At 62.8% G+C, this 115343-nt stretch carries 103 protein-coding genes and 1 tRNA gene (2 of these 104 only partly in view); 60 read left to right on the plus strand and 44 right to left on the minus strand.

Features of this window, described 5'->3' with window-relative positions; genetic code table 11:
• Positions 1–23, minus strand: the beginning of a protein-coding gene (locus NKH30_RS02760; RefSeq protein WP_352470950.1) for an ROK family transcriptional regulator. Its footprint begins 1207 nt before the window's first position; 23 of the gene's 1230 nt are visible here — the first part of the coding sequence; the start codon lies at positions 21–23; the stop codon falls past the left edge of the window.
• Between the two features lie 267 nt (positions 24–290).
• Between NKH30_RS02760 and NKH30_RS02765 the strand changes: the two genes are divergently transcribed.
• The 10 genes from NKH30_RS02765 (at position 291) to bglA (ending at position 16308) form a co-directional block, all read left to right on the plus strand.
• Positions 291–1268, plus strand: a complete 978-nt coding sequence (locus NKH30_RS02765; RefSeq protein ID WP_502893787.1) for a sugar ABC transporter substrate-binding protein — start codon at positions 291–293, stop codon at positions 1266–1268.
• Positions 1269–1422: 154 nt separating this feature from the next.
• Positions 1423–2484, plus strand: coding sequence for an ABC transporter permease (locus NKH30_RS02770; RefSeq protein ID WP_352503463.1), 1062 nt, complete (start codon positions 1423–1425; stop codon positions 2482–2484).
• Positions 2485–2486: 2 nt separating this feature from the next.
• Entirely contained in the window at positions 2487–3272 is a 786-nt protein-coding gene (locus NKH30_RS02775) for an ATP-binding cassette domain-containing protein (protein WP_352994338.1), read from the plus strand.
• A gap of 174 nt (positions 3273–3446) precedes the next feature.
• Entirely contained in the window at positions 3447–5915 is a 2469-nt protein-coding gene (locus NKH30_RS02780) for a glycogen/starch/alpha-glucan phosphorylase (RefSeq protein ID WP_352927046.1), read from the plus strand.
• A 146-nt stretch (positions 5916–6061) separates the two neighbouring features.
• Positions 6062–8275, plus strand: a complete 2214-nt coding sequence (glgB, locus tag NKH30_RS02785; RefSeq protein WP_352994122.1) for a 1,4-alpha-glucan branching protein GlgB — start codon at positions 6062–6064, stop codon at positions 8273–8275.
• A gap of 35 nt (positions 8276–8310) precedes the next feature.
• Positions 8311–9576 (plus strand): glucose-1-phosphate adenylyltransferase, encoded by a 1266-nt coding sequence (gene glgC / locus NKH30_RS02790; protein WP_352490794.1) that lies wholly within the window; start codon positions 8311–8313, stop codon positions 9574–9576.
• 3 nt (positions 9577–9579) lie between these two features.
• Positions 9580–11025, plus strand: coding sequence for a glycogen synthase GlgA (gene glgA / locus NKH30_RS02795; RefSeq protein WP_352770557.1), 1446 nt, complete (start codon positions 9580–9582; stop codon positions 11023–11025).
• 3 nt (positions 11026–11028) lie between these two features.
• On the plus strand, positions 11029–12657 hold the full coding sequence (locus NKH30_RS02800) for an alpha-D-glucose phosphate-specific phosphoglucomutase (protein WP_352470957.1): 1629 nt from the start codon (positions 11029–11031) through the stop codon (positions 12655–12657).
• A complete protein-coding gene (glgX, locus tag NKH30_RS02805; RefSeq protein WP_352994125.1) occupies positions 12657–14690 on the plus strand; it encodes a glycogen debranching protein GlgX in 2034 nt (677 codons plus the stop codon). The genes NKH30_RS02800 and glgX overlap by 1 nt, the downstream gene beginning before the upstream one ends.
• On the plus strand, positions 14680–16308 hold the full coding sequence (bglA, locus tag NKH30_RS02810; protein WP_352683818.1) for a beta-galactosidase BglA: 1629 nt from the start codon (positions 14680–14682) through the stop codon (positions 16306–16308). Before glgX ends, bglA begins: the two co-directional genes overlap by 11 nt.
• 16 nt (positions 16309–16324) lie before the next feature.
• On the opposite strand, the gene NKH30_RS02815 is transcribed toward bglA, so the two are convergent.
• Entirely contained in the window at positions 16325–18064 is a 1740-nt protein-coding gene (locus NKH30_RS02815) for a pilus assembly protein TadG-related protein (protein WP_352614960.1), read from the minus strand.
• Positions 18065–18110: 46 nt separating this feature from the next.
• Positions 18111–18590: a TadE family protein gene (locus NKH30_RS02820; RefSeq protein WP_084641571.1), complete on the minus strand. Its 480-nt coding sequence runs from the start codon at positions 18588–18590 to the stop codon at positions 18111–18113.
• A 381-nt stretch (positions 18591–18971) separates the two neighbouring features.
• On the opposite strand from NKH30_RS02820, the gene NKH30_RS02825 reads away from it, so the two are divergent.
• From NKH30_RS02825 to NKH30_RS02840, 4 genes are all read left to right on the plus strand, one after another.
• Positions 18972–20564: a peptide ABC transporter substrate-binding protein gene (locus tag NKH30_RS02825; RefSeq protein WP_352614906.1), complete on the plus strand. Its 1593-nt coding sequence runs from the start codon at positions 18972–18974 to the stop codon at positions 20562–20564.
• Between the two features lie 166 nt (positions 20565–20730).
• Positions 20731–21654, plus strand: coding sequence for an ABC transporter permease subunit (locus tag NKH30_RS02830; protein WP_352470962.1), 924 nt, complete (start codon positions 20731–20733; stop codon positions 21652–21654).
• Positions 21647–22765 (plus strand): ABC transporter permease, encoded by a 1119-nt coding sequence (locus NKH30_RS02835; RefSeq protein WP_352614908.1) that lies wholly within the window; start codon positions 21647–21649, stop codon positions 22763–22765. Before NKH30_RS02830 ends, NKH30_RS02835 begins: the two co-directional genes overlap by 8 nt.
• Position 22766: 1 nt before the next feature.
• Positions 22767–24386: an ABC transporter ATP-binding protein gene (locus NKH30_RS02840; RefSeq protein ID WP_352683819.1), complete on the plus strand. Its 1620-nt coding sequence runs from the start codon at positions 22767–22769 to the stop codon at positions 24384–24386.
• Here the strand turns inward: NKH30_RS02840 and NKH30_RS02845 are convergent.
• The gene (locus NKH30_RS02845) at positions 24361–25437 is read right to left on the minus strand and encodes a site-specific integrase (RefSeq protein WP_352683821.1); all 1077 of its coding nucleotides are present in this window, start codon (positions 25435–25437) and stop codon (positions 24361–24363) included. The two genes, NKH30_RS02840 and NKH30_RS02845, sit on opposite strands and share 26 nt — an antisense overlap.
• A gap of 450 nt (positions 25438–25887) precedes the next feature.
• A tRNA-Pro gene (locus tag NKH30_RS02850) sits at positions 25888–25964 on the minus strand.
• A gap of 205 nt (positions 25965–26169) precedes the next feature.
• On the opposite strand from NKH30_RS02850, the gene NKH30_RS02855 reads away from it, so the two are divergent.
• Both NKH30_RS02855 and NKH30_RS02860 read left to right on the plus strand, forming a co-directional pair.
• Positions 26170–27684, plus strand: a complete 1515-nt coding sequence (locus NKH30_RS02855; RefSeq protein ID WP_502901209.1) for a phosphomannomutase/phosphoglucomutase — start codon at positions 26170–26172, stop codon at positions 27682–27684.
• A 17-nt stretch (positions 27685–27701) separates the two neighbouring features.
• Entirely contained in the window at positions 27702–29972 is a 2271-nt protein-coding gene (locus NKH30_RS02860) for an AGE family epimerase/isomerase (protein WP_352994129.1), read from the plus strand.
• Here the strand turns inward: NKH30_RS02860 and betB are convergent.
• Genes betB through betI form a run of 5 tightly spaced genes read right to left on the minus strand, consistent with a single transcriptional unit; the run spans position 29936 to position 36238 of the window.
• Positions 29936–31399, minus strand: coding sequence for a betaine-aldehyde dehydrogenase (betB, locus tag NKH30_RS02865; RefSeq protein WP_352994132.1), 1464 nt, complete (start codon positions 31397–31399; stop codon positions 29936–29938). The genes NKH30_RS02860 and betB overlap by 37 nt on opposite strands.
• 59 nt (positions 31400–31458) lie before the next feature.
• Positions 31459–33111 (minus strand): choline dehydrogenase, encoded by a 1653-nt coding sequence (gene betA / locus NKH30_RS02870; protein WP_352618572.1) that lies wholly within the window; start codon positions 33109–33111, stop codon positions 31459–31461.
• Positions 33112–33114: 3 nt separating this feature from the next.
• On the minus strand, positions 33115–34122 hold the full coding sequence (locus NKH30_RS02875) for a pyridoxal-phosphate dependent enzyme (RefSeq protein WP_502911449.1): 1008 nt from the start codon (positions 34120–34122) through the stop codon (positions 33115–33117).
• A complete protein-coding gene (gene betC, locus NKH30_RS02880) occupies positions 34122–35651 on the minus strand; it encodes a choline-sulfatase (RefSeq protein ID WP_352994137.1) in 1530 nt (509 codons plus the stop codon). The genes NKH30_RS02875 and betC overlap by 1 nt, the downstream gene beginning before the upstream one ends.
• Positions 35648–36238 carry a choline-binding transcriptional repressor BetI gene (betI, locus tag NKH30_RS02885; protein WP_352770589.1) on the minus strand — a complete coding sequence of 197 codons (591 nt, stop codon included), beginning with the start codon at positions 36236–36238 and terminating at the stop codon, positions 35648–35650. The genes betC and betI overlap by 4 nt, the downstream gene beginning before the upstream one ends.
• 216 nt (positions 36239–36454) lie before the next feature.
• Between betI and NKH30_RS02890 the strand changes: the two genes are divergently transcribed.
• Both NKH30_RS02890 and NKH30_RS02895 read left to right on the plus strand, forming a co-directional pair.
• Positions 36455–37621, plus strand: a complete 1167-nt coding sequence (locus tag NKH30_RS02890; protein ID WP_352540731.1) for an acetyl-CoA acetyltransferase — start codon at positions 36455–36457, stop codon at positions 37619–37621.
• 26 nt (positions 37622–37647) lie between these two features.
• Positions 37648–38652 carry an asparaginase gene (locus NKH30_RS02895; RefSeq protein WP_352771889.1) on the plus strand — a complete coding sequence of 335 codons (1005 nt, stop codon included), beginning with the start codon at positions 37648–37650 and terminating at the stop codon, positions 38650–38652.
• Here NKH30_RS02895 and NKH30_RS02900 read toward each other — a convergent pair.
• Both NKH30_RS02900 and NKH30_RS02905 read right to left on the minus strand, forming a co-directional pair.
• Positions 38645–40021, minus strand: coding sequence for a TIGR03808 family TAT-translocated repetitive protein (locus tag NKH30_RS02900; RefSeq protein WP_352994140.1), 1377 nt, complete (start codon positions 40019–40021; stop codon positions 38645–38647). The genes NKH30_RS02895 and NKH30_RS02900 overlap by 8 nt on opposite strands.
• 92 nt (positions 40022–40113) lie before the next feature.
• Complete coding sequence (locus tag NKH30_RS02905) at positions 40114–40629, minus strand: TetR/AcrR family transcriptional regulator (protein WP_352994143.1); 516 nt, start codon at positions 40627–40629, stop codon at positions 40114–40116.
• A 225-nt stretch (positions 40630–40854) separates the two neighbouring features.
• Here NKH30_RS02905 and NKH30_RS02910 point away from each other — a divergent pair, with 225 nt between their 5' ends.
• On the plus strand, positions 40855–41733 hold the full coding sequence (locus NKH30_RS02910; protein ID WP_352540732.1) for a class I SAM-dependent methyltransferase: 879 nt from the start codon (positions 40855–40857) through the stop codon (positions 41731–41733).
• A gap of 142 nt (positions 41734–41875) precedes the next feature.
• Positions 41876–42349: a GreA/GreB family elongation factor gene (locus tag NKH30_RS02915; protein ID WP_352490814.1), complete on the plus strand. Its 474-nt coding sequence runs from the start codon at positions 41876–41878 to the stop codon at positions 42347–42349.
• Here the strand turns inward: NKH30_RS02915 and NKH30_RS02920 are convergent.
• From NKH30_RS02920 to NKH30_RS02935, 4 genes are all read right to left on the minus strand, one after another.
• On the minus strand, positions 42346–42735 hold the full coding sequence (locus tag NKH30_RS02920; protein WP_352994146.1) for a type II toxin-antitoxin system death-on-curing family toxin: 390 nt from the start codon (positions 42733–42735) through the stop codon (positions 42346–42348). The two genes, NKH30_RS02915 and NKH30_RS02920, sit on opposite strands and share 4 nt — an antisense overlap.
• A complete protein-coding gene (locus NKH30_RS02925; RefSeq protein WP_352470978.1) occupies positions 42732–42953 on the minus strand; it encodes an AbrB/MazE/SpoVT family DNA-binding domain-containing protein in 222 nt (73 codons plus the stop codon). Before NKH30_RS02925 ends, NKH30_RS02920 begins: the two co-directional genes overlap by 4 nt.
• 73 nt (positions 42954–43026) lie before the next feature.
• Entirely contained in the window at positions 43027–45150 is a 2124-nt protein-coding gene (gene scpA / locus NKH30_RS02930; RefSeq protein ID WP_352540734.1) for a methylmalonyl-CoA mutase, read from the minus strand.
• Positions 45147–46589, minus strand: a complete 1443-nt coding sequence (locus NKH30_RS02935; RefSeq protein ID WP_352972262.1) for a methylmalonyl-CoA mutase subunit beta — start codon at positions 46587–46589, stop codon at positions 45147–45149. The genes scpA and NKH30_RS02935 overlap by 4 nt, the downstream gene beginning before the upstream one ends.
• A 275-nt stretch (positions 46590–46864) precedes the next feature.
• Between NKH30_RS02935 and NKH30_RS02940 the strand changes: the two genes are divergently transcribed.
• Complete coding sequence (locus NKH30_RS02940; RefSeq protein ID WP_352994149.1) at positions 46865–48397, plus strand: helicase HerA-like C-terminal domain-containing protein; 1533 nt, start codon at positions 46865–46867, stop codon at positions 48395–48397.
• A 154-nt stretch (positions 48398–48551) separates the two neighbouring features.
• On the opposite strand, the gene NKH30_RS02945 is transcribed toward NKH30_RS02940, so the two are convergent.
• Positions 48552–51413, minus strand: coding sequence for an ATP-binding protein (locus NKH30_RS02945; RefSeq protein WP_352994152.1), 2862 nt, complete (start codon positions 51411–51413; stop codon positions 48552–48554).
• Between the two features lie 207 nt (positions 51414–51620).
• Between NKH30_RS02945 and NKH30_RS02950 the strand changes: the two genes are divergently transcribed.
• From NKH30_RS02950 to NKH30_RS02980, 7 genes are all read left to right on the plus strand, one after another.
• Positions 51621–52940: an epoxide hydrolase family protein gene (locus NKH30_RS02950; protein ID WP_502911450.1), complete on the plus strand. Its 1320-nt coding sequence runs from the start codon at positions 51621–51623 to the stop codon at positions 52938–52940.
• 131 nt (positions 52941–53071) lie between these two features.
• Complete coding sequence (locus tag NKH30_RS02955; protein WP_352994342.1) at positions 53072–53608, plus strand: hypothetical protein; 537 nt, start codon at positions 53072–53074, stop codon at positions 53606–53608.
• A gap of 47 nt (positions 53609–53655) precedes the next feature.
• Positions 53656–54303 carry a cysteine hydrolase family protein gene (locus NKH30_RS02960; protein ID WP_352501766.1) on the plus strand — a complete coding sequence of 216 codons (648 nt, stop codon included), beginning with the start codon at positions 53656–53658 and terminating at the stop codon, positions 54301–54303.
• 222 nt (positions 54304–54525) lie between these two features.
• Positions 54526–55182 (plus strand): VOC family protein, encoded by a 657-nt coding sequence (locus tag NKH30_RS02965; RefSeq protein WP_502896488.1) that lies wholly within the window; start codon positions 54526–54528, stop codon positions 55180–55182.
• A gap of 91 nt (positions 55183–55273) precedes the next feature.
• Positions 55274–56026 carry an SDR family oxidoreductase gene (locus NKH30_RS02970; RefSeq protein WP_352470985.1) on the plus strand — a complete coding sequence of 251 codons (753 nt, stop codon included), beginning with the start codon at positions 55274–55276 and terminating at the stop codon, positions 56024–56026.
• 46 nt (positions 56027–56072) lie between these two features.
• Complete coding sequence (locus NKH30_RS02975; protein WP_352470986.1) at positions 56073–57134, plus strand: alpha/beta fold hydrolase; 1062 nt, start codon at positions 56073–56075, stop codon at positions 57132–57134.
• Positions 57135–57189: 55 nt separating this feature from the next.
• A complete protein-coding gene (locus tag NKH30_RS02980; RefSeq protein WP_352470987.1) occupies positions 57190–57609 on the plus strand; it encodes an Ohr family peroxiredoxin in 420 nt (139 codons plus the stop codon).
• 355 nt (positions 57610–57964) lie between these two features.
• Here the strand turns inward: NKH30_RS02980 and NKH30_RS02985 are convergent, their stop codons facing one another.
• Both NKH30_RS02985 and NKH30_RS02990 read right to left on the minus strand, forming a co-directional pair.
• Positions 57965–58789, minus strand: a complete 825-nt coding sequence (locus NKH30_RS02985) for a L,D-transpeptidase (RefSeq protein ID WP_352540739.1) — start codon at positions 58787–58789, stop codon at positions 57965–57967.
• 174 nt (positions 58790–58963) lie between these two features.
• Positions 58964–59626 (minus strand): haloacid dehalogenase type II, encoded by a 663-nt coding sequence (locus NKH30_RS02990; RefSeq protein WP_352827015.1) that lies wholly within the window; start codon positions 59624–59626, stop codon positions 58964–58966.
• 151 nt (positions 59627–59777) lie between these two features.
• Between NKH30_RS02990 and NKH30_RS02995 the strand changes: the two genes are divergently transcribed.
• The 4 genes from NKH30_RS02995 to NKH30_RS03010 all read left to right on the plus strand — a co-directional run bounded on the left by NKH30_RS02995 (position 59778) and on the right by NKH30_RS03010 (position 62940).
• Positions 59778–60656, plus strand: coding sequence for a branched-chain amino acid aminotransferase (locus tag NKH30_RS02995; RefSeq protein ID WP_352470990.1), 879 nt, complete (start codon positions 59778–59780; stop codon positions 60654–60656).
• A 107-nt stretch (positions 60657–60763) separates the two neighbouring features.
• Positions 60764–61360 (plus strand): superoxide dismutase, encoded by a 597-nt coding sequence (locus NKH30_RS03000; protein ID WP_023677850.1) that lies wholly within the window; start codon positions 60764–60766, stop codon positions 61358–61360.
• 176 nt (positions 61361–61536) lie between these two features.
• The gene (locus NKH30_RS03005; RefSeq protein ID WP_352449059.1) at positions 61537–61980 is read left to right on the plus strand and encodes a c-type cytochrome; all 444 of its coding nucleotides are present in this window, start codon (positions 61537–61539) and stop codon (positions 61978–61980) included.
• Positions 61981–61989: 9 nt separating this feature from the next.
• Positions 61990–62940: a cytochrome c gene (locus tag NKH30_RS03010; RefSeq protein WP_352994158.1), complete on the plus strand. Its 951-nt coding sequence runs from the start codon at positions 61990–61992 to the stop codon at positions 62938–62940.
• An 11-nt stretch (positions 62941–62951) separates the two neighbouring features.
• On the opposite strand, the gene NKH30_RS03015 is transcribed toward NKH30_RS03010, so the two are convergent.
• The 3 genes from NKH30_RS03015 to NKH30_RS03025 form a co-directional block, all read right to left on the minus strand.
• Positions 62952–63335, minus strand: coding sequence for an SET domain-containing protein (locus tag NKH30_RS03015; RefSeq protein WP_352683839.1), 384 nt, complete (start codon positions 63333–63335; stop codon positions 62952–62954).
• Positions 63336–63479: 144 nt separating this feature from the next.
• A complete protein-coding gene (locus NKH30_RS03020) occupies positions 63480–64106 on the minus strand; it encodes a LysE family translocator (protein ID WP_352501776.1) in 627 nt (208 codons plus the stop codon).
• Positions 64107–64183: 77 nt separating this feature from the next.
• The gene (locus NKH30_RS03025) at positions 64184–66295 is read right to left on the minus strand and encodes a S9 family peptidase (RefSeq protein ID WP_352994161.1); all 2112 of its coding nucleotides are present in this window, start codon (positions 66293–66295) and stop codon (positions 64184–64186) included.
• 677 nt (positions 66296–66972) lie between these two features.
• Between NKH30_RS03025 and NKH30_RS03030 the strand changes: the two genes are divergently transcribed.
• Positions 66973–67398, plus strand: coding sequence for a Ros/MucR family transcriptional regulator (locus NKH30_RS03030; protein WP_023677844.1), 426 nt, complete (start codon positions 66973–66975; stop codon positions 67396–67398).
• Between the two features lie 104 nt (positions 67399–67502).
• On the opposite strand, the gene NKH30_RS03035 is transcribed toward NKH30_RS03030, so the two are convergent.
• Together NKH30_RS03035 and NKH30_RS03040 are read right to left on the minus strand one after the other, a co-directional pair.
• Positions 67503–67931, minus strand: a complete 429-nt coding sequence (locus tag NKH30_RS03035; protein ID WP_023677843.1) for a SufE family protein — start codon at positions 67929–67931, stop codon at positions 67503–67505.
• 113 nt (positions 67932–68044) lie between these two features.
• Entirely contained in the window at positions 68045–68413 is a 369-nt protein-coding gene (locus tag NKH30_RS03040; RefSeq protein ID WP_352470996.1) for a DUF5330 domain-containing protein, read from the minus strand.
• A gap of 519 nt (positions 68414–68932) precedes the next feature.
• On the opposite strand from NKH30_RS03040, the gene NKH30_RS03045 reads away from it, so the two are divergent.
• From NKH30_RS03045 to NKH30_RS03055, 3 genes are all read left to right on the plus strand, one after another.
• Positions 68933–70678 carry an ATP-binding protein gene (locus NKH30_RS03045; RefSeq protein ID WP_352994345.1) on the plus strand — a complete coding sequence of 582 codons (1746 nt, stop codon included), beginning with the start codon at positions 68933–68935 and terminating at the stop codon, positions 70676–70678.
• Positions 70653–71426 carry a peptidoglycan-binding domain-containing protein gene (locus NKH30_RS03050; protein ID WP_352994164.1) on the plus strand — a complete coding sequence of 258 codons (774 nt, stop codon included), beginning with the start codon at positions 70653–70655 and terminating at the stop codon, positions 71424–71426. Before NKH30_RS03045 ends, NKH30_RS03050 begins: the two co-directional genes overlap by 26 nt.
• Before the next feature lie 94 nt (positions 71427–71520).
• Positions 71521–71868, plus strand: a complete 348-nt coding sequence (locus NKH30_RS03055; protein ID WP_352501779.1) for a DUF1491 family protein — start codon at positions 71521–71523, stop codon at positions 71866–71868.
• Positions 71869–71879: 11 nt separating this feature from the next.
• On the opposite strand, the gene NKH30_RS03060 is transcribed toward NKH30_RS03055, so the two are convergent.
• Positions 71880–72890 carry a DUF2336 domain-containing protein gene (locus NKH30_RS03060; protein WP_352994167.1) on the minus strand — a complete coding sequence of 337 codons (1011 nt, stop codon included), beginning with the start codon at positions 72888–72890 and terminating at the stop codon, positions 71880–71882.
• Positions 72891–73077: 187 nt separating this feature from the next.
• On the opposite strand from NKH30_RS03060, the gene NKH30_RS03065 reads away from it, so the two are divergent.
• Entirely contained in the window at positions 73078–73263 is a 186-nt protein-coding gene (locus NKH30_RS03065; protein WP_292658434.1) for a hypothetical protein, read from the plus strand.
• Positions 73264–73277: 14 nt separating this feature from the next.
• Here the strand turns inward: NKH30_RS03065 and NKH30_RS03070 are convergent, their stop codons facing one another.
• From NKH30_RS03070 to NKH30_RS03095, 6 genes are all read right to left on the minus strand, one after another.
• A complete protein-coding gene (locus tag NKH30_RS03070; RefSeq protein ID WP_352471000.1) occupies positions 73278–73826 on the minus strand; it encodes a DUF1254 domain-containing protein in 549 nt (182 codons plus the stop codon).
• Positions 73819–74403 (minus strand): DUF1214 domain-containing protein, encoded by a 585-nt coding sequence (locus tag NKH30_RS03075; RefSeq protein WP_352471001.1) that lies wholly within the window; start codon positions 74401–74403, stop codon positions 73819–73821. The genes NKH30_RS03070 and NKH30_RS03075 overlap by 8 nt, the downstream gene beginning before the upstream one ends.
• Positions 74404–74499: 96 nt before the next feature.
• Positions 74500–76659 (minus strand): transglycosylase domain-containing protein, encoded by a 2160-nt coding sequence (locus NKH30_RS03080; protein WP_352994169.1) that lies wholly within the window; start codon positions 76657–76659, stop codon positions 74500–74502.
• Between the two features lie 154 nt (positions 76660–76813).
• On the minus strand, positions 76814–76975 hold the full coding sequence (locus NKH30_RS03085; RefSeq protein ID WP_352501782.1) for a hypothetical protein: 162 nt from the start codon (positions 76973–76975) through the stop codon (positions 76814–76816).
• Positions 76976–77057: 82 nt separating this feature from the next.
• Positions 77058–78677 carry a chaperonin GroEL gene (gene groL / locus NKH30_RS03090; RefSeq protein WP_352994171.1) on the minus strand — a complete coding sequence of 540 codons (1620 nt, stop codon included), beginning with the start codon at positions 78675–78677 and terminating at the stop codon, positions 77058–77060.
• 101 nt (positions 78678–78778) lie between these two features.
• A complete protein-coding gene (locus NKH30_RS03095; RefSeq protein WP_352471004.1) occupies positions 78779–79117 on the minus strand; it encodes a co-chaperone GroES in 339 nt (112 codons plus the stop codon).
• A gap of 242 nt (positions 79118–79359) precedes the next feature.
• On the opposite strand from NKH30_RS03095, the gene NKH30_RS03100 reads away from it, so the two are divergent.
• Positions 79360–79632 (plus strand): hypothetical protein, encoded by a 273-nt coding sequence (locus NKH30_RS03100; RefSeq protein WP_352471005.1) that lies wholly within the window; start codon positions 79360–79362, stop codon positions 79630–79632.
• Complete coding sequence (locus NKH30_RS03105) at positions 79629–79895, plus strand: DUF1488 family protein (RefSeq protein WP_254819951.1); 267 nt, start codon at positions 79629–79631, stop codon at positions 79893–79895. Before NKH30_RS03100 ends, NKH30_RS03105 begins: the two co-directional genes overlap by 4 nt.
• Positions 79896–79925: 30 nt before the next feature.
• On the opposite strand, the gene NKH30_RS03110 is transcribed toward NKH30_RS03105, so the two are convergent.
• Both NKH30_RS03110 and NKH30_RS03115 read right to left on the minus strand, forming a co-directional pair.
• Positions 79926–80117: a hypothetical protein gene (locus NKH30_RS03110; RefSeq protein ID WP_352501784.1), complete on the minus strand. Its 192-nt coding sequence runs from the start codon at positions 80115–80117 to the stop codon at positions 79926–79928.
• 43 nt (positions 80118–80160) lie between these two features.
• Positions 80161–80376, minus strand: coding sequence for a hypothetical protein (locus NKH30_RS03115; protein ID WP_352471007.1), 216 nt, complete (start codon positions 80374–80376; stop codon positions 80161–80163).
• A 276-nt stretch (positions 80377–80652) separates the two neighbouring features.
• Here NKH30_RS03115 and NKH30_RS03120 point away from each other — a divergent pair, with 276 nt between their 5' ends.
• The 14 genes from NKH30_RS03120 (at position 80653) to NKH30_RS03185 (ending at position 96608) form a co-directional block, all read left to right on the plus strand.
• Positions 80653–81063 (plus strand): DUF3168 domain-containing protein, encoded by a 411-nt coding sequence (locus NKH30_RS03120; protein ID WP_352471008.1) that lies wholly within the window; start codon positions 80653–80655, stop codon positions 81061–81063.
• 380 nt (positions 81064–81443) lie between these two features.
• On the plus strand, positions 81444–81743 hold the full coding sequence (locus tag NKH30_RS03125; protein ID WP_352471009.1) for a hypothetical protein: 300 nt from the start codon (positions 81444–81446) through the stop codon (positions 81741–81743).
• Positions 81744–81807: 64 nt separating this feature from the next.
• The gene (locus NKH30_RS03130; protein ID WP_352771695.1) at positions 81808–82473 is read left to right on the plus strand and encodes a response regulator transcription factor; all 666 of its coding nucleotides are present in this window, start codon (positions 81808–81810) and stop codon (positions 82471–82473) included.
• 10 nt (positions 82474–82483) lie between these two features.
• On the plus strand, positions 82484–83911 hold the full coding sequence (locus NKH30_RS03135) for an ATP-binding protein (RefSeq protein ID WP_352471109.1): 1428 nt from the start codon (positions 82484–82486) through the stop codon (positions 83909–83911).
• Positions 83912–84032: 121 nt separating this feature from the next.
• Complete coding sequence (locus NKH30_RS03140; RefSeq protein ID WP_352471010.1) at positions 84033–84467, plus strand: RT0821/Lpp0805 family surface protein; 435 nt, start codon at positions 84033–84035, stop codon at positions 84465–84467.
• A gap of 279 nt (positions 84468–84746) precedes the next feature.
• Positions 84747–85883: a c-type cytochrome biogenesis protein CcmI gene (gene ccmI / locus NKH30_RS03145; RefSeq protein WP_352994173.1), complete on the plus strand. Its 1137-nt coding sequence runs from the start codon at positions 84747–84749 to the stop codon at positions 85881–85883.
• Positions 85884–85886: 3 nt separating this feature from the next.
• Positions 85887–86330 carry a cytochrome c maturation protein CcmE gene (ccmE, locus tag NKH30_RS03150; protein WP_352770675.1) on the plus strand — a complete coding sequence of 148 codons (444 nt, stop codon included), beginning with the start codon at positions 85887–85889 and terminating at the stop codon, positions 86328–86330.
• A gap of 14 nt (positions 86331–86344) precedes the next feature.
• The gene (locus tag NKH30_RS03155; RefSeq protein WP_352994176.1) at positions 86345–88333 is read left to right on the plus strand and encodes a heme lyase CcmF/NrfE family subunit; all 1989 of its coding nucleotides are present in this window, start codon (positions 86345–86347) and stop codon (positions 88331–88333) included.
• Entirely contained in the window at positions 88330–88794 is a 465-nt protein-coding gene (locus tag NKH30_RS03160) for a cytochrome c-type biogenesis protein (RefSeq protein ID WP_352994179.1), read from the plus strand. Before NKH30_RS03155 ends, NKH30_RS03160 begins: the two co-directional genes overlap by 4 nt.
• A gap of 116 nt (positions 88795–88910) precedes the next feature.
• Complete coding sequence (locus NKH30_RS03165) at positions 88911–90467, plus strand: Do family serine endopeptidase (protein ID WP_352994182.1); 1557 nt, start codon at positions 88911–88913, stop codon at positions 90465–90467.
• Between the two features lie 399 nt (positions 90468–90866).
• Positions 90867–91541 carry a response regulator transcription factor gene (locus NKH30_RS03170; protein WP_254819962.1) on the plus strand — a complete coding sequence of 225 codons (675 nt, stop codon included), beginning with the start codon at positions 90867–90869 and terminating at the stop codon, positions 91539–91541.
• A gap of 6 nt (positions 91542–91547) precedes the next feature.
• Positions 91548–93017 (plus strand): sensor histidine kinase, encoded by a 1470-nt coding sequence (locus NKH30_RS03175; protein ID WP_352994185.1) that lies wholly within the window; start codon positions 91548–91550, stop codon positions 93015–93017.
• Positions 93017–95983, plus strand: a complete 2967-nt coding sequence (locus NKH30_RS03180) for a bifunctional [glutamine synthetase] adenylyltransferase/[glutamine synthetase]-adenylyl-L-tyrosine phosphorylase (RefSeq protein ID WP_352994188.1) — start codon at positions 93017–93019, stop codon at positions 95981–95983. The genes NKH30_RS03175 and NKH30_RS03180 overlap by 1 nt, the downstream gene beginning before the upstream one ends.
• Positions 95984–96128: 145 nt before the next feature.
• Positions 96129–96608 (plus strand): EF-hand domain-containing protein, encoded by a 480-nt coding sequence (locus tag NKH30_RS03185; protein WP_352994191.1) that lies wholly within the window; start codon positions 96129–96131, stop codon positions 96606–96608.
• Between the two features lie 52 nt (positions 96609–96660).
• Here NKH30_RS03185 and NKH30_RS03190 read toward each other — a convergent pair whose 3' ends face one another.
• Together NKH30_RS03190 and pepN are read right to left on the minus strand one after the other, a co-directional pair.
• Entirely contained in the window at positions 96661–98988 is a 2328-nt protein-coding gene (locus tag NKH30_RS03190) for a PAS domain-containing sensor histidine kinase (protein ID WP_352994193.1), read from the minus strand.
• A 188-nt stretch (positions 98989–99176) separates the two neighbouring features.
• The gene (pepN, locus tag NKH30_RS03195) at positions 99177–101822 is read right to left on the minus strand and encodes an aminopeptidase N (protein ID WP_352994196.1); all 2646 of its coding nucleotides are present in this window, start codon (positions 101820–101822) and stop codon (positions 99177–99179) included.
• Positions 101823–101976: 154 nt separating this feature from the next.
• On the opposite strand from pepN, the gene NKH30_RS03200 reads away from it, so the two are divergent.
• Positions 101977–102201, plus strand: coding sequence for a hypothetical protein (locus NKH30_RS03200; RefSeq protein WP_352471117.1), 225 nt, complete (start codon positions 101977–101979; stop codon positions 102199–102201).
• A 20-nt stretch (positions 102202–102221) separates the two neighbouring features.
• Positions 102222–103175, plus strand: a complete 954-nt coding sequence (locus NKH30_RS03205; protein WP_352471110.1) for a DMT family transporter — start codon at positions 102222–102224, stop codon at positions 103173–103175.
• On the opposite strand, the gene NKH30_RS03210 is transcribed toward NKH30_RS03205, so the two are convergent.
• The 3 genes from NKH30_RS03210 to NKH30_RS03220 form a co-directional block, all read right to left on the minus strand.
• Positions 103176–103991, minus strand: a complete 816-nt coding sequence (locus NKH30_RS03210; RefSeq protein ID WP_352471021.1) for a helix-turn-helix domain-containing protein — start codon at positions 103989–103991, stop codon at positions 103176–103178.
• Between the two features lie 105 nt (positions 103992–104096).
• The gene (locus NKH30_RS03215; RefSeq protein WP_352471022.1) at positions 104097–104978 is read right to left on the minus strand and encodes a uracil-DNA glycosylase; all 882 of its coding nucleotides are present in this window, start codon (positions 104976–104978) and stop codon (positions 104097–104099) included.
• 37 nt (positions 104979–105015) lie between these two features.
• Positions 105016–105660, minus strand: a complete 645-nt coding sequence (locus NKH30_RS03220) for a hypothetical protein (RefSeq protein ID WP_023677808.1) — start codon at positions 105658–105660, stop codon at positions 105016–105018.
• Here NKH30_RS03220 and NKH30_RS03225 point away from each other — a divergent pair.
• The 3 genes from NKH30_RS03225 to NKH30_RS03235 all read left to right on the plus strand — a co-directional run bounded on the left by NKH30_RS03225 (position 105611) and on the right by NKH30_RS03235 (position 108287).
• Positions 105611–105793, plus strand: coding sequence for a hypothetical protein (locus tag NKH30_RS03225; protein ID WP_198023574.1), 183 nt, complete (start codon positions 105611–105613; stop codon positions 105791–105793). The two genes, NKH30_RS03220 and NKH30_RS03225, sit on opposite strands and share 50 nt — an antisense overlap.
• Positions 105794–105899: 106 nt before the next feature.
• On the plus strand, positions 105900–107579 hold the full coding sequence (locus NKH30_RS03230; RefSeq protein WP_352471023.1) for an electron transfer flavoprotein-ubiquinone oxidoreductase: 1680 nt from the start codon (positions 105900–105902) through the stop codon (positions 107577–107579).
• A gap of 111 nt (positions 107580–107690) precedes the next feature.
• Positions 107691–108287 carry a DUF922 domain-containing protein gene (locus NKH30_RS03235; RefSeq protein ID WP_352471024.1) on the plus strand — a complete coding sequence of 199 codons (597 nt, stop codon included), beginning with the start codon at positions 107691–107693 and terminating at the stop codon, positions 108285–108287.
• A gap of 30 nt (positions 108288–108317) precedes the next feature.
• Here NKH30_RS03235 and NKH30_RS03240 read toward each other — a convergent pair whose 3' ends face one another.
• The 5 genes from NKH30_RS03240 to NKH30_RS03260 all read right to left on the minus strand — a co-directional run bounded on the left by NKH30_RS03240 (position 108318) and on the right by NKH30_RS03260 (position 111958).
• Entirely contained in the window at positions 108318–109355 is a 1038-nt protein-coding gene (locus NKH30_RS03240; protein ID WP_352471025.1) for an endonuclease/exonuclease/phosphatase family protein, read from the minus strand.
• Between the two features lie 76 nt (positions 109356–109431).
• The gene (locus tag NKH30_RS03245; protein WP_023677804.1) at positions 109432–110934 is read right to left on the minus strand and encodes an AMP nucleosidase; all 1503 of its coding nucleotides are present in this window, start codon (positions 110932–110934) and stop codon (positions 109432–109434) included.
• Positions 110935–111014: 80 nt separating this feature from the next.
• Entirely contained in the window at positions 111015–111209 is a 195-nt protein-coding gene (locus NKH30_RS03250; protein WP_352454349.1) for a hypothetical protein, read from the minus strand.
• 41 nt (positions 111210–111250) lie between these two features.
• On the minus strand, positions 111251–111403 hold the full coding sequence (locus tag NKH30_RS03255) for a hypothetical protein (protein WP_023677802.1): 153 nt from the start codon (positions 111401–111403) through the stop codon (positions 111251–111253).
• A 210-nt stretch (positions 111404–111613) separates the two neighbouring features.
• Positions 111614–111958, minus strand: a complete 345-nt coding sequence (locus NKH30_RS03260) for a DUF2147 domain-containing protein (protein ID WP_023677801.1) — start codon at positions 111956–111958, stop codon at positions 111614–111616.
• A gap of 459 nt (positions 111959–112417) precedes the next feature.
• Between NKH30_RS03260 and NKH30_RS03265 the strand changes: the two genes are divergently transcribed.
• Both NKH30_RS03265 and NKH30_RS03270 read left to right on the plus strand, forming a co-directional pair.
• Positions 112418–112684, plus strand: coding sequence for an SEL1-like repeat protein (locus NKH30_RS03265; RefSeq protein ID WP_010915070.1), 267 nt, complete (start codon positions 112418–112420; stop codon positions 112682–112684).
• Between the two features lie 390 nt (positions 112685–113074).
• Positions 113075–114196, plus strand: a complete 1122-nt coding sequence (locus NKH30_RS03270; RefSeq protein ID WP_352471026.1) for a branched-chain amino acid ABC transporter substrate-binding protein — start codon at positions 113075–113077, stop codon at positions 114194–114196.
• A gap of 99 nt (positions 114197–114295) precedes the next feature.
• Here NKH30_RS03270 and NKH30_RS03275 read toward each other — a convergent pair whose 3' ends face one another.
• Positions 114296–115343, minus strand: partial view of an acetyl/propionyl/methylcrotonyl-CoA carboxylase subunit alpha gene (locus NKH30_RS03275; RefSeq protein WP_352471027.1) — the 3' portion only. 941 nt of this gene lie beyond the right edge of the window; the window shows 1048 of its 1989 coding nt (coding positions 942–1989); its start codon lies beyond the right edge, outside the window — the gene reads right to left on this strand; its stop codon occupies positions 114296–114298.

Here is a 115343-nt window from a genome sequence, read left to right on the forward strand (position 1 = left end):
TGCCTCGTAATGCCGGTCTCCACCCTGTTCCTCCCGTCGTTTCCCCTCAATGCTTTTGGTCTAGAGTGAGTGAACAATCCTGCGTTGTCAATAATAAATAAGAGTGATTTAATTATTGACAGTGCTGCCGGACTGGTGTCTCTTGAGGTCGGCGCCGACACTGGGAGATTTCGTCGGACGCGCTGCAGATGCCGGTTGGCCGGCATCCTAAATGGTTCCATGGGAGGAAAATCGTGACCACGTCAAAACTGTTGAAATCCACCGTGTTTGCCGCGGCCGGACTGAGCCTGATGGCCTTTGCGTCGACGGCATCGGCCGCCGGGGTCGGCGCCTGCTTGATCACCAAGACCGACACCAATCCCTTCTTCGTCAAGATGAAGGAAGGTGCGGCGGCCAAGGCCAAGGAGCTTGGCGTCGATCTCAAGACTTACGCCGGCAAGATCGACGGCGACAGCGAGAGCCAGGTGGCTGCAATCGAGAGCTGTATCGCCGACGGGGCCAAGGGTATCCTCATCACCGCGTCCGACACCAAGGGTATCGTGCCGACCGTGAAGAAAGCGCGGGACGCCGGGCTGTTGGTGATCGCGCTCGACACCCCGCTTGATCCGATCGATGCGGCTGACGCGACCTTCGCGACCGACAATCTGGAAGCCGGCAAGCTGATCGGCGCATGGGCCGCCGCGACGCTTGGCGATAAGGCCAAGGATGCCAAGATCGGCTTCCTCGACCTGACGCCGTCGCAGCCCACGGTGGATGTGCTGCGCGACCAGGGTTTCATGATGGGCTACGGCATAGACGTGAAGGACCCCAACAAGATCGGCGACGAGGACGATCCGCGCATCGTTGGCCACGACGTGACGAACGGCAATGAAGAGGGTGGTCGCAAGGCGATGGAGAACCTTCTGCAGAAGGATAACACCATCAACGTCATCCACACCATCAACGAGCCCGCAGCTGTCGGCGCCTACCAGGCGCTGAAGGCCGTCGGTCTCGAAAGCCAGGTGCTGATCGTCTCGGTCGACGGTGGCTGCCCCGGCGTGAAATCGGTGACCGAAGGCGTGATCGGCGCTACCTCGCAGCAATATCCGCTGCAAATGGCGGCGCTCGGCATCGAGGCGATCGCCACTTTCGCCAAGGACGGGACGAAGCCGAAGCCGACCGAAGGCAAGAACTTCTTCGATACCGGCGTCAATCTTGTCACCGACAAGCCCGCCAACGGTGTGAAGTCCATCGACACCAAGGAAGGCCTCGCCAAGTGCTGGGGTTGAGCCTGGCCTGACCGGCAACAGATCGCGATCGGCCGGGGCTTGATCCCCGGCCGCTCCGGGTGGACGATGTGCCGATCTAAACGCAAATAGTGCCGGCGGCAGACCGGAAGGCGTGGATGGCGTCGGCGGTTGGCCGAAGCCCAGGGGAGGAAACATGGCTCAAGCACAAGAATTCGAAAAAGTTCTATCGAGCAGCGACACAAGCGTCGCCGCGTTCGACGACCATAAATCGGCCGTCAAGCGTGCCCAGCATTTCCTGCATTCCACGCCGGCAGCGGTGCCGCTTATCGTGTTGGTTCTGGCTATCATTATTTTTGGTATCACCATCGGCGGGCGTTTTTTTTCATCCTATACGCTGACGCTGATCCTTCAGCAGATCGCCATTGTCGGCATTCTGGGCGCCGCACAGACGCTGGTGATCCTGACTGCCGGCATCGACCTGTCGATTGGCGTGATCATGGTGATTTCGGCTGTGATCATGGGCAATTGCGCGGTCAGCTACGGTATGCCGGCCGTGCTCGCGGTGGCGATCGGGCTTCTCGCCGGTGGCGCGTGCGGCCTGCTCAACGGTGTGCTGGTCGCCTACATGAAGCTACCGCCCTTCATCGTGACGCTCGGCACCTGGAACATTGTCATGGCCACCAACTTCATCTATTCGGCCAATGAGACGATCCGCGACACCGACGTCGACGTCCAGGCGCCTCTGCTGCACCTGTTTGCCCTGAGCTTTAAGGTCGGCACGGCCGTGCTGACGCTTGGCGTCATTGCCATGGTCGTTCTCGTGTTGGTCCTCTGGTACGTGCTCAACCACACCGCATGGGGCCGCCATGTCTACGCGGTCGGCGACGATCAGGAGGCTGCGAAACTGTCGGGCATCCAGACGAAGAAGGTGCTGATGACCGTCTATGCCCTTGCCGGGCTGATCGCCGCCTTCGCAGCTTGGGTCTCCATCGGCCGCAATGGCTCGATCTCTCCTTCCGCCGCTGTCACCGACTACAATCTTCAGGCCATCACCGCGACGGTGATCGGCGGTATTTCTCTGTTCGGCGGGCGCGGCTCGATCCTCGGCACGCTGTTCGGCGCCATGATCGTCGGCGTCGTCTCGATGGGCCTCAACATGCTGGGCGCCGATCCGCAGTGGAAGGTGCTGCTCACCGGCGTGCTGATCATCGGCGCCGTGGCGATCGATCAATGGATCAGAAAGGTTTCGGCATAGCCATGACCCAGGAACCCATCCTCATCGCGCGCGGTCTGGTCAAGCGCTATGGCCGCGTCACCGCCCTCGACAACGCCGATTTCGACCTCTATCCGGGCGAAATCCTTGCCGTCATTGGCGACAACGGCGCCGGCAAGTCGTCGCTTATCAAGGCGATTTCCGGCGCGGTCGTGCCCGACGAAGGTGAGATACGACTTGAAGGCAAGCCCGTTGCGTTCAAGTCGCCGATGGAGGCACGGGAGGCCGGCATCGAAACAGTCTATCAGAACCTGGCTCTGTCGCCGGCGCTGTCCATCGCCGACAACATGTTCCTCGGCCGGGAGATCCGCAAGCCGGGGTTCCTCGGCGAATGGCTGCGCATGCTCGACCGCCCGGCGATGGAAAAGCGCGCCCGCGACAAGCTCACCGAACTTGGCCTGATGACGATCCAGAACATCAGCCAGGCGGTGGAAACGCTTTCGGGCGGCCAGCGCCAAGGCGTGGCGGTGGCCCGCGCCGCCGCCTTCGGCTCGAAGATGGTCATCATGGATGAGCCGACGGCGGCACTCGGCGTCAAGGAGAGCCGCCGCGTGCTCGAACTGATCCTCGACGTCAAACGACGTGGCCTGCCGATCGTGCTGATTTCACACAACATGCCGCATGTTTTCGAGGTGGCGGACCGCATCCACATTCACCGGCTCGGCCGTCGCCTCTGCGTCATCGATCCGAAGCAGTATACGATGTCCGACGCGGTCGCCTTCATGACCGGCGCCAAGGTGCCGCCGGAAGCGGCGCTGGCGGCGGCCTGAGCAAGAACTTGCGGCCCGTCGCGGAGGTCCCAAACGCGCTGTTTCCAAATGCCAAATTGCCGCAGGGCAACCCGGCTTGCGATCACCTGAATCGATTGAACATCCGGTGGGATGTACTAGCATTGGCAGAGATGGTGAAAGCCGCATGATCCTGGCAACGTCACGAGAGGCAGCATGACGCGCGCGATGACAACCGAAGCTCCTCTGCCCACGCTCAAAAACCCGGATCCCAAGACGCTCGCCGAGGAAGTCTTGCAAGCCCTCAAATACAGGGTCGGCAAGGGCACCAACGTTGCAACCCAGTACGATTGGCTCACCGCCTCGATCAAGGTTGTACGCGACCGCATAGTCGATCACTGGATGCAGGCGACCCAAGAGGCCTACGCCCAGCAGGAAAAGCGCGTCTACTACCTGTCACTGGAATTCCTCATCGGCCGCCTGATGCGCGATGCCTTCTCCAATCTCGGCCTGATGGACAATATGCGCGAGGCGCTGTCGTCGCTTGGCGTCGACCTCGACATCATTGCAACGCTCGAACCGGACGCTGCCCTTGGCAATGGCGGTCTTGGCCGACTCGCCGCCTGCTTCATGGAAAGCATGGCGACCGTCAATATCCCCGCGCATGGCTACGGCATCCGCTACGCCAACGGCATGTTTCGGCAGGAGATCCATGACGGCTGGCAGGTGGAGCTGCCCGAGACGTGGCTCGATCACGGCAATCCCTGGGAGTTCGAGCGCCGCGAACGCTCCTTCGAGGTCGGCTTCGGCGGCTCGGTGGAATCGATCACCTCGAAGGACGGCAGGCTCGAGCGGCACGTCTGGAAGCCGACCGAACATGTTCTGGCCGTTGCCTACGATACGCCGGTGGTTGGCTGGCGGGCCAACCGCGTCAACACGCTGCGTCTGTGGTCCGGCATGCCGGTCGACCCGATCCTGCTCGACAAGTTCAATGCCGGCGATCACATCGGTGCGCTCGCCGAAAGCAACAAGGCCGATGCGTTGTCGCGCGTCCTTTACCCGGCCGATTCCCACAAGGCCGGCCAGGAGTTGCGGCTCAGGCAGGAGTATTTCTTCTCCACCGCCTCGCTGCAGGACATCGTCCAGCGTCATCTCAGCCAGTATGGCGACCTGCAATCGCTGCCCGACAAGGCGGCGATCCATCTTAACGACACCCATCCGGCCATCGCCGTCCCCGAGTTGATGCGCCTATTGATGGATGTCCACGGCATGGATTTCGACCAGGCCTGGAGCATCACCAAGCGCACTTTCGGCTACACCAACCACACGCTCCTTCCCGAAGCGCTGGAAAGCTGGCCCGTGCCGCTGTTCGAGCGGCTGTTGCCGCGCCACATGCAGATCGTCTACGCCATCAACGCCGAGGTGCTGCTCGAGGCGCGCGCCTCCGACCAGTTCTCGGACGAGCAGATCAGCCGCATCTCGCTGATCCAGGAAAATGGCGATCGCCGCGTGCGTATGGGCAATCTGGCCTTTGTCGGCTCGCACTCGATCAACGGCGTCTCGGCACTGCATACGGAATTGATGAAGGAGACGGTGTTTGCCGACCTCCACAGGCTCTACCCGGATCGCATCAACAACAAGACCAACGGGATCACACCGCGGCGCTGGCTGATACAGTGCAATCCCGGCCTCACTGCACTCACCCGAGAGGCGATTGGCGACGGCTTCCTCGACGACATCGACGAGATAAAGCGGCTTGATCCTTTCGCTGAGGACGCAGCCTTCCGCGACAAGTTCGCCGCCGTCAAACGGGCGAACAAGATGAGGCTTGCCAAGCTCGTTGCCGACCGGCTCGGCATCAAGGTCGACCCATCGGCGCTGTTCGACATCCAGGTCAAGCGCATCCACGAATACAAGCGCCAACTCTTGAACATTCTCGAAGCGGTCGCGCTTTACGACCAGATCCGCTCGCATCCGGAGCGCGACTGGATGCCTCGCGTCAAATTCTTCGGCGGCAAGGCGGCGCCCAGCTATCACAACGCCAAGCTGATCATCAAACTTGCCAATGACGTCGCCCGGGTCATCAACCGCGACCCGGCGGTGCGCGGCTTGCTGAAAGTGGTATTCGTGCCGAACTACAATGTCAGCCTGGCCGAGATCATGATGCCGGCCGCCGATCTTTCGGAGCAGATATCGACCGCCGGCATGGAAGCGTCCGGCACCGGCAACATGAAGTTCGCGCTGAACGGCGCGCTGACCATCGGCACGCTCGACGGCGCCAATGTCGAGATCAAGGAATGCGTGGGCGACGATAATATCTTCATCTTCGGCCTGACCACCGATGAGGTCGCCGAGCGGCGCAACAATGGTTACGATCCGCGCGCTGTGATCGAGGGATCGCCTGAATTGGCGCAGGCGCTGGCCGCGGTTTCATCCGGAGTCTTTTCACCTGACGATCCGGACCGTTATCGCGACCTGATCAACGGTCTTTACCAGAGCGACTGGTTCATGGTCGCCGCGGATTTCGATGCCTACGCCGCCACCCAGCGCGACGTCGATGCCGTCTGGCGCAACAGCCCGGACTGGTACGCCAGAGCCATCCGCAATGTCGCGCGCGTCGGCTGGTTCTCGTCCGACCGCACGATCCGCCAATATGCGAAAGACATCTGGCACGTGCCCGCCTGATGTGATTGCATGAGACTACGAACAATGTGGCCCTAGTGGAGTGATTTGACCCTCGCATCCCTTGGAGGGTAAGGCGGCATGGCGAATGTCGAATTCAAAACTCCACTAGAAACATACACTTGGTGCCCGGGGAGGGTCACTGCCTGATGAGCAAGCCGCGCGCGACCGTTGCGACAAACGGGCCGGACGGACTGGCGCCAGCCGGCGATGTCGCGGCGATTGTCGCCGGCACCCACGGCGATCCGTTTGCCGTGCTTGGCGTGCATGAGGCGGGAAAGGGCTTTGTCGCCCGCTGCTTCGTCCCTTATGCCGAGTTCGTCACCGCCTATACGCTGACCGGCAAGAAGGCCGGCGAGCTGTCGAGACGCGACGACAGCGGTTTCTTCCAAGGCAAACTGTCGCTGCGCAAACGCCAGCCGCTGCGCTATCACGCCAGGAATTCCGGCGGTGACTGGTGGCTGACCGATCCATATTCCTTCGGTCCCGTGCTCGGCCCGCTGGACGATTATTACATCGCCGAAGGGTCGCATCTCAGGCTGTTCGACAAGCTCGGCGCCCATCTCATCGACCATGAAGGTGCATCGGGTGTGCATTTTGCGGTGTGGGCGCCCAATGCAAGGCGCGTCTCGGTGGTCGGCGACTTCAACGAGTGGGATGGCCGCAGGCATACCATGCGCGTCCGCCGCGATACCGGCATCTGGGAGCTGTTCATTCCCGACATTGGCGCTGGCCGCCCGTATAAGTATGAAATCATCGGGCCGGATGGCGTGAGATTGCCGCTCAAAGCCGATCCGTTCGCCTTCAAGTCCGAACTGCGCCCGGCCACCGCCTCGGTGACGGCGCTGCCGCCGGCGCACGAATGGGGCGACGAGGCGCACCGGAACTACTGGCGCAATGCCGACCACAGGCGCGAAGCCGTATCGATCTACGAGGTCCATGCCGGGTCATGGCGGCTTCACGACGACGGCAGCTTCTTGTCGTGGGACGAGCTCGCCGACAGGCTGATCCCTTACGTGGTCGAGACCGGTTTTACCCACATCGAATTCATGCCGATCTCCGAACACCCTTATGACCCGTCCTGGGGCTACCAGACGACGGGTCTTTATGCGCCGACTGCCCGCTTTGGCGATCCGGACGGTTTTGCCCGCTTCGTCGACGGCGCCCACCGCGCCGGGATCGGCGTCATCCTCGACTGGGTGCCGGCGCATTTCCCGGTTGACGAACACGGTCTGGCAAAGTTCGACGGTACCGCGCTCTACGAACATGCCGATCCGCGCAAGGGCTTCCATCCCGACTGGAACACAGCGATCTACAATTTCGGCCGCCGCGAAGTGATTTCGTTCCTGGTCAACAATGCGCTGTTCTGGGCCGAGAAATATCACGTCGACGGACTGCGCGTCGATGCGGTCGCCTCGATGCTTTATCTCGATTATTCGCGCAAGGCCGGTGAATGGATTCCCAACGAGAAGGGCGGCCGGGAGAACCTCGAAGCGGTCAGCTTCCTGCAGCGTATGAACAAGGAGGTCTACGGCCACCATCCAGGTGTGATGACCATCGCCGAGGAATCGACCTCGTGGCCGAAAGTCTCGCAGCCGGTGCATGAAGGCGGACTGGGCTTCGGTTTCAAATGGAACATGGGCTTCATGCATGACACTTTGGAGTATTTCTCCAAGGAGCCGATCTTCCGCAAGCATCACCACAACGACATCACCTTCGGCCTGGTCTACGCTTTCAGCGAGAATTTCGTGCTGCCGCTGTCCCATGATGAGGTGGTGCACGGCAAGGGCACGCTGCTCAACAAGATGGCCGGCGACGACTGGCAGAAATTCGCGACGCTGCGCGCCTATTACGCCTTCATGTGGGGTTATCCCGGCAAGAAGCTGTTGTTCATGGGCCAAGAGTTCGCACAGCGCCGCGAGTGGAGCGAGGCGCGCGCGCTCGACTGGAACCTGCTCGATTTCCGGCTCCACCGCGGCGTCTGGCAGACGGTGCGCGATCTCAACTATCTCTACCGCTCGCGCCCCGCGCTGCATGCCCGCGACTGCGAGCCGGAGGGCTTTTCCTGGCTGATCGTCGACGACAGCGCGAACTCGGTATTTGCCTGGCTGCGCAGCGCGCCGGGCGGCAACCCGGTCGCCGTCATTTCCAACTTCACGCCGGTGCCGCGCGACAATTACCGCGTGCCGTTGCCGCACGCCGGAAAATGGCGCGAGATCATCAACACCGATGCCACGGATTATGGCGGTTCCGGCAAGGGCAATAGCGGCGTCGTCGAGGCTCGGGCGGAAGGAGGAGGCATTTCGGCGACGATGCTTTTGCCGCCGCTGTCGACGATCATGCTCGAATTCGTCCCGGACTGAGCTATGTCTGGAGCATCTAACCTGGGAGGATAGGAATGGCTGAAATAAAACGAACACAGCCGCTGGCACGCGACGCCATGGCTTATGTGCTGGCAGGCGGCCGTGGCAGCCGGCTCAAGGAACTGACCGACCGCCGCGCCAAGCCGGCGGTCTATTTTGGCGGCAAGACCCGCATCATCGATTTCGCGCTCTCCAATGCGCTCAATTCCGGTATCCGCCGCCTCGGCGTCGCCACCCAGTACAAGGCGCATTCGCTGATCCGCCATCTGCAGCGCGGCTGGAACTTCCTGCGGCCCGAGCGCAACGAGAGTTTCGACATCCTGCCTGCCAGCCAGCGTGTATCGGAAACGCAATGGTATGAGGGCACGGCCGACGCCGTTTACCAGAACATCGACATCATCGAGGCCTACGGGCCGGAATACATGGTCATCCTAGCCGGCGACCACATCTACAAGATGGACTACGAAATGATGCTGCGCCAGCATGTCGAGGCCGGCGCCGACGTCACCGTCGGCTGCCTCGAAGTGCCACGCATGGAAGCCACCGGCTTCGGCGTCATGCATGTCGATCCCAAGGACACCATCATCTCCTTCATCGAAAAGCCCGCCGATCCGCCGGGCATTCCCGACAAACCGGATTTCGCGCTGGCCTCGATGGGCATCTATGTGTTCAAGACCAAATTCCTGATGGAGCAATTGCGTCGCGATGCGGCGGAGCCCGGCTCGAGCCGCGACTTCGGCAAGGACATCATCCCCTACATCGTCGAGCACGGAAAGGCGATCGCCCATCGTTTTGCCAAATCCTGCGTGCGCTCGACCGCCGAGAACGAGGCCTATTGGCGCGACGTCGGCACGGTCGACGCCTATTGGGAGGCCAATATCGACCTGACCGACATCACGCCGGAACTCGACCTTTACGACCGCGATTGGCCGATCTGGACCTATGCCGAGTTGAAGCCGCCGGCAAAATTCGTGCATGACGAGGATGGCCGCCGCGGGTCGGCCGTGTCGTCTCTCGTGTCGGGCGATTGCATCGTTTCGGGCGCTTCGCTGAAGCGAAGCCTGATCTTCACCGGCGCGCGCATCAATTCCTATTCGACGCTGGAGGAGGTCGTCATGCTGCCGGACGTCCATGTCGGCCGCAACGCCAGGCTGAAGCGCGTGGTCATCGATCACGGCGTCAGGATCCCGGAGGGTCTGGTGGTCGGCGAGGATCCCGTCCTCGACGCCAAGCGTTTCCGCGTTTCGGAAAAAGGCATCTGCCTCGTCACGCAGGACATGATCAACAGGCTGGGATCGTAGTGCATGCAGGTTCTGTCGGTGGCGCCCGAGATCTTTCCGCTGGTCAAGACGGGCGGGCTCGCCGACGTGACCGGCGCCTTGCCCGTGGCATTGGCCGGCAAGGGCGTCACCATGCGCACGCTCGTCCCCGGCTATCCTCAGGTGATGGGCGCCTTCAGGAAAAAGAAGCCGGTTCAGCAATATCCATTGCTGCAGGGCGGCAAGGCTTCGGTGTATGCCGCCCAGATCGCCGGGCTCGACCTGTTCGTGCTTGACGCGCCGCATCTTTTCGACCGTCCCGGCGGCCCATACGGCAACGCGACAGGCGCCGACTGGCCGGACAATTGGCGGCGGTTCGCGGCCTTGAGCCAGGTAGGCGGTGATATTGCCGGCGGCGCGATCTCGGGCTACCTGCCCGATATCGTCCATGCCCATGACTGGCAGTCGGCAATGACGCTTGCCTACATGCGCTACGGCAAGGCGGTCGGCACGCCGTCGATGATCACCGTGCACAACCTAGCCTTCCAAGGCCAGTTCGGCGCCGGCATCTTTGGCGAGCTTGGCCTGCCGGCGGCGGCGATGGCGCTCGACGGCGTCGAATATTACGGCGGCGTCGGCTTCCTCAAGGCCGGCCTGCAGGCGGCGTGGGCGATCACCACGGTCAGCCCGACCTATGCGCAGGAAATCCGCTTGCCCGAATTCGGCATGGGCCTCGACGGCCTGATCAACATGCGCTCCGTCGATCTCCATGGCATCGTCAACGGCATCGATACCGAGATCTGGAACCCGGAAACCGACAAGCATCTGGTCTCCAACTACACCGCAAAGACGCTCAAGGCGCGAATGCCCAACAAGGCCGCGGTCGAGGACCGTTTCAGCCTCGATCGCGATGACAGTCCGATCGTCTGCGTCGTCAGCCGGCTGACCTGGCAAAAGGGCATGGACATACTGGCTGCGGCCATCGACGGCATCGTCGCGGCAGGTGCACGGCTGGCGATCCTCGGCTCCGGCGACGCTGGGCTGGAAGGCGCGTTGCTTGCCGCCGCAGCCCGCCATCGCGGCCGCATCGGCGTCGTCGTCGGCTATGACGAGGGACTCTCCCACACCATGCAGGGCGGCTGCGACGCAATCATTATCCCATCGCGCTTCGAACCTTGCGGGCTGACACAGCTTTACGGCCTGCGCTATGGCTGCGTGCCGGTCGTCGCGCGCACCGGCGGCCTTGCCGACACGATCATCGATGCCAACGAAGCCGCCATCTCTGCCGGCGTGGCGACCGGTTTCCAGTTTGCGCCCGCCAATGCCGGCGCCTTGCTGCACGCCGTCCGCCGCCTTGTCGAGGCGCATGCCAATCCCGCAGTGTGGACGTCGATGCAGCGGCAAGGCATGAAGGCCGACGTTTCGTGGGACAAAAGCGCCGAAAAATATGTCCAACTCTATCGCTTGCTGCTTTCGAAAAGGGCTGCCTGACTGATGATCCGCACCGTCGCCACCAAACCCTATCCCGACCAGAAGCCCGGCACGTCCGGGCTGCGTAAAAAGGTCCCGGTGTTCCAGCAGGAGCACTATGCCGAGAACTTCATCCAGTCGATCTTCGACGCGCTGGACGGGTTCGAGGGCAAAACCCTGGTGATCGGCGGCGACGGCCGCTTCTATAACCGCGAGGTCATCCAGAAGGCCATCGCCATGGCCGCGGCAAACGGCTTCGGCAAGGTGATGGTCGGGCAGGGCGGCATCTTGTCGACGCCGGCCGCTTCGCATGTCATCCGCAAATACGAGACCTTTGGCGGCATCATCCTGTCGGCCAGCCACAATCCGGGTGGCCCGCATGAGGATTTCGGCATCAAGTACAATGCCGGCAATGGCGGCCCGGCGCCGGAAAAGCTGACCGACGCGATCTTCGAAAAAACCAAGGCGATTTCAAGCTTCAAGATCGCCGATATCGGGCAGGTCGACATCGACACGATCGGCACGGTCAAGACGGGGGACATGACCGTCGAAATCATCGATCCTGTCGCCGACTATGCCGAACTGATGGAAAGCCTGTTCGATTTCGACGCATTGCGGGCGCTGTTCAGGTCGGGCTTCCGCATGCGCTTCGACGCCATGCATGCGGTGACCGGCCCCTACGCCAAGGAGATCCTCGAAAACCGGCTCGGCGCGCCCAACGGCACCGCCCGCAATTTCATTCCGCTGCCGGATTTCGGCGGCCATCATCCCGATCCCAATCTGGTGCACGCAAAACACCTCTACGACGAGATGATGGGGCCGGATGCGCCAGACTTTGGCGCCGCCTCGGATGGCGATGGCGACCGCAACCTGATTATCGGCAAGGGAATTTTCATCACCCCGTCGGATTCGGTGGCGATGCTCGCCGCCAACGCCCATCTGGCGCCGGGCTACAAGGCGGGGCTGAAAGGCATCGCCCGCTCGATGCCGACCAGCGGTGCTGCCGACCGGGTCGCCGAAAAGCTCGGCATCGGCATCTACGAGACGCCGACCGGCTGGAAATTTTTCGGCAATCTGCTCGATGCCGGCATGGCAACGATCTGTGGCGAGGAGAGTGCGGGGACCGGCTCCAACCATGTCCGCGAAAAGGACGGCCTGTGGGCTGTGCTTTTATGGCTCAACATCCTTGCCGTTCGCGGCGAAAGCGCCAAGCAGATTGTCACCCAGCATTGGACGGCCTATGGCCGTAACTATTATTCGCGCCACGACTACGAGGAGGTCGAGACCGATCGTGCCAACGCGCTTGTCGGCGAGTTGCGCGCCAAGCTCGGCTCGCTGCCTGGCACCCGCGTGCGCGGCATGACGATCGCCAGCGCTGATGATTTCGCCTATCACGATCCGGTCGACGGCTCGGTCAGCAAGAACCAGGGCATCAGGGTGTTGTTCGAAGGCGGCTCACGCGTCGTCTTCCGCCTGTCCGGCACCGGCACCTCGGGCGCGACGCTGCGGCTTTATGTCGAGCGCTACGAGCCGGACAAGAACCGCCACGATCTCGACACCCAGGAGGCGCTTGCCGATCTGATCGCGGCGGCCGACGACATTGCCGGGATTCGCAGCCATACCGGCCGCGCCAAGCCGAGCGTCATCACCTGATGTCGTCGGGACTATCCGCCGGCTATCGTCCGCGATTTGGCGGGCTTGCCGGGGAGGGCGGTATCCGCTTCGCCGCATGGTCCTCGTCGGCTCGGCGCATCTGGGTTTCGATTTTCGACGAACACGGCAACCGCGAAGTCGACCGGCTGGAACTCCAGTCGGAAGACGAGGGCGTCCATGCACTTTTTGTTGCCGGTCTCGCCGCCGGGACCCGATACGGGTTCCGCGCCGATGGCGACTACGCGCCGGAACACGGTCTCTGGTTCGATCCCGACAAGCTGCTGGCCGATCCCTATGCCGTCGAGATCGACAGGCCCTATGCCTATGACGGCCGGCTCGCCGCGCGCCGAGGCGAGGGGGCCGACACTGCGCCGCTGATGCCGAAAGCCATCGCCGGCGCCTTGCCGGAACCCTTGCCCGCCTTGCCGCCGCTGTTTCGGCCCGGCGGCCTTATCTACGAAGTGCCGGTACGCGCCTTCACAAAGCTGCATCCCGACATTCCCGAGAAGCAACGCGGCACCACTGCAGCGCTCGCTCACCCCCTCGTTGTCGAGCATCTGCAAAAACTCGGCGTGGCAGCCATTGAGTTGATGCCGGTGACTGCATCGATCGACGAACGGCATTTACCGCCGCTCGGTCTGCGCAACGCCTGGGGTTATAATCCCGTGACCTTCATGGCGCTCGATCCGCGACTGGCGCCCGGCGGTCTGGCCGAGTTGCGCGGAACGGTCGCCGCGCTGCGCGAGGCCGGCATCGGCACCATTCTCGACCTGGTGTTCAACCACACCGGCGAAAGCGACCGGCTCGGCCCGACATTGTCGCTGCGCGGGCTCGACAGCCGCGCCTATTATCGGCACGAGCCGGACGGCGCTCTGGTCAATGACACCGGAACCGGCAATACGCTCGCCTGCGAGCATCCGGTCGTCCGGGAAATGGTCCTCCACACGCTTCGCCACTTTGTCCAGCGCGCCGGTGTCGACGGATTCCGCTTCGACCTGGCGCCGATCCTCGGCCGCGTCGACGGCGTTTTCGACGCCGATGCGCCGCTGCTGAACGCCATTCGCAACGACCCTGTTCTTGGCGACCGGGTGCTGATCGCCGAGCCTTGGGATATCGGACCGGATGGCTATCAGCTCGGCAATTTTCCGCCGCCCTTCCTCGAATGGAACGACAAATACCGCGACGATATCCGCCGCTTCTGGCGCGGCGACGGCGGCATGATCGGTGCCCTGGCGACGCGGCTTGCCGGTTCGTCCGACGTCTTTGCCAAAGCAGGCCAGACAACGAGCCGCAGCATCAACTTCATCGCCGCGCATGACGGCATGACGCTGGCCGATATCGTCGCTTATGGGCACAAGCACAACGAGGCCAATGGCGAACTGAACCGCGATGGTCACGACGACAACCTGTCCTGGAACGATGGCGTCGAGGGCGAGACCAGCGACCAGTCAATCGTTACGGCCCGTTTCGATGACCAGCGCGCGCTGCTGGCGACGCTCTTTGCCTCGCGCGGCACGATCATGCTGACGGCCGGCGACGAGTTCGGCCGCACGCAGCGCGGCAACAACAACGCCTACGCGCAGGACAATGACATCACCTGGCTCGACTGGGCCGGGCGCGACCTGGCGCTCGAGCATCATACGGCTCTGCTCGCCAGGATGCGTCGCGCCGTGCCGGCGCTCTTGGACACAGCATTCCTGACCGGAGAACAGCCTGCGGGTTCGGAAATCCCAGACGTAGCCTGGCTGACGGAAACCGGCGTGCCGTTCGAAGAGGCAGCCTGGGACGATGCCAGGCGGCACCGGCTGGTCATGGTTCTCGGTAGCGGTGAGAACAGTCGCCTTGCGGTGGTCATCAATGGCGACCGCCGGGCCTGCATGTTCACGCTGCCGGAACGGGCGGGTTTTCATTGGCGCCCAGCTATCGAACCGGATAGTAGCGATATCTCGCGGCCGGTGCCTGGGCGAACAGTCCTGTTCATGATCGAAAGCAGGACAGCGTGTGCGGGCGCAGGGGAGAGCCATGATGGCTGACAATGCCGAATGGTGGCGCGGCTGCGTCATCTACCAGATCTACCCGCGCTCCTTCCAGGACACGACAGGCGACGGCAGCGGCGATCTCAGCGGCATCACCTCGAGGCTGGCCCATGTCGCATCGCTCGGTGCCGACGCCGTTTGGCTGTCGCCTTTTTTCAAGTCGCCAATGGCCGATATGGGTTACGACGTTTCGGATTACTGCGCCGTCGATCCGATGTTCGGCACATTAGAGGATTTCGACGCACTGATTGCGGAGGCGCACCGGCTCGGCCTGAAGGTGATCATCGATCAGGTCTTGTCGCATTCGTCGGATCGGCACGAATGGTTCGTCGAAAGCCGCACGAGCCACGACAACCCCAAGGCCGACTGGTACGTCTGGGCCGATGCGAAGCCCGACGGCACCGCCCCCAACAACTGGCTGTCGCTTTTCGGCGGCCCGGCCTGGGAATGGGACGCAACGCGCAGGCAATATTACCTGCACAATTTCCTCGCCTCGCAGCCGGACCTGAATTTCCACAACCCAAAGGTGCAGGACGCCTTGCTGGAAACGGTGCGGTTCTGGCTCGAGCGCGGCGTCGACGGTTTCCGGCTGGATACGGTCAACTATTACGTCCACGACCGCTGGCTGCGCAGCAACCCGCCTTTGGCGGAAAGCGTCGCCGGCACCAATACGGCAACCAGCCCCTATCTCTATCAGGAGCATCTGTTCGACAAGAGCCAGCCGGAAAACCTTGCCTTCCTCAGGCGCTTCCGGGCCTTGCTTGACGAATATGAAGGCCGCGCCGCTGTCGGCGAGATTGGCGACGAAACGCGTTCCTTGCAGACACTCGCCGCCTATACCGGCGGTGGCGACAAGCTCCAAATGTCCTACACGTTCGACCTGCTCGGCCCGCAATTCTCGGCGTCGCATGTGCGTGGCTGTGTCGAGGCCTTCGAGAGTAAGGTATTCGACGGCTGGGTTTGCTGGGCGTTCTCCAACCACGATGTCGTGCGCCATGTCAGTCGATGGAAAAGGCCGGGCGGCGATCCGGACAGGGTGGCGAAATTCTCGATCGTGCTGCTTTCCTGCCTGCGCGGATCGATCTGCCTCTACCAGGGCGAAGAACTCGGGCTGGAGGAGGCCGAACTGGCGTTCGAGGATTTGCGCGATCCTTTCGGCATCCGCTTCTGGCCGGGGATCAAGGGGCGGGACGGGTGCCGAACGCCGATGGTCTGGGAGGCTGGCGCCGACGATGCCGGCTTTTCGACGGGCAAGCCGTGGCTTCCGGTCCCGGCAAGCCATCGCGCCCAGGCGGTCGACGTCCAGGACGGCGAGCAAACCTCCGTCCTGGCGAGCTACCGTGCGATGCTGGCCTTGCGCAAGCAGCATCCGGCGCTGGTTCGAGGCTCGATCCGGTTCCTCGATGCCGAAGGCGACGTCCTTGCTTTCATTCGCGAAGGCGGTGACGAAAAGCTGCTCTGTGTCTTCAATTTCGCCGACGAGCCGGCCGGCTGGCAATTGCCACCGGATCTGGAAGCGATAGAGCCGATAGACCTTGGCGGTGCTGCCGGCGTCTTGCAGGAAAGAACGCTGTCGCTGCCGCCGCTGGGCTGCTTCCTCGGCCGGATCGGCTGAGCTCTATTTCATTATCTCATTGAACGAGCACGGAGCGCCCGCAAGTCGCGCCGACAACCCGCACATCGGCCTCGCCGACATGCACGCCGACAGCTGCAAGCACGTTATAGACCAGTTCGTCGACCGGCGCCGTCACGCCGTTCAGAACCGTTACCACCGCCGGCTTAACCGTTCCGAGCAGGGCCGTCACGTCCAGCCCGAGGCCCAGTGCATTGACCGAGAGCGAGAGGCCGCTGACCAGCGATGTCGTGAGTGATTGCGTCAGGTTTTTTGTGGTGACAGTTTTAATCGTCTTGTTGGCGATATCGGTGCTGTCGAACGTCAATGTGGTCGGATCGTTGTTGGTGATGGCAAGTGATGAAGAACCCTTCACATCGAGCAGATTGAGGGTAAGCAGCAGAAGCTTCACGCTCACCTGGGCAATCGTGGCATCGGAGAACGATTGCGGATTGCTGAAATCGGCGAAGGCCGATGGGTTGTTGTCGGCGTCGCTGGTGGCAAGGTGCAGCGAGGCCACGCCAGGCTGCGCGGCGATCGAAACCTTGATGCTATCCGGCCGGCCCGTCGGGCAGCTGATGTCGGTTAGCTTGGCTTCCGCATAGGCGACTTCGACATGCAGAGGCAGGTTGACGGACAGCAGGCTGATGCCGCCGCCGAGATTGGAATTGCCGATGCCCACTGTGGTGACCAGCTTGATGCGCGTCTGCGCGGTGCGCACCACGGTGCCTTTTTCCCCGACGGCCAGCCAGGGTGAGTATTGCATCGGTTCACCGATGGCGATGGCGAGCGTGGTGGAGGTAAGTCCCGGAATAGTGGCGCCGAGATCGACCTGGACCTGGTTTGAGCCATTGGCCAGCGAGGCGGCGGCACCCAGCATGCCCATCGCGCTTGCGTCGACGGAAAAGCCGGGAGACTTTTGTCCGAGGCCGAGCCTGCCGATCGAGCCAAGATCGATAAGATGACTGAGGGGTATCTTGACCGTGTTGGTGGCCCTCGACGCGATCGTCTGCAGCACAAGTTTGCTGGCGCTGCCCGACCCGGACGCATTGGCCATGGCGGTCGCGATCTGGCCTACCGTCGCTTTTGACGCCAGCACGTCGGAATAGCTGACACCTGTCAGTTGCAACTGTACGGCAAGGGCATCGACGAACGAAAGCACGTTTACATCGGCCGAGATCAGCGCGTTGTAGTCCATGACGCTGAGCGAAATGTTGGCGCCCAGCAACTTGCTGAGAAGCGCGTTGAGGATGCCGCCATTGACGCTGAGGAGCCTGGACCCGACCGAGAACATCGCTTGCGGGGTCACGCTGGCAATGGCTTCGGTGCCGACAACCGGAGTAGGGATGAGCGAACTGGCAAAATACCGGGCGGGGATTTTTTGCAGGGTGACGCGAACGGCGTTGTAAGGCGTTTTACCGGCTTCGAAGCGCTTGTCGACGCCAACGGAGGACGCCGCTGAGTATCGGCCGCCGGTGACCGACACGACGGTTTTGCCAACCGTGGGAACGATTGTCTGACCTGCCTTTTGAACAATGATGCCGGGCATTCGGTTGTCACTGAGCGTGGTTACCGCCGCGGCTTCCATATTGTTGATGTTCGACGCCGCGGTGATCGCCGCCAGATCGGTCATCGCCTGGGCTTCCCTGCGCTCCGTGTAGATCGAACCTTCGTCGACAGCGAAGGCAGCCAGCCCCAGCGCGAATGGCGCTGTCAGCGCCGTCATGACGGCAAAGTTCGCCTTCTTGTCGCCAACCATCGAGCGAGCGATCCGCCCGATGCTCCTCAGCAAGAACTGCGACATTTCAAATGCCTCCAATCCTGATGGTAGATCTGCGCGACATCGTGGTTTGCGGCATCGCAAGGCTTGGTAATAGGTTCCAGATCGGCAGGTTGCTGGCATCGTACTGGATCGACACGACGAACTGATTTCCGTCGGCCGTGCTGTCCGTCGCCTGATAGGTCAGCTTGCCGGAATCGACGAACGGGTATCCACTGGCATTGTTTTTGACGAAACTCGCCACCAGCGCCTGGCGCTCGGTTTGATTCAATCCGGCAATTGCGGTGCGGGCGGCATCGGCGGCGATTTGCTGCAAGGAGTTGCTTGCACCAAAATAGATACCATACGCAACCATTCCGAGCAAAAGAAGGATAAAGATTGGGGAAAGCAGGGCGAACTCGACCGCGGAAGTTCCGGACTCTTCTCCAATTTTGCGTAGATTCGTCCGTATGTGGCGCAATATTTTACGCTTCAATGCGACAGTATTACTGTCTATCTTGTTCATTGCCCTTGCCCGTTGGAACCCAAGGTCGATGTGCCGATTCCATCGAAATTTGTAACCCTTGGTTGCCTAAGAACCAATTAATACATTCCGGTAAACTGAAATGATCGGCCAGATTATTTCCCAGATCGGCGTTCTGGCCAGGAAACCCAGTCAAACTCATGGTTTCGACCATTGATTGGCCGCCCGCAAAACGACTGCCCCGGCCCCCTTACTTTGGGTGACCCCGAGAGTCTGTTGAAATAAAAAATCTCCACGTTACTGTTTGGCCACCAGCTGCCGGAGAGGGAACCGGCTGCGCGCTCGAAAGGAACCAACCAATCGGTTTCGGGGCGTCAACACTTAGAGACGTGGCCGAAGGGCGACGTCATTAGGGAGAACTCCATGTTGAAACATGTGCTGAAGGCGACGGTACTCGCCACGACCATGGTCTTGGCCGCCGGTACGTTCTACACGCCGGCTTTCGCCGAGACCGTCTACAACCGCGGAGCCGCCGCCGAAGCGGAGACGCTCGATCCGCACAAGACCTCGACGGTCTACGAAGCCGATATCATACGCGACCTGTTCCAGGGCCTCGTGATGCATGACCAGAAGACGAATCTCATTCCGGGCGCCGCTGAAAGCTGGACGGTGTCCGACGACGGCACTGTCTACACCTTCAAGCTGCGCAAGGACGGCCTCTGGTCGGATGGCAGCCCGGTGACGGCGGACGACTTCGTTTATTCGTTCCGTCGGCTGGAAGATCCGGCCACCGCTGCGGAATACGCTTCCATGCTCTATCCAGTGAAGGGTGCCGAGGAAGTCAACACCAAGAAGGGCAAGCCGGAGGATATGGGCGTCAAGGCGATTGACGCAAATACCCTCGAAGTCACGCTCAAGGCGCCAACGCCTTACTTCCTGGAGATGCTGACCCATCAGGCGACCTATCCAGTTAACAAGGCGTCTATCGAAAAGCTTGGCGCCGACTGGATCAAGGCAGGCAAGCTGGTCTCGAACGGGGCCTTTACAGCGGCAGAGTGGATTCCCAACGACCATCTGAAGCTGGTCAAGAATCCGAAATTCTGGGACGCCGCCAGCGTCAAGTTGGACGTGGTCAACTACATCCCGACCGAGGATCGCTCGTCGGCGATGAAGCGCTTCGAGGCCGGCGAATTCGACAGTTACGGTGACCTGCCGACCGAACAGCTCGCCGATCTCAAGACCAAATTCGGCGACCAGGTCCGTGTCGGGCCATATCTCGGCATCTACTATTACGCGATCAAGACCGACAAGGCGCCTTGGGACAACGTCGAACTGCGCAACGCTATCTCGATGGCGATCGATCGCGACTTCCTCGCTGAAAAAGTCTGGCAGAATTCGATGCTGCCCGGCTATTCGATGGTCCCTCCGGGTATCCAGGGCTACACGCCGGCACTGGCCAAATACGCCGACATGCCGCAGATCGACCGCGAGGACGCTGCCAAGAAGATCCTCGAGAAACTCGGCTATACACCCGAGCATCCGTTGAAGATGCAGATCCGCTACAACACCTCTGAAAACCACAAGAACACCGCTGTCGCCATCCAGGAACAGTTGAAGCCGCTTGGCGTCGAGGTCACGCTGCTCAACACCGACACCAAGACCCACTACTCCTTCCTCGAGCAGAAGGGCGACTACGATGTGGCGCGTGCCGCCTGGATCGCCGATTACAAGGACCCGGAAACCTTCCTCGGCATATCTCGCAAGGCCAGCGGCAACAATTATTCGAGCTATAACAGCCCGAAATTCGAGGCGGCCATGGACAAGGCCGCCGCCGCCGGCGGCAAGCCCGAACAGCGCATGAAGGAGCTCGCCGAGGCCGAGCGCATCCTCGTCGACGACGTCGGCGAGATCCCGCTTCTCTACTACAGCTACCACGACATCGTTTCCTCGAAGCTGCACGGCTTCGACGACAATGTGATGGACATCCATCCGTCCCGCTTCATCAGCAAGGACTGATCCCTTAGCCAGGCCGCCGCGCGACTCAATGCGCGGCGGCGCCGGTTTGCCATCGCATCGGCCCGGGAACCGGACTCGATTTTCGACAATGTCGGTGCGAAAATTTGAAGGCTAGAGCGCAATCGTCCAGCCGGACGCGCGCTGCTCTGGATCAAGCGGGGCATCGATGCTGCGATTCGTTTTCCGGCGGCTCCTGACCGCCATCCCGACGCTGTTCGTCATCGTGACTATAGCGTTCTTCCTGATACGCGTCGCGCCGGGCGGCCCGTTCAACCAGGAGCGGGGCCTGAGCCCCGAGATCAGGGCCAATCTCGAAGCCCAGTTCGGGCTCAACGACCCGCTCTGGCTGCAGTACCTCCATTATTTAGGCAATCTTCTGCGCGGCAATTTCGGCCCCAGCTACAACATGCCGGATTTCACCGTCGGCGAGTTGTTCAGGGAAGGCCTGCCGATCTCGATCCAACTTGGCGCTTCGGCGCTCGTTCTGGCGCTGCTCCTCGGCAGCGTGCTCGGCACTGTTGCCGCGCTCAACCAGAACAAGCTTGCCGACTATTCGGTGATCGCGCTGGCGACCGCCGGCAGCACCATACCAACCTTCGTCATCGCCCCGATAATCCAGCTTGTATTCGGATTGACCTGGAAGCTGCTGCCGATCGGCGGCTGGGGCGATGGAGCCCTCATCAACAAGGTCGGCCCGGTACTGACGCTCGCTCTGCCGCAGATCGCCATCGTTGCCCGCCTGATGCGCGGCTCGATGATCGAATCGCTGCACTCGCATCACATCCGCACCGCGCGCGCTCTCGGCCTGTCCGACTGGTCGGTCGTCGTCAAGCATGCGCTGCGCGGCGCCATCCTGCCGATCGTCTCCTTCACCGGTCCGGCAGCCGCAGCCCTTCTCACCGGCTCGGTCATCGTCGAGACCATCTTCTCTATCCCGGGCATCGGCCGCCATTTTGTCGTTGCTGCACTCAACCGCGACTACACGCTGGTGATGGGGACGGTGGTGGTCATCGCGCTCTTCACCATTGTCTTCAACCTGATCGTCGACGTCCTCTATGGGGTCGTCGATCCGAGGGTGCGCTATGACTGATATCGCAGTTGCCGCACCGGTCGTCGGCCGGTCCCTGTGGGGTGACGCCTGGGCGCGCCTCAAGGCCAATCGCGCGGCCATGTTCAGCCTCTATTATCTTGCCTTCATCGCCGTCATCAGCGTGTTTGGGCCCTCTTTCGTGCCGCACCAATACACCACCATCTATGCCGACTATGTCCGTACGCCGCCGAGCTTCTCCGCCTATCCGAAGGCCGACATGATCGAAGGCGCTCTCGATGAGGCGATCAGGCGTATGCGCGTCGACATCAAGGAGTGGCGGCAGGAGGGCAGCCGTGTGTTCGTTACCGTCAAATCGTCCAAGCCGATCGACGACCGCAACATTCGCTACCTTGATCGTTCCGATACCTTTGATGACACAAAGATCGAGAGCAAATCGCCGGACGGTCTCGAAATGGTGATGAGTGCCTCAATCAAGCAGCAATATTTCCTGTTCGGCACCGACAATACCGGCCGCGATCTCCTGTCCAGAACGCTGATGGCCGGGCGCATATCGCTGGCCATCGGCCTGCTTGCCGGCATTGTGGCCGTGGTCATCGGCGTGCTCTACGGCGCCACCGCCGGTCTTGCCGGCGGCAGGGTCGACGAGGTGATGATGCGTGTCGTCGACGTGCTTTATTCTTTGCCGTTCATCTTCTTCGTCATCATGCTGGTGGTGTTTTTCGGCAGGAACTTCGTGCTGATGTTCCTGGCGGTCGGCGCGGTGCTGTGGCTCGACATGGCGCGCATCGTGCGCGGACAAGCGCTGTCGATCCGCCGGCAGGAATATGTCCAGGCGGCGGAGGCGATGGGCGTCGGCCAGCGCGGCATTCTGCTGCGCCATGTGATCCCCAATTTGCTCGGGCCGGTGGTGATCTACATGACGCTGCTGGTGCCGCAGGTCATTATCCTGGAGAGTTTTTTGTCGTTCCTCGGGCTCGGCGTCCAGGAGCCGATGACCAGCTGGGGCGTGCTGATCTCGGTTGGCGCCCAGAACATCGGCTCGGCCAACTGGCTGCTTCTGTTCCCGGCCTTCTTTCTCGTCTCCACGCTGTTCGCGCTGAATTTCGTCGGAGATGGGCTGCGCGACGCGCTCGACCCGAAGGATCGTTGAGATGGCTGCTTCCGATACCATCCTCAGCGTCAAGGACCTTCGCGTCCGCTTCCGCACCCTCGACGGTGTGGTGGAGGCGGTGAAGGGCATCAATATCCACGTCAAATCAGGCGAAACCGTCGCCGTCGTCGGCGAATCCGGTTCCGGCAAGAGCCAGACGATGATGGCGGCGATGAGCCTGCTCGCCTCGAACGGCGAAGCCAGCGGCACAGTCGATTATCGCGGCCGCAATCTTTTGACCTTGAGCAAACCCGAGCTCAACAAGATCCGCGGCCGCAAGATCAGCATGATCTTCCAGGAGCCGATGACGTCGCTAGACCCGCTCTATTCGATCGGCAACCAGCTGATCGAGCCGATCCGCAAGCATCGCGGACTTGGCGCCGCCGCGGCGCGCGAGGAGGCGCTCAAGCTGCTGCGGCTGGTCCATATTCCCGATCCGGAGCGGCGGATGAAATCCTATCCGCACGAGTTGTCGGGCGGTCAGCGCCAGCGCGTCATGATCGCCATGGCGCTGGCCAACGACCCCGACATACTGATCGCCGACGAGCCGACGACCGCGCTCGACGTCACCATCCAGGCGCAGATCCTCATGCTGCTCGCCGAATTGCAGCGCAAGCTCGGCATGGCGATCGTCTTCATCACCCACGATCTCGGCATCGTCCGGCGCTTTGCCGATCGGGTCTATGTGATGCGCTATGGCGAGGTGGTCGAGGAGGGCGAGGCGGAAGCGATCTTCGCCAACCCGCAGCACGGCTACACCAAGATGCTACTTGCCGCCGAGCCGACCGGCACCAAGGCGCCGCCGCCTCCGAATGCCCCTGTCCTGCTTGAAGGCAGGAACGTCGAGGTGACCTTCAAGATCGGCGGCGGATTTCTTGGCGGCGAGCCGCTGCTGCTGCGCGCCGTCGATCACATTTCGATACGGCTGAAGCGCAACCAGACGATCGGCATCGTCGGCGAATCCGGCTCGGGAAAATCGACGCTCGGCCGCGCCTTGCTGCGGCTCCTGCCCAGCGACGGTATCATCCGGCTTGGTGACCGCGACATTTCCCACGCCGACCGCCAGGCGATGAGGCCGCTGCGGCGCGAATTGCAGCTGGTTTTCCAGGATCCGTTCGGCTCGCTGTCGCCACGCATGACCGTCGGCCAGATCATCACCGAGGGGCTCCTGGTCCATGAGCCCAATCTGTCGGGCAGGCAGCGCGATCTCCGCGCGGTCGATGCCTTGCTCGAAGTCGGGCTCGACCCGAACACGCGCAACCGCTATCCGCATGAATTCTCCGGCGGTCAGCGGCAGCGCATCGCCATTGCGCGCGCCATGATACTCAAGCCTAAAGTGGTGGTGCTGGACGAGCCGACCTCGGCGCTGGACCGCTCCGTGCAGAAGCAGATCGTCGAATTGCTACGCAAGCTGCAGGCCGACCACGAACTGTCCTATCTGTTCATCAGCCACGATCTCGCCGTTGTGCGCGCCATGGCCGACTACATCATCGTCATGAAACAGGGCAAGATCGTCGAGGAGGGGCCGGCCGAGGCGATCTTCAGCAATCCGCTGGCAACCTACACACAGACACTGATGGCCGCGGCCATCGATGTCACGCGATTTCGCCTGAGCGCATAGCCTTGCTGGCGATCCGCCACATGTCGACGTCGCACAGCACAGGCCACATGGCGCGGGTATAGCGAAGCACATTCGGGGTGACATCGTCGCCGAGCCCGGCTTCCACGCGGCAGGTGCGGAACGCCTTCTCGATGCGCTTTGTCGGTTCGCCCAGGCTGTCATGGACGACCGGCCCGCAGTCGCAATCAATACGCTTCCAGCGGCGCATATGGGCGATCAGCCGTGACGGCAGTCGCGTCGGCGGACGCCATTTCTTGCTTTTTTTCGCGTGCTGATCTTTGCAATAGAGCACGCCGCGGCCTAGGTCCGGCCAAGCTTCTGCGGCCTCGCCATCCCAATTGAGTTGCAGGATTGAACGATGTCGGCAGCCAGTGTAGAGCCCCACAATGATAAAGCGGCAGAGATGAGCGTACTGACCGTGCTTCCGGCGCAGCCGCAATGCCGCGCGCAGCAGTCCCGCTGCTTCCTCGCGCGTCAGCCAGCGCTCGCGCGCTGCTGGTTTGTCTGGTAAGGTGACGGACGGCTTCGGATCGAGACCGTATTCCTTGGCCCAAAAGTTGATCGCCGAGCGGAGGTCCTCAAGATCGCGACGCGGGCCTGATGTAAAGTCCTTGTCTCGCCACGCCGGGAGTAACGCACGGCGGGTCTCCATCGCCGCAGCGTTGAGCTTGGCGATTCGCTCACGCTCTACCCGATTGCGCTCGCGCGAACGGTGCTCGACATAGGCGCGGCAGCGATCTCCATTGATGTTGGCGACCGGCTCGGTGCCGAAGAATTCGTTCAGAAAACGCATCCTGGCGAGAAATTCCTTGCGACCGGCAATCTTGGCCTGGCGTGCTTCGGTATAGGCGGCGAGGATGTCACCGACAGTCAGGCGGCGGGCATCGGCCCTGGAGATCGGGCGCTGATATTTGCCTGCGGCGGCAGGCCCGAGTTGAGGGCGCAGCATACCTGAAGCGCTAGACACCGCTCCCGTGCGGGCATGATGATGGGTCGTCACAATGGTCCCCTTTTTTGCTCCGAAGTTGTTCGTCCTGCGGACGGGGATCACTAGAAGAGGCGACAAGACCGGCTTTGCAACAAGCAAAATGGGCGATAGTGCCGTGAGATGCAAAGACTTGCGAAAGGCGGCGCAGAATCGCGCCGGCTTGGCTTTCCCGCCGGACGACGAGTCTTGGTGCATTCCCGGAGGGTAGCTGACAGCCGCATCAAAATGGTGGCTCGGGTTATCCCATGTTCCGGTTGCAACTGAGGTGTAAATCTCACGCCGGCCTTCACGGGACGATTTGGCGTTTCGAAGCGGGGGAGGTTTCCGGTGCCTTGGAAATCTCGCTTTTTTCGGTGAGGAACATGCGTTAGCAATAGCCGCGATCCGATGCCACTGCGGGCACCGCGTAGCCTCTCCTCGGCCAAACCTCTTTTTGTCGAATGTACAGGCGCAACTTGGAAGAGCCCCTACGAGCCCTGAGCCATTGCCTCCCGGGTTGGACAATGTTTTTTCTGGTCGGAGTGGCAGGATTTGAACCTGCGACCCCATCGTCCCGAACGATGTGCGCTACCAGGCTGCGCTACACTCCGTGACCAGACCGCGGGCTTATAGCCGCCGAGTTTGGTTACTGCAAGCGCCAATGGCAGCGCTTCTGTCGCATTTCTTTCGCTTTCGCCGCCACGTCATACAGGTTTCAGTTTCCTGTCGCACAAACACGGCTTAAAGGGCATCTGGGTAACCGTCCACTTGCCTCGAAGCACCTGATTCAGCCGCCTGGAGTTTGCAGCCTTGTCGATGAAGATCGTTAGCGATGCCAGACCAAACACATTCGAGTTCGAAACCTCGGCGCTCATCATGCCGTCCGGGTTTCGCGAATATGATGCGCGCTGGTGGTTCGGCCATCCCGGCTCGAACGAAACGCCGGAACTCAATCTAATCGGCGTCCAGGCGCTCGGCATGGGGCTCGGCACGCTGATCCGTCGCCTGGGTGCCGGACCCGACATCGTCACCGGTCACGATTTCCGCTCCTATTCGCTTGCCATCAAGCTGGCGCTGGTTTCCGGGCTGATGGCGGCCGGCGCACGGGTCAAGGATGTCGGGCTTGCCCTGTCGCCGATGGCTTATTTCGCCCAGTTCGCGCTCGACACGCCCTCCGTCGCCATGGTCACTGCCTCGCACAACGAGAATGGCTGGACCGGCGTCAAGATGGGCGCGGCGCGCCCGCTGACCTTCGGTCCGGAGGAGATGAGCGCGCTGAAGGCGATCGTGCTGTCAGGCGATTTCGACCTTGTCGGTGGCGGCTCCTACGCCTTCGTTGCGGATTTCCGCAAAACCTACCTTGACGATCTGACCGCGGGAAAGCGCATCTCGAGAAAGCTTAAGGTGGTGGCCGCCTGCGGCAACGGCACCGCCGGGGCTTTCGCTCCCGAGGCACTGGAAAGTATCGGCTGCGAGGTCATCCCGCTCGACGTCGAGCTCGATCATACGTTTCCCAATTACAATCCCAACCCCGAAGACATGCAGATGCTGCACGCCATTCGCGACAAGGTGCTGGAAACGGGCGCCGATGTCGGGCTAGGCTTCGACGGCGACGGCGATCGCTGCGGCGTGGTCGACAATGAAGGCAACGAGATCTTCGCCGACAAGGTCGGCGTCATGCTGGCGCGCGACATTTCGCACCTCTATCCCGGCTCGACTTTCGTCGTCGACGTCAAGTCGACCGGATTGTTCATGACTGACAAGGTGCTGCAGGAGAATGGCGCGGTCACCGACTATTGGAAGACCGGTCACTCCTATATCAAGCGGCGGGTGGCCGAACTCGGCGCCGTTGCTGGTTTTGAGAAATCGGGCCACTTCTTCTTCAATCCTCCGATCGGCCGCGGCTATGACGATGGCCTGGTCACGGCCATCGCCATCTGCCAGATGCTGGATCGCAGCCCGCAAAGCAGCATGGCTGACCTCTATCGCGATCTGCCGCTGACCTTTGGCACGCCGACCATGTCGCCACACTGCGCCGACGAGCTCAAATACGGCGTCGTCGAGCGCGTCGTAGGCGACTTTCGCAAGATGAAGGACGAGGGCACGGTCTTCGCCGGCCAGAAGATAGGCGAACTGATCACCGTCAACGGCGTCAGGGTCGTGGCGGAGGATGGTACATGGGGGTTGGTGCGGGCATCATCGAACAAGCCGGAGCTTGTGGTGGTGGTGGAGAGCCCGGTATCGTCCGAGCGGCGGCGGCAGATGTTCGAAGCCGTCGATGCGGTGCTGCGCCGCAGCCCCGAAGTCGGCGCCTACAATCAGACTTTTTGAACGCGGGGCTTGTTTTCATGATCGAACGGATCGTCAGTTTTGTGATGAGCGGCGGCGTCGGCTCGCGGCTGTGGCCGTTGTCGCGCGAGGACAATCCCAAGCAGTTCCATGATTTCTCGGGCGACGGCTCAATGCTGGCCAAGACGCTGCGCCGGCTGACCGCGCGGCCGGAAGGCGAAACGCCGGTTTTCCTGATTGCCTCGGAAAGGCATGCCGACCGCGTTCATGCCGACATTGCCGGTCACGAGCTTTCCGGCGGCGGCCCGCTGTTCGAGCCGACCGGACGCAATACTGCCGCGGCCGTCGCTTTGGCAAGCCTGCGCACGCTGTCGGAATTCGGCGATAGCCTGGTGCTGGTGGTGCCGTCCGATCATGAGATCGCGACGCCACAGCAATTCTGGCGGAGCATCGAGGCCGGCACGGCGGCCGCGCGCCAAGGCAGGCTGGTGGTGTTCGGCATCAAGCCGGCCCAACCCGAGACCGGTTACGGCTACATCGAGGTGGCCGGCGAGCGCGATGGCATCTGCGATGTCTCGCGTTTCGTCGAAAAACCCGATCTCGCCACGGCGCAGAGCTATCTCAAGGCTGGCAATTTCTACTGGAACACCGGCATCTTCCTGTTTCGCGCAAGTGCCATGCGCGACGCGTTCATGGCCTTCCAGCCCGACATCTGGAGCGCCACAGAGGCTGCCTACCAGGCTGCGACATCGGATCTTTCCGGCCTCTACATGCCTCTGGATCTCTATGCCGCCATCCCATCGACATCGATCGACTATGCGATCATGGAGCGCGCCAGCGGCATCGCCATGGTGCCGGCCGGCTTTCGCTGGAACGATCTCGGCTCCTGGCAATCGCTGCTCGACGTCGGCCCCTCCGACACGCAGGGCAATGTCATCGTCGGCGATGTCGTCGCCATCGATTGCGAGAACTCCTATATCCGCAGCGACGGCCGCCTGCTGTCTGCCATAGGCCTGAAGGACGTCGCCATCGTGTCGACCGCCGACGCCACTTTCGTCGCCCCGGTCAGCCACAGCCAGAACGTCAAGAAGATCGTCGAGCAGCTCGAAAAAAGCGGCCGCCTTGAGACCAGGTTCACGCCCGCCGACGACCGCGTCATCGAAAGCGGCGCCTGGCAGCGCCGCGTGCACCATTGGCTGTTCGAGGAGACGGTGCCGTTGTGGTCGACGGTCGGCGTCGATGAGCGCCACGGCGGGTTCCACGAGGCGCTCGGCTTCGATGCCACCCCTCTGATGAAACCCAAGCGCATGCGCACGCAGGCCAGGCAGATCTACGCCTTCGCCGTCGCCAAGGCGCGCGGCTGGAACGGCCCGGCCGATCGGCTGATCAGCCACGGCCTCGAATTCATGGCCAGGCACGGACGTACCGACAATGGCGGCTGGGTACGCACGCTCAACGTCGACGGCACCGTCGCCGACGCCGCCGAGGATGCCTATGACCATTCCTGCGTGCTCCTGGCGCTGGCACATGCCCATATGTGCGGCAATCCCGATGCGTTGCGACTTGGCCAGGAGACCTTTGCGTTCATCGACGCGCATCTCGAGGACGAACGCCTGACCGGCTTCCGCGAGACCTCGAGCGGCGAGGGCGAGCGCCGCTCCAACCCGCACATGCATCTGCTCGAGGCATTCCTGGCCTGGCATCAGGCGACCGGCGAGCGCGCCCATCTTCGTCGCGCCGCGCGCATCGTCGATCTGTTTCGCAGCCATTTCTTCGACCCGGAAAGCTGGACGCTGGGTGAGTATTTCGACCATGAATGGCGGCCGACCCCTGGTGAGAAGGGCACGTGGACCGAACCCGGCCATCATTTCGAATGGGCCTCGCTGCTGGTCGACTTCGCCGGCCGCAGCGGCCAGAGCGGCTTGACCGGCCTTGCGCGGAAGCTCTACGCGTCGGCGATCGCCAATGGCCTGAACCGCGCCACGGGCCTCGCCTACGGCGCCGTCTCGCGGCAAGGCCTGCCGCTCGACCGCGTCTCGCGCAGCTGGCCGCAGGCCGAAGCGATCAAGGCGGCGATCGCGCTGGACGGTTCGGGCGGTCCCGACCTGAAGCCGGAGATCGAAGCACGGGTCGGCCGGCTGTTCCGCTGGCACATCAATCCGGCGCCGCTCGGCCTGTGGATCGACCGCATCGACGAGCGTGGCCGCTCCTTGGCGAGCGAGGTGCCGGCCAGCATCTTCTATCATCTCGTCTGCGCGCTGACGCAGTATCTGGACGGCACGGCGCCCAAGGATCAGTACGGGCTGGCGACATCCCCGGTCTCGACATAGACCGACTTCAGCTGCGAATAGAGCGCCAGTGCCGCGAGCGAATTCTCGCGGCCGATGCCGGATTGCTTGAAGCCGCCGAAGGGGATTTCGACCGGCGTCAGATTGTAGGCGTTGATCCAGCAGGTGCCGGCCTGCAGTTCGGCGATGACACGATGGGCGCGCGCCAGGTCTCGCGTGAACACGCCTGCGGCGAGGCCGAATTCGGTGTCGTTGGCGCGCTCGATCACCTCGTCCTCGCTGTCAAACTTCAGCACGCTCATAACCGGCCCGAAAATCTCCTCGCGGGCGATGCGCATCGTGTCGGTGACACCGGTGAACACCGTCGGCTCGACGAAGAAGCCGCCCTGAAAACCCTGCAGCGAAGGCACGTTGCCGCCGCAGGCGAGCACCGCGCCATCCTGCTTGCCGGCCTCGATGTAAGAGACCACCTTGTCGTGCTGCGCCTTCGAGACCAGCGGCCCCATCTGCGTGTCCGGATCGAGCGGATCGCCGATGCGGATTTTCTTCGTCCGTTCGGTCAGCCTCTCGACGAAACGGTCATGGATGCTACTCTGCACGAAGACCCGCGTGCCGTTGGAGCAGATCTGGCCGGTCGAATAGAAATTGCCGAGCATCGCGCCGCCGATGGCGTTTTCGAGGTTGGCGTCTTCGAAGACGATCAGCGGCGACTTGCCGCCGAGCTCCATCGTCGCGTGCTTCATCTTCGAGCCGGCGAGCGACAGCACTTTGCGGCCGGTTGGCACCGAGCCGGTCACCGAGACCTTGGCGACGACATTGTGGCCGACAAGGCCGGCGCCGACATCGCCAAAACCCTGCACGACGTTGAACAGCCCGTCGGGCAGCCCGGCCTCGGTATAGATTTCGGCGAGCGCCAGCGCTGATAGCGGCGTGTTTTCCGATGGTTTGAAAACCATCGCATTGCCCATGGCGAGGGCGGGTGCGGATTTCCAGCCGGCGATCTGGATCGGATAGTTCCAGGCGCCGATGCCGACGCAAACGCCGAGCGCCTCGCGCCTGGTATAGGCAAAGGGTCCGCCGAGATCCACGGCCTCGCCATTAAAGGCGGCGACCGCGCCGCCGAAATATTCCAGGCAGTCGGCCGCCGACGGGGCGTCCGCAACCAGCGTCTCCTGGATAGGCTTACCGGTATCCAGCGTCTCAATGCGCGCCAGATCGGCATTGCGCGCGCGCAAAATGTCGGCGGCACGGCGCAGGATGCGGCCGCGTTCGACCGCCTTCAGCCGCGCCCAGGCCGGTTGTGCTGCCCGCCCCGCCTCGATCGCGAGCTCCAGCACGTTCGGCGTCGCCGAGCGCAGCATGGCGATGGTCTCGCCGGTTGCCGGATAGATAACCGGCAGCGCTGCGCCGCGCTCGTCGTCGATATAGCGGCCGTTGACATAATGCGATGCCGTTGGCTGGGCGCGCATGACTGTTCTCCAAATCGTCTTGTCGCGGCATGCGGAATATGCGTCCGCCGGATCATGGCCTATCTGTCCGACACCTGCCAGCGCGGATTGATCCATGGTTCCTGGTTGGACGGTGGCAGCGGCGTACGCCCGAGAATGTGGTCGGCGGCCTTCTCGCCGGTCATGATCGACGGCGCGTTGAGATTGCCGTTGGTGACGCGTGGAAAGATCGAGGAATCGGCGACCCGAAGCCCTTCGACGCCAATGACGCGGCATTCCGGATCGACGACGCTCATCGCATCATCGGCACGGCCCAACTTGCAGGTGCCGCAAGGGTGGTAGGCGCTTTCGGCGTGGTCGCGGATGAAGGCGTCGAGCTCTTCATCCGATTGTACATGCGAGCCCGGCGACAGTTCCTTGCCTCGGTACGGATCGAAGGCCGCTTGCCCGAAGATCTCGCGGGTCAGCCGGATGCAGTGGCGGAACTCCGTCCAGTCGTCCGGATGCGACATGTAGTTGAAGCGGATCACCGGGTTCGATTTGGGATCGGGCGAGCGCAGCGTGACCGAACCGCGCGACTTCGACCGCATCGGCCCGACATGCGCCTGGAAACCATGCGCCTTGGCCGCCGCCTTGCCGTCATAGCGGACCGCGGCCGGGATGAAGTGATACTGGATATCGGGATAGTCGACGCCGGCGCGCGAGCGCACGAAGGCGGCCGCCTCGAAATGATTGGTGGCACCGAGGCCGGATTTGAAGAACAGCCATTGTGCCCCGATCAGCGCCTTCGAGAACGGGTTCAAGACGGAGTTCAGCGTGATCGGCTTTGTCGATTCCTGCTGGATGTAAAGTTCCATATGGTCCTGCAGATTGCGGCCGACTCCGGGCCGGTCGGCGATCACCGGGATGCCGTTCTCCCTAAGGTGCTGGCCGGGGCCGATGCCGGACAGCATCAGGATCTTGGGCGAGTTGATCGAGGACGCGGCAACGATCACCTCGCGCCGCGCTCTGACCACCTGAATCCGTTTGCGCACTTCGATCTCGACGCCGGTGGCGCGTTGATTCTCGATGATTACCCGCCGGGCGAAACCCTTGACCAGGCTGACATTTTTCCGCCTCAGCGCCGGCCTCAGATAGGCGCTCGCGGCCGACCAGCGACGGCCGCCGCGGATGGTCTGCTCCATCGGCCCAAAGCCTTCTTGCTTCGCGCCGTTATAGTCGTCGGTCAGCTCGAAACCGGCCTGACGGCCTGCCTCGACGAAGGCGCCGTAGAGTGGGTTCGTCCTCGAGCCGCGCTGCACAGTCAGCGGGCCGCCGTGGCCGCGCCAGCCATTCTCGCCGCCATTGCTGTCTTCCATGCGCTTGAAGTACGGGAGCACATCGGCAAAGCCCCAGCCGGTCGCGCCCTGTTCGGCCCAATGGTCGAAGTCGCGGGCATGGCCGCGCACATAGACCATGCCGTTGATCGAGGATGAGCCTCCGATGACCTTGCCGCGCGGCGTCGCCAGCACGCGGCCGCCGAGATGCGGCTCCGGCTCGCTGGCGAAGCCCCAGTCGTAAAGGCTCATATTGAGCGGGATCGACAGCGCCGACGGCATCTGGATCAGCGGCCCGATATCGCTGCCGCCATATTCGATGACGATCACCGAATGCTTGCCGTCCTCCGACAGCCGGTAGGCCATGGCCGAGCCGGCCGAGCCGGAGCCGATGATGACGAAATCCGCTTCAAGCATGGTTCATGCGCGCCCGTGGTTCATATGCGCAATGAAATCGGCCAGCGAGACGTTGCCGCCGGTTGCCATCACCAGAACGGTCTTGCCGGTTATGTCGACCTTGCCGCCGAGCACCGCCGCCAGCGAGGCAGCGCCGGATGGCTCAAGCACTAGCTTCATCCGCTCGAAGGCAATGCGCATGGCGCGCCGCACCGACGCATCATCTACAGTGACGCCGCGAACACTGGCGGTCGTCACCGCTGCGAACGGCGCGTCGCCGGGCCGCCGCGACATCAGCCCGTCGCAGATCGATCTCGGTCCGATCGGCATGGTTTCGATGGCGCCATGCGCGAGCGACGAGCCCATGCCGTCAAAACCTTCCGGCTCGACGCCGATGATCTCCGTGGCGGGCGACAGATAGTGGAAGGCCAGCGAAACGCCACCTATCAGCCCGCCACCGCCGACCGAACAGAACAAGAGATCGGCCTCCACTTGCCTGGCGGCGAGCTGGTCGAGTGCCTCCAGTCCGGCGCCGGCCTGGCCGGCGACGATCTCCGGATCGTCGAACGGGTGCAGCAGCGCCAAGCCATCGCTCGCGGCGATCTCACGCGCTCTGGCGGCGGCGACTTCCTCACGCGCTCGCTCGCCATGGTCGGTTAGCACGACACGCGCGCCATACCCCGACGTGGCATCGCGTTTGGCGGCCGGCGCGTCGATCGGCATGACGATGGTGACGGGAATGCCAAGCGCTTGGCCAGCCGCCGCTAGCCCCTGCGCAAAATTGCCGGAGGAGTAGGCGACGACGCCCTTTTTGGTTTCGTCAGGCGAGAGCTTCTTCAGCCGCCAGTAGGCGCCGCGCACCTTGAACGATCCTGCCCATTGCAGCGATTCGGCCTTGACGAAGATGCGGGCGGCGCCGGTCTCGCGGGCAAGTGCCGCCGATTCCAGGAGCGGCGTGATCTGCGTCGCCTTGGAGGTGACGGCATAGGCCTGCCTGAGATGGTCGAGCGAGGGGACGAGACGGTCTGCCATCATTCGCCTCGCGGAAAGCGCTTCTGCTCTTCGAGCAGGTCGAGGTTCATATGGTTTCTCATGTAGCGCTCCGATGCCTTCTGCAGCGGCTGGAATTCCCAGGGATAATGGGTGCCGTTGCGCAGCGCCGGGTAGACCACCCAGCGGCGTGCCTGGCTGGCACGTACCGCGGCATCGAACGCCGCCATGTCCCAGCGCGCCCGCACCTTGTCGGTGAAAGCGGCCACCAAAGCCGCATTGGCCGGATCGGCGGCGAGGTTGGTCGATTCCAGCGGATCCGATTCAAGATCAAACAGTTGCGGCGGATCGATCTCGCAATGGATGAATTTGTAACGGCCCTCGCGCAGCGCCACCATCGGCGCGTTCGAGCCTTCGGCGGCATATTCCATCAGCACCGGCGCGGAGGGCTTCTTTCCATTCAGCAGCGGCAGCAGCGACTGGCCGTCGGTCCACGGCGCAATCGCGCTGATGTCGATGCCGGCGAGGTCGCAAAGCGTCGGCGTCACGTCGAGGTTGGAGACCGGCGTATCGACCAGCCCGGTGGCGATGCCCTTGCCGGCGATCATCAGCGGCACCCGCGCCGAACCTTCGAAGAAGCACATCTTGAACCACAGGCCGCGCTCGCCGAGCATGTCGCCGTGATCCGAGCAGAACAAGATGATAGTGTCGTCGAGCATGCGCGTGCGCTCGAGCACCGACGTCAATTCGCCGAGCTTGTCGTCGAGATAGGAGATGTTGGCGAAATAGCCGCGCCGTGCGCGGCGTATCTGCTCAGCGGTGATGTCGAACCTGTCATAGTCGCTGGCGCGGTAGAGCCGCTGCGAATGCGGGTCCTGCCTGTTGTAAGGAATGAAGCCGACCTCAGGCTCGAGCGCCGGGCAATCCTCGTAGAGGTCCCAGTAGCGCTGCCGCGCGACATACGGGTCGTGCGGATGGGTGAAGGAAACCGTCAAGCACCAGGGCCGATGTGCGGCATCGTCGGAGACGCGGGCAAAATCATAGAGCTTCTGCACCGCATGGAAGGCGACCTCGTCGTCATATTCCAGCTGGTTGGTGATCTCGGCAGTACCGGCGCCGCTGACGGAGCCGAGATTGTGATACCACCAGTCGATGCGCTCGCCGGGTTTGCGATAGTCGGGTGTCCAGCCGAAATCGGCCGGATAGATGTCGGTGGTCAGCCGCTCCTCGAAACCGTGCAACTGGTCCGGCCCGACGAAATGCATCTTGCCGGAGAGGCAGGTGTGATAACCTGCGGCACGCAGATGATGGGCGAAGGTCGGGATCGAAGACGCGAATTCGGCGGCGTTGTCATAGACCCCGGTGCGTGACGGCAACTGGCCGCTCATGAATGCGGCGCGGCCCGGCGCGCAGAGCGGCGAGGCCGTGTAATTGTTGCAAAAACGCGCCGAACGCGCGGCGAGCGCCTTCTGATGCGGCGCGTGCAGGAAGTCCGCCGGCCCATCCGGAAACAGCGTTCCGTTGAGCTGATCGACCATGACGATCAGGATGTTGGGTCGCTTGGATGTCACTGCTTCTGCCGTCCGCTGAGCTTCGTTTCGAGATAGTCCTCGACCAGTGCAATCGCGGTCGCGGCGTCGGGAACACCGTCCTTCAGCGCGCGCCTGATATAGAGCCCGTCGATCAGCGCCGCCGTCGCTTCGGCGACCCGATCGGCCTCGCTTCTCGGCAGGATGCCGGTCAGCCCGCTGAGCAGATTGGAATGCAGCCGCCGCGCATAGACCTTGAGCAGCCGTCGAAGTGCTGCCGATTTTTGCGCCTCGACATAGAAGGCGAGCCAGGCGGCGATCGTTTCGGGCTGGAACTGGATGTCGGAAAAATTGACCGCGACCACCGCCGAGACGCGCTGGCGCGCCGTGCCGGCCGCGCGAAGTGCACGGCGCGTATCGGCGGTTAGCTCGCTCAGGATGTGCCGCATCGTCGCCAACAGCAATTCGTCCTTGACGCCGAAATAATGGTGGGCAAGCGCCGAGGACACGCCGGCGCGCCCCGCGATTTCCGACATCGTCACATCAAGCGAACCGCGCTCGCCGATCGCCGAGATCGTTGCATCGATTAGCGCCCTGCGGCGCAACGGCTCCATTCCGAGTTTCGGCATTCCTGCTCCGGCCTGTTGGGGCAAGATTATTTTTTATTGACGCATCAATCAACAAAAATCCACCCTGATTTGCTGGCAAAAGTCAGGCACTATGACCAGATGATCAAGATCAAGCGATTGTGCGGTTCTGGCCCCTTCGCGAGGCCGGTTCATGCTTGAACAATGCTGATGCGCGCGCAGTATCGCGTAGCCCGGGTCCACAGGATGGAGATCGCCATGACAGCATGCATCGTCGGTTGGGCGCATTCGCGCTTCGGCAAGCTCGAAGGCGAGACGCTGGAGGGCCTGATCACCAAGGTGGCAGTCGAGGCGCTCGATCATGCCGGCATCGGTCCGGATGACGTCGACGAGATCGTGCTCGGCCACTTCAACGCCGGGTTTTCCGCCCAGGATTTCACCGCGAGCCTGGTCCTCCAGGCCGACGACCGGCTGCGCTTCAAGCCGGCGACCCGCGTCGAGAACGCCTGCGCCACCGGCTCGGCGGCGGTCAGGCAAGGCATCCGCGCCATCGACGCCAATGCCGCCCGTATCGTGCTGGTGGTCGGCGCCGAGCAGATGACGACGACGCCCGGTCCCGAGATCGGCAAGAACCTGCTCAAGGCCTCGTATCTGCCGGAGGACGGCAACACGCCGGCAGGCTTCGCCGGCGTCTTCGGCAAGATCGCCCAAGCCTATTTCCAGCGCTACGGCGACCAGTCGGATGCGCTGGCGATGATCGCCGCCAAGAACCACAAGAACGGCGTCGACAATCCCTACGCGCAGATGCGCAAGGATTTCGGCTACGAGTTCTGCCGGCAGGAAAGCGAAAAAAACCCCTTCGTCGCCGGTCCGCTGAAGCGCACAGACTGCTCGCTGGTGTCGGACGGTGCCGCCGCGCTTGTCCTTGCCGACACGGCCACGGCGCTGAAGATGCGCCGCGCCGTCGCCTTCCGCGCCAATGAGCATGTGCAGGATTTCCTGCCGATGTCGAAGCGCGACATTCTCGCCTTCGAAGGCTGCGAGCAGGCCTGGAACCAGGCGCTGAAGCAGGCGGGCGTGACGCTCGGCGACCTGTCCTTCGTCGAGACGCATGACTGTTTCACCATCGCCGAACTGATCGAGTATGAGGCGATGGGCCTGGCAAAGCCGGGCGAGGGCGCCAAGCTGGCCCTGGATGGCGAGACGGCGAAAAATGGAAGGCTGCCGGTCAATCCGTCCGGTGGACTGAAGGCCAAGGGCCACCCGATCGGTGCCACCGGCGTATCGATGCATGTGCTGAGCGCCATGCAGCTTGTCGGCGAGGCGGGCGGCATCCAGGTGCCGGGAGCAAAACTCGGCGGCATCTTCAACATGGGCGGTGCCGCGGTCGCCAACTACGTTTCCATTCTCGACCGGATCAGATAAACCCGCCCGCATTCGCGGGAGGTGACATGGCAAATCCGGTTCTGGTCGAAGTCTTGCGCGGCCCAATCGTCGAGAGTGCTCATCGCGGCGCTGTTGCCGTCTTCGACGCCGACGGCAAGCCTGTCTGGGAGATCGGCGACACGGCACAACCGGTGTTCCCGCGTTCGGCGGTCAAGGCGATCCAGGCGCTGCCGCTGGTCGAGAGCGGCGCTGCCGATGCCTACGGCTTCGGTGACCGGGAGCTGGCGCTGGCCTGCGCCTCGCATTCCGGCGAGCCGCCACATGTCGAGCTGGCGCGCGCCATGCTGGCGAAGGCCGGCTTGGACGAGACGGCACTCGAATGCGGCGCGCATTGGCCTTCGAGCCATGGAGCGACCCTGGCACTTGCCCGCGCCGGCAGCGTGCCGAACGCGCTGCACAACAATTGTTCCGGCAAGCACTCGGGCTTTCTCTGCACCTGCGTTCACAGCGGCATCGCCCATCGTGGTTACGTCAAGGCTGGCCACGCCTCGCAGGAGATGGTGCGCGAAGCGATGCAGGCGGTGACCGGTGCTGCCCATGACGCCGATCACCGCGGCACCGACGGCTGCTCGATTCCGACCTATGCCGTGCCCCTGCGCAGCTTTGCCCTTGGCTTTGCCCGCATGGCGACAGGTGCCGGGTTCGAGCCGGTGCGCGCCCGGGCGGCGAAGCGGCTGCTTTCCGCCTGCATGGCCGAGCCGTTTTTCGTCGCCGGCACGGGCAGGTCCGATGTCGCGATGATGGAGGCCGCGCGGGGCCGGATTTTCGTCAAGGGAGGCGCCGAGGGTGTTTTTTGTGCAGCCCTTCCGGAGCTTGGCCTTGGCATCGCGCTGAAGTGCGACGATGGCGCCGGCCGCGCCGCTGAAGTGATGGTCGCGGCCGTGCTGGCTAAGCTGCTGCACGCCGACCAGGCGCTCGCTGCGAAACTGACCGAACAGGCAAATCCGCCTATCGAGAGCCGGATCGGTGCCAAAGTCGGCGCGCTCCGGCCGACGGCCACCCTCAACTGACGTGGTTGCGCTCGACGGTCAGATGCGCGTAGCCGGCATTGCCTGATGCGGCGAGGTCACCGGTCACTCGCTCGGCCCAGCATTGGCCGACGATCGCGCCGTTCTGGACTCCGTCGATGACATTGTCGGAGATGATTGCCGTTCCGGCACCTTCAACCACGCTGACGGCGATGCCGGTTCCGGCCTTGCGGACGATGTTTCCCGTGGCGACCACATTGCGCATGAACGGTCCCCAGCCGATCTGCATGCCGTAGAGCGGCGCATTCTCGATGACGTTGCCGGAAACGGTGGTGTCGGCCTCGACGCTAATGCCGACGCCGAAGCCGGGCGCGTCGGCAGGGTAGGGGCCGCTGGTCGACAGATTGCGGACGATGTTGCCGGAGCAGACGCCCATGCGGCCGCCTTCGTTGAAGTTGACGATCGAAATACCGTTCGCAGCACCATCGACGATGTTATTGCCGATGACGGCGCCTTCGAACGAGAATTCGGAATACACGGCCGTCTCGCCCGAACGCGAGCAGGTGTTGCCGGTGATCTGCAAATTGCTGGAACTGTTGGCGCGGATCGCCGAGAACGCGCAGTCCGAGACAATATTGCCGGAGATGATGACGTTGCCGGCGCGGAACGCATTGATGCCGTTGCCGTTCTGGCCGGTTCCGCCGCTGCGCGCCTGGATGCGCTCGATCCGGTTGCCGCTGACGATGGTGCCGTCTTCAGCCGCCTGCCAGCGGTGCACGAGAATGCCGCCATTGGCGCAGTCGGAGACGCTATTGCCTGATATTTCCAGGCCATCGGCCTCGACCGAATAGATGCCGGCATCGGCCGCACCGGAAATCTCCAAGCGCTCGATGCGGCCCGAGGCGTGCTCGAGCGCCAGACCGTTCTTGCCGCTGCCGGTAAGCTGGCAATTGTCGACGACCAGATGGGCGATGCGGCGCAGATCGAGCAGGCCTTGCGTGTAGTCGCCCATCCAGCGTTTGCGGCCATCGAACACCAGCCCACTGAGTTCGATGTGCTCGGCCCGTTCGGCCATGATGAGATGGCCATTGCCGCCATAGACGATCCGCGATGCGCCCGGCACGCCGGACAGGCGCACGCGGCCGGGCAGCGACATGTTGGAAACGATATAGATCCCCGGCGGCAGGAACACCGGCATGTCGCGGTCGTGCGCGTCGCGCAGCAGCTTGGTGAAAGCCTTGCTCTGATCGTCAAGCGCACCGGGCCGGACGCCGAGCTCGGTCGCGTTGATCGCGCCACGCATCGCGGCTTTCTCGATGCTTGGCAGGTTTTTCCCCGCTGCCTTGCCAAGCGAAAGCCCCATGATGGCAAAGCCGGTGGTCTGCGCAAGCAGCGTTCTTCTGTTCAACATCGGCACAGATTCCTTGCGTCCAACGCTCACGCCGCAGGATTCGTGCCAGACTAGCCCGGTCGAATTCGTGGTGAAAATCTGACGCTTGGCCCCTATTCGATCCTCGTTGGCTCAGCGATCACCGCCCCGTTGAAGGCAAGTTGCAGGAATATCTGGTCGATCTCCGCGGGAGACAGCTTCGTATCCCTCTCAAGCCACCAGTGCATCACTTCAAAGAACGCGCCAACGATGAAGCGTGTGGCGATCTCAAGTCTGACTCCGCCTTCATCACCTTGGATATTCGCCAACTCATGGCGAACCTGCCTGCTTATCCAGCCGCGGATCTCTTCTGGCATTTCGCGCTTTTTCCCGCCCATCAGCGCACGGTGCATCTCCCGCGTGGCATGAGCATGCTCGAACACCGGACCGCTGAAGGAAAAGCCCTTGGCGTTCCGCTGCGAATGGCGTTCGGCACCGTGTGCCTGCAAGGTCTTCAGATGGTCGTCGATCGTTGCTTTCCTCAAGCGGTCCTTGTCGGGATAGTGTGTGTAGAAAGTCGAGCGGCCGACATCGGCTTCCCTGCAGATATCCTCGACCGTGATCGCCGTATATCCCTTCTCGGCGGTCAATCTGAAAAGCGCCTGCTGCAGTCGGCTGCGGGTCCTGGCGACCCGACGGTCGATCGGTCCCGCTGGCATGGGCAACATCCTTTTCCGGCCAAAGGACACCAAATCGTCCAGTATTGGGCGCGTCGGTGCGATGTGGCCAGTAAAACTGATACTGGACACACTGTCCAGTATCCTATGCTCTTGCGGAAGGCCCGGCGCGATGCCCGGCTGGCCGGAGATAAAGCAATGCACCAACGTCTTTTCGGAACAATAGTCGGAGGGCATGCGTTAGTCGCGCTCGTCAAAGTGGCCGTGGTGCTCGCGGCATTTTTCTCGTTGGGACAGGCAAATGCGGTCTTTTCCTTGGGAGTTCCCGTCCTCCTGCTTCATGCTGGTGCACTCGTCGTAGTCGCGAGCTTATTGATATGGCAAAGCGCTCACGGGCGGCTGTCCGCCAAGGACCGCAGACCGGCCGCCGGCGAGGAGAAGGCGCTGCATGTCGGCATCACGCTTCATTCCGCCGCCCTGTACGATATGCTGGCGTGGCTTCTGACCTTCGGTCGCGAACGTGCTTTTCGCGAAAGGATATTAAGCTTTGCGGAGCTGAAACCGGGAGAAGTGGTCCTGGATGTCGGGTGCGGCACCGGCACCACCGCGCTCCTTGCCAGACAAAAAGTGGCGCCGGAGGGGCGCGTGCACGGCGTCGACGCCTCCGCCGAAATGGTTGCGCGCGCGACGGCAAAGGCCCGGCGAGCCGGGCTACAAGTCGGGTTCTCGACCGCCACCGCTCAGGAACTGCCTTTCAAGGATGGGGAATTTGATGTCGTCCTCAGCACGCTGATGTTCCACCATCTTCCAAAGAAGGGCCGCGAGGATTTCGGCAGAGAAGCCTTCCGCGTCCTGAAGGCGGGCGGTCGCGTGCTTATCGTCGATTTTGCAAAACCGCCGCGCCGGAAGAGCACCTTTCGGCTCCACCGGCATGGTTACGTCGATTTGGACAAAGTTGCAGCGGATCTCGGCCGGCACGGCTTCAATATCGTTGAGCAAGGCGACGTCGGAACCAAGGGGCTCCGCTACCTAGTTGCGCAACCGGACCTTAGCCTTGCGGCCCGCGAAGCGCGATAGTGCGCCAAGTTGAGGCATTCGCATGCTCAGCTTTATACCCCAAGCAGCTGTCTAATCTCGGGTACTGAACCCAGATCTTCACCATTAGCCTCTTCATCAGCAATGGCTTGTGGAGTCGCCATTCCAAGCCTAAGTTCGTCGGATGAGCAGGGCCTTCACCCGCGAGGAAGACAGCGAAAACGCCATTGCCGGCATCGGCGAGCGGCCGATCAGCCATCACCGCAATCTGGTCACGGAACGCGGGATGGCGCTGATCGATGCCGAGGTGGCCGCTCTGCGCGACGAACTGGGCAGAGCCGAGAAGAGGGCCGACCGCGAGCGCATCGCGCTGGTGTCGCGTGATCTCCGCTACTGGACGGCGCGGCGCGAAAGCGCCGAGCTTTCGGTGCCGGAACCGGGCAGCGACATGGTTCGCTTCGGCATGGGCGTCACGCTGGAAAGCCACGACGGCAAGAAGGTGCACTGGAAGATCGTCGGCGAGGATGAGGCAAATCCCGCCAAGGGGACAATTTCCCATATGTCGCCGATGGCGATGGCGCTGTTCGGCAAGAAGGTCGGCGAAGTTGCCGTGGTCAATGGCAAGGAATGGGAGATCGTCAAGCTCTCCGACAGTTAGTCTTCGAGCTTGACGGCATGATCGCGGAAGAACGCTGCGGCGCCGGCCTCGTCGATTTCGCCGGCGGCGACGCCCATGACGAATTCGTAAAGCATGCCGTCATTGGCCGACAGGGCATAACCATTCACAATCAGAAATGCGCCGGCCGCGACAATGGCGGTGCGTTTGTTGCCGTCGACAAAGGCATGATTTCTGGCAATGCCGAAGACATAGGCGGCTGCGAGTTCCTCAACCGACCGGTCTCCGTAGTTGGCCTTGTTTTCGGCGCGAGCGCCCGCCGATTCGAGGGCATTTTCATCCCTCAAGCCTTGTGCTCCGCCGTGTCGGCGCAACTGCTCCGCGTGCATGCCTTCGACTGCACGCCTCGTCAGAAGTTCCCAGCTCATTCGGCGAGCTTCTGAAGCGCGACCTTGTATTTATCCATCACCTCGCGGGCGGCTTTCATTTGCCGCTCGAAGCTGTCGTCCACCGGCCTCAGCGCAAAACCGTCACCTGTTTCAACGATTTGAAGCTGGTCGCCGGCCTTCAGGTTCAGACGATCGAGAAGTTCCCTCGGCAGGATCACGCCTTCGGAATTGCCGATCTTGCGAATGGTCGTGTTCATGGTGAGGCATCCTGTTGCAACGCTGATTATAACGCAGTGTGTTTCTTGTTACAACAGACATTATAACAAGGCGTCAGCCGGCCTGCAGCAGCCGGTCCATCAGCCGCTCCGCCGCTTCCGGGATGACCGTGCCGGGCGGGAAGATTTCAGTGGCGCCTGCCTGCCGGACTGCGTCGTAATCCTGCGGCGGGATAACGCCGCCGGCGACTATCAGCATGTCGTCGCGGCCCAACTTCTTCAGTGCAAGCTTGAGTTCGGGAATGAGCGTCAAATGGCCCGCAGCCAGCGACGAGGCGCCGACGATGTGCACGTCATGCTCGACTGCCAGTCTGGCGATCTCGTCCGGCGTCTGGAACATCGGCCCGACGGTGACGTCGAAGCCTAGGTCGGCAAAGGCGGTGGCGATCACTTTCTGGCCGCGATCATGGCCGTCTTGCCCCATCTTGGCGACCAGAATGCGCGGCTTGCCGCCGGACCTCTCCTCGAACGCGACGATCTTGTCCTGCAGCCGGTCGACCACCGGATTGTCGCCGAGCGCGTTGCGATAGACGCCGGAGATCGTCTGCACCGAGGCGACATGGCGGCCGAAAACCTTTTCCAGCGCCAGCGAAATCTCGCCGACCGTGGCGTTGGCGCGTGCGGCCCGGATGGCGAATTCCAGCAGGTTTCCGTTACTCCCGGCAGCACGGGTCAGCGCATCGAGCGCGCTCTCGACGGCGGCGACGTCGCGCGTACCTTTCAGCCGCTGCAGCTTCGACAATTGCCGTGCCCTGACCTCGGCATTGTCGATCTTCAGCACGTCGACTTCGATGTCCGTGCCGGGACGGTGGGCATTGACACCGACCACGATCTGTTCGCCGGAATCGATGCGCGCCTGGGTGCGCGCGGCAGCCTCTTCGATGCGCAGCTTCGGTAGGCCCTTTTCGATCGCCGCGGCCATGCCGCCGAGGCTCTCGACCTCCTCGATATGCGCAAGCGCACGCGCCGCCAGATCATGTGTCAGCCGTTCGACATAGGCGGAGCCGCCCCACGGGTCGATAATGCGCGTCGTGCCGGATTCCTTCTGCAGGATGAGCTGTGTGTTGCGGGCGATGCGGGCCGAATGGTCGGTCGGCAGCGCCATTGCCTCGTCGAAGGAATTGGTGTGCAGCGACTGCGTATGGCCTTGAGTGGCGGCCATCGCCTCGATCATGGTGCGGATGATGTTGTTGTAGGGATCCTGCGCCGTCAGCGACCAGCCCGAAGTCTGGCAATGGGTGCGCAGCGACAGCGAGCGCTCGTCCTTCGGCGAAAAGTTCTTCAGCATTAGGCTGGCCCACAATACGCGCGCTGCTCTCAGCTTGGCGACTTCCATGAAGAAATTCATGCCGATCGCCCAGAAGAAGGAAAGGCGCGGCGCGAAACGGTCGATGTCGAGGCCGGCCGCGACGCCGGCGCGGGCATATTCGATACCGTCTGCAATCGTGTAGGCGAGCTCGAGATCCGCCGTCGCTCCCGCCTCCTGCATGTGATAGCCGGAGATCGAGATCGAATTGAACTTCGGCATGTGCTTCGACGTGTAGGAAAAAATGTCCGACACGATCCGCATCGAAGGTTTTGGCGGATAGATGTAGGTGTTGCGCACCATGAACTCTTTCAGGATGTCGTTCTGAATGGTCCCGGTGAGGTCCTTCTGCGCAACGCCCTGTTCCTCCGCCGCGACGATATAGAGCGCCATGATCGGCAGCACCGCGCCGTTCATCGTCATCGATACCGTCATCTCGTTAAGCGGGATGCCGTCGAACAGCTGGCGCATGTCGAGAATGGAATCGATGGCGACGCCGGCCATGCCGACATCGCCGGCGACGCGCGGATGGTCGCTGTCGTAGCCGCGGTGCGTGGCGAGATCGAAGGCGACCGACAGGCCTTTCTGGCCGGCGGCAAGGTTGCGCCGGTAGAAGGCGTTGGACTCTTCGGCCGTCGAGAAGCCGGCATATTGCCGGATCGTCCAGGGTTGCTGGACATACATCGTCGGATAGGGGCCGCGCACGAAAGGCGGCAGGCCTGGATAGGTATCGAGGTGCGGCAAGCCCTTGAGATCGCCCTGGTTGTAGAGATGCTTGACGGCGATTCCTTCCGGCGTCATCCGCTGGCCTTTGATCTCGACCGGCGCCCGCCGTGGCGGCGACCAGGCGATCTGGCTGAAATCCGGGATCATGGCACGGCTCCGATCGACTGATCGATGCGGATCGGAAATAGCGGCTCGCACACCGCAACGCCTTCGGTGAAGGCAGGCCGCCGCTCCGCCGCCAGCGTCTCGACCGGACGCTCGGTCTTCGACGGGTGCAGCGTCGTGCCGACGATCGCCCGTTCGCCCGCCTGGTAGGCTGTGTTGCGGCGGGCGGAAGCTGCCTGGACGCGCCTCTGGATGTGGCCTTGCTCAAGGCTGGTCAGCACGCCGCCTTCCGCCTCGATCTGCTGGAACTCCTGCCAGGCCGCCGCGCAGAGCTCCGCAGTCAGCGCTTCGACGGCCCCCGAACCGCAAACCGGATCGGCGACGTGGTCGATATTGCTTTCATTGGCCATGATCAGTTGCGCGTTGCGGGCAACGCGGCGGGCAAAACCCGCGGGCAGGCCGTGCGCGATCGTGTGCGGCAGGATGGCGATCGAATCCGCGCCGCCGGCGGCAGCGGCAAAAGCGGCAATGGTGGTGCGCAGGATGTTGGTTTCCGGATCGGCCGCCGTCATCATCCGGAAGGATGTTTCGGCATGGATGCTGGCGGTGGAGGGCACTATCGAGCAGGCCTCCTGGACACGCGCCCACAGCCTGCGCAACGCCCTGACCTTGGCCGTCGACACGAACTGGTCCTGGTCGACGCTGAGCGCAAAACCGATATGCGGCGCCGCGTAGACGAGCGGCTGGCGCGCCTTCTCGAACAGCCTCAAATAGGAGACGGCCGAGGCGAGCATGGTGCCAAGCTCCTGCGCCTCGGTGGCGCCGGCATTGTGGAATACCCGCCCGTCGGCCTCCAGCAGCACGCCGGGCACACCCATCGAAAAGAAATGCGCCAGCGATTGCGGCATCGAAGCCTGTAAAGCCTCGATCGACATGCGCAGCCTGCCGGTCCCGGCAAAGATCGCCGCCGGATCGATGCCGAAGGAGAGGTTGAGCTTTGCCGGGTCGGAGCGGCGCTTGGTCAAAAACGCCACCAGCCAGTCGGCCACGGCACGGCTCCAGGGATGGGCGTCGATGCGGATCTGGATGCGGTTGAGCGGCACGCCGTCGAGCACGCCCTCCAGCGCCTCCGCCGTCCTCGGCAAGCCATAGCCGAAGGCGTTCGGCGCACCCTCGAAGACAAGCGACAGTCCGGTGGCACCCTGCGCGACGTCTTCCAGCGCCTGCGCACTGGCCCGGCCTATGTCCGGATCGTCGATGCGCTGGCTGACGATCCACGGTGATCCCGGGTTGGCGCGCACGACAGGCTCGGCGGTTACCGAACGCTCGTAGAGCGGCTCGATGCGGATGGCGTCGTCCGTATGCGAGACGAGCTTTTCCTCGAAGGACCCGCCGGCCAGCGCCTTCTCCGCCAGCGCCAGCCATCGTTGCCGGTCGACGTTCGGAAGTTCGGCATCCTGGGTCAAGGCACCGGCGCCCATCGGTTCTCCTCGTTCTAGCGGCCGCAGCGGCCGACTATGTCAGTCTACGGTCCCCGGCCCGATATCACAATGCAGCACACATGCCGTGCAACTCGCCTTCCGTGACGGTGACCGTCAACCGATTGCCAAACATGGGCAGGTTCCGCAAGCTCCAAAAGCCATTTTCGACAACGCCCATTGTCGCTGCGCAATGGCCTCACTATACCTGCGGCGGGGCTCCCTTTTCTTCAAGGGATCAGGGCATTCAACCCTATAGGTTTGCGGAGACCGGACACATGGCCGACGATACCAGTATCTTCATAGGGGCCAGCCGCAAGCCGGACGACAGCTATCAGCGGCCCGAACAGCTTTTGCTGCAATATGGCAACCGTCACGGCCTGGTCACCGGCGCGACCGGCACCGGCAAGACGGTGACCCTGCAGATATTGGCCGAGGGTTTCTCAAATGCCGGCGTGCCGGTATTCTGCGCCGACATCAAGGGCGACCTGTCGGGTATCGCTATGATGGGCACAGCGCAGGATTTCCTGGTCAAGCGGGCCGAGCAGGTCAAGCTCGATCCCTATGAATTCCAGGAATTCCCGGTCATCTTCTGGGATCTGTTCGGCGAGCAGGGCCACCCGATCCGCGCCACCATCTCGGAGATGGGGCCGCTGCTTCTGTCGCGGTTGATGAACCTTTCCGAGGCGCAGGAAGGCATCATGAACATCGCCTTCCGCATCGCCGACGAGGAAGGCCTTCTGCTGCTCGATTTGAAGGACCTGCAGTCACTGCTGGCCAATATCGCCGACCGCGCCGAAGAGATCGGCGCCCGCTACGGCAATGTGACGAAGCCTTCGGTCGGCGCGATCCAGCGCACGCTGCTGGTCCTGGAGCAGCAGGGCGCTGCCAATTTCTTCGGCGAGCCGGCATTGCGGATCGCCGACATCATGCGCACCACGCGCGATGGACGCGGCGCCATCAGCGTGCTCGCCGCCGACAAGCTGATGATGAATCCGCGGCTCTATGCGACGTTCCTTCTGTGGCTGATGTCGGAACTGTTCGAGGAACTGCCCGAAGTCGGCGACCCGGACAGGCCGAAGCTGGTCTTCTTCTTCGACGAGGCGCACCTTCTGTTCGACGACGCCCCGAAGGTGTTGGTCGACCGCGTCGAGCAGGTGGTCCGGCTGATCCGCTCGAAGGGCGTCGGCGTTTATTTCGTCACGCAAAATCCGCTGGATATCCCCGAAACGGTGCTGGCCCAGCTCGGCAACCGCGTGCAGCACGCACTCCGTGCCTATACGCCGCGCGAACAGAAGGCCGTCAGGACGGCGGCCGAGACGTTCAGGCCTAATCCCGACTTCGACTGCGCAACCGTGATCACGCAGCTCGGCACCGGCGAGGCGCTTGTCTCGACGCTGGAAGCCAAGGGCGTGCCGTCCATGGTGCAGCGAACGCTGATCCGCCCGCCGTCATCGCGCCTTGGCCCGATCACGCCCGACGAGCGCCGCAAGCTGATCACCGAGAGCCCGGTTGCGGGACAATACGATCAGACCATCGACCGCGAATCGGCCTTCGAGATGCTGCAGAAGAAGGCCAAGGACGCCCAGGAGGCACAGGCGCAGCAACAGGAAAGCGGCCGTTCGCGCTGGACCATTCCCGGCTTCGGCAATGACGATCCCCAGCCGACCGGCGGCCGCCGCGCGCCGCGCCCCTCCAACCGTCAGACCGTTGCGGAGGCGGCGATCAAATCCATCGTGCGCTCGGTCGGCTCGTCGGTCGGACGGGCGATCGTCCGCGGGATTTTGGGGAGCTTGTCCAGGGGCAGGTGAGGGGCATCGCACCGAAGGGCGGGCATCTGTGTTGGCAAATTCTGTCTTGCACATCAAGTGCCGGTGGCCAGATCTGAAGGACAGCGGACGGCGGCTATGCGCCCATAGCTGCCGTCGGACCGTCTGCAAAAGTGTAAACGCGTATCGGCGGTAGCTAGTTCAGCGTCGCCAACAGGCGCGCGGCAGCCTTCAAATCTTCCGTACTCGCGCCTTCTACGAAATGCTCCGCAACCGATTGCAAGAGCTCGCGAGCGCCGTCGATCTCGCCTCGCCCAGCCATCAACGTTGCCATATCAATTGCGGTTCGCAGCTCCCATGCCCGCGCGCCTTGACTCCGGCTCAACTCCAGTGCCTGCATTAGGGATGCGCCGACCTCGTCGCGATTGCGTTCCGACAGTTGTTGGAGAAGAAGGCCTCCCTTCATCCGCAGCAACTCCGGAAGGTACAATTGGTCACCGTTCTTTTCGACTTGACCAACTGAATCACCGATCAGCGCGACTGCTTCGTCGACCCGACCGATCGCGGATAGTCCTCTAACCAGCGAGAGGTTGAGCTCGGTCGTGAGCAATTCGTAAGGTGCTGCGTGGAGGTTTTGGAGAGAACTCTGGAGGCCCCCGACCCCACCTGTCGCATCCCCGTGCCGGATTGCGACTTCGCTTTTGAATCCCCGACCGACCAGCAGATAAGGGGCCATGGAATGGGACTCGGCGCGGGAAATCAGCATGTCGATGTGTGCCTCCGCGCTCTCCAGTTCCCCGGCCCACAGGAACACCGATATTCCCCAGATCAGGGCGATCGCCAGAGTCAGCGAGTGGTCCATGGCGGCGGCCTCTTCGACGGCCTGTCGAGCACGTTCCATGGCTTGGTCCGGATGGCCTTGCAGCCAAAGGTTCCTCGCCAGGATAGCCTTGGCCAGGATTTTGCCCTCGAAACCGAGATAGACCGTTGTGGTTCGCTGAGAGCTTGGCCCACGATCCAGCGCTGCCTCAAGCTCCGCGCGGGCTTCGGCCAGGTCACCACGAAGGTGAAGCGATATCCCCAGAATGGTGTGCGCCAACGCAATCGCTACCGGATCCTCCAGGGTCGCGGCTATGGCTGAACAGCGTTTTGCAAACTGGAGGGCGGTCACGAAATTGCCTGTCCGCAGGTGGAACATGTTGAGCGGACCCAGCAGGCGCACTTGATCCAACGTATCACCGCGTTCTTCGGCAATCGCCAGGCTTTTCTCCAGGGCGACGCGCGCCGCATCACGCCCTCCGCGCATGAACATCAGGGACACACCCAAGGCTGCCTGGAGATGCATCTCGTCAAGTCCGCCAAGAGCGGCATCGTCGAGAGCGAATATCGCGCGTTCTGACCAGCGATGACACTCCGGCAACAAGGACATCGCCAGGAAAACAGGCGCGGCAGCAGTAGCAAGTCCGATGCCGATATCGGCGTTTCCGCCCTCGCCGAAGCACCATTCCAGAGCGGCCCGCACATTGTTGATGGCGGCGAAGTGAGGAGCCCGCTCCTCGCCGGTCGCCAGACCTGGCCACTCGATACCTGTTTGCTCAAGCCATCTTCGATAGTAGGCGGCGTGGCGCACCGCCAGATCGGCGGCCTCGGCGTCATCTATGCTGATGTCGAGGACGTAGGCGCGCGTGGTATCCAGGAGCCGATAGCGCATCATCGCTCCGAGCGGGCGCGTCGCTATGATCGACTTGGCAACAAGACTATCCATGGCATTAAGAACGGTCGATCTGTCGAGGGCAGCGCTTGTGACGACTTCCAAGACCGCATCGAGCGTGAAATGACCAAGGAATACAGCGAGCCTGCGAAGCACTGCGCGCTCCAGGTCGGTAAGTAGCCCAAAGCTCCAATCCAGCGTGGCCTGCAGGGTCTTTTGACGCGGTGGCGCGGTCCGCGATCCCAGCCACAGCAAAGTCAGACGTTGATCGAGAAGCGCGGCGGTTTGTTGCAATCCATAAGACTCGACCCGCCGGGCCGCCAACTCGATTGCGAGCGCCACACCGTCAAGCTTTCGACAGATGCTTGCGACGATCAGGGCCTCCGCATCGCTGACATCCAAGCGCGCGCCACTTGCCACCGCGCGCTCCACGAACAGTTGAATGGCCGGGAACGTCTGGACAACCGCCGCCGTAAGCCTTGGGTCGTCCGGCGGACAGGCAAGGACATCCAATCGGTAGATATGCTCGCCTTCGACCCGAAGCGCTTCGCGACTTGTTGCCAGAATGTGGACCTGCGACGCCGCGTCGATGATGCTTGCGGCCAGAGGCGCCACCGCATCGATGAGATGCTCGCAGGTGTCGAGGATCAAAAGCATCCGCTTGTTGCGCAGGTAGGCGATCAGATTGGGCGTCGCGTCACTCGATTGAACCGACAGCCCAAGCATGGAGGCGACGGCTGTCGTCACCAGGTCGGGATCGCCGAGCATTCCCAGGTCGACGAACAGCACAGCGCCCGCGAAGGCGTCAATGAGGTGATGTCCGACCGCGATCGCGACGGTGGTTTTGCCGACGCCGCCCGCGCCAACGATTGTGATGAAGCGCGACGCATTCAGTCGAGTCGACAGCTGGAGAACGTCGTCGTCCCGGCCAACCATTCGGCCCAAGCGGCTCGGAAGATTCGCGTGCGGAAAACTGGCGGCAGCTGCAGGCTCTTCATCGCGCGGACCGCCGATCTGCGAGACGGGCGCGATGAAGCAATAACCCCGCCCTGGTAGTGTCGCGATGTATCGTGCGCCGTCCTTTCCATCACCCAGCGCCTTGCGGAGCCGGGTCATGTGAAACCGCAGGCTGCCTTCCTCGACTACGACATCGGGCCAAACCCGCGACATCAGATCCTTTTTGCCGACGATTTCATTCGGCGTGGAGATCAGGGCAATGAGAATGTCCAGTGCACGCGAGCCCAGCGCCAAGGGAGCGCCGTCTTTTGTGACGAGCCTTTCGCTCGCAACCAGATGGAAAGGACCGAACGACAGTCCGTCCTTGGCCTGACCTGCCACTATCGTCATGGCGCTTCTCTCGGCGCCGCCCGCCACCAAGCCGATAGTCTAAGTCAAGTACAACACCTGCACCATAGGCGAACGGTGGCAGGACCCCGCTGCCCGGAGCCACCAGCGCTGACAGCCACTAACAGGGGGCTCACAACACATAACGGGCGATTCTCGTCCTGCGGGCGTAAGTTTTCGGCAGCACCGAGCACCCCCCAGGAGAGACCCATGAATACGACCAAGACTCCCGAACTAATCGATCAGGACCGCCGCCTGGTTTTGAGCACGGCCGCAATGGGCATTGCCGCCGTAGGTACTGCCAGCCTGCTCCCATCGGTCGCCGCAGCCGCGGGCGATGCGATCCGGCCCTTCAAGGTCAGCTTTCCTCAGGAGGAAATCGACGAGCTTAGCCGACGCGTCGCCGCGACCCGCTGGCCGGACCAGGAGAATGTGGCTGACGACACCCAGGGCGTGCAGCTCGCCACAATGCAGAAGCTCGCGAAGTACTGGGCGACGGATTACGACTGGCGCAAGATGGAGACCCGGCTCCATGCCCTGCCGCAGTTCATCACCGAGATCGACGGGCTGGACATCCACTTCATCCATGTCCGCTCCAGGCATGAGAATGCATTGCCGGTAATTATCACGCATGGCTGGCCTGGCTCGATCATCGAGCAGTTGAAGGTCATCGAGCCGCTCACCAATCCAACCGCCAACGGCGGGAGCGAAGCGGACGCATTTCATTTGGTGATCCCCTCGCTGCCTGGTTACGGCTTCTCAGGCAAGCCGACCGCACCGGGATGGACACCTGTCCGCATCGCCAAAGCGTGGGCGATGCTGATGCAACGCCTCGGTTACACGAGATACGTCGCGCAGGGCGGCGACTGGGGCAACGCCGTGTCGGAGACGATGGCGCTGCAAGAGCCTCCGGGCTTGCTTGGCATCCACACCAACATGGCTGCCACCGTGCCCGCCGACATCTCGAAGGCGCTTGCCGCCGGCGGCCGGGCGCCCGCCGGCCTCTCGCCCGACGAGAAGCGCGCCTGGGACCAGCTCGACGATTTCTACAAGAACGGGCTGGGCTACGCGATCGAGATGAACAATCGCCCGCAGACGCTCTACGGCATCGTCGACTCGCCGGTTGGTCTCGCAGCCTGGATGCTCGACCACGACATCCGCAGCTACGAGCTGATCGCACGCGTCTTCGACGGGCAGCCGGAAGGGCTGACGAAGGACGATATCCTGGACAATGTCACGATGTACTGGCTGACCAACACGGCGATCTCCTCGGCGCGTCTTTACTGGGACAACGCGCACCACCCGACGGGAGGCTTCTTCGACCCCAGGGGCATCAAGATCCCGGTCGCTGTGAGCGCCTTCCCGGACGAGATCTACCAGGCGCCGCAGAGCTGGGCTGAAAAGGCGTATCCGAAGCTTATCCATTACAACCGGCTCCCCAAGGGCGGCCATTTCGCAGCCTGGGAGCAGCCCGCGGCCTTCACCGCCGAACTCCGGACGGCATTTCGTCCGCTGCGCCAGCAAATCTGAACCCCTCACAGGGTTCCGCTTGCAGTCACACCTGCTCGACTGTCCAAGGCAACCCGATTGAACCCGGGACAAAGGAGAACGCCATGTCAGCAATCGCGCACTCTTCCGCATCGCACGAACCCATCACGAAGATGGCAGCCCCCGTCGAGGACAATGAAATCGTCGATTCAAGCTTTACGGCTATCATCAACGGGCCGATCGAGAAGATTGACATTCCCAACTGGTGCTTCGCGCTGTCCGAACATGAATATCAGGGGTGTTCGCCTGCCCACATAGCGGCGGGTTTCACGACGGCGCCGGATGGCAAGCGCATGTCGATCAATGTCGAGATCATCGGCGGCAGCCTGATGGTGCAACACTATGTCGAGACGCTTGGCCGCAAGGATCACCTCATCCTGGAGTCGGTTTCAGACCTCTTCACGCCTACGGGCCGCACCACGATCCATGTGCGTTGGGAGCTGAGCGTCAAGGCTATCGACAGTCGCCGATGTGAGTTTACCAACCACGTCCGGTCCTGGGCCACGAAGGAATTCATGGCCTTCTTCGAGCGCCAGGGCATCCCGTTCGAGGTGCTTCGGTCACAGCGCCAGCCCATGTCGATCGCTCACAACAAGGGCGAGACGCCGCTTTTTGCGGCCAGCATCGAACGAGCCGCGCTCAGGAACTGAGCGGCAGCATCTTTCTTGTGATGTAGCCGCTCCATGGAGGAGGCACAATGACGAGGCACGCACATGACCGGGAGGTCACCGCACTTTTGGTGATCGATCCGTACAACGACTTCATTTCCGATGGGGGCAAGATATGGCCCCGCATCCGGGCTGTCGCAGAGGCGAACGGCTGCGTGCCTCACATGCTGCAAGTCCTGAATGCCGCGCGTCAAGCTAAGCTTCGCGTCTTCTATGCAATGCATCATCGATACCGTCCGGGCGACTATGAGACATGGACTTACGTCGCGCCCGTCCAGAAGAGAGCATGGAAGAGCAAGAGCTTTGAATACGGCACCTGGGGCGGCGAGATTCGGTCCGAGTTCGAGCCCAAGCCAGGCGAAACTGTCGCGACCGAACATTGGTGTTCCAGTGGGTTCGCCAATACGGATCTGGATCTGCAGCTGAAAAGGCACGGAATCCAGAAACTCATTGTCATCGGACTGATCGCACACACCTGCGTCGAAGCGACCGTTCGCTTCGCCGCCGAGCTCGGCTACGACGTAACCATGGTGAGGGACGCGACGGCAGACTACTCGGATGAGGAGATGCACGCGGCTCTCGACATCAACATGCCGAACTACGCCAGCGCGATTGTCACGACGGACCAAATCATCGACTCGATTTCTGCCGTCCAGACCTCGGCCGCCGAGGCGTAGGTGATGATCGATCTCACACGCGAGGGAATGGCCAACCGTGCGCATCTCACTCTGCACTCCGGCGGACCGTTTCCGTGCGCTCGACGCGTCAAAATACGTCGAAGAGAACTTGGCTCTGGCCGACATGCAGCAGAGAGATCCAGAACAGGCTCGGTCATTACGTGGCAACGATCGGGCAGGACCAGGTCCCACCCAACTGGAAAGAAAACGACCATGTCAGACATCGCAACGGCCCGTCAGGGCGAAAAGACCTCCGACACCGCAAGCGCACGTCCCGTCGACCTGAAGTTCGAGGTTGTCGTTATTCCGGTCGCAGACGTCGACCGCTCCAAGCAGTTCTACGAGGGCCTCGGCTGGCGGCTCGATGCCGACTTCGCGGTCGGCGACATGTTCCGGGTTGTGCAGTTCACGCCTCCGGGCTCGCCTGGCTCGATCCACTTCGGCAAGGCTGTCACCTCGGCCGCGCCGGGGTCGACACAGGGTCTCTATCTCATCGTGTCCGACATCGTAGCGGCGCGCGCCGAGCTCATCGCTCACGGTGCAGATGTGAGCGAAGTGTTCCACCGTGCCGGTCCGGGACAGCCTGCTGTCAATGGTCGGGACCCGGAGGGACGCAGCTACGTCTCCTTTGCAACGTTCAGCGATCCCGACGGGAACGGCTGGCTGCTCCAGGAGATCACCACCCGGTTTCCGGGCCGGATCGACTCGAAGGCGACGAGCTTCGCCTCCGAGGGCGACCTGGCCGCCGCAATGCGGCGCGCGTCGGTCGCCCACGGAGAGCACGAGAAGCGGACCGGCGGCCAGCGTGACGAGAACTGGCCGGACTGGTACGCCGAATACATAGTGGCCGAGCAGTCTGGCGAGGAACTGCCGCAGTAGGAAGAGCTTCCAGACGGCGGCACACTGGCGCCGTATTCGTTCGCGGCCTGCGGAGATCGTGGCGACCTGACGGCCTTTATCGGAGGAAATCATGAGTACCGCAGCCATCCCCACTCAGCGCGAACCTGAACTTCTTGGCCAGACCGTCGTCGTCATCGGCGGTAGCGCCGGCATCGGTCTGGAGACCGCCCGGCGTGCCCGCGCCGAAGGCGCCCGCGTCATCCTCACCGGACGCAATCGCGACCGCCTCGATCAAGCAGCGTGCGAGATTAGCGCTGAGGGCACCGCCGCCTTCGACGCCAATGATGCGACCCAGCTGAAGTCGTTCTTTCAAGATCTGCCGGACTTGATCGACCATGTGATGGTTACTGCCGGCGCTCCCCATTATCGCTCTCCCCTCGAAATTCCTCCCGAGGAGGCACGACACGATCTCACGGACCACCTATTGCTCGCGCTCAATGTGGCACGCAGCGCCGCTGGCAAGGTCGGGTCGGCCGGCTCACTGATATTCATGGGCGGCACGGGCGCACGCCGCCCAAAACCAGGCCTCGCGATCGTCTCGACGGTTACCGTCGCGTTCCCCGCGCTCATCGCCAATCTCGCGCTCGAGCTCGCGCCGATACGCGTCAACCTGATCGCCGCAGGCTTCGTCGACACGCCACTGTCGGCGTCGCTGCTCGGCGACAACCTCGACAAGCGGCGCGATGAACTGCGCGCGACGCTGCCAATCCGACGTGTCGTCGGACCGGCTGATGTCGCCGCGCTCGCCGTTCACATCATGAGCAACACGGCGCTGACGGGCGCGACATACGACCTCGACGGCGGCCAGCAGCTCGTCTCGTGACTACGCAGGAACAAAGCACATTGCCTCATCACAAAGAGACATCACTATGAACACGATCAGTGTTTGCGACAAAATCGATGAGCGCCGCCGTCGCCTGATCGGTGCAGCCGCAATGGGCATGACGCTTGCCGAACTCGGCATGACCGCGACAGCGAAGGCGGCGCCCATTGGAGTCGACCAGACGACGGCGTCTGCGATGCACACGGCAAAGAACTCGTTCGGCGAACCCAGGCAGATCGATGCCGGTGTCCTTAATGTCGGCTATGCAGAGGCCGGCCCTGCCGACGGTCCGCCCGTTATCCTTCTCCATGGCTGGCCTTACGACATCCACACATATGTCGACGTTGCGCCCATTCTGGCGGCGAAAGGCCGCCGCGTGATCGTGCCCTACCTGCGCGGATACGGCACGACGCGGTTCCTGTCGGACGAGACGATGCGCAATGGTCAGCAGTCGGCCATCGCTGCCGACATCGTCGCGCTGATGGATGCGCTGGGTATCGAGAAGGCGACGATTGCCGGCTGCGACTGGGGCGCTCGGACGGCGAACATCATCGCCGTCCTGTGGCCGGAACGCTGCAAGGCGATGGTCTCGGTGAGCGGCTATCTCATCGGCAACCAGCAAGCCGGCAAACTGCCGCTGCCGCCGAAGGCCGAGCTGCAATGGTGGTACCAATATTACTTCGCTACCGATCGCGGCCGTGTCGGCTACGAGAAATATACGCGCGATTTCGCCAGGCTGATTTGGCAGCTCGCCTCGCCGCAATGGAATTTCGATGAGCCCACGTTCGAGCGGAGTGCTGCGGCCTTCGACAATCCGGATCACGTCGCGATCGTCATCCACAATTATCGCTGGCGGCTCGGCCTGGCAGAAGGCGAGGTGCAATATGATCCACTGGAGCAGCGGCTTGCTCAGGCACCCGTCATCTCCGTGCCCACGATGACGCTCGAGGGCGACGCCAATGGCGCGCCGCATCCGGACGCCAGCGCTTACGCCAAGATGTTTTCAGGCAGATATAGCCACCGGGTAGTCATGGGCGGCATTGGACACAACCTACCTCAGGAAGCACCACAGGCCTTTGCCGACGCCGTTGTCGAGGTCGACGCGTGATCGAGTTCGCGGCGCCGCCCCTCCGGCAGGTACGACAACCACCAAAAGAATGCCTATGAACCCGATCGCAAGGGTTGTTTACACGGCCAGGACCGCAACCACAGGTGGCCGCGAGAATGGCGCCTCGCGCAGCTCTGATGGCCTTCTGGACATCAGGCTTTCCATACCCGGATCGGCGCGCATCGGCACCAACCCGGAGCAACTGCTTGCAGCCGGCTGGTCGGCCAGCTTCGCAAGCGCGGTTGCGTCTGTGGCTCACGAACAAAAAATTATGCTGCCGGCCGGAGTGAGAATCGATGCCGAGGTTGATCTAAATCTCGGGGACGACGGCTACTCTCTCAGCACTCGGCTCAACGTAAGCCTGCCTGGCGTGGAGTACAATACCGCACGAGCCCTGATCGACGAGGCGCACGACATTTGTCCGTACTCGAAAGCGACGCGCGGCAACGTGCAAATTGCGATCAACCTGCTCTGAGTGGATTGCATCGATCGTTGAAGCAATTGGCATGGCCAGGGTTACATTTTGGATCATTCCTTCGCGCCAAGGTCTACAAAAACCTGCCACGGCATCGCACCTGTCAGAGCGCATCCAGCACAAATACGGTCAGGATGACAGGAGGGGTATCCCTCCGATCACCGTGATAATCCCTTCTGAGCGCGAAATGTCCGCTCCGGGGTCATGAGCTGTCACTGGTGGCGTCTGCACACAGGTGCGGCAAAGTCCGCCTCAACGTAAGCATCAAATCCAAAGGCGGGCACCGGCACGGGCAAGCCGACGCTCGGCAAAACCAGCAGGAGCCGTGAGCAATCCCGCCTGTGCTTCCGTCAGCTCAGAAGATCGAGTCTGTGATCGCCTTGACCGGGCCGAGCAGGATCGATCCTTCCGGCACGCCGGCGTCGATCGGGATGGCTTTGCGGTTTGCTGTCGCCACCATCGGCTGGCCGATATCGGCCGTCACCACGACCGGGGTCTTGTTCGGCACTCGGTCGTAGAGATCGATAATGTCCTGGTTCATCAGGCGAACACAGCCCGACGACACCGATTTGCCGATCGACCGCCATTCCGGCGAACCGTGCAAGCGGTAGAGCGTGTCCTGGTTGCCCTGGAAGAGATAGAGCGCCCGCGCGCCAAGCGGGTTCTTGAGCCCACCGGGCATGCCGCCATTGTCGGCGCTGTACGGTCTTAGTTCGGGCTGGCGGGCGATCATTTCGTCCGGCGGCGTCCATTTCGGCCATTTCTGCTTCCATTGGACCACCGCATCGCCCGACCATTCGAAGCCGGCGCGGCCGAGGCCGACGCCATAGCGGATCGCCTGGCCGCCCGGGCGCACCAGATAGAGGAAGTGATTGGTGGTGTCGACGACGATGGTGCCCGGCTGCTGCCCGGTCGGATCGTCAACGATCTGGCGCAGGAACTGCGGGTCGATCTTGTCGACCGGTATGGCCGGCAGCTCGAAGCCGCCATCCGACATCGGCCCATACATCGTCACATAGTCGCCAAGCGCCGGCTCGACATAGGTCGGCGGCGGCGGCTCGACCGGCTGTTGCGACAGCGTGGTGCAACTGGAGACCGCGACCGAGGCGGCGCCAAGGGCTGCTGCGTTGAGGAAACCGCGACGGCTCAGGCGCAGAGAGGACGATGGGGGTGTGAACATGATTGCCTTTTTTAAGTCTCAAATCGCAACAAAGCATGAATGCGCCCGGTTGCGCGCGGTTGCCCGAGCAATGCCCGGCGCGATAGGCGGTTCCAATTCTGGCCGCAGGGTGGACAAACAAAGGCAAAGCTGTGACTGGATCGTCACTGTTGCGCCGACGCAACATTTCCGGTGTCACCCCCCGGCGACCAGACCTTCAAGGGACGGCAGGATCAGGGCCGGTGGAAAATCCCGGTATTCCTCTGGCTGATTGGCGCGGTTGATCCACACCGTCCTGAAGCCGAATTTGGTGGCGCCGGCGACGTCCCAGCGGTTGGATGACTGGAAAGAGACAGCGCCCGGATAGAGGCGCCAGCCCGTGGTGACCATGTCGTAGACCGACGGATCGGTCTTGAAGCGCCTGACGCTGTCGACGGAAAAGACGTCGTCCAGGACCTGGTCGAGCGCGGCGGATTTGACGGCCGCTTCCAGCATCTCAGGCGAACCGTTGGACAGGATCGCCAGCCTTGCTCCCGATGCCTTGAGCGCCTTGAGCACGGCCGGCACCTCCGGATAGCAGTCCAGCCGCCAATAAGCCTCGAGCAGCTTCGCCCTCAGCCCGGCATCCGCGGATGGAACCTTGCGCAGGGCGAAGTCGAGCGCCTGCTCGGTGAGCTGCCAGAAATCGGCGTAGGCCCCCATCAGCGTCCTGACCCAGGAATATTCCAGCTGCTTGGCGCGCCAGATATCGGACAGCAACTGGCCGTCCGGCCCGATCTGGTCGGCGTGACGGCGCACGGCCGCATGCACGTCGAACAGCGTGCCATAGGCGTCGAAAACGTAAGCCGCGAACTGCATTCGACAGTTTTGAGGCCGCGTAAGGCAAGGCGCAAGCGCTGATTGCAGTCCGCCAGCCCGCTGGCCTCAACAAATCTCAGCCAAGCCGGTTGACGGCGGCCGCCAAAGCATCTTCCAATGCGCCGCAACAAGCATCGAACGGAACCTGGCAATGACACTGGCGACTGCGGCGCAATCCGCGACATGGACCTTCGTCGACGGCGACTGGTACGAGGGCAATGTTGCCATTCTAGGGCCGCGCAGCCACGCCATGTGGCTCGGCACCAGCGTGTTCGACGGCGCCCGCTGGTTCGAGGGCGTCGCTCCCGATCTCGATCGCCATGCAGCGCGGGTAAATGCCTCGGCGATCGCGCTCGGCCTGAAGCCGACGATGAGCACCGACAGGATCGTCGGGCTGACCTGGGACGGGCTGAAGAAGTTCGACGGCAAGACGGCGGTCTACATCAGGCCGATGTATTGGGCCGAGCATGGCGGCTATATGGGCGTGCCGGCCGACCCGGCCTCGACGCGTTTTTGCCTTTGCCTCTATGAATCGCCGATGATCTCGCCGGCGGGTTTTTCGGTGACGGTGTCGCCGTTCCGGCGCCCGACCATCGAAACCATGCCGACCAATGCCAAGGCCGGCTGCCTTTATCCCAACAACGGCCGGGCCATCCTCGAAGCCAAGATGCGCGGCTTCGACAATGCGCTCGTGCTCGACATGCTGGGCAATGTCGCCGAGACCGGCACGTCGAATATTTTTCTGGTCAAGGACGGCCATGTCCTGACGCCGGCGCCGAACGGCACCTTCCTTTCCGGCATTACCCGCGCGCGCACCATGGCCCTGCTAGGCGAATACGGTTTCACGACGACGGAAAAGACGCTGTCGATCCGCGATTTCCTGGAGGCGGACGAAATCTTCTCGACGGGAAACCACTCGAAAGTCGTGCCGGTCACCCGTATCGAGGATCGCAATCTACAGCCGGGACCGGTGGCCAAGAAGGCGCGCGAACTCTATTGGGAATGGGCGCATTCGACTTCGCCCGGCTGACCCGCTAAAAAGCGGCCGGCGCTTCGTTTCCGGAGTTGTTCCAGACCAATCCAGTCCTATGTTAGTCCGGTATCGACACCGGATTTTTCCACGAGGGAGTACGACCGATGGCTTTTGAATTGCCCGCCTTGCCCTATGATTACGAGGCTTTGCAGCCTTATATGTCCAAGGAAACGCTGGAATATCATCACGACAAGCACCACAAGGCCTATGTCGACAACGGCAACAAGCTGGCCGCCGAGGCGGGCATGGGCGATTTGTCGGTCGAAGAGGCCGTCAAACAGTCCTTCGGCAAGAATGCGGGCCTCTTCAACAATGCCGCCCAGCACTACAATCACATCCATTTCTGGAAATGGATGAAGAAGGGCGGCGGTGGCAACAAGCTGCCGGGCGCATTGCAAAAGGCGGTCGACAGCGACCTTGGTGGCTATGACAAGTTCAAGGCCGACTTCATCGCCGCCGGCACCACCCAGTTCGGTTCGGGCTGGGCCTGGGTCTCGGTCAAGGACGGCAAGCTGGCGATCTCGAAGACGCCGAATGGCGAGAACCCGCTCGTCCATGGCGCGACGCCGATCCTCGGCGTCGATGTCTGGGAACATTCCTATTACATCGATTATCGCAACGCCCGGCCGAAATATCTCGAAGCCTTCGTCGACAGTCTCATCAACTGGGACTATGTGCTCGAGCTCTACGAAAAGGCCTGATCCGTTCCAGAAAAGCCCCGGCAGAACCGGGGCTTTTCTTTTTCAGCATCAGAACGACAGCTGCAAAAATTTCACGCAAGCGTGAGGCGAAGCGTCGGAATTTTTAAGCCATCCTTGCCGTTTGTCATCGGGGTGGGGACCGCATCCTGAACTGCCTTCAACATGGAGCCAAGTGAATGAGAAAGCTTATCCTCGCCATCTCGATGCTCGCCTTCGCTGGTTCGGCGGCATTTGCCGACCCGGTAGCCGACCGGCAGGCCCTGATGAAGGAACGTGGCAAGATCGCCGCCGGCTTGTCGAAAGTGGTCAAGGGCGAGACGCCCTACGACGCAGCTTCGGTGCTGACGGCGTTGCAGGCACTGCAGGTCAATGCCGAGAAATTCCATGCCGGCGTCGACACGCTTTTCCCGGCCGGCAGCGACACCGGCGACACCACGGCGTCCCCAAAAATCTGGCAGGACATGGCCGGCTTCAAGACGGCTGAAGGCAAGTACCTCGCCGACGTCAAGGCGGCGGTCGCCGCAGCACCTGCGGATGCCGACGCGTTGAAGGCGCAGTTCAACACCATTGGCGGCGGCTGCGGCAACTGCCATCAAAACTACCGGGTAAAAAAAGGCTGATAGCGGGCAATGCGCTTGCTGAAGAAATTTGTCGGCGCCGCCCTCGTTCTGGGCGGCGCGGCCGCGATTGCCGGCTGGTTGCTGTCGGCTCCGGTCAGGGTCGATGCCGCAACGCTGGCTGAGCTTGGTCCCGGCGACGCCGCCAGGGGCAAGCGCATCTTCTACGCCGGCGGCTGCACATCCTGTCATGCCAAGCCCGGCTCGCAAGGCGACGCCCACCTTCGGCTGGTCGGCGGCCTTGAGCTCAAGACGCCGTTCGGCAGCTTCGTGCCGCCGAACATATCGCAGGATACCAGGGACGGCATCGGCGCCTGGTCGGTCGAGGATCTTGCCAACGCCATGCTGAAGGGCGTGTCGCCGTCGGGCGAGCATCTCTATCCGGCATTTCCCTATGCTTCCTACGCGCGCATGAAGCCGGCCGACATTGCCGATCTCTATGCATTCCTGAAGACGTTACCCGCGGTCGCCGGCAAGGCGCCCGCCAATTCGCTGGCATTTCCCTTCAACGTCCGACGCGGTCTTGGCTTGTGGAAGCTGCTCTATTTGAGTGACCAGCCGGTCGTTTCCTTTCCCGACGGCACACCGGATCCGGTGTTGACAGGCCGCTATCTGGTCGAAGGCCCCGGCCATTGCGGCGAATGCCACACGCCGCGGGATCTTGCCGGCGGCACCAGCAAGAGCCAATGGCTGGCAGGTGCGGCCGCCGCCGAAGGCAGCGGCATCGTGCCGAACATCACGTCGGGCGAGGGCGGCATCGCCGACTGGTCCGAGGCCGACGTCGCCAACTATCTCGAAACCGGCTTCACGCCGGATTTCGATACGGTCGGCGGCGCTATGGTCGACCTGCAGCGCAACATGGCCGTGCTGACCCCGGAGGACCGCTCGGCGATCGCCGCCTACCTGAAAGCCGTGCCGCCGCATCCCAACGGCTATCCGGCGCGCAAGAAGCCGGCGAGCTGACAGCTGTTGCATCAGCGGTCGCCGAGAAAGTCGAAGCCGGTTTCGAAGAAGTGATTGTAGTCGCAGGTCATTTCCTCGCCGGGCGCAATGTCGCGCAAGGCATAGGTCTCCTCCGGTTGCGAGACGTCGCAATTCGGGTCGTCGGCATGGTTCATGTAGCGCGCATCGTCGGCCTCGAAGACGATGTAGTTCGGGTCGCGCCGGTCCGGATAGGCGTAGCGATCGAGATAGGCTTTGACCGGCCCGGTTTCCCGCTCATAGGTCTCCACCTCGATGCGCCGGTCGTATTTCGGGTCGAGCTTCCAGACCAGCGTGCCGCGGGCAATGTGGTTCTTGGCAAAGACGCCGATGCCCTGGATGGGCGATTTGTCGAGATAGACATCGACGAGCAACATGGCAGATCCCTGGGTGATTGAGTGTTGGCGGCGACCGTGAAAAGGCCGCGCACTGGGTAGCGCGCGGCCTTTGCAATTGCGAGCGGAAAATCAACTGTGCCTGCCTAGTATCCGAAGCCTCATACGGCGTCGCTTGTCGAGACCCTAGCGCTGTTGCAGCGCCAGCCGGATGCCCAAGGCGCAATAGATACCGCCGACAGCCTTGCCTTGCCATCTCAGCACCGTCGGGTTTCGGCGCAGGAATGCACCGAGGCCGCCCGCACCCACGGCGAAAACCACCGTGCTGACGAGGCCCAACAGAACAAAGATGACGCCCAATATCGCCAGTTGAAGCATCACCGATCCGTTTTCAGGCCGCACGAACTGCGGAAGAAATGCGAGGAAGAAAAGCGCGGTCTTGGGATTGAGAACCTCGGTCAAAACAGCTTGCCGAAATGCTTTGGCAGCGGGGATCGCAAGTGCGCCGGCGGCCGGATAGGCAGGCGTTTTCTCGATGATCGCGCGAATGCCGAGATAAATGAGGTAGGCTGCGCCGATGTACTTCACTATGCTGAAAAGCGCCGCCGACGTGGCAATGATCGCCGAAATGCCGACGATCGCCATGAAGGTGTGAACCACGTCGCCGGCCGCGATCCCGGCGCCGGTCGCAATGCCCACCCTGGTTCCGGAACTGGTTGCCCGCGCCACCGTCAGAAGAGTGGCGGGACCCGGGATGAAGACAAAGCCAAGCACAACCGCGACATAAGCTATCAACGTGGCGAGATCGATCATTGGTGGGCTCCGCAACTCTCACCGCCAATGAAGCCACGTCGCGGAACGGAAGGCAATGACCGCTCATCCGCCGATGTTCACGCCGCAAGCTCGGCCTTGCCCGTCACCTTGAGCGCGAAGGCGTAGGTGAAGGCGATTTCCTCCAGCCTCGAAAACCGGCCGGAGGCGCCGGCATGGCCTGAATCCAGGTTGATCTTGAACAGCACCGGATTTTCACCCGTCTTGCGGTCGCGCAGCCGCGCCACCCATTTGGCCGGCTCCCAATAGGTGACGCGCGGGTCGGTCAGGCCGGCCAGTGCCAGGATCGGCGGATAGTCGAGTGCGGCGACATTGTCGTAGGGCGAGTAGGCGGCGATAGTCCGGTAATCCTCCGCCGACGCGATCGGATTGCCCCATTCCGGCCATTCCGGCGGCGTCAGTGGCAAGCTTGCGTCGAGCATGGTGGAGAGCACGTCGACGAAGGGAACCTCGGCGACGATTCCGCCGAAGCATTGCGGCGCCATGTTGGCGACCGCGCCCATCAGCATGCCGCCGGCCGAACCGCCCTGCGCAACGATGCGGTCATGCTGCGTATAGCGTTCGGCGACGAGGTGGTGGGCGGCAGCGACAAAATCGGTGAACGTGTTCATCTTGTTCGCCCGCTTGCCGTCGTCGTACCAGCCATAGCCCTTGTCCTTGCCGCCGCGAACATGGGCTATCGCGTAGACAAAGCCGCGGTCGACCAGCGAAAACAGATTGGTGTTGAACGCGGCGGGCACGGCTATGCCGTAGGAGCCGTAGCCGTAAAGCAGGCAAGGGGCGGACCCGTCGAGTGGCGTGTCGCGGTGGTGGAGGAGCGAGATCGGCACCAGTTCGCCGTCGGCGGCAGGCGCCATCAGCCGGCGCGTGACGTAGTGCTCCGGGTCGTGGCCGGACGGCACTTCCTGGGTCTTGAGCAGCACCCGCTCGCGGGTGCGCATGTTGTAATCGAAGACCTGCGCCGGGGTCGTCATCGACGAATAGGAAAAGCGCATGATCTCGGTGTCGTATTCGTAGGAGCCGGACAGGCCGAGCGAGAAGGCTTCCTCGTCGAAGGAGATCAGGTGCTCCTCGCCGCTCTTGCGGTCGCGTACGACGATGCGCGGCAGGCCTTCCTTGCGCTCGAGCCGGACCATGTGGTCCTTGAAGCCGATCACCGAAAGGATCAACCGGCCCGCTTCGTGCGGCACCAGTTCCTGCCAGTTGGCGCGCACCGGATCGTGGGCCGGCGCCGTCATGATCTTGAAGTCCTTGGCGCCGTCGGCATTGGTGAGGATGAAGAAGATGTCGCCGCCTTCCTCGAGTTCGTACTGCAGGCCGGTCTGGCGCGCCGCAACCAGCTTCGGCTCTGCGAACGGATCGTTGGCGCTCATGATGCGGTATTCCGAGGTCTCATGATCGTTGATGCCGATCATGATCCACTCGTTGGAGCGCGTGCCACCGACATCCATGAAGAAGCCGGGATCGGTCTCCTCGTAGATCAGCCGGTCGTTTTCAGGACCGTCGCCAAGCGCATGGAACAGCACTTTGGAAGGACGGTGGTTGGGGTCGAGGCGGGTGTAGAAAAAACCGTCATTGCCGGCATCCCACACACCGCCGCCGCCGGTGTCCGGGACCCTGTCCGCCAGATCGTTGCCGCCGGCCAGATCGCGGACGCGCAGCGTGTAGAATTCGGAACCCTTGTCGTCGAAGGCCCAGAGCAGCTTGCTGTGGTCGTGCGAATGATCGACGCCGCCCAGGCGGAAATAGGGCTTGCCCTCGGCCTCGGCATCGCCGTCGAGCAATATCTGCTTGTCGCCGCCGTCACGCGCCGTGCGGAAATAACGCGGCTGCTGGCCGCCAAGCTTGAAGGAGGAGCCGTAGGCGTAAGGTCCGTCCTTCATCGGCACGGAAGAATCGTCTTCCTTGATGCGTCCCTTCATTTCCGCGAAAAGCTGCTTCTGCAATTGGACCGTATCGGCCATCAGCGCCGCCTGATAAGCATTCTCGGCCTCGAGGTGGGCGCGGATTTGGCCGTCGAGCAGGGACGGATCCCTGAACATCTCTTGCCAATTGGCGGCCCTCAGCCAGGCATAATCGTCCGTCCGCGTTATGCCGTGATGCGTGTCGAAGATCGGTCGCTTCTCCGGCTGCGGCGGCGTGGCGGTCGGAAACACTGGGGTTCTGGTCATTGCGTCTCGCTGTGGAAGCTACTTGAATGGCGAATGAACACGCCGAGCAGCGCGGGTTCAAGGGCTATGATCTATTGTCGTGGTGGCTCGAGAGGACGGGCTGGAGGAACGGATAACGAATATTTCTTCTCGGACTGCCGCGGTTCTCGCCGTCGCTGCGATGACCCTGCCAGTGCCGGTCAATCTCATGCAACTGTCTTCGCGGCTTGGCAAGTGGCCGATATGGCTGGGTCTACGGAAATACATTACCCCATTTCAATGACACAGCGCACCGCTCCGGCGGCGGCTCGCGAGCAACAGTAACGCTTCGCAACCTATGATTTTACTGAATCCACCGATCATCCAGGCTGTAATGCCGCCGGCAGGGTCAAGCATCGAACTCTATTTACCTGCTGCCGTTTGTGTAATGGCTGCTTGCCGCCGCGTCAGTCGATGCTGGTCTGACCAGAAAAAACGGCAAGGTTACACTTTGCACGAAAGAGTGAAGCTGAATGAGGAATATTTGACTTGTATCGCTGAATAGACCGCAAGAAGCGAATTGACTTACTTGGCGCTCAGGCTCATTAAGATGCCGCGACGCGAATCGCGGAGGCTTTTTCCTGCACAAGTTCGCGCGATGCCCTGCCTGCCAAAAATAGGGCGTAGACAGAAACAATTCTCGTTGGGACCTGAACGCCATGGATATTACCGAAACACCTTCCAGAAACAGTGACGCGCTGATCGAGCTCACCGCCGATGTGGTGGCTGCCTATGTCAGCAACAATCCCGTACCGGTCGGCGAACTGCCGAACCTTATCGCCGATGTCCATGCCGCTCTCGGGCGTGTCGGCGGGGCCGCCGAGCAGCCGCCTGCCGACAAGCAGAAGCCGGCGGTAAATCCGAAGCGGTCGGTCCATGACGACTACATCATCTGTCTCGAAGACGGCAAGAAGTTCAAGTCGCTCAAGCGTCACTTGATGACCCACTATGATCTCACGCCCGACCAGTATCGCGAAAAGTGGAACCTGGACCCGAGCTATCCGATGGTTGCGCCCAATTACGCGGCCGCCCGTTCGCAGCTCGCCAAGAAGATGGGTCTCGGCCGCAAGCGCAAGGGACGCTGACAAGCGGCTCTTCCGGTTTGATACTCAAACGGCGCCTGCGGGCGCCGTTTTGTATTATGGGGTCAAGGTCGAACCCGCCATGCCCGCCAGCAACTGCCGTGCGGTCAGGCGGTCTGCTTCAACGCTGCCTCGGCGTCACGCTTGATGCGCTTGACCATCGAGCGGAGACCATTGGCGCGCTGCGGCGACAGGTGCTCGTCAAGTCCGAGCGCCTTTAGCGTTGCCTCGGCGTCGGTCCTCTGGATTTCACTGGCCGGCCGTCCCGAAAACAGCGCCAGCATGATGGCGACCAGGCCGCGCACGATATGCGCGTCGGAATCGCCCTTGAAGGTGATAACGGGGTCGACACCCCCGCCTTGCTCGGTAGTCAGCCAGACCTGGCTGACGCAGCCCGGCACCTTGTTGGCTTGTATGCGTTGCTCATCGGGAAACGGCGGCAGCGCTTCACCCAGTTCAATCACATAGCGATAGCGGTCTTCCCACTCGTCGAGCAGGGAAAAGTCGTCGCGGATGGTCTGGATCGTCGTCGTCATGCTCCCGGATATAGTGATCCGGCGCTGCCGCGTCACGGAAAAAGAGGAGAAACGCCGCAGGCGCCGGGCATGGGGAGCCTTGCGGTTCGGCGATGAATTCGGCCGAAACAGTCTCAGTTCTTCGCCGGCAAGTGCAGTTTCGCCGGCAGATCGACTTTCGCCGGCAAGACGATTTCCCCGGGCACGCTGCCGGTAGTCGTCACTGTATCGGGTTCAGCGGCCTTGTCGTCCAGCATGGCAGCCGCGATCTTGGCGGTCTCCTTTGCCCGGGCGGTGATGGTATGCATTGCCGATTTGCCGGTCTCGCACACGTCCGGCTTGCGCTCGCAGATGCCAGCGATATCGCCGACGGCTTCGCGCGCCGCAAACAGCGCCTGGAGCGGCCCGACGCTTTCGCGGCCCGCATCATCGGCGCCGACACCCAGCGGCAGCGCCAGAAGCACCAGCGAAAACCAGAAAGCAGCTCTTATCAGAAAGCCCATCTGTCTGTCCTTTATGACGGTCATGCCTCCGAACCGCACGACCCTTGTACCGCGATACTGACACAGACGCGCAAAGGACGGCTTGTCCCGAAAGCAACAGTTTTCCTCAAATTTTAGGCAGATTCGAAACGAAGCGTTTTGAAGTTCATTTGCCTCGAACGGTTCAGATTTTATTCAGCAAATAATAACTATCCAACCTATTGTTTTTCATGATCATTTTCTTAATCGGCGACAGGTTGATGCCATTGGTCGCAGGTGCAGGCGCGGGCGGTGTGGATAACGCTCCGTTTACTATGGCGACAATTGCCCCGGTTTTTCCCCGCCGGTATCCCGATATTTGCAGCCTGCCGGGGGACGATCGGCCCAGCCTTATCCATTCCTTAAACGCTGGATGCGAGTTTCGGATCGACAAAAGCCGCCTGCAAAGCAGGGCCGTTCACGACCGGGTGCGTTGAGTTGAGTGCGATCAAGGCCAGATACGCCGAGTTGCCGGGCGCGATAGCCGCCGGTTGCGAACGGATGGTTCATCCGTCCGTGCTCGGCCAGAGCGATCGTCGCCGCCACAGCCGGTTCATTGGCGTCATGCTGGCGGCGCCTTTCTTCAGCGCGGGTGCAGCGGTGATGCTGGTGACGTCGGGAATGGGCGCGGCCTTGACTGTGGCTGCGATTTTTGCGGCGTTTGGCCTTTGCTGGTTCGCCGCCCTGCTGGTGGCGGCATCGGGCAAGATGACCCTGGCCGGCCAACTCGCCTTGGTCGTCGGCAGCGTTGCCCTCGGTGCCCTTATCGCTGCCGCCGGCGGTGTGGCCTCGCCGGTTGCCTTGCTTGCGGTGGCGCTGCCGTTTGAAGCCTGGTGGATCGGCCAGTCGCGCCGTGCCGTGATCTGGGGCGCCATATCGGCCCTGGTCGCAGTCTTGCTGCAGCCTTTCGCCGGTTCGGTCTTGCCGCTCGGCCAGACCGAAATCGCCGCATGGCACTGGCTGGTACCGCTGGCCTGGGCACTCACGCTCATTCCGCGTGTCGCTCCACTTTGCGGCGCCGCCAACGCACAGCTCGATCCGGCCGGCAGCCACCGGCTCGAAGACCTGATCGACGCCGTCGTGCTGCGAATCGCTGCGCATGGCGAGGTTCTGGACGTCTCGGCTAAGGCACGCACTATGCTGAGGCTGCCGCCGGAGCTGCTTTTCGGCACCGGACTTTTCGATCGCATCCATCTGTCCGACCGCGTCCCGTATCTCAGTGCGCTGGCCGATATGCGCGATGGCACCCTGTCGCGCCGGCTCGACCTTCGCGTCCGGCTGCCGCAGAGCAGCGGCGTGACGGCCGACAATTACCGGCCGTTCTCGCTCGAGATGATGCGCGCGCCGGGGCAGGAGACTGTCTTCACGCTTCTTCTGCGCGAGAACGACGAACTGGCCGGACTGCGCCAGGAGCTTGCCGCTGCCAATGAGGCGGCTGCCTCCGCCGAGGTGGCGAAAGGACGCTTCCTTGCCGTCGTCAGCCATGAGTTGCGCACCCCGCTCAATGCCATCATCGGCTTTTCCGACATGTTGCTGCACGAGATGTTCGGCAGCTTCAAGGATCCGCGCCAGAAGGAATATGTCGGGCTGGTCAGGGATTCGGGCCAGCACCTGCTTGCCGTCGTCACCTCGATACTCGACGTATCGCGGATCGAATCGGGCGCTTACGCGACCGAGCCGGAACCGTTCCGCTTCCGCGAAGCGGTCGAGATGTGCCAATCGATGATGCGCCTGCAAGCCGAGGCAAAGGCCATCGATCTGCAGGCCCAGATCGCGCCGGACGCAGGCGAAATAAATGCCGACCGTCGCGCCGTGCAGCAGATCCTGATCAATCTCGTCTCTAACGCGATCAAGTTCACGCCCGAAGGCGGCAATGTCGTCATCGGCGCCAAGCGCATCGGCTCGCGGCTGCATTTCTGGGTCCGGGACACCGGCATCGGCATCGCCGAGGAAGATTTCGCCAATCTCGGCAAGCCGTTCATGCAGATCCAGAACGACTATACCCGCCGTTTCGAAGGCACCGGGCTCGGGCTTTCGCTGGTGAAGGGGCTGGTGGCGCTGCACGAGGGCACCATGTCGATCGAAAGCATGCCGGGCGAGGGCACCACGGTGACGATCAGCCTTCCCGTGAACGGCCCGACGGGCCGCTCGGCGGAGAAGGCCGGCGTGGTGCCGATGTCCGCAGTCAAAGCCAAGGCGGACGGTGGCAAAGGGGAGAGCAATGGGTCGCTCCGCAAAACAGCCTAAGGCGGTCAAACGCCGCGGCAATGCCTTCGAGCACGGAGCGATGGCGCTGGGCAGCCTGATCTCGCGCAATCCTGTTGTGGTCGGCGGCTCCACCGCGTTCCTGGTGACGCTGTTCTACGTCTCGGCGAACGCGCTTTGGTACCAGCCTTTTCCGCATGCCGGCGCGTTTTTCGCCACGAGGAGTATCGAGCGCTTTCCCCGGGCGGACAGCGACGAGCCCGAAACCACCATCAATATCGTGCGTCCGGCCGCTGCGCCGATGAAGAGCGACCCGGTCGTCGAGCAGGTCCAGGGCATATTGAAGGATCTCGATTTCTATTCCGGCACCGTCGACGGGATTCCCGGACCGAATACGCGCAAGGCCATCCAGGCCTATCAGCAGAAGGTCGGATTAAATGCCTCCGGCGAGATCGACAGCGTTTTGCTGGATCAACTGGGTGCCACGCCGACGACCGCAGCCGTGGTGCCGCATCCGGTGCCGCGGCCGGTCGAAACGGCCGCTGTTCCAACCGCCATTCCAGCGTCCGCACCGGCAAATGCGGTGGCGCAAACACCTGATCCCCGCATCGTCAAGATCCAGGCCGGACTGAAGGCGTTCGGCAATGACGACATGCGATTGGATGGCGTCGTCGGCGCGCGCACCAAGGCCGCGATCAAGGAATTCCAGGCGCTGTTCGGCTTGCCGGAGACCGGCGAGCCCGACGAGATCGTCTACGTCAAGATGCGCGAGATCGGCCTGACCAACTAAGGGTCGAAACGGCCGCTCGCCGATCGCCTCGCAAAGACCGGTTACGGTCTTCCGGCCAATGCTGTAAGGACCGCCGCATGTCCAGGACTTCTCCATGCGGGTAACCACCGATCTGTGGGTGTCGGCGCTGTTGCGCCGGGTTTTCAGCGCCGGCGGCTTTGCCGCCGTGGTCAAGCGCGGCGCGACGGAAGCCGGCGCGGTTTTCGTGCTGGCGCGGGGCAGGCAAGGGGAGATGGCGCTGTTCGGGCCGGCGCCGCAGACGAGTTACGATTCAGCCAGGCCGGACGACCGTTTTTTCAGCCTGCTTGGCGAAGGCGACGATGCCGCCATCTTCGACGCGCGGCTGGAGCGCGAGAAGAGATTCGATCCGGATATCTGGGTGGTCGAGATCGAGGCGGGCGCCATTCGCGTCGAGGAGCTTATCTCGGTCAAGGCGTCTTAACGGCAAGCCCTTCAAACGCGACGCGCCTTTGGGGTGGCGGTCATATCGGCGCTGTTCGGCTTGCGCAGGTCGGCATTTGCGGCGACGCGCCCAGGCTTGCGAACGATTTTCGACACGGTCTCGGCCTTCCAGCCGCGGAGCCTGTCCAACGCCGCGTCGTGGTGCAGCAGGCGGTAGCGGTCGAGGAAGATGCGGATCGCCTGCGGGTGCGGAAACTCGGTCGGATAGATGGCGGCCGTGATCAGGAACGCCTTGTCTTCGCTGAGGTCGAGCGCCCGCAAGGCGGCCAGCAGCGGTGTGTAATTGTGGCTCGCGGTGAGCGTCCGCGCCGTTGAAAAATCGACTTCGAGCGCATCGGCGAGCGCTGTCTGGAAGAATGCCGCATTGCCGGTCAGCGCGGTCTCGCGCAGATTGACATAGGTTTGTGGCTCGACGAACGGACTGATGGAAGCGCCGCTCTCGGCGCGCATCATGGATCGCAACCGGCGGCGTACAGTTTCAGCGGCATCGGAAGCCTCTTGCCTGTTGACCTCGCCCGCAACCACTTCGGCGTTTTCGGACGCGGCTTTGGCGGTTGTTTCCGGCTGCTGCTGCGACCGCACCAGCGTCGGCCTTTCGAGCACTTTGATGAGATCCGCGATCGTCTGATTGAGATCCTTGCGGCGGGCAATGGCACGGGCATGCGGCAGGCCGTGACGTCCGATCAGCGCGATCAGGTCGACGTCGCTGAGGGCGCGCGAGCGGATGAGCAGCGGAGCGGCGATGTCGACCCGCTCCTGGCAAAGCCGCCGCACCAGCGCGGCGGGTGCATATTCGCATTCGGAAAGGGCTGCCGCGACGTAGCGGCGCGATTCGACCGAGACATTCTCGAACAGCGGCAGCGTCAGGTCTTCGAGCTGCGCGATTTCCCGGCGCGAAGGCCGGGTGAGCGAGCAGAACGCCGATACCGCGGCGCGAAACAGCCTTTCGGCCTTTCCCGATTCAGCTCCTGCTGCGATTTGCCTGAAATCCGAAGCTGACACGAAGGATACGCCCGACACTCGACACGATCTGGACAGCGCTCTGCCGGGCTGTACCGGTTTCGCGTTTCCCAAGAACAAAGATCAATTTAGCGGCGATCCGTTAGCGCTCCGTTAACCTACTGCCTTCTTAATCGACTATGGAGGCGTTGCGTTGTGCTCCGGGGCAACCGAGAGGAATACGCGAACCATGGGCATGGTACTGTCTTTCGTGCCGCGAACGGCGGCAACCAATCGAGCACAACAAACCGCGCCGGCGGCAGTGATCATCTTTCCCGGGGTGCGCTACGAACAGCGGCCGCTGACCGGCGAAACGCGGCCGGCCGGCCCCGACAAGCCGGGACCTTCGGGAACATTGCCGGTACCGCATCACTGAGCATCGGAACCGGCTTAAAAATCCTGCAGTTCGCAGGAACTCTGTTCGAGAAACCGCGAGACGATCGGCTTCCAGCTGTCGTCGGGCACGAACGAACGGATGACGAATACGCCTTCCTCTATCGGCGCCTCGACGAAGATGGCCCCTTGCAGTTCCTCGGGAAGATCCTTGCGGACCTCGATCATCTGGGCCGGCGTCAGCACAACGGTGTCGAGCATGCCTGCGGTCGCGCTGTGGTCGTTGAACGAGTAGATGTTGTGGCCGCCGCGGTCATAGACCGATATCGACCAGAACGGCACCTTGCCCGGCGCCTTGACCCGCACCATCCCCTCGGCAAGATCGAAACGGCATGCCGCCGCATAAAATAGCGGATCGACCGATTTCACCACCGGCGCGCCGCCGGCTTCCGCGTCGAGCCTGGTCATCTTGTAGAGATCCGAAGCCATGGCCAATCGCGACCAGGCGTCGCGTTCGGAGAACTCGGGGACGAGCAGCAGCACGATGATGTGCACGATGCCGGCGCCGAGCAGGCCGAGCAGCACGGCATGCAGCAGGCTACGCATTGCAGCCGACCTTCTGGATTTGTGGCAGCGTGACGTCCGAGAGACCGGTGCTGCTGGCGATCGGCGTGTCGTAGAACGTAAGCACCAAGTACATCTTGCCGGCGCCGCTGGTCAGCAGCCAGTTGCCGGGCGCTGGGCGGCTGCCGACGGAAATGACCACCGAATTGTCGGCCTGGCGCAGCACTTGATAGGACTGCAGCGCAGCCGGCCTCGGCTTGCCGGTCTCGACCACGCCAAGCGACTGGTCGGCGGCATAAAGCGTCCAGAACCGGGCGGTGGGAAAGCCGCCCGCGATCTTGTAGGCACATTGCCGCTGGAGCTGTTCGCCGCCGGAATCGCGCTCGGCTATGAAGGACAGTCCTTCCGCCTGTCCGAGCGCCAGCACGCCTTCGCGAGCCACGCGGGCCTTCGAATAGGGATCTGCCGTCGGCGTGCCGATATCGGGGAAGGCGGTCCATTGGCCGATCCTGATGGCGCCGACGCCATCCTGCAGCTTCAGTGCATACCAGACGCTGCCGCCACCGCCGACGACGGCGATGGCAAGCGAAAGCAGTGTCAGGAAGGCGTTCTTGAGCATGAGGAGGCAGGGAACCGAAGGCCGGGACTGAAAGATTGCCGCTCGGGGATATCGCGGCGCAGGGCCTTGTGGCAAGCGGCCCCGCGCAATTGGGCGTCACAGCGCCGAGAGGGTTTCCGGTGCAGCGGGCGCGTCGAGCACGGGTGCCGCCTGGAACAGCCTGGTCAGTTCCTTCAGGGTCTGGGTGGTCCGGCTGGACAGCACCGGCGGACGCTCGGCGGCGGCATCGGCAGCTGCCTGTTCGGCGTTCTTCTTTTCCGCTTCCTCGGCCTTGGCGGCAATTTCGGCATCGACGAAGGGGTGATCGAGGCCGGGAATCGGTCTGAGGTCGATATTCTGGTGCGCATAGACCATCAGCCGCTGCCACACCATGGCCGGCAGCGTGCCGCCGGTCATCTTGTTGGTCGCGGTGAAGTCGTCATTGCCGAGCCAGACGGCGGCCGTGTAGTTGCCGGTAAAGCCGACAAACCAGGCATCGCGGTAGGACTGGGTCGTGCCGGTCTTGCCGGCGACGACGATGTTTGGAAGGGCCGCGCGCCGGGCAGTGCCGATCACCGGCACCGCCGCCAGCATGGTGTTCATGTATTTGAGCGCCAGCTCCGACAGCACCCGATGCGGCGGCGGCGCATCCTTGGCGAAGTCGTAGACCACCTCGCCGGTACGGGTGAAGAGTTGGCTGACGCCGTGCCGGGTTCCGGCAAGGCCGTTCTGGGCAAATACGCTGTAACCCGTCGCCTGGTCCATCACGGTCATGCCCGACGTGCCGAGCACCATGGTCTTGTGCGATTCCAGCGGCGACTCGACGCCCATCGCCTCGGCCATGGCCTTGATCGGCTTGATGCCGAGATAATCCTTGGCCAGCCGCACCGGCACCGTGTTGATCGATTTGGCCATCGCCGTGATCAGCGTGACGTTGCCGGCCGACCCGCCATTGTAATTGTGGGGCGACCAGCTGCCCCAGGAGATGGGTCCGCCGGAAACCACCGAATCCGGCGTGAAGCCATGCTCCATCGCCGTCGCATAGACATAGGGCTTGAACGAGGAGCCGGTCTGGCGAAGCGCTTTGGTGGCGCGGTTGAACTGGCTGGCGCCGTAGTCGCGGCCGCCGACGATCGCCCTGACCGCGCCATTGGTCTCGATGACGACGATGGCGCCCTCGGTGACGTTGTATTCCTTGCCGAACTGGCGGAGGTGGAACTCCATCGATTCTTCGGCCGCCTTCTGGATGTTGGCATCGAAGGTGGTGTGGGCGACAAGCGAGTGCGGGCCGCCTTTGGCGGCGATCTTCTTGACCTCGTCGAAGGCCCAGTCGAGGTAATAGTCGGGGCTCTTCTGCTCGCCACGGTCGACGATTTCGGCCGGGTGTAATCTTGCCTGCAGCACCTGGCCTTCGGTCATGAAGCCGGAATCGACCAGATTGGACAGCACCACATTGGCCCGCGCCCGGGCGGCGGGCAGGTTTATGTGCGGCGCATATTTGGTCGGCGCCTTGAACAGGCCGGCCAGCATCGCCGCCTCGGCAAGGTTCAGGTCCTTGACGCTCTTGCCGAAATAGAAATCGGCTGCCGCCTCGATGCCGAAGGTGCCGCCGCCCATATAGGCGCGGTCGAGGTAAAGCTGCAGGATTTCCTTCTTCGACAGATTGGCTTCGAGCCACAGCGACAGGAAGGCTTCCTTGATCTTGCGCTCGAATGTCCGCTCATTGGTCAGGAACAGGTTCTTGGCCAGCTGCTGGGTGATGCTCGAGCCGCCCTGGACGACGGAATTTGCCCGCACATTCTCGAATATGGCGCGCGACAGGCCGAGCACATCGATGCCGTAATGGTCGAAGAAACGCCGGTCTTCGGTCGCCAGCACCGCCTTGATGACATGGTCGGGCATCTCGTCGACCGGCACCGAATCGCGCTGGATGATGCCGCGCTGGCCGATCTCGTTGCCGTAGCGGTCGAGGAAGGTGACGGCGAAGTCGCCTTGCGTGCGCCAGTCGCCGGCGGTTATCTGGAAGGCCGGCAAGGCCAGCGCCAAAAGGACGACGATGCCGCCGGCACCGAGCGTAAAGCCTTCACTCAACAGTTCGATCAGGCCGCGGCGCCAGCCGTCGACACGGAAACGCCGCGAGAAGATGGTCGCCGCTTCCCAGAACTGGCGCGCCCTGAAGCCGATTTCGTAGACCGAGGAATCAATCCACGCATCCACCGCCAGCAGCCTTGCGGCGATCGGACCTCTTCTCTTGCGTGGTTCCAAAGGACTGGCCATTCCAGGATCCGGCTGCGGCGATGCCGCCAACTGAGAAACCGCATGCCGGCAATTTCACGGCGGCGCGCCGCTATGACTATTCGTCCATTTTGGCGCTGCCTACAAGGGCGATGAAGGTTCCGCGCTTGCGCGAGGTGCCGAGCATTGGCAGTCGTCACATGGGACGCTTGTCCGCGATCTTTTTCGGGTCGCGGCCTATCATGCCGGCGTTGGCTTTCCTGTGCTTGTCGGCAAGCCTGCGAATGCGATCGAAGCGGCTTTCCTCGGCCACTTCGATTTTCGCCGCTGCCTTTGGCTTCGGGACGAATGCGATCATTGATCGATCTCCTTGCCGATGGTGCGCGCCGGGGAAGATACCCCGGCGGCTGTCTTTCAGGCTTGTTTCCGGCAGTGGCTGGTCAATAGCCGATGCCGCCGGGCGAAGCAGCGGCTTCCTTCGCCGGAACGTCGGTGATCATGGCTTCCGCCGTGATCAGAAGCGCCGCAATGGAGCCCGCGTCCTGCAGCGCCGTCCGTACCACCTTCGCCGGGTCGACGATGCCGGCCTTGATCATGTCGACATAGACCTCGTTCTGGGCATCGAAGCCCTGATTGTGATCCTTGCCCTCGGCGAGCTTGCCGACGACGATCGAACCTTCGACGCCGGAATTCTCGGCGATCTGCCGGATTGGCGCTTCGAGCGCTCTCGACACGATCGAAATGCCCGCTGTCACATCGGCATTGGCTCCGGTCAGCCCCTTCAGCACAGCCTTGGCGCGCAGCAGTGCCACGCCGCCGCCTGGAACGATGCCTTCTTCGACGGCCGCGCGCGTGGCGTTCAGCGCATCGTCGATGCGATCCTTCTTTTCCTTGACCTCCGATTCGGTCGCGCCGCCGACGCGGATGACGGCAACGCCGCCCGCCAGCTTGGCGAGACGTTCCTGCAGCTTCTCCTTGTCATAGTCGGACGTGGTTTCCTCGATCTGCGCCTTGATCTGCTGGACGCGCGCCTGGATGGTGGTCTTCTCGCCGGCGCCGTCGATGATCGTGGTGGTGTCCTTCTCGATCAGCACGCGCTTGGCGCGGCCGAGCATGTCTATGGTGATGTTCTCCAGCTTGATGCCGAGATCCTCGGAAATCATCTGTCCGGCGGTGAGCACGGCGATGTCTTCCAGCATCGCCTTGCGGCGGTCACCGAAGCCAGGCGCCTTGACGGCCGCTACCTTGAGTCCGCCGCGCAGCTTGTTGACGACCAGCGTTGCCAGCGCTTCGCCCTCGACGTCCTCGGAGATGATCAGCAGCGGCCTGCCGCTTTGCACCACGGCTTCGAGGATTGGCAGCAGTGCCTGCAGATTGCCGAGCTTCTTTTCGTGGATGAGGACGTAAGGGTCTTCCAGCTCGGCACGCATCTTCTCGGCATTGGTGACGAAATAGGGCGAGAGATAGCCGCGGTCGAACTGCATGCCTTCGACGACGTCGAGCTCCGTTTCGGCGGTCTTGGCCTCCTCGACGGTGATGACGCCGTCATTGCCGACCTTGTCCATCGCCTTGGCGATCATGGCGCCGACGCTGGTGTCGCCATTGGCGGCAATGGTGCCGACCTGCGCGATCTCTGCTGAGGACTTGACCTTCTTGGCGCGCGCCTGGATTTCCTTGACGACGGCGCTGACGGCAAGATCGATGCCGCGCTTGAGGTCCATCGGGTTCATGCCGGCGGCAACGAATTTGGCGCCCTCGCGCAGGATGGAAGCGGCAAGCACCGTGGCGGTGGTGGTGCCGTCGCCGGCGAGGTCGTTGGTTTTCGAGGCCACTTCGCGCACCATCTGCGCGCCCATGTTTTCGAACTTGTCGGAAAGCTCGATTTCCTTTGCCACGGCCACCCCGTCCTTGGTGACGCGCGGCGCGCCGTAGGCCTTGTCGATAATGACGTTGCGGCCTTTGGGGCCGAGCGTCACCTTGACGGCGTTGTTGAGGATTTCGACGCCGCGCAGCATGCGGTCACGCGCGTCGGTGGAGAATTTGATTTCCTTGGCAGACATGATCTTTTCCAGTTCGGTTGTCGTGGCAAGGCGCTTGCAGCGCCTGAATCAAAGCTCGGAGCGTCCTTTGCGCGCGCGCGGGAGGGCGCGCGGCCTTCCAATCAGGCGGCCTTCTTGGCAGCCACGGTCTTGTCGATGATGCCCGTCTCGCTTTTTTCGATGATGCCCATGATATCGGCCTCCTTCATGATCAGAAGGTCCTCGCCGTCTATCTTGACCTCGGTGCCGGACCATTTGCCGAACAGAATGAGGTCGCCGGCCTTGACGTCGAGCGGGATCAGCGCGCCGCTTTCGTCCCGCGCGCCCGGCCCGACAGCGATCACTTCGCCTTCCTGCGGTTTTTCTTTGGCATTGTCGGGGATGATGATGCCGCCCTTGGATTTGGTGTCGCTTTCGGCGCGCCGAATGACGACGCGATCGTGGAGTGGCCGGAATTTCATGGGGACTCTTTCTGGGGCCAGCTTAGGCGGCCGCCCCTCTCTATAGGCGCCCTGGCACTCGATTGATAGGAGCGCCAAAAAATATTCATAGGGCACATGAAATATTGAACGTATTATCTTGCCTGGTTATCCCCTGGTGTTCGGGCCTTGCCGAATATTAATGAAATTGAATTTCTATCTTTGAACACCTATTTTATGGTGAATTCACATTCACGACTTTCGCTGCAAGGGAGATTTTACCGATGGCCGAAGGCAATCAGAACATCATGGAAAAAGCTCAGGCCCGCTTCATGGAAAATCAAAAGAAGACGGCGGAGCGGAACAAAGCAACTGCCGAATATCTCTCGGAAGCCAAGGCGAGGAGCATCAAAACGGCAAGGCTGAGGGAATTGCGACTGGCCAAGGAAGAGGCGGACCGCGCGGCGGAAGCTCTGAATCCGGTCGCACCAAAGAAGAAGCGGGCGTCACGGGCAGTCAAGAAGGCCGTATCTGCATCGACGGAGGCGAAATCATGAGCCTGACATTTCCCAATCCCAGCCGCAGCTACGACGAGGCAAGCAAACGCATCCGCTTCGTCGGCCATGACGGGATGTTCCAGATTTCCTTCTCTGTCGCAACCGATGCCATCTCCAAGATGCAGCCGGGAACGGCGGCCTCAGAAGCTACCTACCTGGCAGCCTTCGACACGGCTTCCAACTCGATCCACGATGTCGCCAGGAATGCCTATGCCCGCACCCGCAGGAGCATATATGTGCTGACTGCGGCCGATTTTCGCTAGTCCGTCGCGATCCGTCCACAAGACGCTTTGTCAGGGCTTCCGGTCCGCCTTCGCTCGCCGCTTGACGTCGCGACCGTTCAGCCGGTCGACCATCGCGTCCGCATCGCGCGTGTTCAAACTGGCCGTGAGTTGCTGCTTGAGCTCGACCGGCTGGCCGGTGAAGACGTCGAAGACGGTCCAGCTGTGAGGATGTTCCATACGGAGCGCGTAGCGCTTTGCCATCTTGGGTCCTTTCGTTTCCGCCCAATCAATGAATGTCGCTCGATCAGGCCTGGGCGATGAAGAATACTGCCGCCACGACAAGCACCGTCCACAAAACGACGGACAGCTTCAGGGCCAGGCTACCGTACGCCGAGAGCACCTCCCGAGTGTGGTTGACCAGACTCTTGACGGTCATCGACATGGTCGACGCCGCAATCGCGACCGGCGGCGCCTTGGCCCCAAGCTTTCCGAAGACAGGCAGCAGCGACGGCTCGCGCACGAAAAACGACCTCGAATGTCTGGAAACCAGACATCGTCATAGCATCCTTTTTTCGAACTCCTGCATGCCAAATGACTTCGCGCAGGTTGGCATCACCCTCAAGGGTCCGTGGCGCGGACGGCCGGGGCGTCGCGCATTCCAGGAGCAGGGCTTATTGCCGAGATCATGAAGGTTCATAATCCGCATGAGACGCGCTGATTCGCGCTTTGGCGGGATGCCTTCATGCAACGCAGCTACGCAGCCGGGAGGTCGACGCGACGGACGAAGGGAAAGACGATGACCGCGCCGGCCGTCGAATTGCAGAAGGCCATATTCGAGGCAGTGAATGACGATCCCGATTTATCGGCGGCACTGGGCGACGCACGATTGTTCGACCGTGCGCCGGAAAATGTTGCGTTCCCCCACATGACCTTCGGCCGCACCAGCGTCTACGATTGGGCAACGGGAATGGAGAACGACGCAGAACAGTTGCTGACGTTGCATGTCTGGTCGAAATCAGAGGCCAGCAAGGAAACCAATGACATCATGGACCTTGTTAGCACCCGCCTGCGCGATACGGCTCTCTCGCTCGGCGAACATCGCCGCGCCTACCTCAAGCTCGAATTCGCCGAAGCCCGCTACGACGAGGACCTTTCGGCCCATCACGGGCTGCTGCGCTTCCGCGCCGTGATCAAGGACGAGGGCTGACCACCGGGCATTTTTTACAATCCGGCAATTTTGTTCTTGCTTTGTGCCGGCAGCTATGCTACTAATTCGCCTATGGTGCTGATGGCGCCAGCGACCCGCCGCAGAGGCGGGTTTTTATTTCCGGTCGGTTCGCCTGAATCTGCCTTCGGTTGCCGGATCGATTATCGAAGTCGGGGCAAACCTGAAGCGATTGCCTTTCACTGCCAAACGATGCCCGGTTGTCGGCGAAGGATCGGAGGGCTAGGTTAAACTTGGCAATTTCGCGGGATGGGCGGCGAAATGGCAATCCGGTAATCTCGCGCTTCAGGGGTGTGGCGGGCATGCATTCGAGCGTTCACCGTTCATATCACGTTCAGCACCGGCGCGTTAGAACGCTGACCATGAAAACCCTTCGCTCCCACTTCCGGACCGCGGCACTGGCGCTGTCAGCCGCCGGTCTGCTTGCGTCGCAGGCGATGGCGATCCCCGTTGTCGTGCCCGAGCAGCCCCAACCGGTCGTCCTCGCCGCCTCCGACTGCTATGCGATCGGCCAGCAGGTGGCCGAGCAGAATGGCGGCACCTTGGCCAAGGCCTCGCAGTCGACACGCGGCGGCCAGCCCGTCTGCGTCATCGTCGTGCTGGTTCCGGGCAAGGAAGGGCAGCGTCCGCGTCGCTCGGAGATCGTCGTTCCGCTGAACTGAACCGTGCCGTTTCCCAGACTGCCGGAATCGGCCTATATCTGAACAGCTTCAACAGGCCTTCCGCATGCGCGTACTCGTCGTCGAAGATGACAAGGATCTCAACCGGCAGATCGGCGACGCGCTGGTCGATGCCGGCTATGTCGTCGACCGCGCTTTCGACGGCGGGGAAGGGCACTTTCTCGGCGACACCGAGCCCTACGATGCCGTGGTGCTCGACATCGGCCTGCCGCAGATGGACGGCATCAGCGTGGTCGAGCGATGGCGGCGCGGCGGCCGCAAGATGCCGGTGCTGATCCTGACGGCACGCGACCGCTGGAGCGACAAGGTTGCCGGCATCGACGCCGGCGCCGACGACTACGTCACCAAACCCTTCCACATCGAGGAAATCCTGGCCAGGGTGCGGGCCTTGATCCGGCGTGCTGCCGGGCACGCTTCGTCCGAACTGACCTGCGGGCCGCTCCGCCTCGACACCAAGGCCTCCAAGGCCGACGTCGACGGCGTGCCGCTGAAGCTGACCTCGCACGAATTTCGCTTGCTTGCCTATTTGATGCACCACATGGGCGAGGTGGTGTCCCGGACCGAGCTGGTCGAGCATCTCTACGACCAGGATTTCGACCGCGATTCCAACACGATCGAGGTCTTTGTCGGACGGCTTCGCAAGAAGATGGGCATCGACATGATCGAAACTGTTCGCGGCATGGGCTACCGCATGCGTAAGCCGGAGGCGTAACGCGGAACCGCTGCCTACAAAACCCGCCGTCTCGAACACGCCGTCGCTGCGGTCATGGCCGCGTTCGGTGGCGTTTCGCGTCATCGCCTTTTCCACGGTCTGGGCGATCCTCACTCTGGTCGTCATCTTCACCTTGATCACCACGCTCTATCGCCAGGCCAGCGAGCGCGGTTTCGACAGCCTGCTTTCGGCGCATCTGTTCAACCTGATCGGCTCGGTCGGCGTTTCTGAAAGCGGCCAATTGACCGGCGCCCCCGACCTTGGTGATTTGAGGTTCTCGGAACCGAATTCCGGCTGGTACTGGTCGGTCGAGCCTGCCTCGGAAGGCGTGCACGGCGATCTCCATTCGTCGTCGATGACCAAGGCGATCCCGTCGCCAAGCGTTGCCGAGGTGCCCTTCAATGCCAGCTTCCAGCGCAGCTATTCAGCGGACGGCATCGAAGGCGAGCAGTTGGAGGTGTTCGAGAGCGAGTTCGTGCTCGATGCGAAAAACCGCGCCGCGCGCTTCCGCGTCATGGGCAACCAGACCGAGCTCGAGCAGGAAATCGCCACCTTCCAGCGGCGCCTTTTGACCTATCTGTCGCTGTTCGGCGTCGGCATGATCGCCATCAATGCGATTGCCATCCTGCTCGGCCTGCAGCCGCTGCGCCGGGTCAGGAATGCGCTTGCCATGGTGCGCGAAGGAACCGCGCAGCGCCTAGATGGCCGTTTCCCGGCCGAGATCGAGCCGCTCGCCAACGAGACCAATGCGCTGATCGAGAACAACAGGCGTATCGTCGAGCGGTCGCGCACGCAGGTCGGCAACCTCGCGCACTCGCTGAAGACGCCGCTTGCCGTGCTGCTCAACGAGGGACGGGCGCTGGGTGGCGCCAAGGGCCAGCTGATCGCCGAGCAGGCCGCTTCCATGCAAAAGCAAGTGGACCATTATCTGCAACGTGCCCGCGTCGCCGCGCAGCGCGACAGCGTCGTCTACCGTACGCCGGTGGCGCCGCTGGTCCAGCGCATGGTTCGGGTGCTGCAAAAGCTCAACCCGCAGACGGCGCTGTCGCTGTCGCTGCCGGCCACCGACATCGTCTTTGCCGGCGAACGCGAGGACCTGGAGGAGCTGCTCGGCAATCTGCTCGACAATGCGATGAAATGGGCAAGGAGCGCGGTCGCCGTTTCGGTCAAGCCAATCTCCAGCAAAGGTGGCGCTGGCACGGAAGGCGCAGCCAACCTGTTCGAGATCAGCATCGAGGATGACGGCCCCGGCATTCCCGACGACAAGGCGCGCGAGGTGTTGCAGCGCGGCCGGCGGCTCGACGAGACAAAACCGGGCAGCGGGCTCGGACTTGCCATTGTCGCCGACCTTGTCAACGAGTATGGAGGCTCTCTGGCGCTGGAACGATCCATCATGGGTGGATTGAAGGCGATGGTTCGATTGCGGAGCCTTCAGTAATGCTTTTCCAGATTGCTTTTCCAGGTGGCTGGCTGCGGCCAAATTTCCGACAAACATCGACATTATGGCCGCGCCAGCTGCTGACAGCGCGGCGGTCCAGCTCAAGAAAGCCGGTATTGGCATGAAGATTCGCGTCGCGCTCGTTTCCGCCCTGCTCGCCGTCTCCGGCTGCACGACGCTCGGCAAGGGCCCGGCCGTTACGGTGACGCCGGCCTTGACGCCCCCCAGCGGCGCCAAGGTGGCGACGACGATCATCTCCGCCATGGGCGGCGGCCTCGTCGGCGGCTCTATCGGCGCCGGCCTGAGCGAGACCGAGAAGCGCAGCGCGCTCGAGGCGGAATACAAGGCGCTTGAATACACGGCGAGCGGCCAGAAAGTGGCTTGGAAGAGCGACAGTTCGGCCCATCGCGGCGAAGTGGTCGCCGCCCAGCCCTATCGCGTCGGCTCGCAGGACTGCCGGCAATACACCCATACGGTGTTTACCGGCACCGCCGGCGCCACCGCGCGCGGAACCGCCTGCCGCAATGCCGACGGCAGCTGGACGCCGCTGACGTAGAGCAATTCCAGGAAAAGTGTGAAACGGTTTTCCGTCCGGAATTGCGCAAAAACAAAGACGCCCGGCCGTCGATCCGCCGATACCGGTCCGGCACTAAAGCGCGTCGCGTTCGACCGGCGTCATGCGACGCGCTATAGGTTCTTGTTTTGATGCATGGTCGTTATCGCAAAACCGCTGCACACTTTTGCGCGACATGCATTATCGATCGGAGCGGCCCCGCCAAAGCGTCGCAGCAGGCTTGTGTTGGCAGGGCAAGGGTCTCGTTCTATTGGAAGAGCCATGCTGTTTTGGGTCATAGCCGCACTCCTGACGCTGGGCGCAAGCTTGGCGGTGCTGCTGCCGTTGGCCGGCGGATCGAAGAACGCGTCCGCTGCCGGCGATCACGACCTTGAAGTCTATCGCGACCAGCTGGCCGAGCTTGACCGCGATATGGCGCGTGGCCTGATCCGGCCAATGGAGGCCGAAGAGGCACGCGCCGAAATCGCCCGCCGCATCCTTCGCCTGAGCAATGCCGGCCACGCCGACGAGACGGCGACGCAGCCGACGCGGTCGACAAGGCTGGTGGCGACGGCGGCCGTGCTGCTGGTTCCGCTGGTCAGCTGGGGCCTCTATGGCCAGCTCGGCTCACCCGACCTGCCGTCGCAGCCGCTCAGCGAACGCCTGGCCAAGAACCCCGCCGACAGCTCGGTCGACGAGCTGATAGCCCGCGCCGAGGCGCACCTGGCGGCCAACCCATCCGATGGCCGCGGCTGGGACGTGCTGGCGCCGGTCTATCTGCGCATGCAGCGATACGCCGATGCGGTGACCGCCTATCGCAACGCCATCCGCCTCGACGGCGACAGCGCCGCCCGCCAGGCGGGTCTTGGCGAGGCGATCGCCAATGCGGCCGGCGGCATTGTCTCCGCCGAAGCGCAGGCGGCTTTCGAGGCGGCGTTGAAGCTCGATCCGGCCAATCCGAAGGCCGCGTTCTATCTCGCCATGGGCATGGCACAGGACGGCCGCATAGCTGAAGCCACGGCGGCCTGGCAAAAGATGCTTGCCGCCTTGCCGCAGGGCTCGCCGTGGCGCGGCGCCGTCGAGCAGGCGCTGGCCGAATCCGCCGCCCGCAGCGTCGCTTCGGAGGCGCCCGCGAAAGGGCCGACCGCCGAGGATATCGATGCTGCCTCCTCGATGTCGCCGCAGGACCGGCAAGCCATGATCAGCACCATGGTTGCCGGCCTCGACGAAAGGCTTCGGCAAAATCCGCGCGACGAGGAAGGGTGGATGCAGCTCGTTCGTTCCTATGCCGTACTGGGCAAGACAGATCAGGCGCGTGACGCGCTCAATCGCGGTATCGCCGTCTTTGGCGCGGACAGTGACCAGGCCAGGAAATTCACCGCCTTTGCCGCCTCGCTTGGCGTGACGGCGACGGAGTAGACGATGACGCGCAAGCAGAAACGACTGTCGGTGATCGCAGCGGGGCTGGGGTTTCTCGGTGTTGCCACCGGGCTGACCTTCTACGCGCTTGGCCAGAAGGCCTCCTATTTCTACATGCCGGCCGATCTGGCCACCGCCAGCCTTCAGCCGGGCCAGCGCATCAGGCTCGGCGGTCTCGTCGAAAAAGGCACGGTCGAGCGTGGCCAAGGCGCCACCGTCGCCTTTTCGGTGACCGACAACCAGAAGAACGTCAAGGTCACCTATACCGGCATTCTTCCCGACCTCTTCCGCGAAGGGCAGGGCGTGATCACCGAAGGCTCGTTTGGCCCTGACGGAATCTTTGTCGCCGACAGCGTGCTGGCCAAGCATGACGAGACCTATATGCCCAAGGAAGTGGCCGACGGCCTCAAGGCCAAGGGCGTATGGCAGGAGAGCAAGAGTGACTAGCGGGTGCGGTGACAATGGTTGAAACCGGACATTTCGCCCTGGTCCTGGCGTTTGCGCTGGCCCTGGTGCAGACGATGGTGCCGCTGTTCGGTGCGCGCACCGGCAACCACAAGATGATGGCCGTCGGCGCACCGGCCGCGCTGACCGGCTTTGCCTTGACGGCGCTGTCTTTCGTGGCGCTGGCAACCGCCTACGCCGGCTCCGACTTCTCGGTTGAGAGCGTCTGGGAGAACTCGCATTCGCTGCAGCCGCTGATCTACAAGATCACCGGAACCTGGGGCAATCACGAAGGTTCGATGCTGCTCTGGGTGCTGATCCTGACCTTCTTCGGCGCGCTCGTCGCCGTCTTCGGCGGCAATCTTCCGGCGACGCTCCGGGCCAATGTGCTTGCCGTGCAGGGAGCGATCGGCGCCACTTTCTTCCTGTTCATCCTGACGACGTCGAACCCGTTCGTCAGGCTCAATCCGGCGCCTATCGAGGGCCGCGATCTCAACCCGATCCTGCAGGACCTCGGCCTCGCCATCCATCCGCCGCTGCTTTATCTCGGCTATGTCGGTTTCTCGATCTGCTTTTCCTTCTCTGTCGCTGCCCTCATCGAGGGCCGCATTGACGCTTCGTGGGCGCGCTGGGTAAGGCCGTGGACATTGGTTGCCTGGATGTTCCTCACCGGCGGCATCGCCATGGGCTCCTACTGGGCCTATTACGAGCTCGGCTGGGGCGGCTTCTGGTTCTGGGATCCGGTCGAGAACGCATCCTTCATGCCGTGGCTGGCGGGCACGGCGCTGCTGCATTCGGCGATCGTCATGGAAAAGCGCTCGGCGCTGAAGATCTGGACGCTGCTTCTGGCGATCCTGACCTTCTCGCTGTCGCTGCTCGGCACCTTCCTGGTGCGCTCTGGCGTGCTGACCTCGGTGCACGCATTCGCCACCGATCCGACGCGTGGCGTGTTCATCCTCTGCATCCTGACGCTGTTCATCGGCGGCTCGCTGGCGCTGTTTGCCGTGCGCGCCTCCCGGCTGACGGCCGGCGGCCTGTTTCACCCGATCTCGCGCGAAGGCGCGCTGGTCCTGAACAATCTGTTCCTGACCACCGCCACCGCCACCGTGCTGGTCGGCACGCTCTACCCGCTCGTGGTCGAAGCCCTGTCTGCCGACAAGATTTCGGTCGGCGCGCCGTTCTTCAACCTGACATTCGGCCCGCTGATGGTGCCGCTCTTGGTCGTCGTGCCGTTCGGGCCGCTGCTCGCCTGGAAGCGCGGTGACATTTTCGCGGTCGCCCAGCGCCTGATGGCGGCTTTCGCGGCGGCGCTGCTCGCCGTGCTGGTGACGGCCCTGTTCATCGATGGCGCTTCGGTGTTGGCGGCACTCGGTGTCGGCCTTGCCTTCTGGCTGATCTGCAGCGCGCTCACCGATCTCGCCGTCAAATCCGGCTTCGGCACCGTCGCGCCCGCCACCATGCTCAGGCGCTTCGCCGGCCTGCCGCGCTCGGTCTTCGGCACAGCGCTTGCGCATCTCGGCCTCGGGCTGACAACGCTCGGCATTGTCGGCACGCTTTGCTTCGGCACCGAAAAAATCCTGTCGATGCATGCCGGCGAGACCGTCGAACTGTCCGGCCACAAGCTGCGCTTCGAGGGGCTCTACCCGGCCCAGGGGCCTAACTACAGTGAGGATCGCGGCCGCTTCGCCCTGCTTGGCGCCGACGGCAGCGTCGCAGGCGAGATCACCTCGGCCAAGCGCTCATATCCGGTGCGCCAGATGACCACGACCGAATCCGGCATCAGGACGATCGGCTTCAGCCAGCTCTATCTTTCGCTTGGCGACGAGGGCAGCGATGGCTCTGTGGTCGTTCGTTTGTGGTGGAAGCCGCTGGTGACGCTGATCTGGGGCGGCGGACTGGTGATGATGGCGGGCGCGGCGATGTCGCTGCTCGACCGCCGCCTGCGCGTCGGCGCACCGTCGCGCCGCAAGGCTGCGGCCGGCGTGCCATCGGCGAGCCCGCAATGAAAAGGGTCACGCTGGCCTCGCTGGTCCTGCTGCTGGCGCTGTTGTTCGCCGGCGCCGCGCAGGCCGTCAAGCCCGACGAGGTGCTGGCCGACCCGGCACTCGAGGCGAGGGCGCGCGCATTGTCGGAAGGCCTGCGCTGCATGGTCTGCCAGAACCAGTCGATCGACGAGTCCGATGCCGACCTCGCCCGCGACCTGCGCATCCTTGTGCGCCAGCGCCTGGTCGCCGGCGATACCGACCGGCAGGTGATAGACTATGTCGTTTCGCGCTACGGCGAATTCGTGCTGCTGAAGCCACGCTTCAATCTGCGCAATGTTTTGCTCTGGGGGACGCCAGTTCTTCTGCTGCTCGTTGGCGGGACATTCATCCTGCTGGCCGCCCGCTCGCGCCGTTCGACGGTGACCGCTGGATTAACTGCCGAGGAACAGGCGGCGCTGGACAAGATGCTCCGCCGCGATTGATCGATACATTACGAAAGTTTCATGTACCGGAAATGGCGTCGTAATGTGCGGCTCTCTATTTCCTTTGTCGAGGATGCCAATCAAGGGGCGTCCCTTGAAAAGAGGATACGAGAACCATGAATGTTGCCCCCAATTCATATCTACGCACCCGCAAACGCCTGCTGGCCGCAGCCGCATCCCTGGCCATTGCCGGCGCAATCGGCTTTGGTGCTGTTGCCACCGGGACAGCCCCGGTGCTGGCCGACGCCGTGCGTGTCGAGGCACCGCAGGTCCCGAGCTTCGCCGATGTGGTCGAGCGCGTTTCGCCGGCGGTCGTCAGCGTGCGCGTCAAGGCCAAGATCCAGTCGACGGCCGATGACGGTTCCGGCCAGATGGACGACGAGGACGGTCTAGGCAATCTTCCCGACAACCCGCAGCTGCGCCGGTTCTTCCGCGAATTCCGCGGCTTTGGCGATCAAGGCGGCGATCAGGGCCCGAACGGAATGCGCCGTTTTGGACATCGTGACCGTAACAACGACCAGCCGCGGCCGGTGGCGCAAGGGTCCGGCTTCTTCATCTCCGATGACGGCTATCTCGTCACCAACAACCATGTCGTCGAGGAGGGCACCGCCTTCACCGTGGTGACCAATGACGGCAAGGAACTCGACGCCAAGCTGATCGGCACCGATCCGCGTACCGATCTTGCGGTGCTCAAGGTCGATGACGGCAACAAGTTCACCTATGTCGACTTCGCCGACGATTCCAAGGTTCGCGTCGGCGACTGGGTGGTGGCTGTCGGCAATCCGTTCGGCCTCGGCGGCACGGTTACCGCAGGCATCGTTTCGGCCCGCGGCCGCGATATCGGCGCCGGTCCCTATGACGACTTCATCCAGATCGACGCCTCGGTGAACCGCGGCAATTCGGGTGGGCCGACCTTCAACCTCAACGGCCAGGTTGTCGGCATCAACACCGCGATCTTCTCGCCGTCGGGCGGCAGCGTCGGCATTGCCTTCGACATTCCCGCTTCGACCGCCAAGCAGGTCGTGCAGGATCTGATGAAGAACGGTACAGTCCAGCGCGGCTGGCTCGGCGTCGAGATCCAGCCGGTCACGCCCGAAATCGCCGAGTCGCTTGGCCTTGGGTCCGGCAAGGGCGCGCTCGTTGCCAGCGCGCAGGACAACGGTCCCGGCAAGAAGGCCGGCATCACCGCCGGTGACGTGATCACCCAGGTGGACGGCAAGGACGTTGCTTCGCCGAAGGAACTCGCCCGTTTGATCGGCGCTTACCCGCCCGGCAAATCTGTCGATGTCACGGTGTGGCGCAACGGCAAGAGCGAGGCGGTCAAGGTCGATCTCGGCAAGCTGCCGTCGAGCGACAAGCAGGCCTCGGCCGACCAGCAGCCTGCCCCCGCGCCGAAGACCGACACGCTCGCCGATCTCGGCCTGACCGTCACCAAGTCTGACAATGGCAAGGGCCTTGTGGTGACCGATGTCGACCCTGACAGCGATGCCGCCGATCGCGGCATCCAGCCCGGCGACGTCATCACCTCCGTCAATTCGGCGGAAGTGAACGGCGCCGGCGACGTCGACAAGGCGATGGCCGACGCGGTGAAGTCCGGCCGCAAGGCGGTGCTGATGCAGATCACCCGCGACGACAGCAACCGCTTCGTCGCACTGCCTGTCGCCAAGGGCTGAGCGCATGACCCCGAACACGTATTCCGTTTTCGGAAAGGCTCATGCGCCGATTCAAGGTGCTAGAGCGTCCTTTGCGCGTCCAAGAGGACGCGCGGCGCTCTAGTGGTCGACTTTTCCGGTGCGGCGGTTTTCAACACCCCCGAGCCGCCGCACGGGAAAGCACGGGGCCTGAATACGTTCGTCAGTCATCGTGTTCCGCCCCAGCGGCAGCGGGCCTCCCATCGCCCGCTGCCGCTCGAACATGCCGCTCAAGGCGTGAGGCGGTTTTAGGCTACGACATGCTAAAACAAAGACTTACCGCGTATCCCTGAATCACTTTGTTCGCGATACGCCATGGAGAAGGCCACGATGCATATGCCGGCCACTCAATCTTCCAGCGAAATCGCGTATAACGGTTCTATGAAGATTCTCGTCATAGAAGACGATCGCGAGGCAGCCGACTACCTGCAGAAGGCGTTCGCCGAGGCCGGCCATACCGCCCATGTCGCCGGCGACGGCGAAACCGGCTTCGCGCTCGCTGATTCCGGCGACTATGACGTCATGGTCGTTGATCGCATGATGCCGCGCCGCGACGGCCTGTCCGTCATTGCCGGGCTCAGGTCCCGGGGCAATACGACGCCCGTGCTGATCCTGTCGGCGCTCGGCGAAGTCGACGACCGGGTCACCGGTCTGCGCGCCGGCGGCGACGACTATCTGACCAAACCCTACGCCTTTTCCGAACTGCTCGCCCGCGTCGAGGTGCTGAACCGCCGCGCCAGCGCCAGGGAAGCCGAAACCGTCTACCGGGTCGGTGATCTCGAACTCGACCGGCTGTCGCACTCGGTCCGGCGCGCCGGGCGCGAGATAACGCTGCAGCCGCGCGAGTTCCGCCTGCTGGAATATCTGATGCGCCATGCCGGCCAGGTGGTGACCCGCACCATGCTGCTCGAGAATGTCTGGGACTACCATTTCGATCCGCAGACCAATGTCATCGACGTTCATATCTCGCGGCTGCGGGGCAAGATCGAGAAGGGCTTCGACAAGCCGATCCTGCACACGGTTCGCGGCGCCGGCTATATGCTGAAAAGCGGCTAGAACCCCATGGCTCTTTCCGTGCCGGCCATCATGAAGACGACGGCAGCGCGGCTTTCGGCGCTCTACCTCCTGCTGTTCGCCATCTGCGCGGTGCTGCTCGTGTTCTACATGACCTCGCTGTCGGCGCGCATGCTGACCGGCCAGACCCAGGACACGATCAACGACGAGGTGCTCGGCCTCGCCCGCGCCTATCAGCGCGGCGGCCTCCCGCTGCTGGTCCGCGTCGTCGAGCAGCGCTCCCGCCAGCCCGGCGCCAATCTCTATCTGATCGCCGATGCCAACGGCCAGATCCTGACCGGCAACGTGCAGAGTCTGGAGCCGGGCGTGATCGAGGCCGAGGGCTGGACCACCGAGCCGTTCTCCTACCGCCGCTTCGGCGAGGGCGAGCTCGAGCGGCAGCGCAACCCGGTCTCCGACCCGAACGGGCCCGCCCAGAGCGAAGTACAGGCCGAAGGCGAGAAGGGCCATAACGCCATTGCCCTGGTGCTGCGCCTGCCCAACCAGATGATCATGCTGGTCGGCCGCGACCTCGGCGAGCCGGAGCGCTTCCGCGCCGTCATTCGCCGCGCTCTGATGCTGGCGCTCGGCATGATGGGCGTCGGCGGGCTGCTGATCTGGTTCTTCGTCGGGCGCGCGGCGCTGAAGCGCATCGACAGCGTGTCGGAGGCGAGCCGCCGCATCATGGGCGGCGATCTTTCCGGCCGGCTGCCGGTCACCGGCGCCGGCGACGAGTTCGACCGGCTGTCGGAAAACCTCAATTCCATGCTGGCCAGGATCGCCACGCTGAACGAGGGCCTGAAGCAGGTCTCCGACAACATCGCCCACGACCTGAAAACGCCGCTCACCAGGCTGCGCAATCGCGCCGAGGCGACGCTTTCCGGCAAGCACAACACCAGCGACTACCGGCAGGCGCTGGAAGGAACGATCGCCGAATCCGATCAGCTGATAAAGACCTTCAACGCCATCCTGATGATCTCGCGACTGGAAGCCGGCTATTCCTCGGAAAGCACCACGAGGGTTGATCTGGCCGCTGCCGTGCACGACGTCGTCGAACTCTACGAGCCGGTAGCGGAGGAGGCGGGCGTGACGCTCGAAACTTCGGTGCAAGGTTCCTTCGCCGTCAACGGCAATCGCGAGCTGATTGGCCAGGCGCTGTCCAACATCGTCGACAACGCGATCAAATATTCGACCGACTCGACCTCCAGGCCTATGGTTCGCGTGACGCTGGAGCGTGTCGGTAGCGAGATCAGACTCGCCGTCTCCGACAACGGCCAGGGCATTCCCGACGATGTTGACCGCGCCAGGGTGACCGAGCGTTTCGTGCGGCTGGAAAAGAGCCGCTCGCAGCCGGGATCCGGCCTTGGCTTGAGTCTCGCCAAGGCGATCATGACATTCCACAATGGACGGCTTGAGCTTCTGCCCGGCAATCCCGGATTGTCGGTCGTCATGAGTTTTCCCGGGCGGGAGGATCGCTGATGGTTGCGAGGATGGCAGTGCGACGCCTCGAAACGGACTGGCTGTTGAAGCCGGCGGTAGAGCTCGTTCCGCTGGATGCAAGCCGCGCCAGGCAGGAATTGTCGGAGATCGCCGACGCCGCGCGGCAAAAGGAACTGCCGCGACTGGCGAAATTCTTGGCAGGCAAGGGGGTCGTCCAGGATTTCCTCGCCGCCGTGTTCGACCTGTCGCCGTTCCTGCGCGATACCGCGCGCCGCCGGCCGCGGATACTCGATGCGCTTTTCGACGGGAGCGTCGAGGCGCGGCTGTCATCGATCGGCGCCGCGGTCGACAAGGCGGCACGCGTAGAGGCCGTCTCCGAAAGCAGCCTGATGATGGAGCTGCGCCAATGTAAGGCGGAGGCTCATTTCCTGATCGCCTTGGCCGATCTCGCCGGCGAGGCCGAGACCTCGCTGACGGTGCGGCGACTGAGCGACCTTGCCGACGCCTGCACGCGTGCGGCTGTCGATTTCCTGCTCCGCGACGCGCATGAGCAAGGCAAGCTCCGATTGCCGGATGCCAAAAATCCGGCGCGACGCTCGGGCTGGATTCTGCTCGGCATGGGCAAGCTCGGCGCGCATGAGCTGAACTTCTCCTCCGACATCGACCTCGTCGTCTTCTTCGACCCCGATGCGCCTGCCGTCGTCGATCCGCTCGATGCCACAGAGCTGTTTTCGCGCCTGACCCGCCGGCTTGTTCGTATCCTCCAGGACCGCACCGAGCACGGTTACGTCTTCCGCACCGATCTCAGGCTTCGTCCCGACCCCGGCTCGACGCCGCTGGCGATCCCGGTCGAGGCGGCGCTGCGCTACTATGAGGCGCGCGGCCAGAACTGGGAGCGCGCCGCCATGATCAAGGCCCGCCCGGTGGCTGGCGATCTTGCCGCCGGCGCCGCGTTCCTGAAGGAACTGCAGCCCTATATCTGGCGCAAATACATGGACTATGCGGCGATTGCCGACGTCCATTCGATCAAGCGCCAGATCCATGCCCACAAAGGCCATGGCGAGGTCGCGGTCAAAGGCCACAATGTCAAGCTCGGTCGCGGCGGCATCCGCGAGATCGAGTTCTTCGTCCAGACCCAGCAGCTTATCGCCGGCGGCCGCTTTCCCGAACTGCGCGGCCGCGAGACCGTGCCGATGCTCGGCGAGCTCGCCGCGCGCGGCTGGATCACCGCCGACGCGCGCGATGCGCTCACCAGGCAATACTGGTTCCTGCGCCGCGTCGAACATGCCATCCAGATGGTTGCCGACCAGCAGACGCATATCCTGCCGGAGGACGAAGAGGGCCTGGAGCGCGTCGCCCGCATGCTGGGCTTTGCCGATGCGGCAGGCTTTGCCGAAACGTTCCGCGCGGCGCTGCACCAGGTCGAGCGCCACTACGCAGCGCTGTTCGAAACCGCGCCGGAGCTTTCGGCCGGCATCGGCAATCTGGTCTTTACCGGGGACGTCGACGATCCCGATACCTTGCAGACCTTGCAGCGGCTCGGCTTCCAGCGGCCGAGCGACATCTGCCGGGTTATCCGCGGCTGGCACTTCGGCCGCTACCGCGTCACCCGGTCGGCGGAGGCGCGCGAGCGGCTGACCGAACTGACGCCGGCGCTGCTGCAAGCCTTCGGCCAGACGCGGCGGGCGGACGAGGCAGTGATCCGCTTCGACGAATTCCTTGCCGGCCTGCCTGCCGGCATCCAGCTGTTTTCGCTGCTGCAGTCGAATCCGGCTTTGCTGAAGCTGATGGCGACTATCATGGGCGCGGCACCGCGGCTGGCCGCCATCATCACGCGCCGGCCGCATGTCTTCGATGGGCTGCTCGATCCGGCGCTGCTGAGCGAACTGCCAAACCGCGCCTATCTGTCGGCGCGCCTTGCCGCCTTCCTCGAAGGCGACAGAGCCTATGAAGACGTGCTCGACCGGCTGCGCATCTTTGCTTCGGAGCAAAGATTCCTGATCGGCGTCAGGCTGCTTGCCGGGTCGATCGACCCGCCGCGCGCCGGCCGCGCTTTTTCCGATCTCGCCGACCTGACCATCGAGGCGGCATTGCAGGCGGTGATGGCGGAATTCGCTTTGCGTCATGGCTATATTGCCGGCGGCCGGGTCGCGCTGCTCGGCATGGGCAAGCTCGGCAGCCGCGAACTGACGGCGGGCTCCGACGTCGACCTCATCCTGCTCTACGATCACGACGCCGATGCGGAGGAGTCCGACGGCGACAAGCCGCTTGCCCCGTCGCATTACTACAGCCGGCTGACACAGCGGCTGATCGCCGCCGTTTCCGCGCCGACCGCCGAGGGCGTGCTCTACGAGCTCGACCTTCGCCTGCGGCCGTCCGGCAACAAGGGGCCGGTGGCCACTCATGTCGACGCCTTCAAGAAGTATCAGCGCCAGGACGCCTGGACATGGGAGCACATGGCGCTGGCGCGGGCCCGCACGATCGGCGGCGATGCCGAGCTCTGCCGCGAGATCGAAGGGGACGTTGCCGCAGTACTCGCTCTGCCGCGCGATCCAGCCAAGGTGATGGCCGAGGCATCCGAGATGCGCGCCATGGTCGACAAGGAGAAGCCGCCGCGCGATCCCTGGGACATCAAGCTGATCCCGGGCGGCCTCATCGATCTCGAATTCATTGCCCAGGTTGCGCTGATAACGGGAAAGATCGAGGCAGGCCGCAGGGCCACCGGCACGGCTGAGGTCCTGTCGCGCCTGGCGCCGGATTTCGCCAACGCCCAGGTCAGGCAGGAACTGGTGGATGCCTATTCGCTCTATCTGGCGCTGACCCAGATGATACGGCTTTGCCTCACCGGCGCGTTCGAACGCGACGACGTTCCGCCAGGGCTTTCCGATCTGCTTCTTGCGGTCACCGACCTGCCGGATTTCGGGGTGCTTGAAGCGCACCTCAAGGAGACGTCGCAGAAGGTCAGAAAGGATTTCGACCTTCTGCTTCGTGTGAAACAACCGTGACGGCAACCAGCCGTACGGGCGAGAGCATCGGGCCCAAAATTGCGACCTGCTTTGGGAGGTTCCGATGTTCAATCAAAGAGATGGAGCGGGGGATTGAAGGTCCGCCGCTCTAGCATCGGGGGTGACGATGCAACAGGAGAAGACCATGAGAAAGACAACCAGACTTGCACTCGTTTTCGCAGCCCTGGCCGGCGCCGTCGGCACCGCTGCCTATGCAGACGAGCACTCCGTGGCCGGGCCGCGCGACGGCATGATGATGCGCCTCGGCAAGGTCATGAAGGACAATGACGGCACCATCACCTTCGACCAGTTCTCCGACGCCATGAACGCGCGGCTGAAGAAGATGGTCGCCGACAATGGCGGCAAGCTGACCGTGGCACAGCTCGCCGACGCGCTCGAGAAAGCACGCTTCGAGCAGATGGCCAGGCGCATCATCGCCCGTTACGACACCAAGGGCAACGGCACGCTGACCGCCGATGACATCACCAGCCGCCAGAAGAAGGTCTTCGCCATGCTCGACCGTGACAATGACGGGAAAATCGAGAAGAACGAACTGCCGAAGGGTCCCGGCGGTCACCGCCAATGGGACGGCGAGGGCAATGACGGCGCTGACGGAATGCAGTGAGAATTTGATAACGCTCCGGCGGCGCGCGGCCGCCGGAGACTTATTTTGTCATTCAGGCAGCGGCCCTGACCGCCTGCGCGGCTTTCTTGATCGGGATGCGTACCGAGACGATCGTGCCGGTGCCTTCGGTCGAGCGGATCTTCAAGGCGCCACCCTGAAGTTCGGCCAGCGAGCGCGAGATGGCGAGGCCGAGGCCGGAGCCGGCATGGCTCTTGGAGAACTGGTTTTGCACCTGTTCGAATGGCCGCCCGAGCTTGCTCAGCGCCGCCTTCGGGATGCCGCAGCCATTGTCCTCGATCGTCAGGATCAGCGCGCTGGAAATGCTGCGGGCTCTGACCGAGATGTGGCCGCCTTGCCCGGTGAACTTCACCGCATTGGACAGAAGGTTGATGAGTATCTGCTTGATCGCCCTGCGGTCGGCGAACAGCGTCAGCGAATCGGCGATGCGGGTTTCGACGGTGATCGACTTTTCCGCCGCCTGCAGAGAAACGACGCGAACCGTCTCCCTGATGAGCGGGCAGAGATCGATTTCTTCCTGATCCAAGGCGAACTGGCCGGCCTCGATCTTCGACATGTCGAGGATGTCATTGATCACACCGAGAAGATATTTGCCGCTGCCGTTGATGTCGGTGGCATACTCTTCGTAGCGCGGCGAGCCCAGCGGCCCGAACAGCCGCCGTTCCATCAGTTCCGAGAAGCCGATGATCGCGTTGAGCGGGGTGCGCAACTCGTGCGACATGTTGGCCAGGAATTCGGATTTGGCCCGGTTTGCCGCTTCGGCGCGCTCGGTTTCCTTCATGTATTTGCGATTGAGTTCGACGAGCTCACGCGCCCGTTCTTCTTCCGCGCGGCGGGCAAGGCTGAGGTCATGGATTGTCGCCATCAGCCGGCGCTCGCTGTCGACCAGCTTCTCCTGGTGCAGCTTGATCTGGGTGATGTCGGAGCCGACAGAGACGGTACCGCCGTCCCTTGTCCGCAACTCGTTCACCTGCAACCAGCGGCCGTCGGCAAGCTGGCGCTCGAAGGTCACGCCTCCCTGCGGTCCGTTGGTGTTGGCAAGCCGCCGCTCCGAGGCGAAGGCCAGCATGCGTTCCTCCAGAACGGCGCGCGGAGCGCCCGGCATCACGTCGCGATCCAACAGGCCGTTGTCCTGCTGGTATTTGGAATTGCACATGATCAGGCGCTCGGACGAATCCCACAGCACGAAAGATTCGTTGATGTTTTCGATGGCCGTCCTCAGGCGCAGGTCCGCCGCTTCGGAGCGCAGCGCCAGATGCCGCTGCTCGGTGACGTCGACGGCGATGCCGATCAGCTGGATCTCCGGCGCTTCCGGGTCGATAACGTGTGCTCTTGCGCGCATCCAAACCCATTGCCCGTCGGCATGGCGCATCCGGAACACCTGGTCGATATGGTCGATCTCGCGTGCGACGATCCTGTTGGCGAGTTCGAACAAATCGCCGTCCTCGGGATGAATGATTTCATCGACTTCGCCGAACGACAGCATCGTGTCACAAGGCTCGTAGCCCAGCATGTCGTACATCGAGCGCGACCAGTACATCTTGCCGCGCACCATGTCCCAATCCCACAGGCCGCAGCGGCCGCGCACCAGCGCCATGTCGATGCGCTGGTGGGCTTCGAGATAGATGCGATCGGCGGCCTGGGCGCGCGCCGCCTGGCCGAAATAGGCGTAGAGGATGATGATCAGCACACCGGCCGTCAGCACGAACAGCGTGACGTTGAGTGAGACCGTCTTGCGCCAGGCGTCAAAAACTGCCTCCCGCGGCACGAACGCTGCCGAGGCACCCTTTCGGCCGTTCGCCAGGCTCACTGCCGCGTACCAGTCCTGTTCGCCGATGCTGACCTCCATCACCCCGGCGCGGTCGCCGAACATGAACAGCGGCTGCCCGCCCTGTACGACGCCATCGAGCGACCGGCCCTCCCAGTGCATCGACTGCGGCGATACGGCAATGATCTTGAAGGCGCTATCGGTGATCGCCAGTACGTGGCTTCGGCCCATCGCGCCCTGACGACCGGTGCTCTCCAGCAGGTCCTGGATCGCGCCGGGCGTGGAACCCATGGTCGCATCGGCAGCGATCGAACTGGCCAGTTGGCCGGCGGCCAGCGCAAGGATCGCCTTGGCGTCGCGCTCGATCTCGTCGCGCTCGTTCATCAGTGACAGAAAGCGCAGTACTGCGATGATCAACAGAAACATGATAATGAGGGCCGGTATCGATCGCCGCAACAGCGGCTCGGCTGCCAGCAGCCGTCGGTAGGCAGGTTCGGCGATGAGCCGCGTATTGCCCGCGAGACCGTCGCTTCGCGCCTCGCGCCGCCCAAAAGCCGTCCCACCGGGCGCGCCCCACGCGTCCGCCTTCGCCATAAATGGCACTCCCCGATTTTCTGTCCCGCTTGACGATCCGGCAACGCCGCACTTCCGAATCGTCACTAAAGAATCAAAGGTGATTCGCCTTGTCCAGAGGCGCGGCGAAAAAAGATTAAAAATCGACTAAAATAACGGGGTTTTCGGGGGGTCTTCCCTTTTTCCCACAAGGGGACAACGGAGGTCGCTTACGCCAGGGTGCGCTCGACGATGTCTCGCAAATCGGCCGACAGCTTCTCGGTATTGGCGATCGAAAGCAACGCCTCCCTTGCCTTGGCCTGCCGCACCGGTTCGAGCGAGCGCCACGACCTGAGCGCCGTCGCCAGCCTGGCGGCCACCTGCGGGTTGCGTTTTTCGACCTGCAGCACCGTTTCGACGAAAAGCCGGTAGCCTTGGCCGTCGGCGCGATGGAAGCCGGTCTGGTTGGCGCTGGAAAACGTGCCGATGAGTGCCCGTACCCGGTTCGGGTTGGCCATCGAGAACGCAGGGTGGCCTGTCAAGGCGCGCACCGCGTCGACGGTTTGCGGGCCGGGCACGCTGGCCTGGATCTGGAACCATTTGTCCATGACCAGCGGATCGGTTGCATATTTCGCCTCGAAATCGGCCAGCGCCTTGGTCGCCTCCGGTGAGCCATGGTGACGGTGCGCAAGCACGGTCAACGCCGCGGCCCGGTCGGTCATGTTGGTCGCCGATTGGAAGTGCCCGGCGGCGAGTTCCGCACCTCCCGGCAGCAAGCACAGATAGTCCAGCAGGACATTGCGCAGCGCCCGCCGCCCGGCACTGGCCGCGTCCGGGCTGAACGGACCAGTGTCGGCGAGCCGATCGTAAAGTTTGGAGAATATCTCGCGGTTGGCCTCGGCGATCGCAACCGCCAGCGCCTCGCGCGCCGCGAAAATGGCGTCGGGGTCGATGTTCTTGCCGATGTCGCGGGCGATATCGGCCTCGCCGGGCAGCGCCAGCGCCAGTGCCCGATAGGCGGGTTCGAGCGCTTCGTCGCCGGCTATTTTGCCGGCAAGCCCGGTCAGCCGGGCGCTGAACTCGGGTTGCCTGTGGTCCAGGATCTGGCGGAAGGCTGCAATCAGCGCATCGGTCAAAAGCGTGTTGAACGACTGCCAGCGCGAGAAGGCGTCGCTGTCGTGCCCAGCCAGAAAAAACTGGTCGTCGGGCCGCTGCTCGACCGAAAGTGTCACCGGCGCCGAAAAGCCGCGGTTGAGCGACATGGCTGGACGCTCGCCAATCCCGGAAAACCTGACGACATGGCGGCGTTTGCGGATATGGATGACACCGTCCTCGACGTTCGCCCCTTCGGCGCCGCTGTGGGCTATCGCCTCGCCACCGGCGCCAACCAGGCCGAAGGCAAGCGGAATGTGCATCAGCCGCTTGCGGCTTTCCGACGGCGTTGGCGGCACCGACTGCTCGATTTCGAGCGTGAATTCCCGCGCTGCCGGATTATACGCCGAACTGACGGTCAGGTTCGGCGTACCGGCCTGATGATACCACAGCGAAAACTGCGACAGGTCGCGACCCGAGACGTCTTCGAACACTTTGATGAAGTCTTCGATCGTCGCCGCCTGGCCGTCGTGACGTTCGAAGTAGAGGTCCATGCCGGCGCGGAACGTCTCGGCGCCGAGGATGGTATGGATCATGCGCACGACTTCCGAGCCTTTTTCGTAGACCGTCGCCGTGTAGAAATTGTTGATCTCGCGGTAGCGGCGAGGCCGGACCGGATGCGCCAGCGGCCCTTGGTCCTCGGGAAACTGATGGGCGCGCAGCGTACGAACCTCGGCGATGCGCTTGACGGCGCGCGAGCGCTGATCGGCGGAGAATTCGTGGTCGCGGAAAACCGTCAGGCCTTCCTTCAGGCAAAGCTGGAACCAGTCGCGGCAAGTGATTCTGTTACCTGTCCAATTGTGGAAATACTCATGGGCAATGATGGCCTCGATATTGGCGAAATCGGCGTCGGTCGCGGTTTCCTGGTCGGCCAGCACATATTTGTCGTTGAAGATGTTGAGACCCTTGTTCTCCATTGCGCCCATATTGAAGTCGGACACGGCGACGATGTTGAAGACATCGAGGTCGTATTCGCGGCCGAATGCCTCCTCGTCCCATTTCATCGACCGTTTCAAAGCGTCCATGGCGTAGCCGGCGAGCCTCTCCTTGCCCGGTTCGACATAGATTCCGAGCTCGACCCTGCGGCCAGATAGGGTGACAAAACTGTCCGAGATCTTGCCGAGGTCGCCCGCCACCAGCGCAAACAAATAGGACGGCTTGGGGAAGGGGTCGTGCCAGACCGCATAGTGCCAGCCGCCGGCAAGCTCGCCGCTGCCGGCCGGGTTGCCGTTGGACAAAAGCAGCGGCGCCTCATTGCGCTCAGCTTCGATACGCACCGTATAGACCGACAGGATGTCGGGACGGTCGAGGAAGTAAGTGATGCGGCGAAAGCCTTCGGCCTCGCATTGCGTGCAATAAACGTCGCTGGAGCGATAGAGGCCCATCAGCGCTTCGTTCTGCGCCGGCGCCAACACGGTTTCAATTCTCAGCTGGAAGCACCTTGTCGCAGGGGGGCTGATGATTGTCAGTTGATCGGGCGTGGCGAGAAAATCCGCAAGGCTCGGCTCCTGGCCGTCGATGGCGATGCCGCGGAACGTCAGCCCGTCGCCATCCAGCACCAGTGGCACCGACGCCGCAATCCCGTCGCGGCGTTCGACCGTCAGCACGGCGGTCACATGCGTTGCTTCAGGCGAAAGGCGGAAAGTCAGGCTGGTTTCCGGAATGAGATAATCACTGGGGCGATAGTCTTCGAGCTTGAAGACCTGGCCGGTATCTGTGCGCATTCCTTGATTTTTCCTGTCGATCCGGGTGCGGCGGGCGGGTCCGCTGGTCCAAATAATTTGAAGTCTGCGCTCTTTACACGAAACGCTCCCTCGACAAAACTGCAGCGACGTCTATTTCAGGCGATCATTTCCCAAGCATCATCGCGAGGCTTCCATGACCGTCGTCACGCCGAAATTCGGAACGAGCGCCTCTGTGTTGCGTCGCGAGGATGTGGCCTTCATCAAGGGCGCGCGGGAGGCGGGTACGATCGGGTCGACGCCTGCCGCGCTCAATGCGGTGACCGACGCGCACTACCGCACCTACGGCATCAGGCATATCGACATGCCGGCAACGTCGGCGTGCATCTGGGCGGCGATCGAGGAAGCAAGAGGGGCGTGACAGCCAGACCGGATTTGCCAGTGCTTGCAGTTGGCGACCTTGCCGGCGAGCACAGCACGCTGACCGGGATCTTGCTCAAGATCGTATCGGTGGCGGTCTTCGTCGGCATGTCGTCCTGCATCAAGGCGGCAGGCACCGTCCCGGCGGGCCAGATCGTCTTCTTCCGCTCCTTCTTTGCCATTTTTCCGATCATCGCCTTCCTCGCCTTGCAGGGAAAACTCGGAACCGCCTTTTCGACAAAGCGCCCGCTCAACCACATTGCGCGCGGCGTCGTCGGTGTCTGTGCCATGGGGCTCGGCTTCTTCGCGCTGACGCGGCTGCCGCTGCCGGAGGCGATCACACTGAACTACGCGCAGCCGCTGCTGGTCGTGGTGTTCAGTTCGATCTTCCTCGGCGAAGCCATCCGCATCTATCGCTGGAGTGCGGTTGCCGTCGGCCTGGTCGGGGTGCTGATCATCTCGTGGCCGGAACTGACGCTGCTCAGTTCGGGCGCTGCCCTTGGCGATCAGGAGGTGCTTGGCGTCATCGCCGCCTTGATAGCCGCGGCGATCTCGGCCATCGCCATGCTCCTGGTTCGCAACCTCGTCCAGAGCGAGCGGACGGCGACCATCGTGCTGTGGTTTTCGGTAACCGCGAGCGTCATGGCGCTGCTTTCGCTGCCATTCGGCTGGCAGGCGCTGACGCCAGCACAGGCGGGGCTTCTGATTGCCGCGGGTTTTTGCGGCGGGCTTGGCCAGATTCTGATGACCTCGGCCTATCGCCATGCCGAGGCTTCCGTCGTAGCACCTTTCGAATACACTTCGATGATCCTCGGCGTCGTCGTCGGCTATCTGGTCTTTGGCGACATCGCCACGATCAACATGCTGGTCGGCGGCATGATCGTGGTTGCGGCGGGGATTTTCATCATCTGGCGCGAGCGCCAGCTGGGTCTCGAACGCACCCGCACCCGCAAGGCCGTCGCGCCGGAAGGGTGATCAGCCCGCTGCGTCGGTCCGCTCTTTCGCCAGCCGCATCAGCACCGCCCGCGTCTGCTCGTCGGCGGGGAAAAAAGATTCGATCGCCAGCTCCGCCAGCGTCACGTCGAGCGGCGTGCCGAACACGGTGATGGTGCTGATGAACGACAGCACCGCGTCGCCATGGGCAAGCTTGAGCGGATGGACAATCGCGTTCGGTTCGACCGGCGCCGGCCGGCTGCTTTTAAGGCCGGACGGATAGGCCCGAAGCTCGCGCTCGAGCTCGACCAGAACCGGATCGGCGGCAGCGTCGTTCTGCCGCTTCAGCCGCTCCAGAAGATGCGTCCGCCATTCCGCAAGGTTGACGATGCGCGGCGCGATGCCGCCGGGATGCAGGCTGAGGCGCAAAACGTTGACCGGCGGCTTCAGCAGGGAGGCGTCGGCGACATTGGCGAGGAACGGGCCGATGGCGGCGTTCGCCGACACCAGGTTCCAATGCCGGTCGACGGCAAGCGCCGGGAACGGCTCGTGCGCCTTGAGCACGGTCTCGACCGCCGCCATCGCCGGTGCCATCGAGGCATCGTCAAGTGGTCGTTCGCTGAAGCTCGGGGCAAAGCCGGCGGCCAGCAGCAGCTGGTTGCGCTGCCTGAGCGGGATCGAAAGCTGCTCCGCCAGATGCAGCACCATGTCACGCGAGGGTGCGGCGCGGCCGCTTTCAACGAAACTCAGATGCCGCTGCGAGATCTCGGCCTCCATGGCGAGGTCGAGCTGGCTCATGCGCCGGCGTGTACGCCATTCGCGAATGAGACTGCCGGCGGAAATCTGGGCTGCTGTCATAACGAGATGACTAGGCCGGCAGTGGGCGCATTTCAATTACCTGCGAGATCATGATGCCGCCCTTCCTTCCTCGCAAGGGGAGGACGGAAGACGCGTTCTGCACCGTTACCCAAGTGCCCGCAACTTCGCCTTCACTTCGAGGAAATCCCGCCACGCCAGCTTCTTGTGCCCAGGCGTTCTCAACAAATAGGCCGGATGCAGGGTCGGCATGGCGGGAATGGCGACGCCAGACGGGGTCGTGTGGACGCGCCAGTTGCCGCGCAGCCGCAATATGCCTTCGGAGGTGTTGAGCAGGGTCTTTGCCGACGGGCCGCCGAGATTGACCAGCACCTTCGGATTGACCAGTTCGATCTGCCGCTCGATGAACGGCCGGCAGATCTCGGTCTCGTGCGGCGTCGGCGTGCGGTTGCCCGGCGGCCGCCAGGGAATCACGTTGGCGATGTAGGCAGATGTCCGGTCAAGACCGATCGCGGCCAGCATGCGGTCGAGCAGCCGGCCCGAGCGGCCGACGAACGGCAAGCCCTCTATGTCCTCGTCGCGGCCCGGCGCTTCGCCGACCAGCATCACCGCGGCAGTCGGATTGCCGTCGGCGAACACCAGGTTCTTGGCGGTGAATTTAAGATTGCAGCCGTCGAATGCCGCCATGTGCTGGCGAAGCTCGTCGAGGTTTGCCGCCGATCTCGCCAGTTGCCGCGCCAATGCCGCCTGCGCCTCGTCGGGCACCGTTGACATGGCCGGGGACGTTCGCACTGCCGGTGCCGTATTCGGTCTCTCGCCCATTTCGCCGCGCGACACGCTCGTCGAGCGATGAGGCGATGCGTTTTCACCGGCCGGCAGAGCGGCCGCCGCAGGCACCCGCTCGGGCGGCCTGGCTTCTGCAAACCTGTTTACTGGCTGTTCTTCAAGTGCCTCGTCGACGCCGGCGCTGGCGTAGAAGGCCAGCAGCTCGGCGAGATCGGCTCGGCTAGTGTGGGGGGCGGCAGTCATGGTTTCACATTCGGCCGCGGAGCTTGAATTTGCAAGTTCAGCTCGACGGTATGCGCGGATCCTGCACCAGATAGAACGTCCAGCGCGGCGTGTAGTCGGTGATCAGGAAATAGAAGCTGGCGGTCTTCAGCGGATCGATCTTGCCGTTCTTGAACAGCAGGCGGTCATACGGTTCGAAATTGCGGTCGAAATCGGCGTAGCTGCTCGACCAGATATTTTCGGGCGTTTTGTTGCGCTGGTCGAACGACAGGCCGTCGCCGAACACGCTCGGCTGGTCGAGGATCTCCTGGAGTTCGAACTGGAACTCGACCCAGGCTTGGCCGCTATTGTTGAGCACGTCGATGCGCATATACATCAGACCATTGGCGAAGTCTCCCGCCTTGCCGAACGGCTGGATCGGCCTTGTCGTGCGAATGGCCAGCGTTACCGGCGTCGCTGAATTCAGCTCTTCGGTGATGACCAGCGGATCCTCTTTCGTGCCGATGCCGGAAGCCCCGGTGATGCGGAAACCGCCGCGCTCGTCGGAAAAGGAATAGGCGCCGGTCGCCCAGACCAGTTGCTGCTCGGCACGGGCATCGAGGGCCGTCAGTGGCAGAAGCGCCAAGAGCGCCGCACGGCAAAACCGGCCGGGCGTGAAAAAAAAGCGCGTCGATGAAAAGCCAGCCGGCCCGAATATGCGCATGGCGGGAAGTATGGCCGATAAGCAAGCCGTCGAACAATTAAAAACATCAGTGCGACATATCTGTGCAAACGGAATAGGATTGAAGATTGATGCTCGTCACCGCGAATCTGTGCGGCAGGACGCGACTTTTTGATGAAATCGGTATTGTCACGTCCGCGCCGGTTTCCCGTCGCTATTTGATGCGCTATGCAGCGCGTGAGCCAGCAAGATGCCGGGAATAGCGAGCCAGTGAGGGATCGATGAGCGATATCGAACGCGAAAGCATGGAATTCGACGTGGTCATCGTCGGCGCCGGCCCGGCCGGCCTCGCCGCCGCGATCCGTCTCAAGCAGGTCAATCCCGAGCTTTCCGTCGTCGTGCTGGAAAAGGGCGGCGAAGTCGGCGCGCACATCCTGTCCGGCGCCGTCGTCGATCCGATCGGCATCGACCGGCTGCTGCCCGGCTGGCGCGAAGAGGAGGGTCATCCCTTCAGGACGCCGGTCACCGACGACCATTTCCTGGTTCTCGGCCCCGCCGGTTCGTTCCGTCTGCCCAATATCCTGATGCCGCCGCTGATGAACAATCACGGCAACTATATCGTCTCGCTCGGCAATGTCTGCCGCTGGCTGGCGACCAAGGCCGAGGCGCTGGGCGTCGAGATCTATCCGGGCTTTGCCGCGGTCGGCCTGCTCTACAACGAGGCCGGTGCGGTCACTGGCGTCGTCACCGGCGACATGGGCGTCGAGAAGGACGGCACGCACGGTCCGGGCTTTGCGCCGGGCATGGCGCTGATGGGCAAATATGTCTTGATCGGCGAGGGCGCGCGCGGCTCGCTGGCCAAGCAACTGATCGCCAAATACCACCTTTCCGACGGTCGTGAGCCCGGAAAATACGGCATCGGCCTCAAGGAACTCTGGCAGATCAAACCGGAAAACCACCGGCCGGGCCTTGTCCAGCATTCCTTCGGCTGGCCGCTCGATTTGAAGACCGGCGGCGGCTCCTTCCTCTACCATCTCGAGGACAACCAGGTGGCAGTCGGCTTCGTCGTTCACCTGAACTACAAGAATCCCTATCTGTCGCCCTTTGACGAGTTTCAGCGCTTCAAGACCCATCCGGCGATCCGCGGCACCTTCGAGGGTGCCAAGCGGCTGGGCTATGGTGCCCGCGCCATCACCGAAGGCGGCTGGCAATCGGTGCCGAAACTGTCCTTCCCTGGCGGTGCGCTGATCGGCTGCGCAGCCGGCTTCGTCAACGTGCCGCGCATCAAGGGCTCGCACAATGCCGTGCTCTCCGGAATGCTGGCGGCCGAGCATGTCTGTGATGCGATAGCCGCCGGCCGCACCAATGACGAGCTGGCCTCCTACGAGGCCGCCTGGCGCGCCACCGATATCGGCAAGGACCTGAAGAAAGTGCGCAACGTCAAGCCGCTATGGTCGCGCTTCGGCACCATTGTCGGCGTCGGCCTTGGCGGCCTCGACATGTGGCTGAACACGCTGTTCGGCTTCTCGCCCTTCGGCACGATGAAGCACGGCAGGGCCGACTATGCCACGCTGGAACCGGCCGCCGCGCACCAGAAGATCGCCTACCCGAAGCCGGACGGGGTGCTGACCTTCGACCGGCTGTCGTCGGTGTTCCTGTCCAACACCAACCACGAGGAGAACGAGCCGGTGCATCTGCTCGTCGCCGACATGGACCTGCAGAAGCGCTCTGAGCATGACGTCTATGCGGGACCCTCGACGCGTTACTGCCCGGCCAGCGTCTACGAATGGGTCGACAAGGATGGCAATGCCGCCGCCGATCCTGCGGCCAAGGATGTGCGCTTCGTCATCAACGCGCAGAACTGCGTGCACTGCAAGACTTGCGATATCAAGGACCCGAACCAGAACATAAATTGGGTGCCGCCACAGGGCGGCGAGGGCCCGGTCTACCAGAACATGTAAGTCACAAGGTTTGCTCCGGACTAAACAAGATGAGGAGCAGCGCAACCGTAGGATTGTTGAATAAACCGCCTGCCTGTGTTTCCTTTCTGCGGCGACAGGGAGGAAGGAAAAATGCGCCTGGCAGTTCTGACGAGCGTTGTGGCGATCGGGGCATTGTGCGCCCCTGCAGCCTTGGCCGGCACTAAGGTGCTGGTCAAGACACGAACTTACAACATTGCCGGAACCACCGGCGCGGCCCTGATCGAGGCCATGGATCGCAGTGGGCCGAAGCACGGCTTCATGACCCACGCCATCGCGCAGACCGGCTACAGCGTCGATGATTGGACCTTCGACGCCCAACGGGAACACGGCGTCTGCCGCCTGCGCCAGGCCAACGGGACGCTCAATCTCTTCTACACCTATCCCAAACTAGTCTCAGCCACGTCGCCTGCGCTGCAGAAGCGCTGGAAGCGGTTCTTCGCTGGCGTCCGCGCCCATGAAGAGACCCATGGCCGCATCGCCAGACAGATGATGCGGGCCACCGAAAAGTCGCTTCGAGGGCTGACAGTCGGTGATGACCCGCACTGTTTCGAGGCACGTCGCGAGGCAAAGCGCCGGATCAATGCCATCTATGCCGAATACGAGGCAAAGCAGATCGCCTTCGATGCGCACGAGCATCGCGACGGCGGCCCTGTCGAGCACCTCATCCGCGCTTTTGTGGGCCAGTAATAAGCCAGGTCGAGATTGGACTGCGGATTTTCAGCTTCGCGTCCCGCCAGGCAGCGCCGCAAGCGCGGTCGCCGTCTGGTGCTCGTCGAGCGGCTTTTGTTCATCCGACCGAAGCGAAAACTCCACCAGCACCGGCAGATGGTCTGAGCCGGTGTCCTCAAGGGTCGACGCCGAATGGATAACAATGGCGCCCTTGCTGAAGACCTGGTCGATCGGCAGTCCGGCGAAGCGCAGGAAATCCGGCAGCCTTCTGTAGAGCCAGGTCGGCCCGACCGACGGCATTACAGTCAGCTTGCCAAGCGATGCGACGCGCCGGACGGCGGCGCTCCATGGCGCTGCGTTGCAGTCGCCTGCCAGGATCGACGTCTCGCCAAGCGAGGCGATTTCGTCAGACAACCCTCCAATCTGCCGTGATTGGTTGTGCGGCCATGGCCAGGTGAGGTGGATGGCGGCGACATCGACGTCGGTTCCGCCGAAATCGACCGTGGCGATCGCCATCGCGCCGCGGCTGTCGCAGTGCGGCTCCGCGCCTATGGCAAACGGTCGTCTGGACAGCAGCGCAACGCCGAACACGCCATTGGGATATGGGCAGAGGATCCGGTAGGGATAGGTGCCGGATAGCAGCCCAAGCTTTGCCTTCCACATCTCGGACACCTCGTCGAGGGTGATAACATCAGGCTGGGTCCGGCCGATCAGCGACAGCACCTTCTCAGGCGTTGGATTGTTGAACCTGAGGTTCATCTGCAGCAGGCGGTAGACTGGCTCGTCACCGGCTTTGGCTTCGTAGGCGGCCTGCACCTGCCATAGCCGCGAAAGCGGCAAGGCATTCGACGTGGTGGCAAAGGAGGCTATCGCAAACAGCAATGCGGCCGCGGCCTGCAGGCGAAACGAGGTGGCGAGCAGCGGCAGCGCGCAAAGCGCCATCAGCACCGAAAAATGGACGCGGAAATGAGCAAAGGAATCGAGGGCCGGATGCAGCGATCCGAAGAACCCGGCCACCAGCGCGGCCGAGAGTGCAAGCATTGCGACGAATGCCAGCGCAACCGTCATGTCCCGAACACGTGCCATCGCCTTGTCTATCGGCAGAAGTGCGGCTCAATCAAGATGACGAAATGTCCTGACCTGGACCGACACATGCGATTCGTTACTGGAAGGCAGTTTCCGAAAAGCTCCTGAGTTTGCGCGAATGCAGTCGGTCCATCGGCATTTCAGCCAGCTTCTCCATCGCCCTGATGCCGATGGTCAGGTGCTGCGCTACTTGCCGCTTGTAGAACTCGGTCGCCATGCCCGGCAACTTCAATTCGCCATGCAGCGGCTTGTCGGATACGCAAAGCAGCGTGCCATAGGGCACCCGGAAGCGGAAGCCGTTGGCGGCGATCGTCGCCGATTCCATGTCGAGCGCGATCGCCCGCGACTGCGACAGCCGCTGGACCGGCCCGCGCTGGTCGCGCAGCTCCCAATTGCGGTTGTCGATAGTGGCGACGGTCCCAGTGCGCATGATGCGCTTGAGATCATATCCGGAAAGCCCGGTGACCTCGGCGACCGCTTCCTGCAGAGCCACCTGGATTTCGGCTAGCGGCGGGATCGGCACCCAGACCGGAAGATCGTCGTCGAGGACATGGTCTTCTCGTACATAGGCATGGGCCAGCACATAATCCCCGAGCGCCTGCGTGTTGCGCAGGCCGGCGCAATGGCCGAGCATCACCCAGGCATGCGGCCGGAGCACCGCAATATGGTCGGTGATCGTCTTGGCGTTGGAAGGCCCAACGCCGATATTGACCATGGTGATGCCGCCATGATTCGGCTTCTTCAGATGATAGGCCGGCATCTGCGGCAGGCGAGGCGGCGCAGCACCCTCACCGGGCGCGCCGTCCCCTGCTTTGGTCACGATGTTGCCCGGCTCGACGAACTCGACATATCCATCACCGCCATTGGCCATCAATTCGCGTGCACGGGCGACGAATTCGTCGATGTAGAATTGGTAGTTGGTGAACAGCACGAAGTTCTGGAAATGCTGGGGACTGGTCGCCGTATAATGCGACATCCGGTGCAGCGAATAGTCGATGCGTTGCGCGGTGAACGGCGCCAGCGGCCGTGCCTCGCCCAATGCCACTTCGAACGTGCCGTTGGCGATCTGGTCGTCGGTGCCGTCGAGATCCGGCACGTCGAACAGGTCACGGATCGGCCGTTTGATGCGCTCGGCAGCAGTCCCGTCGACATGCGTGCCTTCGAGGAAGGCGAAATGCAGCGGGATGGGAGTGGTCGATTCCGAAACCGTGACGGGAACGCCGTGGTTGCGCATGATCAGCCGAAGCTGTTCGGTGAGGTAGCTTTCGAAAAGAGCAGGCTGGGTGACGGTGGTTGAGAAATGCCCCGGCGTCGGCATGTGGCCATAGGCCTGCCGCGAGTCGATTTGCGTGAAGGAACTCGTGGTGACGCCGATCTCCGGATAGAAAGCCCGGTAGCGTTTGTTGTTGTCGCCGCCCGCGGCGAGCGCGGCAAATGAATCGCGCAGGAACTTGGTGTTGCGGTCGTAAAGCACCTGTAGGGCCGCGACGGCCTTCTTGGCGTCGTTGAAGCTCTGCCGGCCAAACGGCTCCGGCGTGACCACCGATTCAATGGCTTGGGGATAGATTCGCTTTTCCATGACCCAATATAGAGAGTTGGACGCGCGGTTGGGAGGGGGTAGGGCGGCCTCTATACGCGCTGTCGGCGTTTTTCGGTCTGCTAACCGCGCTGCAGGCTAACCAGCAGCACAAAGCCGAGGCCTGACTTCCTCAACGCAGGCGCCTCGATCGTCGAACCGGCATTGGTGCGCATCGTCGGCACGGCCAGTACCGGTACCGAAAGAACAGTCAGGATGAGCGCCGCGCGCGGCAGCAGCCGAAGCGTCTTGAGGGTGTTGGCGGCGAGGCGGTTCATTGGCGTTTTGCTTTTCTCTAAAGGTTCAGCTCTTTGTCGTTTCAGTGGTGAAGATGGTTCAAGCAACCGAGTCGGCAGGAACTGGCGACGTCCCAGGAGCGGGACGGCCGGCCGGCTTCGGCGACAAGGACGGCGAACAACATGCCGAACAGGCTCATCAGCAGGCAGACGATGGTGAAGCGGCGGGCAAGCATTGCGCGGTGTCTCCTTCAACACGCATGACAATGCCTTGCCCCGGCTGAACCGGCTCTGATCCCGGCGTTCATCTGCGGTTCAAAAATGGTTGATGATCTCTGAGAGGGTCCGCTTTGAGTGCAGCGACCCATGGCCACGCCATGGCTGCGAGACCGATAACATGAAAACGGGGCCGACTGGCCCCGCTCAACCCGGCAGGAAGGGCACGATCAGAGCTTGTGCCAGGTCTGGCTCTTGCAGATCAGCCCGCCGAGCACGCAGCCGCTCATCTTGAGAGAACTGCCGGAAAGCGAAGCCTTGCCCGAATAGGTCTTGTCGGTTTCCGGGTCGGTTATGGTGCCGGCATATTTGTTGTCGCCGGCAACCTTCAGTGAACCGATGTTCTTGCCGGCAAATTTGCCGGATTTGAGCGTAATCGAAAATGCCCCGCCGCCACCCGAAATGGCGGCAGTCGATCCGGCTTGCGTTTTCCAATTGCCTTCGATCGGATCGGCCCACGCCGCGCCGGTCATCATTATTGCGGCCGCGAGGGCCAGGCTCACTTGTCGAAACATGTCTTTCCTCCCTCAGGTAAGTCCAATCGGGCTCCGTCCCGGGTGTCTGCCCCTTACGCAAACGTAAGCTAGTCCAGCTCCCGGAAAAACAAAAGCGGTGCCGCGACGGAAGGGTTGCGGGTTTTTGCCCGCTCCCGATCGGCCGCGCCGGCGAAAAATGAAACAGGCCGCACACGTCTTTGTCTTCTGTGGTTAGCGGAGTCTTGATCCGCGCCTCGCAAGTTTTCTTCAAATCTTGTGCAAACCGGCGCGATTGCTGGATTTGTATCCTTAACGAATTTTCGCGTTTACCTCTTGTTTTAGCTTTGTTTTCCTCAAATTAAGCACGCCATTTAACGACGGATTCAAGCCTCCGGGGCATTCTCGAAAGCATCGAAAGAGCGGCCGCCCCCGACGGTAATCAAGGACACCGAGGGACATACGGAGACAGCTCTCGGGAGCCAGAACAGGGGATTTGAAATGGCACGTTTTGAAATGCTTGAAGCCGGCTTCGGCGCCATGGGGGCAACCGCCCAGGCCGATATTCTTTTCGAGTTGGGCATGATGTATGCGACTGGTCGCGATTGCGAGACCGACGTCGTCGCCGCCCACAAATGGTTCAACATCGCCGCGATCAAGGGTTCGGCCCGCGCCGCGGAACTGCGCTCCGAATTGTCCGCCGCCATGTCGAAGGTCGAGATCGCCAAGGCGCTGCGCGAAGCTCGCGAATGGATGACGATGCACTGAATTCGCCGGCATCGACTTCACAAGGGTACTGACCTCACGACAGGGACGCTTCGGGTCAAGGCCGCGCAGAGGGCCGGGCCCGAAAAATCAAGGCCGCGCAAGACGGCCGGGCCAACAAGATCAAGAACACGGCGGACGAGCCGCGCCATAAACCGTACAAACAGGGAAGGCGAGCAGATCCCGGTGGGGATACCTCGGGAAGCTCGATGAGAAAAGCTGCGACCGGCCGGAACAAGGCTGGCGCGGCTTTGTCTTTGGGACAGCGCATTACAGGCCCAATCGAGCGCCGACGATGCGTCTAGACAGCTCCGGTGAAGGATGAAATTCTCCCGCCATTCTGGAAGAGGCGCGGCCGGGACGGTCGCGCGAGAGTGGAGGAGTTGTGTCACCATGAAGAAATTCAGTATTTTCAGCGCAGCCATATTTGGCCTGATGATGACCGCGCCGGTCGCCTTCGCCGATGACATCACCTTTTCGGTGGTCGGACCGATGACCGGTCAGCTTGCCAACATCGGCGATCAGTTTAAGCAAGGCGCGCAAGCCGCCGCCGACGCGATCAACGCGGCGGGCGGCGTCGACGGCCGCCAGATCAAGCTCGACATCGAGGATGACCAGTGCGATCCGAAGCAGGCGGTTTCGGTCGCCAACCGCATCATCGCCAACGGTGTCAAGTTCATCGATGGCCACGCCTGCTCGGGCTCCAGCATCCCGGCCTCCGCTGTCTACGCCGAAGCCGGTGCGCTGATGATGAGTCCGGCTTCCTCGAACCCGGTGTTGACCGACGCAGCGGCGAAAGCCGGCTGGCCGACGATCATGCGCCTCTATACGCGCGACGATGCGCAGGGCGCTTTCATCGGTCCCTGGATCGCCAAGAAATATGCCGGCAAGAAAGTCGTCATCCTGCACGACAAGAGCGCCTATGGGCAGGGAGTGGCCGATGCCGTGAAGGCAACGATGAACCAGAACGGTCTCAATGAAATCCTCTACGAGGGCATCAACGCTGGCGAGAAGGACTATTCCGCTCTTGTTACCAAGCTCAAGGAGCTGAAAGCCGACGTCGTCTATTTCGGCGGCTATCACCCCGAAGCCGGCCTGATCCTGCGCCAGTCGGCGGAGCAGAACCTCAAGTTCCAGTTGATCATGCCGGACTCGATCGCTTCGCCGGAATTCTGGCAGGTTGCCGGTCCGGCCGGCGAAGGCACCATGTTCGTCTTCCCATCGAATCCGCAGGCGAAGCCCGAAGCCAAGGAGGCCATCGCCAAGATCAAGGCCGGCGGCTTCGTGCCTGAGGGCTTCACGCTGTTTTCCTATGCGGTGATCCAGGCCTTCGCCGAAGGCATCAAACGCGCCGGCAGCGACGATCCGGCAAAAGTCGCCGAAGCGTTAAAGAACGGCCAGCCGATCAGCACGGTTGTCGGCTCGGTCACCTTCGACGAGAAGGGCGACCTCAAGAACGCGAGCTACGACATCAACCAGTGGCATGACGGCAAATACGCGCCGATCCAACCGTGATGGCCGCGGCGCCGCAAGACGCGCTGCTGTAATCGAACATGGCCGGGGGTCAAACCCGGCCATATTGTTTTTGGCGACGCCTTTGTCACGCGTTCGAGATCACTTCGTGGATAGGGAAACAGCAGTCAACTGAGGTTCCTCGACAAAGCGAACCAGCACGGTGCCGTCGGTTACCTGCGCGCCTTCGGCAGCAATCTCGGCGATAACCCCGTCATGGGGCGCGGCAATGGTGTGCTCCATCTTCATCGCCTCCAGGATCAGCAGCGGCTGGCCCTTGATCACGGACTCGCCTTTGGCTGCACGCACCAATTTGACCAGGCCGGGCATTGGAGCGCGCAGGCTGACGGAAGCGGCGGCGGCTTCGTCGGCTCGGGCCAGCGGATCCGGCACGGCAAAACCGTAGCCGATGGCGCCATCGAAGACCGTGACGTGGCCCGGCCAGCGGGCGAGGCGAGGCGCCGCGCGGAGATCCCGCGAATTGACGCTGTCATAGGGCGCATCCAGCGCCACCTCGAACCGCCCGTCCGGCCGCACCGACACGCGCGCGCCGATCTCCTGCTCGCCAAACTTCAGCAGGGTGCTCCGCGCTACAGCGTGGAAATGCGCATAGCCGGCCAGTGACGACCAGGGATCGTCCGAGGACGGCAAGTCGCGCGCACCGGACGCGGCAAGTGCCGCGGCGGCAATCGTCTCACCGCTCGGCGGCGGAACCGCCGTCAACGCCTGCTGATGCCTGGCGATCAAGCCGGTATCGACATCGCCCGCCGCAAAATCCGCATCAGCGGCCAGCGCGGCAAGAAAGGCAGTGTTGACCGTCGAGCCGGCGATTTCGGTCTGCGACAGCGCTGCGCCAAGTGCCGTGAGCGCCGCCCGTCTGTCCTTGCCGTGGATGACCAGCTTGGCGATCATCGGATCGTAAAACGGCGAAATCGCATCGCCAGCGCGCACACCGGTTTCGACGCGCATGGTCGCACCCTCCGGTGCCGGCTGCGGAAATTTCAGATGGTGCAAGGTGCCGGTCGCCGGCAAAAACCCTCTTGCCGCGTCCTCGGCATAGATGCGCGCCTCGAAGGCGTGGCCGGAGAGCGCGATCTCGCTCTGCGTCTTCGGCAGTTTTTCGCCGGAGGCTACCCGCAACTGCCACTCG

It is taken from the genome of Mesorhizobium sp. M1273, from assembly GCF_040318195.1.
In the GTDB taxonomy this organism is placed as follows: domain Bacteria; phylum Pseudomonadota; class Alphaproteobacteria; order Rhizobiales; family Rhizobiaceae; genus Mesorhizobium.

Bases quoted from the DNA above. Each gene is read 5' to 3' on its own strand.
- NKH30_RS02765 (WP_502893787.1), top strand. From the start codon at position 291: ATGGCCTTTGCGTCGACGGCATCGGCCGCCGGGGTCGGCGCCTGCTTG.
- NKH30_RS02770 (WP_352503463.1), top strand. From the start codon at position 1,423: ATGGCTCAAGCACAAGAATTCGAAAAAGTTCTATCGAGCAGCGACACA.
- NKH30_RS02775 (WP_352994338.1), top strand. From the start codon at position 2,487: ATGACCCAGGAACCCATCCTCATCGCGCGCGGTCTGGTCAAGCGCTAT.
- NKH30_RS02780 (WP_352927046.1), top strand. From the start codon at position 3,447: ATGACGCGCGCGATGACAACCGAAGCTCCTCTGCCCACGCTCAAAAAC.
- glgB (WP_352994122.1), top strand. From the start codon at position 6,062: ATGAGCAAGCCGCGCGCGACCGTTGCGACAAACGGGCCGGACGGACTG.
- glgC (WP_352490794.1), top strand. From the start codon at position 8,311: ATGGCTGAAATAAAACGAACACAGCCGCTGGCACGCGACGCCATGGCT.
- glgA (WP_352770557.1), top strand. From the start codon at position 9,580: ATGCAGGTTCTGTCGGTGGCGCCCGAGATCTTTCCGCTGGTCAAGACG.
- NKH30_RS02800 (WP_352470957.1), top strand. From the start codon at position 11,029: ATGATCCGCACCGTCGCCACCAAACCCTATCCCGACCAGAAGCCCGGC.
- glgX (WP_352994125.1), top strand. From the start codon at position 12,657: ATGTCGTCGGGACTATCCGCCGGCTATCGTCCGCGATTTGGCGGGCTT.
- bglA (WP_352683818.1), top strand. From the start codon at position 14,680: ATGATGGCTGACAATGCCGAATGGTGGCGCGGCTGCGTCATCTACCAG.
- NKH30_RS02815 (WP_352614960.1), bottom strand. From the start codon at position 18,064: ATGGTTGGCGACAAGAAGGCGAACTTTGCCGTCATGACGGCGCTGACA.
- NKH30_RS02820 (WP_084641571.1), bottom strand. From the start codon at position 18,590: ATGAACAAGATAGACAGTAATACTGTCGCATTGAAGCGTAAAATATTG.
- NKH30_RS02825 (WP_352614906.1), top strand. From the start codon at position 18,972: ATGTTGAAACATGTGCTGAAGGCGACGGTACTCGCCACGACCATGGTC.
- NKH30_RS02830 (WP_352470962.1), top strand. From the start codon at position 20,731: ATGCTGCGATTCGTTTTCCGGCGGCTCCTGACCGCCATCCCGACGCTG.
- NKH30_RS02835 (WP_352614908.1), top strand. From the start codon at position 21,647: ATGACTGATATCGCAGTTGCCGCACCGGTCGTCGGCCGGTCCCTGTGG.
- NKH30_RS02840 (WP_352683819.1), top strand. From the start codon at position 22,767: ATGGCTGCTTCCGATACCATCCTCAGCGTCAAGGACCTTCGCGTCCGC.
- NKH30_RS02855 (WP_502901209.1), top strand. From the start codon at position 26,170: ATGAAGATCGTTAGCGATGCCAGACCAAACACATTCGAGTTCGAAACC.
- NKH30_RS02860 (WP_352994129.1), top strand. From the start codon at position 27,702: ATGATCGAACGGATCGTCAGTTTTGTGATGAGCGGCGGCGTCGGCTCG.
- betB (WP_352994132.1), bottom strand. From the start codon at position 31,399: ATGCGCGCCCAGCCAACGGCATCGCATTATGTCAACGGCCGCTATATC.
- betA (WP_352618572.1), bottom strand. From the start codon at position 33,111: ATGCTTGAAGCGGATTTCGTCATCATCGGCTCCGGCTCGGCCGGCTCG.
- NKH30_RS02875 (WP_502911449.1), bottom strand. From the start codon at position 34,122: ATGGCAGACCGTCTCGTCCCCTCGCTCGACCATCTCAGGCAGGCCTAT.
- betI (WP_352770589.1), bottom strand. From the start codon at position 36,238: ATGCCGAAACTCGGAATGGAGCCGTTGCGCCGCAGGGCGCTAATCGAT.
- NKH30_RS02890 (WP_352540731.1), top strand. From the start codon at position 36,455: ATGACAGCATGCATCGTCGGTTGGGCGCATTCGCGCTTCGGCAAGCTC.
- NKH30_RS02895 (WP_352771889.1), top strand. From the start codon at position 37,648: ATGGCAAATCCGGTTCTGGTCGAAGTCTTGCGCGGCCCAATCGTCGAG.
- NKH30_RS02900 (WP_352994140.1), bottom strand. From the start codon at position 40,021: ATGTTGAACAGAAGAACGCTGCTTGCGCAGACCACCGGCTTTGCCATC.
- NKH30_RS02910 (WP_352540732.1), top strand. From the start codon at position 40,855: ATGCACCAACGTCTTTTCGGAACAATAGTCGGAGGGCATGCGTTAGTC.
- NKH30_RS02915 (WP_352490814.1), top strand. From the start codon at position 41,876: ATGAGCAGGGCCTTCACCCGCGAGGAAGACAGCGAAAACGCCATTGCC.
- NKH30_RS02920 (WP_352994146.1), bottom strand. From the start codon at position 42,735: ATGAGCTGGGAACTTCTGACGAGGCGTGCAGTCGAAGGCATGCACGCG.
- NKH30_RS02925 (WP_352470978.1), bottom strand. From the start codon at position 42,953: ATGAACACGACCATTCGCAAGATCGGCAATTCCGAAGGCGTGATCCTG.
- scpA (WP_352540734.1), bottom strand. From the start codon at position 45,150: ATGATCCCGGATTTCAGCCAGATCGCCTGGTCGCCGCCACGGCGGGCG.
- NKH30_RS02935 (WP_352972262.1), bottom strand. From the start codon at position 46,589: ATGGGCGCCGGTGCCTTGACCCAGGATGCCGAACTTCCGAACGTCGAC.
- NKH30_RS02940 (WP_352994149.1), top strand. From the start codon at position 46,865: ATGGCCGACGATACCAGTATCTTCATAGGGGCCAGCCGCAAGCCGGAC.
- NKH30_RS02945 (WP_352994152.1), bottom strand. From the start codon at position 51,413: ATGACGATAGTGGCAGGTCAGGCCAAGGACGGACTGTCGTTCGGTCCT.
- NKH30_RS02950 (WP_502911450.1), top strand. From the start codon at position 51,621: ATGAATACGACCAAGACTCCCGAACTAATCGATCAGGACCGCCGCCTG.
- NKH30_RS02955 (WP_352994342.1), top strand. From the start codon at position 53,072: ATGGCAGCCCCCGTCGAGGACAATGAAATCGTCGATTCAAGCTTTACG.
- NKH30_RS02960 (WP_352501766.1), top strand. From the start codon at position 53,656: ATGACGAGGCACGCACATGACCGGGAGGTCACCGCACTTTTGGTGATC.
- NKH30_RS02970 (WP_352470985.1), top strand. From the start codon at position 55,274: ATGAGTACCGCAGCCATCCCCACTCAGCGCGAACCTGAACTTCTTGGC.
- NKH30_RS02975 (WP_352470986.1), top strand. From the start codon at position 56,073: ATGAACACGATCAGTGTTTGCGACAAAATCGATGAGCGCCGCCGTCGC.
- NKH30_RS02980 (WP_352470987.1), top strand. From the start codon at position 57,190: ATGAACCCGATCGCAAGGGTTGTTTACACGGCCAGGACCGCAACCACA.
- NKH30_RS02985 (WP_352540739.1), bottom strand. From the start codon at position 58,789: ATGTTCACACCCCCATCGTCCTCTCTGCGCCTGAGCCGTCGCGGTTTC.
- NKH30_RS02990 (WP_352827015.1), bottom strand. From the start codon at position 59,626: ATGCAGTTCGCGGCTTACGTTTTCGACGCCTATGGCACGCTGTTCGAC.
- NKH30_RS02995 (WP_352470990.1), top strand. From the start codon at position 59,778: ATGACACTGGCGACTGCGGCGCAATCCGCGACATGGACCTTCGTCGAC.
- NKH30_RS03000 (WP_023677850.1), top strand. From the start codon at position 60,764: ATGGCTTTTGAATTGCCCGCCTTGCCCTATGATTACGAGGCTTTGCAG.
- NKH30_RS03005 (WP_352449059.1), top strand. From the start codon at position 61,537: ATGAGAAAGCTTATCCTCGCCATCTCGATGCTCGCCTTCGCTGGTTCG.
- NKH30_RS03010 (WP_352994158.1), top strand. From the start codon at position 61,990: ATGCGCTTGCTGAAGAAATTTGTCGGCGCCGCCCTCGTTCTGGGCGGC.
- NKH30_RS03015 (WP_352683839.1), bottom strand. From the start codon at position 63,335: ATGTTGCTCGTCGATGTCTATCTCGACAAATCGCCCATCCAGGGCATC.
- NKH30_RS03020 (WP_352501776.1), bottom strand. From the start codon at position 64,106: ATGATCGATCTCGCCACGTTGATAGCTTATGTCGCGGTTGTGCTTGGC.
- NKH30_RS03025 (WP_352994161.1), bottom strand. From the start codon at position 66,295: ATGACCAGAACCCCAGTGTTTCCGACCGCCACGCCGCCGCAGCCGGAG.
- NKH30_RS03030 (WP_023677844.1), top strand. From the start codon at position 66,973: ATGGATATTACCGAAACACCTTCCAGAAACAGTGACGCGCTGATCGAG.
- NKH30_RS03035 (WP_023677843.1), bottom strand. From the start codon at position 67,931: ATGACGACGACGATCCAGACCATCCGCGACGACTTTTCCCTGCTCGAC.
- NKH30_RS03040 (WP_352470996.1), bottom strand. From the start codon at position 68,413: ATGGGCTTTCTGATAAGAGCTGCTTTCTGGTTTTCGCTGGTGCTTCTG.
- NKH30_RS03045 (WP_352994345.1), top strand. From the start codon at position 68,933: ATGGTTCATCCGTCCGTGCTCGGCCAGAGCGATCGTCGCCGCCACAGC.
- NKH30_RS03050 (WP_352994164.1), top strand. From the start codon at position 70,653: ATGGGTCGCTCCGCAAAACAGCCTAAGGCGGTCAAACGCCGCGGCAAT.
- NKH30_RS03055 (WP_352501779.1), top strand. From the start codon at position 71,521: ATGCGGGTAACCACCGATCTGTGGGTGTCGGCGCTGTTGCGCCGGGTT.
- NKH30_RS03065 (WP_292658434.1), top strand. From the start codon at position 73,078: ATGGGCATGGTACTGTCTTTCGTGCCGCGAACGGCGGCAACCAATCGA.
- NKH30_RS03070 (WP_352471000.1), bottom strand. From the start codon at position 73,826: ATGCGTAGCCTGCTGCATGCCGTGCTGCTCGGCCTGCTCGGCGCCGGC.
- NKH30_RS03075 (WP_352471001.1), bottom strand. From the start codon at position 74,403: ATGCTCAAGAACGCCTTCCTGACACTGCTTTCGCTTGCCATCGCCGTC.
- NKH30_RS03080 (WP_352994169.1), bottom strand. From the start codon at position 76,659: ATGGCCAGTCCTTTGGAACCACGCAAGAGAAGAGGTCCGATCGCCGCA.
- NKH30_RS03085 (WP_352501782.1), bottom strand. From the start codon at position 76,975: ATGATCGCATTCGTCCCGAAGCCAAAGGCAGCGGCGAAAATCGAAGTG.
- groL (WP_352994171.1), bottom strand. From the start codon at position 78,677: ATGTCTGCCAAGGAAATCAAATTCTCCACCGACGCGCGTGACCGCATG.
- NKH30_RS03095 (WP_352471004.1), bottom strand. From the start codon at position 79,117: ATGAAATTCCGGCCACTCCACGATCGCGTCGTCATTCGGCGCGCCGAA.
- NKH30_RS03100 (WP_352471005.1), top strand. From the start codon at position 79,360: ATGGCCGAAGGCAATCAGAACATCATGGAAAAAGCTCAGGCCCGCTTC.
- NKH30_RS03105 (WP_254819951.1), top strand. From the start codon at position 79,629: ATGAGCCTGACATTTCCCAATCCCAGCCGCAGCTACGACGAGGCAAGC.
- NKH30_RS03110 (WP_352501784.1), bottom strand. From the start codon at position 80,117: ATGGCAAAGCGCTACGCGCTCCGTATGGAACATCCTCACAGCTGGACC.
- NKH30_RS03120 (WP_352471008.1), top strand. From the start codon at position 80,653: ATGACCGCGCCGGCCGTCGAATTGCAGAAGGCCATATTCGAGGCAGTG.
- NKH30_RS03125 (WP_352471009.1), top strand. From the start codon at position 81,444: ATGAAAACCCTTCGCTCCCACTTCCGGACCGCGGCACTGGCGCTGTCA.
- NKH30_RS03130 (WP_352771695.1), top strand. From the start codon at position 81,808: ATGCGCGTACTCGTCGTCGAAGATGACAAGGATCTCAACCGGCAGATC.
- NKH30_RS03140 (WP_352471010.1), top strand. From the start codon at position 84,033: ATGAAGATTCGCGTCGCGCTCGTTTCCGCCCTGCTCGCCGTCTCCGGC.
- ccmI (WP_352994173.1), top strand. From the start codon at position 84,747: ATGCTGTTTTGGGTCATAGCCGCACTCCTGACGCTGGGCGCAAGCTTG.
- ccmE (WP_352770675.1), top strand. From the start codon at position 85,887: ATGACGCGCAAGCAGAAACGACTGTCGGTGATCGCAGCGGGGCTGGGG.
- NKH30_RS03155 (WP_352994176.1), top strand. From the start codon at position 86,345: ATGGTTGAAACCGGACATTTCGCCCTGGTCCTGGCGTTTGCGCTGGCC.
- NKH30_RS03160 (WP_352994179.1), top strand. From the start codon at position 88,330: ATGAAAAGGGTCACGCTGGCCTCGCTGGTCCTGCTGCTGGCGCTGTTG.
- NKH30_RS03165 (WP_352994182.1), top strand. From the start codon at position 88,911: ATGAATGTTGCCCCCAATTCATATCTACGCACCCGCAAACGCCTGCTG.
- NKH30_RS03170 (WP_254819962.1), top strand. From the start codon at position 90,867: ATGAAGATTCTCGTCATAGAAGACGATCGCGAGGCAGCCGACTACCTG.
- NKH30_RS03175 (WP_352994185.1), top strand. From the start codon at position 91,548: ATGGCTCTTTCCGTGCCGGCCATCATGAAGACGACGGCAGCGCGGCTT.
- NKH30_RS03180 (WP_352994188.1), top strand. From the start codon at position 93,017: ATGGTTGCGAGGATGGCAGTGCGACGCCTCGAAACGGACTGGCTGTTG.
- NKH30_RS03185 (WP_352994191.1), top strand. From the start codon at position 96,129: ATGAGAAAGACAACCAGACTTGCACTCGTTTTCGCAGCCCTGGCCGGC.
- NKH30_RS03190 (WP_352994193.1), bottom strand. From the start codon at position 98,988: ATGGCGAAGGCGGACGCGTGGGGCGCGCCCGGTGGGACGGCTTTTGGG.
- pepN (WP_352994196.1), bottom strand. From the start codon at position 101,822: ATGCGCACAGATACCGGCCAGGTCTTCAAGCTCGAAGACTATCGCCCC.
- NKH30_RS03200 (WP_352471117.1), top strand. From the start codon at position 101,977: ATGACCGTCGTCACGCCGAAATTCGGAACGAGCGCCTCTGTGTTGCGT.
- NKH30_RS03210 (WP_352471021.1), bottom strand. From the start codon at position 103,991: ATGACAGCAGCCCAGATTTCCGCCGGCAGTCTCATTCGCGAATGGCGT.
- NKH30_RS03215 (WP_352471022.1), bottom strand. From the start codon at position 104,978: ATGACTGCCGCCCCCCACACTAGCCGAGCCGATCTCGCCGAGCTGCTG.
- NKH30_RS03220 (WP_023677808.1), bottom strand. From the start codon at position 105,660: ATGCGCATATTCGGGCCGGCTGGCTTTTCATCGACGCGCTTTTTTTTC.
- NKH30_RS03230 (WP_352471023.1), top strand. From the start codon at position 105,900: ATGAGCGATATCGAACGCGAAAGCATGGAATTCGACGTGGTCATCGTC.
- NKH30_RS03235 (WP_352471024.1), top strand. From the start codon at position 107,691: ATGCGCCTGGCAGTTCTGACGAGCGTTGTGGCGATCGGGGCATTGTGC.
- NKH30_RS03240 (WP_352471025.1), bottom strand. From the start codon at position 109,355: ATGGCACGTGTTCGGGACATGACGGTTGCGCTGGCATTCGTCGCAATG.
- NKH30_RS03245 (WP_023677804.1), bottom strand. From the start codon at position 110,934: ATGGAAAAGCGAATCTATCCCCAAGCCATTGAATCGGTGGTCACGCCG.
- NKH30_RS03250 (WP_352454349.1), bottom strand. From the start codon at position 111,209: ATGAACCGCCTCGCCGCCAACACCCTCAAGACGCTTCGGCTGCTGCCG.
- NKH30_RS03255 (WP_023677802.1), bottom strand. From the start codon at position 111,403: ATGCTTGCCCGCCGCTTCACCATCGTCTGCCTGCTGATGAGCCTGTTC.
- NKH30_RS03260 (WP_023677801.1), bottom strand. From the start codon at position 111,958: ATGTTTCGACAAGTGAGCCTGGCCCTCGCGGCCGCAATAATGATGACC.
- NKH30_RS03265 (WP_010915070.1), top strand. From the start codon at position 112,418: ATGGCACGTTTTGAAATGCTTGAAGCCGGCTTCGGCGCCATGGGGGCA.
- NKH30_RS03270 (WP_352471026.1), top strand. From the start codon at position 113,075: ATGAAGAAATTCAGTATTTTCAGCGCAGCCATATTTGGCCTGATGATG.